Source organism: Vibrio sp. AND4, assembly GCF_000171815.1.
Taxonomy (GTDB): domain Bacteria; phylum Pseudomonadota; class Gammaproteobacteria; order Enterobacterales; family Vibrionaceae; genus Vibrio.
The window spans coordinates 115,343-230,685 of the sequence record NZ_ABGR01000003.1; the positions used below are offsets into that span (position 1 = coordinate 115,343).

Below are 115,343 nucleotides of genomic sequence, written 5' to 3' on the forward strand. Positions count from 1 at the left end.
TTTGTCCTCACTTTCGACAAAAGGGAAGGTTTTTTCATTAGGAATGAATGAAAACTGCCCTAAAACAACATGGCCTAATGTCTCACATGTTATGGCCGTTCCATCAGAAACATAGAATACATCACGACTTTGGCTTTTTATCTGCATTATTGTTTATTTTTCCAAATTCATTTGAGTAGGATGGTTTACATAATATTAATAAATCAGTTTGGCTTGCAATTACGTTCCCCGCAGCTTTAAAAATTTTTCGGAGTTTTTTTAAGCCAGCACGTAATCGTTTGCCTTTATATCAACTAAGAAATGCGTTGAACCATGTTTGCGTCGGGAAAGTCGTTTAAGCCCTAGTTGGGAAGTTGTAGTTAGCGTTCTTTAACTGCAATGGTTGCTGTAGCTGTGATGGCTGCGTAAACCCGATACTTCCTCTTTATGACATTGACCTGCAAGGATGCATCACCACTGCTCAAGGTTGGTATTAATCCCCTACAAAGCTGCAATGTTTCTGGAGAAAGACATGCAAAAGAACACCCTCTGGTTTAATGGCCTATCCATGGATGATGTCGACAAAGTCGGCGGTAAGAATGCTTCACTTGGCGAAATGGTATCGAACCTAGCTAATGTTGGTGTGTCAGTGCCAAACGGTTTTGCGACCACCTCCCATGCGTTTAATCAATTTCTCGATCACGAAGGCTTGGATGAGCGTATTCACCAACTTCTTGATGAGCTCGACGTTGAAGATGTAGAAGCCCTACGTGAAACAGGTGCGAAGATCCGACAATGGGTATTAGAAGCCCCGTTTCCTGTGGACCTTGAACAGGATATCCGTGATAACTACAAAGAGCTAACAGACAATCATCCTGAGATTTCTGTTGCCGTTCGCTCTTCTGCAACAGCAGAGGATCTTCCGGACGCGTCATTTGCTGGTCAGCAAGAGACATACCTAAATGTAAAGGGCATTGATGCCGTTCTAGAAGCGACTAGACACGTTTACGCTTCTCTGTTCAATGACCGTGCAATTTCATACCGGGTACACCAAGGTTTTGACCACCGTGGCATCTCGCTATCGGCTGGCATTCAACGCATGGTCCGCTCGGATAAAGCCTCATCCGGTGTTATGTTCACCCTAGATACCGAATCTGGCTTCGACCAAGTGGTCTTCATCACCTCTTCTTGGGGCTTAGGTGAAATGGTGGTTCAGGGCGCGGTTAACCCCGATGAATTCTACGTTCACAAGCCAATGCTAGAAGCGGGTCAACACCCTATTGTTAAGAAGACCTTCGGCTCTAAACAGATCAAAATGATCTACTCAAATAGCCAAGAGATCGGTAAACAAGTTGAAATCATCAATACCTCAGTAGAAGAGCGTCATGCCTTCTCTCTGAACGATGAGGAGATCAAAGAGCTAGCAAAACAAGCGATGGTCATCGAGAAGCACTACCAGCGCCCGATGGACATTGAGTGGGCCAAAGATGGTATCGATGGCAAGCTTTACATTGTACAAGCGCGCCCAGAGACAGTCTGTTCGCAAAACGAGCAAAACGTGATTGAACGCTACGAGCTAAACAACAAAGCAGACGTTTTGGTTGAAGGCCGCGCCATCGGTCAGCGTATCGGTAAAGGCCCAGTGCGTTTGGTGGATTCTCTAGACCAAATGTCTTTAGTACAAGAAGGCGATGTGCTGGTAACTGACATGACTGACCCTGATTGGGAGCCAGTGATGAAGAAAGCGTCTGCCATTGTCACCAACCGAGGCGGACGCACTTGTCACGCCGCGATCATCGCCCGTGAACTCGGTATTCCTGCTATCGTAGGTTGTGGTGACGCCACTCGTAAGCTGACAAATGATGAAACCGTTACTGTGTCTTGTGCTGAAGGCGAAACAGGTTACGTTTATCAGGGTGAATTGGAGTTCGAAATCAAACGTTCTGCGGTTGATGAACTGCCAATGCTTCCAACCAAAGTGATGATGAACGTGGGTAACCCAGACCGTGCCTTTGACTTCGCGCAGATTCCAAATGAAGGTGTGGGCCTTGCTCGTCTTGAGTTTATCATCAACAAAATGATTGGTATCCATCCGAAAGCGCTACTTAACTTCGATGCACAAAGCGATGAGCTAAAAGCAGAAATCAATGAACGTATCCGTGGCTACAACGACCCTATCGATTTCTATGTTAGTAAGCTAACAGAAGGCATCGCGACCATCGCATCGGCATTCTGGCCAAAACGTGTAATTGTGCGTATGTCTGACTTTAAATCAAACGAGTACAGCAACTTGGTTGGCGGTAAAGGTTACGAACCACATGAAGAAAATCCAATGTTGGGCTTCCGTGGCGCGTCTCGTTACATTTCTCCAGTGTTTGAGGACTGTTTCGAGCTAGAAACTCAAGCAATCAAACGCGTTCGTAATAAAATGGGGCTCAAGAACGTTGAAATCATGATTCCATTCGTTCGTACACCAAGCGAAGCCGCTTCCGTAATTGATTTGCTGGCGAAGTTCGATTTACGTCGTGGCGACCAAGGTCTTAAAGTCATTATGATGTGCGAGCTGCCATCAAACGCAGTCCTTGCTGAAGAGTTCCTAAAGTATTTTGATGGCTTCTCTATCGGTTCTAACGACATGACTCAACTCACACTAGGTCTTGATCGTGACTCAGGCGATGTTGCCCATCTATTCGATGAGCGTAACCCCGCAGTGAAAGCCATGCTGCAAATGGCGATCGACGCTGCAACCAAAGCAGGCAAATATGTTGGCATTTGTGGTCAAGGCCCATCCGACCACGATGACCTGGCAGAATGGTTGATGGAACAAGGCATTAGCTCGGTATCATTGAACCCAGACACGGTTATTGATACTTGGCTCAAACTAGGTAACGTAAGTAAACCGCTCTAGTTCAAGAATCTAGCCCTCAAGCCACTGAGTTTGAGGGCTTTTTCTTTGCTTGCGTATACACAAAACTGCACGAGTTCGTGACAACAATCCCAATCAATTGAGCCCATCAATTCTCCCAGCTAAAGTTTTCACCTAGAATAAAAAGAAACCACCTCATAAAAGAATGGATTTATGAAAAAACCTCTCGCTCTAATCACTGTCTTAACCCTGCTCGCCTCTCCCGCTTATGCCGACTGGGATGAGATTTCCAATAGCCTTTCCGATCTGGGTGACGCTGTTACTGGTACTGCAAAGGAAACTTGGGACAGCACCAAAGAATTCTCACAACAAGCTTGGCAAGACTTCACTAACTGGTCAGAAGGAGCAATCAACACTGCTGGCGAATGGACCGATGCCAGCATTGAGACCAGTAAAGAGTGGATCGACAAAGCTGACAGTAAAATTGTTGATCTTATGAAAGGCGATACACCAGAAGAGGCTCGTCAAGCGATTGACCTTATGGCGGACAGCACCCTTCTGAAGTTGTTTAATGAGAAGCCAGAAGCTAAAGCGCTGTACGATAAAGCTTACGGTTATTCTGTATTTGATTCACGCAAGCTGTCACTGCTGTTTCATACTAACTCTGGCTCCGGCGTTGCCATCAACAAATCAACCAGCCAACGTACTTACATGAACATGTTTGGTGCAGGCGTTGCACTCGGTGTTGGCGGCAAGTTTTACCAACAAGTGGTGTTTTTTGAGCAGGAAGCTGACTTCAATACCTTTGTCGAAGAAGGTTGGGAAGCATCAAGTGAAGCCTCTTTAGTTGCGGGTGAGGATGGCGAAGAGATGACAGCACAATTCAATAGTGGCGTCGCTGTATATCAGCTAAACACCACGGGCTTACTGGTTGATGCCAACCTCTCGGGCTCAAAATACTGGGTAAATAAAGAGCTAACAGACTCACAGTAATTACGCAGACACAACAATTTTTAAGGGAGCACCGTGCTCCCTTTGCTTAATTTGATACCTGTTTTGTCGTCTCTGCCAACCCAAACGAGTCAAGAAACCTCTTGCCGTACATTGTTACACTTGCAAAATTTCTGCTCTGTCCAATTCGGTTGTACTCGCTTGTTCGAGCAAAAAGTTCGCAATATCACGATTATTAGAAACCCTAGGAATTTTCTGTTGACTGTCGACTTGCTTCTTATTCTGAGAAAAGTAATGACAAAATGAACGCTCTTTGAGTCTTGTCACTATCGGCGCACTTAACTCCCCCTTACTACGAAACGCCTGATAAAACGCACATTGTGAAATTAATGCTTTATCAAGCTCTTTCGATAAAAGCGATAGATTGACCTGTTCATTGTCAGGTAACTCAATAAACCATTGGTGATAAAACAGCTTGGTGTCATTACCAATTGGGCTTGGTGCGACCGTAAATTCATGGACACTAACATTCAATTTCTTCGCTACCTGACTCATCACCAACTCGACGTGCTCGCTACGGATATGTTCTCCCATGATATTTAGCTCATGTTGCATCCGGCCGCATACCACAATACGGTAAGGGTTAATGGAAACGAATCTCACTATATCGCCGACACAATATCGGTATAAGCCTGAGAACGTAGAGATCAACATAACGTAGGCTTGATCAAGCTCTACCTCTTGTAAAGATAGAGAAGTAGGAGCTTCATTATGAAACTCATTCAGTGGGATAAATTCAAAAAAGACGCCATTATGACTATCGATCAACATACCATCTTCCTCCAAATCTTGTAGAGCAAAGAAGGCTTCAGAAGAACCATAAAACTCTCGAACAGTCACCTTATGACCCAACATCTTTTCTATTGCGGGTAAGTAAGATTGGTAACGGGTGCCAGAAGAAAAAAAGGTATCAAGGTGGGGAAATATATGATCTAAACACTCAGATCCAGACGCTTTTTGGCAAGCTTGTAAAAACACAACTACCCAAGAAGGAAAACCGACGATGACACGAATATCCTTAGCAGCAATAGCTTCGCGAGCAATCTGTAACATCATTTCTTCATGATCAGGTATGTCTAAGGTTTCCTCCGCGGGTATCACCCCTTTAAATAGCATTTTGGGTAGGTGTTTACGAATTAACCCAGACAACCTCCCAATCGGGAAATCATTCATAGAATCGGTTTTACACGAACCCGTTAGGCCAATGTGATTGGAGTACACTAATGATTTCTTCTGACTGATCAAAGGGTATAAATGCGCCATTTGCATTGAGCCTAATAATTGATTCGTCAAGCTGTCTTTTGTCACGGGTACATATTTGATTTCCCCCGTTGTGCCTGATGTGCATGCAAAATAGCGCGGCTTACCCGGCCAAAGTATATCCGCTTCTCCTTGAACAATTTTCTGCATATAGGGTGCAACCGTTTCATTGGTCTGAATAGGAACAAGTGACTGAAAATCTTTAATAGTACGTATGTCGGAAAAATTATATTGTTGGCCAAATTCAGTTTTCCGCCCTGATTTTATCAGTGTTTTAAATACGTTATCTTGACCGATAATAGGGTCATTAAGAAGTTTTTTATATTTTCTCTTAATTTGAGCATATCTAAGGGTATGGATAAGTTTCACGGTTTATTCCTTATAATTAGGGTAAGAGTATTTAAATGTTCCGTGTAACAAAAAGGTTATCGATAATACAATGTTGAATACCGTTTAATTTTTGAGATAAGATGATTTAGAAATTAAAGTGCAGCATACTGCGATAATGTAAATTTGAATTTTTCTTTTAGAACACAATGATATTCTTCGTCTTTCTTAAGTCGTTATATTCTTATCTATTCCAAACAGTAACCTCTTGTCACTTTGATAATATCAGACAAGCAAATAATAAGTATATAGCCTCATAATAAAAAATATTATCAGGACCTCCTTATTTTTGACCAATCTATTATTAACCATGGCAGACTCATATTATTCATTACGATAAAAGAACGACTCACTTGAAGAAAACCTGCATTTTGATTAACAGTTGAAAACAAGAATTCCTTATTGTAGTTTGGCGACCTCTGCCGTAATAAAAGCTAGATAATTACAATTCTAACAGTAAGTTACCGGCCATTATATTTATGATGCCCATCAAAAACCTGTAAGGTTCACTTGACTAGAACACGCAGTCAAATTACCGTTCAAGGTTATTTCTTATCACTTTTATTACGTTATCAACCTGTGAGTTAGATAAAAATAATCCAGACTTTTCAGGAGTTTAAGACTACGCCAATGAATTTAACCAATAACCAATCCGTAAATGAAAACAATAAGGGCAAACGACTACAAATTTACTGTTATGGAACCAGCCTATTATTTTTCTTGTTTGCATTATTTTATTGCCAACTACTGATATATCTATCTAGAAAAAGTGTATTTTTTGAGGTAAGCGTATCAATAGGATTAATTATTATTGCACTGCCTTTTTTAAAAAAAGGAGAAAACTTTCACACTGTTAAACGTTTGTTAATTATAGAAACATACTTTAACTTTATTTGTATTGCACTTAAGTTAACTTCGTTACTAGAAATAACGCGTTTCTCCACCCTATTTGATTGGATGTTTTTGGTCTTTTTTATCCTTCAGATAGGTGGATTTATCGTTTTTCAAACCAAAGAAAAAGCTTGGTTAAGCCTGCCATCAACAATTTCAATGAGCATTGCCATTTTCTATTGGGCTTATCAGTGCGTTGGTCAAGGGAGTGGACTAGGGAGCAATAATGAAATTTATTTTTGGGGTTCTGATGTCCCGCTCTATTTACAATGGACTTATGGTTTTTGGCTGTTAACCCTTGTTGTGATCCAATACGCCAGTGCGCTGCCAAAATTAACCTTTTTGCTAGTTCACTTAGCGTCCTATTGCGTGGCATTAACTTCCAGTGAATTTTTTCATGCAAGAGTGCTAACCGCCTGCCATTTATTTGTACTGAATGCCTTATTTGTTTTTGCAGCACAAGATTGGATCAATCAACATTTTGCGAGTATCAACCACTTGACCACGTTTAAAACAGGAAAAATACCACACTACATTCTGGCTCTGGCGCTAAACATAGGCACAATTAGTTGTACTTTACTTTATATTTTTAACGAGGCTTAAACCTATTTTTTGAAGCGAAAGGATACCGTTATGCGTTATAGTCTTGTTCTCCAAACACGACAAAATAGACCGGGATTACAAGGACCATGATCAGACACATTCTACTCATCAAGTTTAAAACATCTGCCACCGATGAAAAAATCCAACAACTGATGGGGCTATTCGAGGCCATGCCAGATAAGGTCGAAGGTGTAAGCGAGGTTGAGTGGGGCAAAAACAACAGCCCAGAAGGTAAAAACAAAGACTACACACACGTTGTAATGATGACGTTTGCAGATGAAGCTGGTCGTCAAAACTATCTGCCTCACCCAGAACATGACGCATTGAAGGACATATTTAGGCCATTGCTCGAAGACATTATCGTGTTCGATTACAAGATTTAGTGTCGGTTACTGATATATCGGCTCGCGTTTTCTGTTTACAAATACCTTAGACAAACGACTGGCATGGACCACGTAACTGAGCAAAAAACTAATAAAATCAAAAAATAAAATTCCAAAAATAGAGCATTAGATATAACAAAAAACTAACAAAGAAAGGCTATTCAGCATTAATACTCCCACTCCTGCCATAGGTAGCGATACTCAAGTAACCTCGAGATGCTTGGTTTAGCGCGAATGATTTGGTTTGTAAACCTGACGGCGACTTGAAGGTCTAGTAGATCACAATCAAGAATCGACAACAAAGCTTACAAGCTAAGAGCCATACTATTCGCGAAAAGTGCCCTTTGGGAGTGTGTCATTGACTCTTGTTTTTGTTAATGATTCCTGTTAGTGAATAGCCCTCCATCAAGAAACTTGGAAATAACAGACTATCACGCTCTGTTGTTCTCCTTGCTTACGTTCGGTAAACAGGGAGCAATAACTGCACTCTCACTCCTGCATCTTGAAGCCATTTGGGTATATACAATTAATAAAACTTAAAAAGTAAATCAGCAAAGGCCTCAACATTATGATGAGTTTAATATTTCTAATACTTCTCGGCGCTATGACAAGCGCATTTCTTGGTAAAAAGGGGCTCAGCTACACGTGCTTTGCCGTTTCCATACTTCTTAGTTTGTATTGGTTTAACCACCATGCAACAGATAGCTTGTCAATTTTGTTGTAGGAGGGTAAACCATTGAATAATAAAACTATAGATACGCTCAATACTCTTGGACTTTTGGGTATGACACTTGTTTTACTCGCTGGTTCGGTTCTGCAGTTTACCTTGGGAGAACTACCTTGCCCGCTGTGCTTATTACAGAGGCTAGGATTTGTGATGGTTATGTTTGGATTTTTGCTCAATGTCGTTTTCGGCGTTGAACAAAAACACTACGGTATCGTGCTTGTTGGCGCCTTATTTGGTGTCGCCACATCGCTAAGACAAATATCACTGCATGTGATACCAGGCACTCCTGGTTTCGGAAGCCCAATTCTGGGCATGCACTACTATACTTGGGCATTCGTCATCTTTTGCATGGCTATTGCAGGTGTCGCCCTACTTCTCATTCTATGGAATACCGAGTACTCAAATAAGAACTACGAAATGAGCACATTTGGTAAAAGTGTTTGTTTGTTGGCCATCGTAGCGGTTTTGATCAACGTCATCTCAACGTTTGTCGAATGCGGGCCATTTGAGTGTCCAGCCGACCCCGTCAGCTATTGGCTGCTTGAAATGTTCAAATAACACTCAGTATTACCGAGTCAAATCTCGGATACGAATAGCGGAAAAACGCGAAAGCCCTAGAGCACTTCACTCTAGGGCTTTTTATTATAAATAAACTTATACCCGATTCTTTATTCAAACCCACTTGAGCTTTACGTCACCACCATTCATGCAAACCAAATCATTCTCGTAAAGCTAAGCACCTCACGGTGACACGGGAATCGTGTAATTTGTCTCTAACATGTGCAAATACTATGTAAAAGCCCAAAAGTTTTTCTTTTTTTATATATAAAGTCGCGCATTAGAAACCATTATCTATAGTTAAAAGGATTGAAATCATAGAGTAAGGAAGGAGCTCCTCATGATGACGTTAATTTTTTTACTGTTGTTCATCGCAATGCTATGCGCGTTTTTAGATAAGAAAGCAGTGGGCTACGCCTTCTTTGCTTCCTCAGTGATCATTGGTTTGTATTGGTTCAATCATCACGCCACCGATACGCTTCCAATCCTGCTATAAAAGGGACCGCACATGAATCGAAACTACCTAGCTTTTCTTAATACACTTGGTTTACTTGGCATGACTGCCATTCTGTTGATTGGTTTTGTGCTGCAGTTTGTTTTGAATGAACTGCCCTGCCCGCTGTGTCTATTGCAACGTATTGGCTTCATAATGATCATGTTTGGTTTATTGTTGAACGTGGTCTACGGCCCGCAATCACGACACTATGGGGTTGTACTAATCGGGGCACTTTACGGCGTGGCAACGTCATTGCGACAAGTATCTCTGCATGTGATTCCGGGCACGCCCGGTTACGGTAGCCCGATCCTTGGCATGCATTACTACACTTGGGCGTTTGTCTTATTCGTTACCACTATCTTGGTGGTCGCAGTCATCCTCATGCTTACCAATAAAGGTGAGTCGTCAGCCCCTTACGAGATGACTAGTCTCGGGAGAGTTTCATGCCTGCTCGCCATCTCTGTCGTGGCACTTAATGTGATTGGCACGTTTGCCGAGTGTGGTCCTTATCAATGTCCAGATAACCCAGAGAGCTACTGGATGTTTAATTAACGAGCCATGGCAAGCAATCCGAAGCAGCTCCAACCGCCAAGATGGTCTTGAGTCAGCTCTAAACCATGTCGTTGATGGTTAACACACTTAGCTAAAAGGAAAGTTATTCTCTGTTTTATAAATCGGATTGTCTATTTCCCTCCCCTTTCGTTAAAAGAGGTCACACTAGTGGCCTCTTACTGCATGCGTATAAATATTGCTACCTTCGCCCCCTTGACCCAGTTGTATAATACCCTTTCGAAACGTATTTATTACCAAACCTAAAACTCTCGTAATGAAAATAAACAGCAGCAAATGGGTTGGCGTGTCAACCGGCGCACTCTTTTTAATCGGCATACTCTTGCTCTTTGGCTCAACCGTTCATGAGACGTGGTACAAGATGCCAGTGGAGGCCGTAAACAGCATCGCGTTTACCTTATCTTTCGGCCTAGGGTTCAATCACTTTTTTGCCTACGCCTTTGCACTAGTAGTAATAATAACTCTGTTCTACTTTGGATACGCAATTGGTTGCTATCTCCATAAAAAAACCAAGTAAACATCTCAAAATTAAGACGAGATCACGGTAAAAACTAGCACTTAAGCATTAGTTTTTACTCGTTATATTCTTTGTTCGCCCAGTTTTTATGTGGACATATTGAGATCGGAGCATTTTCCCGAAAACCGAATAGTTTTATACAACTTCGCCTCATAGAATGGTTTATAAAACGGCAGTAGGTATCGAGCAACTTTATGAAATGTAGTGTAGCTTGAAGACGAGAGAGACGCCCGAAAAAGCAGATATGCATCGAACTTTATATTTCAATCGATGCTATTTATTGTTTCTCACGTTCTTCATTCGCACGTCTCTCATACCGACTCTTCTCTCTAGCTGCCCATTATTTGCTGTTTCTTTGAGACGTAACTATGGACAGAACGCAGTTCACCAACATTTTTATACGCGATTACACTCGCTCAACAAGTTTAGGGATTTTCATTACACTCATCGTTTGTGTAATCAGAGAGGTTGATTACATTGTATACCTTCCTTACATATTCTCCGCGGTACTCAGTTTTACCTACCAACGTGTGGGTAAATTGTCAGCTCTCGAACAAAAACAGCATCCGGTTGTTGTCTCACTGATCCTTGGGTATACCCTAACTTTTTACTTGTACTACCTATTAGGCGGACACTTTCTTTTTTCTTCCCTGGCCACCGTCAATATTCTTCTCACTTTAATGGAGTTTGGTGTACTTTGGTCATCAATCACATACATACTATCAATGCTAATTTGCTTTAACATTGACTTGATAACCTCGGGTAGTAATCCGTTTAAACTGCAAGGCTTTAGTGAGTTTTCCATTCGGAGTGCGTTTTTTTACTTGTTCAATTTTCTGATTTACAAGGGTTTGTGCTCAGTAGAGAGTCATTTTCGCAGCGCTTGGAAAACGCAATATGAACAAGTTGAGAAGTTAGAACGGCTGCTCGAAATAGATGAACTAACAGGTTGCTACTCCCGCTTCAAAGGCAATCAGCTGATAGATCAACAGATACAGCATGCTCAACCGTTCACTCTGTTGTACATAGATTTCGATGGCTTTAAGGCGGTGAATGACGAGTTTGGTCACGACGCCGGAGACAAAGTATTACGTATCACGTCACGACGTATCTTGAACATATTGTATAGAGGCCAATTCGCCATACGAATTGGCGGTGATGAGTTTATTCTTTGCCTACCAGAGTTTGAAAGTACAAAGGATTTAGAACAGTTTCAATCTTTGCTGCATCAAGTATGTAGCGCTCCTATTTTTATCCATTCTCAAAACGTTCACATCAGTTTAAGTGTTGGTTTGGCTCGGTTCCCTTACGAGGGAAGATCCAGTGATACCTTAATCCAGCACGCAGACCAAATGATGTACCTCACTAAAAGATCAAAAACATAGAGTTTTGGTTCATTCCAAACCACTTCGAAGTAATTAAAAAATAATGGGTCCAGGACGTAGATATATGGTTAGCAAGTTAGAATTTTCGCACGCGGTTGCTGCTATTCGAAAAGAGAGAGGCTTAACTCAAGGTCAATTAGCCGATGAGTTAGCAAGAAGTTACAGCGCCTTTGAGAGTTTAAACCAACCAACGCTAAGCCAATGGGAAAGTGGGAGGGTCACACCTAGCTTGTTAAAGCGACTCGCTTTCTCTCACTATATAGGCGAACAGTACCAATACACTTCAAGCGAATACAAACGCATCAAAGCCTCACAAAGTAAAAGCATTTATCTGAGCTTTAAAGACATTGTCTACCAATACCAGGTTACCGATATCAAAAGCTGCTCCCTCAACCAAATCAGCGTACCAGAATATGAACAAATCGACACGGTTCACAAGCAACTAATCACTCCTGGTGGTGTGGAGGACACACTTAACCAATTTGACGAATCACCCAGCAAGGCACGGCTTTACTACTGCAAAGGTATGCTGGTAGGCCATCTTATTTATCAAGAGCTGAGATCTGAATTTAGGATTCTCAGCTTTTGGCATTTAGGAAGGTCAATTTTGAAGTTTTTAGTTTCCGACATTCTACACATAATGGGCAATGCCATCATTCACTTTCCCGTTCACGAACCTGTGATTAAACAACTCCTATTCGACATTTTTGTACAGGATTTCTACCACCATCGTCGTGTCACGTTTTTTAAAGCGACCGCTACACAAATATTCGAAAACCCCATGGTAAAGCATTGTTTTGACGGTTTTTTAGATCTGGTGCTTTATCGCTTCCATCAAGTAGGAAATGAATTTATGCAATCTCGACAGGAGGCCCACTCATGATGAACAGTAATACAATCAACAACACAATTCTTCTTTTTACCTTTAATAATGTTCAAGGCCGAGGGTTACAAAAAGCGATTGAGCAACAACTTGGGCACCCTGTATTACTGGCAAAAGGGGCCGAAATCGACCTATCTTCTTATCAAAATGGGCATTATGTGGCGATCGTTGATAGTTCCTTACCTGATCTTTCAAAAGTCAAAACGACACTCGGCGGATTAGCGCATATTGACGCAACGGTTTTGGTGAATGCTGAGCCTAATTTAGGGATTGAGAGTCTGCTTACTTGGTCAAATCTTAAAGGCTTATTCTATTTTGAGGATGATTTGGATAACGTTCTCAGAGGCTTAAAAGGGGTATTGAATGGGAAGAATTGGCTCTCTCGAGATGTTCTAAATCGACTGGTTGCCTATCTTGCTAACTTAAATCACACCGTAACTGAGCTGGATACGCAACTTGAAATCGAGCTTACTCGTCGCGAAACACAGGTACTGACGGCACTTTGTCAAGGGGGATCAAACTTGGATATTGCAGATTCACTGTTTGTGAGTGAGCATACAGTGAAGTCCCACCTTTATAGTATTTTTCGCAAACTAGAAGTCAAAAACCGGATGCAAGCGATCGCGTGGGCCAAACGTAATCGGTTCTAAAACGGTACCTCTAAACCAATAAGGGAGTTCAGATGCTCCCTTTGATAGTTGGTTTGTCTGTCTAAAGTCTAAATTTCACGACAGTTACAAAAATAACAGACATAGAATCGCCCAAATCAAACTAGCGAGAGATAAACCAATCAGACGAAGTTGTTTTCCTTGCTGACTGTCTGTAAACCGTGAATCCATGACAACAGTGTGAATCCTGCACCTTAAAACCATTAGGGTATGCTTATGAAATACGACACATTAAATGTAAAAATTCTTTAACCATAAATCAGTAATTTGACAATGGAAACCACATTTCTTGAAGTTTTATGGTTATATTGAGTAACCCAACGTGTTAACATCAGCAGCTTTTTGAACATCCTCACACTTTTCGAGCTATTTGTGTGGGGGAAATGCACGGCTTCCGAGCCCTAAAAAGCGAAGTAATTATGTCAAATATGACGAACGCCGCCTCTCATGCTCCTGTTAAGGAAGCAGACTATTCTGCGATTCATCCTCCATCCCTCCTAAAACGTCTCGAACTTACCAACCCAGTATTCTGGTTAAGTGGTAGCTTCCTCTCTGTGTTTGTGCTGCTTGCTCTTACGAATACAGACTCCTTGACCGCAATGGTTAACGCAGGCTCTGGTTTTGCGACTCAATACTTCGGCGCTTTCTGGCAAGTATTGCTTCTTCTGAATTTTCTTATTGGTTTGGCTATTGCACTAGGTCGTACAGGTTACGTGCGCTTGGGTGGTCTAGCGAAACCAGATATTGACACCTTCAAGTGGCTGTCGATCGTACTTTGTACCCTACTAGCAGGTGGTGGCGTTTTTTGGGCTGCGGCTGAGCCAATTGCTCACTTTGTTTCCGCGCCACCTTTGTACGGAGAAGCGTCACCAAGAGCTTCTGCGATCAACGCGCTTTCTCAATCTTTCATGCACTGGGGCTTCCTTGCTTGGGCCATCTTAGGCTGCCTCTCTTCGATAGTGTTAATGCACCTTCATTATGATAAGGGCTTACCACTCAAGCCACGTACGCTACTTTATCCAGTATTAGGCGACAGAGCCATTAACGGCTGGATAGGTGATGTGGTAGACGCTTGCAGCATCATTGCCGTCGCAGCAGGCACCATAGGTCCAATCGGTTTCCTTGGTTTACAAATCAGCTACGCATTGAATTCTCTGTTTGGTTTACCAGATACCTTCATGACTCAAAGTATCGTGATTGTCGCTGCAATTCTCATGTACACCTTATCTGCGCTAAGCGGCGTAAGTAAAGGTATCCAACTTGTGAGCCGTTACAACATCGTGTTGTCTGTTGCCTTGATAGGTTACCTCCTGTTCTTTGGCCCAACCAGCTTTATTATCGATGGCTATGTACAAGGTATCGGTGGCATGGTGGATAACTTTTTCCCAATGGCACTTTACCGTGGTGACACAGCATGGCTAAGTGGATGGACAGTATTCTTCTGGGGTTGGTTTATTGGTTATGGCCCGATGATGGCAATCTTCATCGCGCGTATCTCACGCGGCCGTACCATACGTCAGTTGGTTCTTTCTATCAGCATCGCAGCACCTTTGATTACCTGCTTCTGGTTCAGCATTGTGGGTGGCAGTGGCTTAGCTTTTGAGCTAGAAAGCCCGGGGTTGATTTCATCAGCATTTGAAGGATTTAATCTCCCGGCTGTACTGCTTGCAATTACATCCGAGCTACCATATCCAATGGTGATTTCGGTATTGTTCTTGATCCTGACGACGACCTTTATCGTGACGACAGGTGACTCGATGACTTACACCATCAGCGTAGTAATGACGGGCTCTGATGAGCCGAATGCCGTGATTCGTTCGTTCTGGGGCATAATGATGGGAGCAGTCGCAATCGCACTGATTTCAATGGGCTCTGGCGGTATCTCTGCTTTGCAGTCTTTCATTGTGATCACAGCGGTACCCGTTTCTTTCATTCTACTGCCAAGTATTTGGAAAGCACCAAGCATCGCCAAACGCATGGCGAAAGAGCAAGGTTTGGTCTGACTAAAACTTTCTTTAAATTAAATAAAAAACGGCCCCGATACATAAATTGTATCGGGGCCGAATATTATGGGTCGGACTCAAACATCTTCAATACTTGCCGTCACGAATAATTGATGCTCTTAGTAATTATAGATAAAGTTTACGCAGCGCTTTCTTATCGACTTTTCCTACGCTGGTCTTTGCAATCTCATCCACAAACTTAACTTTGAGCAGTAAAGCCTCTCTGGCAAGAATACCTTTGCTGATAAATTCTTTGGCGAAGCCCAGCAGTTCTTTCTCTGATAACTCAGCGTCTTTTTTCAAAGTCACCAGCGCAAACGGCACCTCACCCCATTTGTTGTGCGGCATGCCTATCACAGCGGCTTCAGACACCGCTTGATGCTGGTGTAGAATGTCTTCTAGCTCTAAAGAACTCACCCACTCACCAGATATTTTAATCATGTCTTTTACGCGGTCGGTGATTTTGATAAAGCCCTCGTTGTCGATATGGGCCACATCACCAGTGTGTAGATAACCACCGTGCCACAAAGCTTTAGAGTTCTTATTATCTTTATAGTAGTTCGGTGTCAACCAAGGTGCACGTACTACGATTTCCCCAGCTGTTTCACCATCGTTAGGGAGTATATTCATTTCATCATCAACAATGTGTGCTTCTACCATCGCAGCTGTCTTGCCCGTTTTAGAGCGAAACTCAGCTTGTTCAACGAGGTCAAGTTCAAGCTGTTCAGGAGTCAGCTGGACAATAGATAAAATCGGGCCTGTCTCACTCATTCCGTAACCAGCAAATACGTCGATACCACGCTTAAGGGCAGATTTGCACAAGGCTTTTGGTAGCGCCGCACCACCAATCACCACTTTCCAGCCGGAGAAATCAATCGACTTAGATTTTGGTGAGCTCAAAAGCAGATGTAGTATGGTTGGCACACAATGAGAGAACGTTACCCCCTCATGCTCAATCAAATTCATCAGAACATCAGGTACATACTTACCCGGGTAAACCTGTTTAACACCAAGCATGGTCGCCATGTAAGGAAGCCCCCAAGCATGAACATGGAACATCGGCGTAATCGGCATGTAGATATCACCTTGATGTAAACGGCCTTGAGAAACACCAGTTCCGATTGTGCTCAATATACCCAAGGTATGCAGCACTAACTGGCGATGAGTAAAGAACACGCCTTTCGGAAAACCTGTTGTGCCCGTGGTATAAAAGGTCGTTGCAACCGTATTTTCATCAAAGTCGGGGAAATTGAACTCGGTACTTTCGTGCTGAATAAGACGCTCATATTCACACTGATCATTATCACGTAATACTAGGTAGCGCGTGACCGTATCAATACGACCTTTGATCTGTTCTAGAATTGGCAGAAACTCTTCATTAATGAGAAGAATATCGTCTTCAGCATGGTCTATCGTATAGAGAATCTGCTCTGAAGACAGGCGGACATTGACCATGTGGAGCTTGGCGCCAATCATAGGAATCGCAAAGTAGCATTCAAGATAACGGTGCGAGTCATAATCCATGACCGCAACCGTATCGCCTTTCTTCACTCCCATCTTTGTAAGTGCGTTAGCAAACTGCCGCACTCGATCATGGAACGTTTTGTAGCTGTGACGACGGTGGTTCGCGTAGACGATTTCTTGCTCTGGATTGAAGGCAACCGGGGAAAACAGCAAGTTTTTAATTAGCAGCTGGTAATTGGATGGATCATTTACGTACTGGTTCATATCGGGTTTCTTTTTGTCTTTTTCTAAATGTTCGCTTTACGTGGGTGACTCTATCATAGCTCAAACAGCGGAGCGTATTGCGCACTCTATGAGGCATCAAGTTCTAAAGCCCTTTGTTATGTAGCTTTATAAGACAAACCCGGAAGTAGTTAAACTAAAAGATCTCCAATAAACATCAAACTATATCGAACAACGAGCTACGCCGAGATCACTTATCTTGAGTATCAGCCAGAATAAATTTACCCTCTGAAGCAACAACAAGCGCTCTCGGAGACAAGGTATAAAGCGCCAATTTCTGGACGGGATGAAAAAAATCATACTTGAACGCTTGCTCAAATGTCTCTTCCAGCTTCTCTCCTGGGCCTTTCTCACTGATAACATACGTGTTTTTTCCAAGTTTTACTAACTCATAAAGCCTAGTGTAAGAGTAGCTTTTGTTATCAACCTTGACTGTCGACTGAAGGAGCATTTTCTTCTCATTCAACACATCAATTAGGTAATCGAAGTGAATGCCCTTATTGGTAGTAATGCTCGCTGAAAAACGATTCGAAATGCCAGAGCTTTCGGATACATTGAGCATAACAATTCCCAAACAGGCAAAAATCAAAACGACCAAAAGATCCCTCTTCTTACAACGAAGTAACATAGACATCTCCCTTAACCTTGCTAATGACGTATGAACTTTGCTTATCAAAAGCAAAGTTTGAAATATCGTTGCACTCGATTTCTTCACTCGCAAATATCGCTTTTGCATCGATATTGCATTTATCTAACTGCAATGGATTTAAATGAGATTCTGATGATAACTTGGGGAAATCAATAGTACTTCGGCTTAGCATCATTCCAACTAAAAAAATTGAAATAAGGAAAACAAAGACCAGATCTCTAAATCTAAATTCACGGTCTTCGTTAATACTAAAAACTTCTTTGAGAAAATGATATTGGAAAAAACGGTATCTCTTTTCAGACTCAGGATCACGATCGAATATTGTATTCGCCGAATAAGTGATTTCGTTACCGTTAAACTCATAGCTATCTCTTAATGTTAAATAATAGCCAACACCACGTTGGCTTTTAATTTCCATTATTTGTGAAAGCGGTTTAAGCTGTCTTCTTGTCTTCGAAATCAACTGAATTAGGTTTGAGCTATCCGGTCGATAATTACCTTCATTTTCGCTACCCCAAACCTCTTCGATTATAGAATCGCTAGAACAAATCTCACCATGACTGTTTAATAAGTTATAGAAAAGATTAAATTCATATTTTGTAAAATGAATATCAACCCCATTTTCTCCATATAAACTTCTTTTATGTTTATCAACAGTCCAAAATACCTCTTTATTCATAAGTTAATCCATATATAGAAACGCTACGACGTTTAGACTTATAAAACTCATCATTTGCTCTAGAGTTGTCTTGCCCAAAAGCACCTAAGTTCATAAAGAATATATCTTTTCTACCTTTAAGTTTTTCGACCACTTGGTTACCACGTTTGAGTGATAGATTTAAGTTATATATCGAGTCTCCAACAACCGAAGATGAAGCTACAACAAGCAGAGCATCAGCATCAATGAATTCATTTGTCGAAGAGATATGGGATAAATCGGACTCGCTAATTTCGTACAATGCAGTATCAAAATAAATAGTGGTAAGGTGCTTAAAGTTATTGGCATTTAAAGTTCTATGTAAATATGAGAAATCGTTTTGTTCACAAATATTATAAGCAGATGTTTTCATGTCACTAAGCTTTTCCTTTAGGACATAACTATGAGCTGAGTGAGATTCGATCGTGCGTCCCATAAATGAGTAATAGTTACCATCTTTCATGGTATTTTTTGGGATCAAATAAGTATCACAGCTCTCAACTGACATTTGCGCATTAGCAATGTGGCTAGACATGAGTATCAGCATCATAACAAGTTTTAAAAAATATGATTTATTCTTCATCGTTTTCATTTCCAATATAAGTTGAGCTAGATTCTTGTAAAAGTTCGTAGGATATTCTGTCAGTGAGTTTTTCGTCTTCGTCGATTTCATCAATATTAATAATACCTGTTGATTCATTCCAGGTCTTAGTACAATCTAATCCTTCAATATCTTCAATATTAGAGCTTGTATCAACAATGAATATTGATTTGGCGGATGTTTGATTAACATATTTATTTTTCACCGTGCCGCAAAACCTGCTCAGTATATCTTTATCTTCATTCTCTTGATCCTGATCAGTCAGGTGAATATCATCTAAAGAAGTAATATTAATCACCACTGTTCTTTTATTTTTAAGATTAAATGCTTTTTTTAATGAGTAATTAAAACCTTGTACTGGTGAAAAAAAAGTATCTCCGAAATCCATACTATTAACTATCGATAGAAATTTTTTGTAGTCAGTCGAATTTGAAATAATTTTCTGACTTGGACAAGATCTTGAATTTCCGAAGTATTTATTTCTTGTCACTTTTAGGTTGTCCAGGTTCTTTATCTTTGTCCGTTCAGAGTCCGCGATAGCGTCGTAGTCGGTATAGTGATACCCGTTGGAGTCTAAAAACTCATCAAAGTAGTTGTCTAAATAAAGGTAGCTATCACCTTCATACTTGGACTTAGCGTAATGAAAGGCCAGATCATGATATTCGTCAAAGTAAGGGGTAGATTCTAAGTCTTCTACCACTTCTTTTTGTTTATCAACCTGTTCTACTTTATCCTCTAAATCAGACTCATATCCCTCAATATTTTCATTTAAGTTTTTGATCTGATGCTCTAATTCTGCTATTTGCTCCTCTAACCTATCTTTATCTTCTGGATTAGCTTCTGCGAGCTCTGCTCTAAGCTGTTTAATTTTTCTCTGTTTTTGAGCAATCAGGGAATTCGCATTCGATATATTTTTTTCAATCGAAGACTTTTGATTCTCAAGGTTTTTGAGCAAGTCAACTTGTACAAAGTATTTCTCCCACCATTGAAATGAGAATCCATCACCACGAGGGAACGTGGTCCAACATTTACCATCTATATTGATCCGATACCCATAAGGAATCACGGTAAGCGATGAGTCAGTTTTGGCAAAAAGCGACTTAAGGGCATCATTGAGCGAATATTTGACTTCGTTCACAATTGCCTTGGTTTTTGGATCATTGGAAACGGCGACAATGACGTTCAAATCTTCATAGTGTTTTGCTCGAATAGTTTTGGCGTCAACAGCAAACGAGCTATTATGCCCCTCGCTCAAACCGAGGGTTAATTTGCGATGTTGTCGCATGGGTAAAGTGGTAGTCATATAAACCACTTCATCATCATCATGATTTTCGAAAGTCCAATCGGCATTCGAACCATTTACATTGATGCCATTTAAACTTGCAACTTGCTTCTCTACATTATGTTTAGGGTCACCGGTAATAGCAGTAAGGTCGTTAAGTTCGCTCGTCGTATTAATCTGAACTTTTGCAGCTAAATAACTTTGGCTCATATCATATGAGTAGTAGGCAAACACAATGACCGATAACATGACCAACAACACAAGTGGTGTAACCGATCCTTTTTGATTTCGCATTAGTGATGTTTCCCATAATGAGTGGAAGAAAACTTGACTTCGAACCACTGATAAGCCTCTTCTGGTATCTCAGTGGCATTGAACGCAGAAATGTTGCGGCACAACGTCACCCTGTAGACAGAGTGATACTTGTTGTAAGCATTGGTAATGGGTGGAAGCTCGAGCAACGATGAATCTATGTCACAGGGTTTACTATCGATGTCATTATTAATTTGGATTTTCTTATACTTTTGACGACCACTTCTGATCTCTCCATAAGCTAACTCTTCAACGATAATCGAGATTTTTCGGTCTTCGAGATGAAAAATATCTGACAACTTATGTACTTCAGACTCTTTTAGGTCACCTGTGAATAAATCGCGACGATTAGAGATCACTTCAACGGCTTGATAAGCCATATCTGACATCTCAAGCTTCAATGCGGTTGAAGCCGCATATTGCATAGTTAATAACAAGGTGAAAAACAAAATCGGCGCAAGGAGAGTTGTCTCAATCGCAATACCACCATACTCTGACTTAATAAATTTCATTGACAATAACCAGTTCTCTTTCCATGCCTAAGAAGGCAGATGGATATATCGTTGAAAACAATTGTGAAAAGCTCTTGTAGTCAAAATCGAAAGAAATAAGGATTAGGTTCGTATTATTGATATTGCTTTGACTGCAATCCATCTCATTAGTACGCTCAGCCAAATCATCAACATTTTTAAAGCACCTAAAATTCAGAGAGCTTGAGTTAATACTAATATAATTTCGATTCACATCTTCATTTAACACCTTTAGAAAATTAGCCTTTGATTGATCCAGGCTGTTATCTTTCTCGATGGATGAGTAGTCGAATAGTTGGACTGCACGAGTAATATTGTAGTTTAATACACTCTCATTTCCTACATACTGAAAAAAACCCGCAATAAGAATAAATATATAGATGATGATCGGTATAGTAAATATTGCCTCAATTGAAGCTATGCCATCCTCATCATTTAAGTGTTGTGTACTTAATATCTTCATAAATCAACAAGGCCTTTGCTTTGTCTTTATATTTTTTGTTGAGAAGATCAATGACCATTTCATCTTGACCTGCAACAACACCAGCTAAGACAACATATTCAATGTCGTTAGTACCTGTCTCATACGAGTTATAAATCTTCAAAAAATTGGATTTATCATCAGGTTTGTAAGCAAATCGAGAAAGGAGCATATTATTATAAATACTTTCTGATGTAGGGTATTTTCTACTCAAAGTAACAAATTCTTCGCTACATTTTTTTTTCCCCAGGTCTTCACATTGTGAAACTAAATACAAATTATCAACTTTTGCTAAAAGCTTATTATTTACTTGATATTCCGGAGTTTTCTTAATTTTATCGAGATAATTTCTAGATTTTTCATTATCACCGTCTTCTAAATAGATCACCGCGAGCAAATACAAGTCGTCATAATTGAGTTTTTCTTTCGTACTTAAAACATAAATAGCTCTATCTCCATTGCCATTTTTATAAAATGAATATGCCAGTAGAAAGTTCTCTCTATCACTGATTTTTTTCTTATCTGAAAGCTGGGTAATAACTTTATCGTAGCTTTTTAAATTGAACGCAAGTTCTACACTTTCATAATTACTGCCTGTAGATTGGCATCCGAAGAGTGTTAGAAGAACGATTGAACAAAAAAAATTTTTTTTCATTAAATTTTACTCAATAGATTCAATACGCCAGGAGCGATGATTTCGACGATAATTGGAAACATGATGAATAGAATAAGTGGTATGCCCATCTTTGCGTTCACCTTGCCTATCTTTTCCTCGGTTTCGATAAAGTGAAAATTTCGGATTTCTTTTGACAAAACACGTAAAGCATCAGTGACTGGTGCACCACTTTCTAACGCATTTTCCAGCACTGCTGTAAAATCGCGTACCTCTGGTAAATCAAGGCTTTTGCGCAGATTTTCTCCTGCTATACTAAAGCCGTTGTTAGAAATATCGTTCGAGTAGATTTTGATGTAGTTTGATAGTGAAGATGACATATTTCCAATATATTCAGATACAGCAACGAGAGCTAATTCTACTGTCATACCTGACTTTGTAGCTGTCGCTAATAAGTCCAAAAAATATGTAAAGTTTGTCTTGGTTCTAAGCCTTTCAACATTTACAAAAAACTTCTTAAAAAACATTTTAACTGCTATGTTATTTATGACTAAGAATCCTAAAATAAACATAAAAAACTTTGTTTTGTCTTCAGTCAGATAATAAAACAAACCTAGAGCAATTACTGTTTCGATTAGATAAATAAGAAAGAAGTTAATTTTACTTTTTTTATTGACTAAGCCACCAGATGACAACATTGTGTAAAGCTCGTTTCCTGACAAAAACTTTTTTATAACCAAATAAATGCTATCATCAATTATATCCTTCAGCTCAGAAATCTGATTAAACAGATTATAATATTCTTGCTTACTATCGTGATCTGAAATCATGAACTTAAAGTTGTCAACATATTCTTGTTCTTCTTTCATACTTTTACTATTAAGTATAAAAACAATTGTTCCTAGTAAAAAAAGTAGAATACTAATGGCAATAATCATAGCGCTACACTGTCAATCATTCGTTTGATTAAAACAAAGCCGATACTTACACTTGTAACGACATAGATAATTATGTACTTGCCATATTGTTCTCCGAACAAATATTCGAAGTTTTCAACAGCAAAGCTTTTAAGAACAAGAAGCATTATGAATGGTAGAACTGCTAATATTTTAGCTGCTCCTCGCGATTCAGACGTCAAAGACAACGTCTTCTTACGAATAACTTGGGATGCCACAAGATCTTGAGCGAGCTCATCTAAAGAATCCTTAATGCTACCACCACGCTTAAGGCTCATTTTTACGTTGGCACTAAATACCGTATAGCCTTTATAAGGGTAGATATTTTCACCTGTTGTTAACGCTTCTTCGAGCGTATTTCCGGCATTAATTTGTTTAATTATTCTTTCAAACTCAATACGGATTTTTCCCATCGTATGACGAGAAGCAGATTCAATCGATGCAGCAATTGTTCTGCCAGATATTAAATTTCGACTAATCATTCTCAATGAAAAGGCAAACTTATCTTCAAAATAATTACTAAGCTTAGCGTGATACTCTTTCAAAATAGAAAAGCAACCTAATGATACAACAATGCCCACAAGAATCAGTGTGCTTAAATAAGAAAGATCGAATGTGCTGCTCACAAAAAACATAAAAGATACGTAGAACAAGATGACGCCACAATGCATGACGAAAGTACCAAGCCCGTATATTTCGAAGAAGATAACTAAGATATTCTGACTTAGATATTTAATATAAAAATCATTAATTTCTTTTTTTACTTCTTCGTATTTACTGACTTCCTCGAGATCGGGAAGCTCTGCGTCTTCAATATAATCGTCTATCGTTTTACTTTTGTTAAGCATCAGTAAATACCAATGCTAGTTCACTTTCCAACCCAGCTGCCTTTACTTTTCTGTCAAGCAAAGTGGATTTAACCTCGTTTTCATGTCGATCAGTTTTGTGGTCATAAACAAATAGATCTTGAGTCGCAATAACGCCACCATCAAAATTACCGACCTCAGTTATATGAGTGATTTTTCGACGGCCATCAATCAGGCGGCTAGTTTGAATGATGATATCGACCGCTTGGCTTATCTGCTTTTTGATAGATTCTGGCGACAAGTTACTGGCTGTCATCATTATCATGCTTTCCATACGTATTAATGCATCTTTCGGATTATTCGAGTGTATGGTCGACATGGAACCATCGTGACCAGTGTTCATCGCTTGAAGCATTTCAAATGCCTCATCCCCACGACACTCACCGACAATAATTCGGTCGGGACGCATACGAAGCGAATTGATGACCAGAGAGCGGATAGAGACCTCGCCAGATTCTTCGCTAGTCGCAGGACGTGATTCAAGACGAACAACATGTTCATGCTGCAATTGAAGCTCGGCAGCATCTTCGATAGTTACGACTCGATGTCCCTCAGTAATTTCGTTGGAACAAGCATTAAGTAAGGTTGTTTTACCCGAACCAGTCCCCCCGGAAATAATAATGTTAGCGGCAGAACGCACCATTACACTTAAATACAGTGCCATTTCCTCCGTCATTGACTCATAGCGAACGAGATCAATAATATCGAGCTTATCTTCGCGAAATTTACGGATGGAGATACTGCAACCATCCAGAGCAACTGGTGGAACAATAATGTTTACACGGCTCCCATCAGGTAAGCGTGCGTCTACCATAGGCGAACTTTCATCAATGCGACGACCAATAGGAGATACAATTTTTGTTGCAATACGTAAGACCTGATCTTCATTCTGAAAAGTCACATCATAGGCTCGAGAGATTTTTCCGTTACGTTCGACAAAAGTCTCGGTCAAGCTGTTCACCATAATATCACTTATAGTGTTATCACTTAATAAGTCTTCCAAAGGACCATAGCCAAAAATATCATCCTTGATCTCTTTGGTTAATTTTTGGCGGTCAGACTCAGTAAGAATGGCCGAATAACTTGAAAGAAACTCGTTAACTGTCGCGTAAATAGTGTTGCTTTTAACGTCATCATTTTCATGTTGAATATCCGTGATATCAATATGCTCTAATACAAATTTTCGGCATAATATAAATGTTTTTGAATCAATCATTTTTCACCAGCCTAGTAATAATTTCATTCTTACTATCTTTAGTATTAAAAAATCGTTTTTTATTATCAGGGTTAAAATTATATAAAATTCTTTGTCCAGTTTTTTTATAAATACTGCTTTTATCTAACAAATAACGACTCTCTTTGTTAGCCTTAATTTGAAATGTTTTTATGTTTTTATTTCTTGCTTTAATCTCTTGCTCAATGAGGTACTTGAGCATATATACTGACTCGAGCGAGGCATCTGTAACCATAGTGATATTGTCAGATTTCTCGACAAGTTGCTGAAAGAGTTCAATTTTAGTAAGATAAAATGGAACGTAAATAAATATATACGAAAAATCGCCATCAAATAGGTTGAAAAAACTCATCAACTTACTAGCTATCTTATCAATAGAATGTAGGGTGGTTTGATGTAGGACATCAATCGAGAAGTAAGAAAAGTTATCATCGACCTTAATGATATATTCTTCTGCCGCTTTTGCATCAACGGTCTCTCCATTAATCAACATATTGATAATTTTAGGATCGGCTTTCTTACCAATACGCGCATCCAAAGAAATACTGAACACATCCAAATTGATAAATAATGTATTTAAGCTTGGTCTTTTTTTAACGTATTCACGCCAATTTTCATATACATAGTGTAAGACCTTGTCACCGTGCAGCTGAGTCGTGTCAGAAAGTAAAAACCAGTGGCTACTATTCGATTTTAAAATACCGAAAAACCACAAAATGGTATTAAAAACTTGCTTGGATGTGTCGGTGTACCAAGTGTACTCGTTGATACCGAGTGATTTCATTGACCAGTAATAATCTAGGTCTTCCCGTTCACCGTAAATAAGTGTACCAACTCGGCCACTCGTCACTTCTAAAAACTTTGAGAACCCTTCTTTTTCTCTTAACGTTATCTCATCAGTGATGACGTAAATTTTTGACTTAAAATGTAAGTTGAATAGATTTTCTAACGAATGAATATCGTCTTTATAATCTATAATATCCACGTTGTAAGCAGAAAAATAGTTATTAACTCGCTCTATGAGATCATTATGACTGGTCATAACAATGATCATGTAGGGTGTAAAAGACTTACCCTTTACACTCGCCTGATTTTTATTAGATCGTTTAAGTTTCTCAAGAATCATTTAAATTACCACAGCTCTAGTGAAGAACATGCCGTTTCATTGGCGAAATTATTTAGTTCACTATCAGACAACGAAAAATGCGCGTTTTTAGGGATTTCCCAAACTTGACAGTGAACCAATCGTTTATCACTTACATGTACTTCCCATAATAGAAGCTTTTTATCCTCATAGTTGCCAATATTTATGAATCTCGGTGAAAAATCGTAAATATTTTCCATGTCAATTTTTAATTGATAAAGGCGTTCCTTCGATAAATTGTTGGTATGATAAATATTAATTCCATGTATCCAAGAAACACTTTCATTTTTTATCTCTTGATTTATCGCCTTTGAAAAAGGCACGATATACTGAATATTATTACCTTCCGTAATTTCATGAACGATATAGACTTTATCATCTTTTAACGCGCTACTACATCCTGTAAGAATTGTAAAAATCCCTACTAACAATAGATACTTAACTTTAGTTTTCATAATGATATTGAGCATGTTTAATAATATCCTTTACTTCGGGTACATCATCGCTACTATCTATATTAGTGAATATGGAAAAGGAGGATTTAATATTTACCTTTGGCAGTTTTGGCTGATCTATGCTATTCTCAACAAAATTAACTTCTGCAAAAATCATTAACTCTGTTTTGTTGGATTTAAAATTTTCAGATGTAAATAAAGACCCGATAATCGGCAAGTACCCCAAAAAAGGAACTTTTGAGACTGCTTGTGTCTGGCTGTTATCAATCAAACCAGCAAGGACAAAAATATCTCCATCGTTGACATTTAGCTCTGTGTTAACACTCCTAGTATTAAGCTGAGGAGTATCATTTCCTCCTAATTTAATAAAGTCCGCAATTTGAGATGATGAGACATTTGCTCTCAAGTCAATACTCTGATCACGTTTTATATTTGGCTTAAACTCTAATTTAATACCATAATCCTTAAACTCGACGTCGACATTTTCATCATCGTAAGTTAGAACTGGAACCTCACCACCCGCTTCGAACGTTGCAGTTGAACCATTGGTGACGATAATTGAAGGACGAGTCAACACTGTAGCTAAGTTATTGCGTGATAAAAGACCAATCGTAGCGCTAAGTGATTTACTCGTCACTCCATCTATTTTACTCCAACCCGCACCCCAGGTGATTCCAAGCTCATCATCAATACTCTTCGACACTTCAGCCATGGTCAAGTTGATTCTAACCTGACGGTTTTCTGTAATTGTCGTATTATCTACGTAATATCTTGAAATGGCATTTCTGACTAGTTTATTCAATTCTCGCTTTTCGACTTTATCCTTGACAGCACCATTAATGTATATTTTTTCTGCCACCTTAACAGCCTCGACATCTGTATATCCGGCGGACTCTAGAAATTTATTAAGATTGTGAGTATCTTTATCAGTATCTCTTACCTGGATTACGTATTCTGTTGTTTCTTCTTCGCCTTTAACGATGACTTTAGTTTTACCAGCCTCATGTGCGATAAGGTACAAGTTATTGCTATCCGCTAAGTTAACATCAACAACTTTATCTGAGCCAACAACAATATCTTTCGGTACATAAGATAGAGGTAAATGCTTCGTTTCATTTACAGACATGTTAATAAAGGTATCAGCCTGAGCATATAGAGATGCTAAACAAAAAACAAAGCCGATATAATTTTTTCTATTTAATAAAGTTGACATCGTATTTGTAGCTCGAACTAATATCATTTGGTTGAATTTCCTTTGATGAATCAACTTCTAATGTTGAGTAATTTTCTAGATTTATGTTCTTTTTTGTTACGTTGACTATTTTGAAGTAACCAAGTTGATCGGCCTGGAGATATCTTTCAATGACATCGTCATTGACAGAAAATACAACTGGACTCAGGTCTTCATGATCACTATTTTTTGAAAACATGTGTTTTTCTTCTTCTTTAGAATGGTCAATAGGCCTAATGAAAACATTTTTTGAGAATAACTTTACTCTGCGAGAGTTTTTATCTCTTCCCGACTTATTGAAGTGCCAATAAACATTATAAAAATCAGAACTGAAGTTTTCTATCGAACTTCTATCTACTCTTAGCACCAAGTCCGTAAAGTTTCTATTTTTTAAGTTCTCTAAATCACTTGATGAGATAAACTGCCCAGCATCCATCTTATGTTTTAAAATAAAAATTTCAGATGCAAGCGAGCCAATTTCATCTTCAGTGATGTAACGACCTTTATCTTTCGAGTCAAAAGTTGCTGGTAAAAATTCAAATGAGTCGCGGGACACAAAGGTTCCAGCATTTGAAGTCACTTTAATGGCTAGAGCAAATACTTTCTCCTGCACTTTTTGAGGTTTCAAGTTTTCTGTTTCTTGATGGTGTGACATCTTATTCAAATCTTCTGATTTATAGATACCAATTGCTCCCATCACGATGATAAAAAGAGCAAGTAAGCCAATAGTTTGAAATCTCATGTTTTACCTTAATAAAAAAGTGTATTCGAATGAATAATGTAAGAAGCTATTATCGGGATCGCATATGGTACGCCTTCAGAAGAAAAACCAAATATGTTAAAATAGTGGTTAAGTATTGCTTTCTGAGATATTGCCAACACACCGCCAATAAGTGTCATATGGAATAAAAACAAGCTATAATCATCTATCCCAATAAAAATAAGCATGACCATTATTAACTTTACATCTCCCATTCCAAGAAATCTTAGGGCTCCTAATGTAAAGAAACCTAAAGACACTGTAATGTAAATACAAAAATCGAACCAAGATAAGTTGAATTGCTCTCCTTTAAAATATAACTTATAAAAATATTGAATAAACATTAAAAATATAAGAGTTACAATTCTTTTATTATATATCTTCCTAACTTTTACATCTTCATAAGCAATGATTAATAGCAAAGTGAGTATCAATGAGTTTATAAAAATAATCATTTATTTATCCATTTAAAGAGCCATTGACGCCTCTTGCAATATCTGTCCAAAACATGCTCAATGACTGCATAAACCCCGAATCATCTAATATGTATAACAATGCTACAGACATACACACACCAATAAAAGAATACTCTATTGACGTAATACCATCACATGATAGTACAAGCTTGATTAATTTATTTCTCATGCTGTCCCTTACTAGAACTTCACTTCAAATCAATTATTAAATGCCAAATTACCCGAGAAGCGACCATGAAACAACATTAATATTAGTATTAATTTATTAACACCATGCCACTCTGGTTAACCCCACTTCATGGAAATAGGAATCAAAAGTTTTAGTCTAATACAATTTTCAATGTAATAAAGATTACATGTTATACCTTCTCATCACTTACTTTTTTTCAGCATGCTCGTCAGATTTAGAGAAAGAGAACTATGCTTATTCAAATTTACCTAGAATTAGACACGTTTCTATCATTGCTGCCGTTATCATTCTCGATAGCATAATTAAAATCATTCTTGCTACCATCAGGTTACTATTAATAAGCAATCAAAATTTAAATTTATAATACATCAACTTTCTGTGACATCCAATCAAGAAACTGATTAATTAAAATTAAAATTACCAACTCCACTTCATTTAAAAATAATTAATGGGCTTGAGGATATAATTAAATATAAAATAACATCAAGACAACAACCCCGCACATGCAAACACCAAGGTTAAGCGAGAGGCTTATGATTAAATCACCGTATTATTGTAATCTCAAAATCATTAATACCTGCTTCTTCACAAATATTATTAATAACATGGATTTTTAACTGAAGGGGAGGGTACATTAATGCGGTCTTGATCAGTGGTGCCATAGAAATGCACCCAAGAGAAATTTCAACAAGATCTATTACAAGGGCTATGTAAAAATGAACGCACTAAAAAACTTTTTAAACAATGAAGATGGTATTACAGCAATCGAATATGCAATCATCGGTGTTGCAATGTCTTCCGCTCTTTACTACATTTTTAATGAAGGTGGTTTCATTCAATCATTAGAAAGTGCTTGGTCTACAATGACTAATAAAATTAATCAGGCTGGCGGCATTGTAGAGAACAACTAGTTGATATCAAAATAAGGGAGCCTTTATGGCTCCTTTACTTTTATGCCACAACACACTCTACTGCATCCTACTGAGTAACTTTAGCCTAAACGAGGCCTTTGTCGCGTAAACATTTTCGAAGCCGAACAGCCCTATCTAGATTAATTATTAGTTTATACGGTTAGTTTTAGGCATACAAAGCCCGTAAGCTTTTTTAATGCTTTGATCATCGAGTAAGTTTCACCAACCTATGCGTTGTAATTTCTTAAACTTAATCTTCCACCAAGTAACAACTTTGCACGATAGATCGCCGTCTCAGATAGGAGCGCGGCTTTGTTGCGTAATTCGGTCAGAGAGCCAAACTGCCTGCAATTGATTGATTCTTATACAATATACTGAGTTTCAGGCATACCAAGCCCTGTAAGTTTGTTCAGTGCTTTAACCATGGCGTAAGTTTCTCCAACCTGGGCATTGTAATTTTTTAGGCTTAATTTCCCACCTAATAACTGTTTCACTCTATACATGGCTGTTTCGGAGAGCGAACGCTTGTGATAACCATACCGCTCTTTCCACTTCTTATTGGAGCCGTAGAGCTTCTGGCAACCCACAGCTAAATTGCGAGGGTGCCCTTGCTCCCAGAAGGCCGCCCCTTCTCGTGGCGGGATAAGCGGAACCGCTCGTTTGACCCGTATTGCATCGTGGCAACTCCTTGTGTCATAAGCGCCATCACCTGATATCTCAATGATTTTACGACGTGTCTGCTTGAGTAAGTTGGGGAGTACTTCGGCATCGGTTACGTTAGATAAGCTCAGCTCTGCGGCGACTATTTCGTGGGTGCTTGTATCTACTGCTATATGCAGCTTACGCCAGATTCTGCGCTTCCCATCAGTACCATGCTTCTTGACCTTCCATTCACCTTCGCCATAAGCCTTGAGACCGGTAGCATCAATGGCCAGATGTTGTATTGCTCCTCCGGTTTTAGGTTTAAATGAAACCTCAACTTCCTTAGCTCGTCGGCTTATACAGGTGTAGTGTGGGCGAACAAGCGGGGTGTTAGCCAGCTTAAATACTGAGTCTAGAAAACCTTGCAGCGCTCTCACTGGTATTGAGAAAACTCTCGTTTCACCATCAGTGCGGTAGTAATAGCTACGTCGCAAAATCGGCGAGGTCTACCACGCTTGCCTTGTTTGTTTTGCTTCCACTCGGCTATCGCTTCCTCATCAATCCAAAAGGTTAGAGAACCACGGTTGATTAAGGCTTTATTGTACTGCTTCCAGTTAGTTGTTTTGTAACGAGGTTTAGGCATGAAGCTACCACGATTGATGGGGGTAGCCGATCAGATCGTAGCTTCTTGATTTAGTTCCATCGATTTAAGCAACAAAGCCTTGTGCATGTTTTATTACGTGGTTTAGGCATGAGACTACAGAGTCGAATGAATGTAGCGATCAGATCGTAGCTTCTTGATTTAGTTCCATCGATTTAAGCAACAAATCCGTTTATGAGTTATATATTTAGAGTACATAAAATACCTATCACATCTCACCAAGAAAGGGATGAATTAATATTAATAAGCATTCTATTTTAATATAATTAGCCTCCAGCCAAACCTCAAAGAAGATAAAAAATTCAAACCAGTGAGCCAATGCATGCGGACCCTAGAGTTAAACGGATTCATATTAATAACACTCCGCGTGATTATTGCATCCCCCCATGTTATTAAATATTTAACCTTGTGCTTTTTAAGAATCTTGTTAATAAGATAGCATTTCGGCCTGAAGTGGTTGATATTGAAATGGACTTAACGAGTGGTGTCATAGAAATGCACCCAAGAGAAATTTCAACAAAATCTATTATAAGGGCTACGTAAAAATGAACGTACTAAAAAACTTTTTTAACAATGAAGATGGTATTACAGCAATCGAATATGCAATCATCGGTGTTGCAATGTCTTCCGCTCTTTACTACATTTTTAATGAAGGTGGTTTCATTCAAGCATTAGAAACTGCTTGGTCTACAATGACTAATAAAATTAATCAGGCTGGCGGCATTGTAGAGAACAACTAGTTGATATCAAAATAAGGGAGCCTTTATGGCTCTCTTTTTTATCTCTTAATCTACTGGCACTCTTACCTGTTAGCCTTGGCTTTAACATCAAAATTTATCGCTTGATTGAATCCCGAGCAATCTTTTACATACCTTAAGAAAAATCAACATCCAAGAAAAATGATTTTCTATCCACGCTAACTTTCACCATTATGCTTTTTACTTCGTGCCAACTCGTTTAGTCGCGTAGATGGCGGGGATTACCTTGAACCAGCTAACTACTTTGGCAATAAAGACGGCTTATTTTAGACTACGGCTCATGAGAGACTACCGTCAATGATAATTCAATTACATTCATTGATATCCGACAGTTCCGAGCTAAATTCCTCTGACAAATTTTGTATCTACTATCGCGAGATGATCAAAGTGTCTCAGTTCAAACGCTCAATTGCGCAACTCATTCACACTCCCTTTTCAGATACCCGTCGCGAGTTATTTGGAAAAGTTTCCGCTGACATCAGTAAGCCAATACCGATCGTTAACTTTGAAAAGTTCATTGATGGCATTTTATTTGTGGAAGATTAAAACCGAGTCAAAATTAACATTTAAAAGCATTTTTGTTTTATCAAGTAGAAGCGTAAGTAATTAAACACACGCCGCGTCGACGTATATATCAGCAACCTAAATACCTTTCTGTACAAGAGTGATCGCCTTTATCACTCAAACGATATCTTGCATCGTTATGACACATACGAGTAACACATTCATGGTCCAAACCAACGATAATGAAATCATTGATTGAATAATTAACATTTCAACAATCATTATAACAATGTTAACTTTAGCCTCGTTGGTCGCACTGATGGTAAGCCTTTCACCAAGCTCATTATCAGTATGATATGGACGTTCGGCCATCTCCAAATGAATAGACACCTAATTTGGTGCCCTTTTTCGCCCGTGAAGTTATTCTTTGCGGGCTTTTTTCTATCTGTACTTCTCTTGGAACTACAGCCCATTTTGCCCAGAAATAAAAACCAGCTTGCTGCAGCTGGCGACTACAACAACAAGCTAGACGTTACTACTCATTAACGTCGTACTTGTAACGAATTGAATTTGCTTAATCACTCACCCTTTTGACTAACACGAAACCTTTGTAATCTGTCGAGATGAATTGGTTGCCTCAGTTTTCTTGCATTGAATCTTAACTAACTGAGCTTGTTGCTCTTTGATGTGTTTAACAAAGCGTTCATCGCGTTTATCAATAGCGTCCCTATTCATTTTTTCGATATTCGCTACCGCCTCATGTCTCATCGTTGTAAATTCTTGACGTAGATCCGCACTCCACTCTTCTTTGTCTAGAGTGTTAGCAGCAGCGATTGGTGATGACATTACAGCAATAAGACTCAAAATAGAGAGAGACACGCTTTGCATAATAAGCTCCTTAAAGATTAACGTTTATGGGGTTACCGCCTCTACATTGCACATTGAATGCCAAAATTTTAAGGCATTAAAATCAGTAACTTAAACTAAATCTTATTTTTATACTCTCTGTTCAATGGCGAATTTTACACATACGGTGTTAAATTAACCAAGGAAATTCATAAAGATCAATCATTCGCCTACCTTATGCTAAAGGTGTCTATTTCAGTTCGCTTAACACAAAAAAACAGCCCGAAGGCTGCTTTAAGTTTTTAAGCTAAATGTAACTGGTTTATACCCTTTCTTCACTGACAGTACTTACCGACGGTTTCTTGAACTTACCAATAAGACGTCTGAAAAAGTGTTTAATTGCTCTGAAAATGTTCTTAATATCCTCTAGCATTAGGTACAGACATGGCACCAAAATCAACGTAAGTACCGTTGCAAATAGAACCGCAAAGCCAAGCGCGACCGCCATCGGGATAACGAAGCGTGCCTGTAAGCTGGTTTCAAACATGATTGGAAGAACACCTGCGAAGGTAGTGATCGACGTCAACGTAATCGCTCGAAAACGCGCGCAGCCAGCTGCAACGACGGCTTGCTTAATACTCATGCCCTTTTCTCGCACTTGGTTTACATAATCCGTCATCACCAACGAATCATTGATAACAACACCGGCCGCCGCAATTAAACCGAAAGTCGACATCATGCTGATGTCCATATCCAACCAAAAATGTCCCCAAATTGCACCCGTTAAGCTGAAAGGAATGACCGACATAACGATCAACGGCTGGGTATAACTCTTAAGCGGAACCGCAAGCAAGATGTACACAATAATCATACCTGCAGTAAAAAACATGATCTGCTCGTTACGTTGGGCAGTTTGTTCTTCGATGTCACCACCCAATTCCGTTTTCACACTTGGGAAGTTTTGCTTCATTCCTGGCAGAATATTATCGTCAATAACTTTCACGACTGACTGAGGTTCAACCACCTCTTCATCAATAGAGCCGTAAACATAAACGGTTTGATAACCACCTTCACGCCTTATGGTGCTCACACCGGACTGTTCGTTGATATTTACAACATCACCGAGCATGACCTTCTTGCCTGCAGGAGTGGTTATCACGGCATAACGTAAAGAGGAAAAAGCTTCACGCGTCAGTTGTGGGTAACGCACCATAACTTTGATCTCTTCACCATCTCGAATGATTCGCTGAGCTTCACCACCGTAGAAACTGCCGCCCACTTGCTCCGCGATCATGGTAAGATCCAAGCCTAAATCATAAGCGACAGGTGCGAGTGTTAACAGCACCTCTTTACTGCCTGAGTCGATAGACGATGAAATATCGTACAGTCCCTTTTCTTGCTGAAGTCGACTAATTAAGTAGCGACCAGCTTCGTTGAGTTGATTAATATCCGAACCAAACAGCAAGTACCCAAACTCGTCACGATCACCTCCACCTGCACTTTGATCACGGATCTTAAAACTCTTCATGCCCGGAATCACTGGCATAGCTTCACGCCAACGACGTGCAAGTTCAAAGGTATTAAAAGGACGCAGCTCTTCATCCACTAGCGGCACTAAAATACGACCTTCAGTACGGCTACGGTTATAAGAAAGCACATCGCGAATCATCCCATGACCATGCTCATCAATGATCTGGTTTTCTACACCCTGCATAACACCTTCGATGGTTTTTAACGCATTGATGGTTTGCTCACTCGATACTGTGTCATTCATCTCTATTGTTATCGACGGATAATCCGTTGGCACCTTCGGGTTGGGAATCACCCGTACATAATTCGAGGTTACCAAAGCAGCACTGATCGCTAGCAGACCACAGAAGCAGGCGAAGACCGTCCAGCGCCAATGCGTACAAGCTTTGACAAAGCTGCGGTAAAGTCCATTAACAAAACTGAAGAAACGTTTATTGAAACGATCACGCCAACTGCCCGGCTTAATTGGTGCGAAATTCGTGTGTGCCAAGTGAGCCGGCAAGATAAGCTTAGACTCAATCAGGCTAAAGATTAGACACAGTATCACCACACCTGCAATACCGTAAAAAAAGGCACTGTCAGTACCACTTGAAAGTAAGAATGGGGCAAACACTGCAATCGTGGTTAATACGCCAAAGGTGGCAGGTGTCGCAACACGCTTAACACCCGTCACCACGTTCTCAACGCCACCACCCTTTTCTTCGACCTCACTGTAGGCGCTTTCTCCGGTTACAATGGCGTCATCCACCACGATACCAAGCACCATAATAAAGGCGAACAAAGACACAATGTTGATGGTGATACCAAGCATTGGCATCACCATTACCGCCCCCAAAAAACACACAGGCAAGCCCAGCATTACCCACAGCGCCAAACGGAAACGTAAAAAAACCGTTAGCATAATGGCGACGAGCGCGGCGCCTTGTAACAGGTTTTTCAACATCATATCTAGGCGGCCATTAAGGTAATAGGTCATATCGACCAATACGTTGAGTTGAATGTCATCAGGCAGGTTTTTGTTCTTAGCTTCGATGTAGTTACGAACTGACTCTGCCACAGGGATGATGTTCTGATCACTCGTGGCTTTGACTGCCATGTAAATCGCATTTTGACCGGAATATTCGAAATAACGGTCTTCCTCAGTAAAGCCATCTTTGATTGTCGCAATGTCTTGTAGTAAAACCTTTGCTCCGTTCATCCCAAGCTTAACAGGGATATTGCGAAACTCATCACCGCGGTAGTATTGGTTCTCAATACGTACAGCAATCATGCCTGCATTGGTTTTTACTTCACCAGCGGAGTAGTTAGCAGAATAACGACGAATCGCGTTGCTCACATCATTTAATGTCAAGTCGTATTTACGCAACACAAGCGGGTCGACCTCAATCGCAATTTCCTCTTCTGGTGCATTGATCTCTACCAACATAACGTTTGTCAGTTGTAATAGTTCATCTTCGATTTGTTTAGCAATCGGTTTGAGTTCTTCTAGTGGCCTGTCACCCACCAAACCCATCTCGACCACATCTTGTCGCCATTCAACCTGATAGACGTTAATAGGATCCATACCTGCTGGCAAATTAGATAGAGTGTCTACCCGCTGCTTAACGTCGTCCAGTACACGCTTGATGTCTGTATTGACATCCACTTCGATCGACACATAGGCACTGCCACGAGAAGCAGTTGCTACGGCCTTTTTTATGCCCGTTACGTCTTTAATTGATTCCTCGACCTTTACCAAAATACTCTCTTCAATCTCTTGTGGAGACGCACCTGGGTAAGCAGCTCGAATGTTAATGTAATTCACTTCTACATTTGGGAACATTTGTCGTTGGATAAATAAGAAGCTCACAATACCCATAAGGATAATGAACACCATCATCAGATTCGCGGCGACAGAGTTATTAGCAAAATAGGCAATGAGACCTTTTTGTTGCTTCGCTTCCATGGTTGGCTCCTACTTACTGTACGACGGTTTCGGAGTCGTCATTCTTTTTTGTGACTTGAACAGCCATGCCTTTTTGTGGGTACTCAGGCACCGTCAGAACCAGCTTGTCTGACCGCTCAAGACCTTCGCCCACGAGCAGATACTCACCCTCGGCACGAAGTACGTTTACCTTTCTTGGTTGAAGTTCATTTTCATCGTTCACAACCCACACAGTGCGGTTTCTCACCAACTCTTGAGGTAAACGGTAAATATGCTTGAGCTCTTTACCAGTAAAGCTAACTTCAACATACGAGCCAAACTTAATAGGCGGCTGGTTGTTGTCAAGGCCATATGGATCTCTTACTTGAATAACCATATTGATCATGCGGGTCGCGCTGTCGATCATGCCGAGGTCACGAACCACTTTACCTTCACGAGTCGTCGATAGAATACCTTGTTGCGTTACAGTGGCGCGCAGTTCTTTCAGTGATTCCGGAAGAAACACACTGTCAAAGCCAGCGATAGGAACGTGGATTTCTGCCACTTCGATATTATTGAGTGTTGCCACGCGAGAGCCAGAGGAGACAAATTGACCGACACCAATTTCACGTTCAACGACAAGTGCATCATATGGCGCTACCACTTTACAATTTGCTAGGTCACGCTTCGCTCGCTTCAGCGCAGCTTGGGCGGACTTCACTTGCGCCTGAGCGCTCAACACATGCGGCTTTCGCAAGTACAAGTCACTCACTTGTTTGTCGCTTAACTTTTTCGCTTGACGTTTTGCAACTTCTGCTTTGGCTTGTTCTTCGATCAACGCAGCACGTGCGCTTGCTAAGCCAGCTTCTGCCTGTAAAACGGCCGCTTCATAGTTATCGCTCTCAATCGTGAATAACACATCACCACGCTTAACTATGCCACCTGTTACGAAATTTGGGTGCCAACTGACGACTTCCCCACTAACTTGTGCTGCAAGGTGTGTCTTCTCGAATGGAACCATCTCGCCGTGACTGGTGATGACCACTTTGTGATCGGTAGGAAAAAGTGAAGAGGTTTGAACTGTCGGAGCAGTCGCCATGTCTTGAGTTGACTCTTTCTCCGGTGCAGTAGCAGCAATAGCGGTGTAGCCCGCATAAGAACTACCAGCCACAACGAGGGGTAAGAGCCAACGTAATATTGGTTTTGCTAACATCAAAATTCCTTTGTAATTTTTGTAACTTCCTGATAATCCATGTCAGGTAATCACCTGAAGCCAATTTAACAAGCGAAACGTTTTACCACTTCGTCTGCGAATCGCCGCGGAAAAACAGTGAGGCATTTATATCTCAAATAGACAACTTTCTAGAGAGCCGTAATCCTGCTCGTTTGAGGCCTTCGCCGCTAGATGACGGGTTGCGACCAGTTGATAAAATTAACAAAAAATTAACCATATGCGCAAGCTTATTATCACCCGTTAACCTATTTATGAACAATCGTCACACCCTGCCATTATCATTTAATATCAGCTACTTAAGTAACGATTGCTTCGCTAAAATGCTGTATTAGCAATAACCACTAGTAATTGGTGGCAGTGACCATTTATTAGTGGAAATATAAACAAAAATCATGATATTACCCTGCTAAATAGTAACGTTGTTCAGCTCGAATAAAGCAGTGTTCGAACATGACGACTGGAGAGACCTAAACTTCGTTATACTTGTACTTATACGCATCAGCAGAAACAAAAGCGCTTCATCAATTAATTTCTGGCGGTTAATGCTGGGCACAGTTCACCGGACCCTATGTGACACCGGCAATAGGAGTCTTCCGCAACAATACCTTACAGCGACTGATGAAAGGCGACGACATCTTGTTGATTGAGTTCGATGGTGAACCCTTTGACTCTGTGAGCTGGTATTGGACAAAGAATGACGCGCTCTGAAGTAAAAATATGCGATCAAGAACAGCTGGCGCAAACATAGCGATAGCGAAAATGAAAAGTACCCAACCAATCAGAAATAAAACCATCTTTTCTTATTCGTTCTTTGCTAAAGTCTACGTCTATTTGTTATGGTTGCTGCGATTAACCCAAACACGACGTAAAAAGGACGCTCTATGCGCTTACTCATTGGCACCTTATTCGCTGCCCTCCTCTCTTTCTCAAGCTCAGCATCGGAAGCAAAACCCTCGGAGACCGACCTGTTAGATCGACCTTTGATGGAGCGCTATGTCCTCGATGAGTTAAAGTCACTGCGTCAAGATCAACAAGATTTAGAACGAAGAATGATCGTCGAAATTACCGATCGTGAGTTAGCTGTTGCCGATAAGTCTCTGAACTATGCGAATGTCACCGTTACCTATTTCTTCTACATCATTGCAGGTGTCGCCTCACTCATCGCTTTTGTAGGTTGGCAATCACTACGTGAATTTAAACACAACACCAAAGAGATGGCAGATAAACGACTGGAAAAAATTGCGCAAGAATACGAGAAGAAATTTCTGGCATTGGAACGCGATTTAAAACGTAAAACTCGCATCATCAGTGAAAACAATAAAGAGATCGAGAAAATCAATGAAATCCATAATTTATGGTTACGAGCACAAAGCTCGCAAACGCCTGAACAGCGTATCGATATCTACGATGAGATTCTTTTGATCCGCCCGGGAGATTTAGAGGCTCTGACATACAAAGCCGATGTAGCAATGGAAATCAAAGAGTATCACTGGGCACTGAGCTTGTGTAACCGTGTGCTTGAGGTCGACGATACTAACGGCCCAGCTCTTTACCAACGTGCTTGTGCGTACTCACGCCTCGGTATTGAAGAGCAAGCTATCGAAGATTTGGAACGTGCTATTAATGCTAGCCCGTCCATTCGTGACCTCCTACCCGATGAGCAAGACCTCGAACTGCTGCATGGCAACGAACGCTTTGAACGCTTATTGCACTCTACCACTGAGCAATAATCTCGACATTAGCGCTTTAAACAAATCGATGAAGAGGAAAGCTTCCTTCTTCATCGATTATAAATTGAATAATTATTGACCTTATAATTATCGTACGCACCCTTGATATACCTGATACAAAAAAGCCGAGCAACAAAGCTACTCAGCTTGAAAACAAATTCTTATACAACTCTAAGCTTGACTAGAGCGTGGCGAACAACAACTAATTTTGTAATTTATCGACAAAGTTTAGCGTTAGCGACGCCCCTTGAGAGTGAGCTATCGGAGGGCAATATGCATAGAAAGGTGCATGGCTTTTTGTAACCTCAAAGTAACTGGTTTTTAGATCTAAATTACTGTGATTTTGGTGTGAACATGCTACAAAAGAACCATTGTAAGGTATTTGTATTGCGGCAAGTCTTACCTGTCGAGAATGACCTGAAGTCGATTGATCACTAAAATGAAGAATTCCTGAATGGGTGGTGTTTTCATTTGTTCCATAAGAAAACCATACCCTCACTGAAGATTGAGTACCAATAGGCCCCATTCCTTCTCCAAGATCAAGCTCCGCAGTTTGTCCCGGCTTTATTACGGCTGCATCGCAAGCACCATTGTCACATTGGTCCAAAGCATAAACTGAAAAGTATTGACTCGTTTGATTGTTAATTTTTAATGTAACATCCTTTACGAGCTTTTCATTGCTCCATACGTTCCTTCCACCCCTATATAAACTTATTCCTGCCCCGACGATAGCATTGACCATAGTGAGAACAGCAAACGCTCCACGTTCATGCTCTACGTTTAATGATCTGTAATGTTTTGCTGTCGCCAAGCCAACCTGATGGGCTGTATTTTTGTCTGTGTGAACAATAACATTAGACATATTTAATTCCTTTTAAATTATAAGCAAATTTCGACGCTAAAAGAACGCGCTGTTGGAGAAGCTCCGTATGATGCGATACTAAAGCTAGGGTATGTAGTCTCTTTTGGCTCAAACTCAACTACAGTTAATCTTTGTTTATTCGGACTTGAGCCAGTGTCATTACAGTGTATATTTCCATAAGTGTCTGTTTTAATACTATGAAGTGTCCATGATGAATCGTTCTCGTCAGGACCGTCAATGTGCATATCAAGTTCAACCGAACCACTCGACTCAGAATCTCCACCCACAACTAGACCTTTAATATTAAACTCCACGTTTCCACCGTCTAAGGCTGTGTCATTGTTTACTGTACATTTCAGGTCACCAGACTCGCCCGGCCCCAAGGTCGTGAAATTAGACTGCGCGTATAGATTACCGTTTATTCTCACCTCTCTTGGAACATATATATGGTCAGTTGTATTTTTCAAAGTTACTTTGAATTCTTCTTGTTCCTTTTCAGAGGGCATAATTCCTAATACGCTTCCCAGGGAACCAAGCGTACTCGCAACTAATGTCGCCGTTTTTACGCTTGAAGCACGATGCATCTCAGATCGACCATATCGTTCAATCAATTTTTTACTTGCACTAGCATCGTGATGGCTATGCAGGCTCCCTTTAGCACCGTGAGCTGTTTTTCCTTTAGTCTGATAGTCTTCCATTCTCTCTTCGTCCATTATTTTATGTTCGTCCATTTATCTTTATTCCATATAAAGTTGATTGATTTTGCTTTATTAAGCACTCATTCGATTCAATGAATTGTCATGTTAAAAATACACATTTAGCGACAACATACAAACCAAACTGTTAACAACCTTAACACGACAACAACACAAATCGTCAATGGCAAATAAGCCATATTGATATTTAAAATGATATATAACTTTATATTTGATTAATTAATCACAAATAACTAAGAAAATTAATTATAAATTTATATTTACCACACGACATCCTGACTAAAATAAGAATAATAAGATCCACTCTTCAACCAAAAATAGATTTTAAATAGCAAGAACCTTTCGGCCTAAGGCGGTCTATTCGACTGTACTATTAACGGATTTTTACTCCTATATCTGTACAAACAGGAGTCGCTGATTTGTTGTCAAAGATGATTTTGAATTATTTTACGGACAAATTGATGCTAAGAGATGGGCAAGCCTTCGTTGCAAGGCTACATTGGTAGCCCTTTCTCGCTCGAAAGTACCACAAAGTATCTTTAAAAATTTATTTATATACAGTCACTTATTTTTCCAGGTCAAATAAAATCATAGCCAACGTTCTTTTTTTCTTGCAAAAAAGGTAGAAAAGATTATAGTTTTAATAGGCCATTGTTGAGAATTGACATGTCATTACAGAAAAAACAATCTAAAGTATCATTAAACATTAAAATTTCATCAGACTTAGATTTTCGTCTTAAGCGCGCTAGAAGAGCAGCTCGCGAACAGGGACTGATGTTCAATGTCTCTCAAGAAGTTGAAAAGTTCCTTGAGAAGGAAGTAAAGGAAGTCGAGCACCATCTATCCATAGATGAAGAGATTAAAAGCAACCTAGAGGAACTTGGTGGACTTGATATAGATAACATTATGAAATCAATGAAGTAACAGCTATGTAGCTTGTGACGAACTTATAACTAATCTTGGAGATGAATGATGGGAACAATAATTGGACTATTGATTTTAGCAGGGATAGATATGTACCTAAAACGTAAAACAGGGCTTCATTTGCATCAGTGGATTGCAAAAAAAATTAGAGATTCCCAAAATAACAAATAAACCAATCTTGCTAGCATTTCAGAATCCATCTGTTGGACGAACTGAAGGTAAGAATGCCTGGCCCAAACAAGATTAGTTATCTTTAAAAGAGACGGCCAAATGGCCGTCTTAGAAAAAACAGTATTGATCACAAGCCTTTCTGAGATTTAGCCTAATTTTCAAACTCAAACTTACAATCTTCAGCCGCTCCTCTACATTCAAAATAAGTAAACCATCCACTACTAAAACTCAGCCAGCTATCTCGATAATTTGAAATTGAAATCTCTCGGTCTCGATTCTCACCTAAATACAGATCAACAACACCATTCTCAAGATTGTAAGCACATTTATTTAGTTTCAGAGGTTGTGCGTGATAGATTACAGCTTCTCTAAACGATGTAATACTTCCGCTGTTTCCTTGTGTCGCAACACCGATCCAGCTTCCGCTAGTGTTGGTAGCTGAAAAAGTATAGTTTATATTTTCTATCGTATTTGGATTTGGGCAAGAGGAGACGATGGTATTCGAAAAAACTGAAGCCGAAAACAAAGCAAGATTGATTGTAATAAAAGGTATTAACTTCATAATGCACACCTAATTAATTTTAAAAAACCAACATATCAGATAGATGAGTAATGTTAAACCATTCATCTTATATTTATATCGAACCATTAACGGCAAGAGTACTATAACCCAAATACACTTTTGACAATTTTAGAGTAGGTTGAAGTGTAGAAATAAAAAAGGTGTCATAGTATCAACTTTTGGTCTGGTACTGAATTTATATTGATATCATTAATTATAAAAATGACTAATCTTGAGATGTTAGGCTCGGCAAGAATAATTTATTTTTCAGAGAGGTACCGTCGGAACGTATTATTGAGTCCTACAACTTGCAACCACTGAGTACATAACACTTTAATAATTGTACGTTAGGCACGAGTTTACCTCTTTATAATCAAAAAGTAGTAATCGTTAAAAAGTGTAATATACCTTACACTCTTCCTATTCCGAAAGGTTAAATTTTGTGCCATATTCAGCTACGGATTATCAAGTCAATGAAAGGGGTTTACTAGCTATGAGATCATTACTCTTTACTACTTTTCTGTTTTATTTACCCAATGCCCAAGCACTCACTGCGGCAGAGCCGTCCTTAAAATTCTATCACAACACCGAAGTCATCAATAAGGAAGTTACCAATGTTGATAGCATCTTATTTGAAAGTATGACCGAAGAAATACAATTAGACTTATTAAGGTTTAACGCGATAGAAATTAAACGTTGCCACGGATTCAATTGGCAAGATACCAATGATATCCAGCTTGCATCTCAAGGGCAAAAACAAGGTTTGTGGTACAATCTGAGTGAAGCCGATTTTTTTCGTGCCATGGAGTCTCTAGTTCAGCTCACACACCCCTGAAATCCTCGTAAACAATAACTTTTTATAATCAAAGAACCCTTCTCTGGAGGGCTCTTTGCTAACTGAGATACGTTACCTTATTTACAAAACAAATTACAAGGTCCTAAGCGAGTAGCACATACAATTATTTAAAGCATGAGCTTAACTCAGTAACATCATATCTACATAATATAATCTCTGCTTGGTTGTAAACTTTCAACGCCAGCTCATGCTCTTCACTGACAAGTCCTTGATGGCCACTGCACGCCGGTTTTTATGTTAAGGCCCCTCACCCATAGTACATTCCGGCGTTCTCTGTTTGCGTCATTTAGCAACATAATTCTTCTATACCAAACAATCCGCACTCCATACCAATTAATGTGAGATTGCTCCATTGAATTACTTTTAGTTTTCTTATTATCTCGATTAGCTTGCCCTCAAACAGTACGATAGACTGTAAGGCAACATGCTGTACTGTATCTTTTTATGGTGGGCGTAATTTTGTCCTTTTCGTTCGACTAGACACAGCTGATGTCGATTTAGTCGTGAGGTCATAACACTAATGATGAGTAGTAATACAATGATAAAAAAAGCTCTGTTAGCCAGTGCGATTGGCGCACTTCTTCCAGCTTATAGCGCTACCGCTGATGAAGATATTCGCAACACTATGATGCAAGAAATGGCAAAACAAATCGAAGCACGTGTTGAGCAGGTGAACCAATTGGCGCAAAACCCAGATAATTGGGAAGAGCACAATGGGAAAAATTTTTTCCGACTTGGTGAATACCTTTACGCAATGACACCGGATCACAAACCCATATTTATGCCGTTTGTATTGGGGTCATCGCACGAAGAAAACGCCGCTTATGCTGACCGTTCAGCGGAAGCTATGTTCGATTTTGTAAAAGCACCTTGGCGTTTAACCAATGAATTTAACGGTGTATATGTTTATCATGACCAGTTCGGACAAAACTACTTAGAATGGATTGAGAACAACAAACGATGCAGTGTCCGTTACCTCGCAGACGGTGGTGTAAATACAACTAACCAAGACTGCAAACCTTTCGACGAAAAACAAACCGAAGCGATTGGTTTCATTGACGATCAAGATGTCACTAACCATTTAGCAGGGACCTTTAAGGCACAAGTTCGCTTTGTACAGAACCAAATATCAGAGCCTTACGGCAATACAGAAAAGTCCCAACAAAAACTTATAACACATCGTGAAGCTTTGTTAGTAATCACTCCAGAAAAAGAGAGCATTGATGAGAAAAATATTCTCGCTTATATCTACAAAGATGGTCAACTTTTAGAAAAGCGCGTGCTAAGTAATCCCTCTCAGTTACTCAGTGCTGACCGCACGGTAGAAGATGAACGGCCTGATATTTTGTACTCAAAGCGCTCTTATTCAACGGTACTGCCTTGGAATTATGTTGAAAACGGTTTGAGCTTACGCTTTGAAACTTATGACATGCGTGAAGGTGAACTCGCGGCAGACAGCATCGAGTTTGGTCCGCCAACACACTTAGAGATGCCGATGGTGCGCGTAGGTATGTTGACGGAGCCACCAGCCGCTAAGCCTTTAGAAACTCGTATGGCTAACTATGGTTCAGAGCTTTTCCAACGTCTTCCACTGGCATCAATGAGTATTAGTCCATATTTACCAGTAAAACTAGACAAGGTGGTTACCGCTTACGGTGAAGTAGAACAGGAATACAGTCAATTTGAAAAGCCAGATATTCACTCTGGAGATCTGCGCGAAAACATCACCAAATCACTTATTCAGACGGGCATCAACAATGCGAACTTTGGTGTCCCAAGTACTGCGGGCACCCATCAATGGCAACCCGCTCACTTCCCAACTGTCGTCATTGGTCACTCAATTGGTCGTTACCTCAACAAAAAAGGTGAGGTTGTTGACGTAACCCATGGTGCATCTGGTGGTAATGGTATGGTGCTATTGGTTGATTCTACTGGCAACGAAGTCACTCACGAAATCGGCCATGCGTTCAGCCTATGGCATTATCCTGGTGGACCGGACGTGTACTACCACAGTACAACAAGTGGTTGGGGATATGATGCTTACCGAGGGCGCATGGCAGATAACGTCGTTTGGTATAATCGGGGGTATGATGGCCGTGATTTTAAAGGTCTCGTCGGTTATCAAAAGGACCCAATGGCAGGCGGTAACTTTGATTCAAACTCGAACAACTATCCACTATTTACTGGTTATACATCGAAAGTAGCTCAAGACTATCTAGCGACTTACGATTTACTGGATATGTCTACCGAGTCTGGATTTACTCATTGGGATGAAAGTGCGCAGACCATGCTTGAGGTTAAAGAAACGTCGAAGCGGAAACCGCGTATTACTGGTGTTGATGTCGTTACTACGGTCGGTTACTACGACCCAACAAAACAGCACTTAAGCCATATTTATCCACCCATGTATGGTGCTTCAGGTAATGTCTTCGATTTACCAGAGCCACAAGTGGGTCAATGCTGGGCTGAAATAACTTATGCAAATGGGAAATTTGAGCAAGTAGCGCTTGATGGCCATCGTTTAGACAGAAGAATGAGCAATAAATTTCACATCAATTTAGAGCGTTCTGCTGAACCTGAAAGCTTGGCGGTTTTTTGTCCAGAGCGACTACTTGAGGACATCGTTCGTGAAGCAATCTTGGCGGATGTCGGTCAAGAACATTTCTTCGATTGGGATGACAACAAACAAAAAGGTAACCCAGGCGATATGTTCCGTTACCACCGCAACGGTCGTATTGAACTGTTTGAGCTGCAAACTCATCGTTACTGGTATTTCCCGGACAGCGGTCAATCCAATCACCAATGGAAGTTTATCGGCTACCTTGATGAGTTAATAGATCAATATGTCGCTGAGCAACAGCCAAGCTTCGAAGAGTTGGGCAAGGTAAAACTAACGACGCGCCAGTTTGAAGTTACAGATGAATATCCACAGCGTACCGTAACTTTTGGTAAAGATCACGATGGCTATGCTCTAGGTGTTGAAGATTCGCCAACGTTTGCTCAAATTAAACAACTGACCAATGCTGATTATTCGAGTGTGGCGGAGTTCGAACGCGCCGTGTTAACGCAAAATGAGTATCAACGGTTTGGCCAACACAGCTCCATTCTTTCCGCTAAGCAAATTAAAGCTGGCTTTATTGGCGCACTTTTTTCTCACAGAAACCCTGATAGCGGTACTCTCGACTACTTTATGATGAAACGAACAAATGCAGGAGCAATGCCAATAGACAAGGTTTCGAATCAAGATTGGAAATATCTTGGTGATGCAGAAACTTATGTAAATTTTGATCTAAACCCGATCCGTGTTGAACGTAAGGGTTTGGATCATGATGCTCGCCTTAAAGCCTACTATCGTGTGGAAGAAATTCTCTCTGCTGAGCAAGCGGCGACAACAAACGTTCCATTCCAACTGTTTAAATCGTCACTAAAAGGTGGTCAGCAAGGGTACTTCTTACAAAAGTCAGCAGGCGATGCTTCTGAGATGCCTACCGATGAGTTCTCTAATTCGGAGTGGCACTTTATCGCTAGTGACCACTCGCTCGATGAAACGCTGACCCGTTGGTTAGAACGTGATGAGTTTGAGCAAGATGTTGCGAACTGGTACCGACAAGAAAAACTCCGTGCTCATGGTGAAACAGGTGAAGTGGGCGACATCTATTTGTATGACTTCCATGATGGCAAGCGTCATTACTACCAATTAAAAAATGATGAGAACGGTTACTTTCCATGGCCAGATAAACCAAATATGGATGACTGGAGCAACCATAACTGGCAATACTTAACTTCGTTTTAGTCGGAAGAATAATAAAGAGCCCTCCAAGTCGAAGAGGGCTCAATTAACAGTCAAAAATATTGCACTGCTAACCACCGACCACTGCACCTAGTTAACACAACTTTTCTAACACTCAGTCTCAGTATTGACAGAGTCCCACCGTTTAACGCAACCAAGATCCGTTAGCCTTGACCCTGCAAAAAAGCCAGCGCATCAATTCTGTCACGTACTTTTGTCTGTCTCTTTCACCATCTGATATTCATACCTTTATCAGGTATTTACAATTTGACACAAGTCGGCAATCAATTAAAATGCAACAAAATAAAAACACAAGGACAACCAAAGTGAAACAATTCAACATCATCAGTCTGGCTTTTCTTATACTCTTTAGTTCAATAAGCCTAGCTCAACCACCATCGTCACAAGCCAAACCCTCCCCTACAGTGATGCTCTCATTGAGTGCGACCGAGCAAGAGGATGATAACAGTGACCAAGGTGATGTGATTTATCACCAATGCTACTTAAACCCGGTCAGTTGTATCGGAATCTATAACAGTTAAAAGTAAGGCCTCAAACTCTTTCGTTTTGAGGCCTTTATTTTGCCAAAAAAGGCGACTATCACGTAAAAGTGCAGAAACTTCATACCAATCACAGTAATTGACAAGAACTAACGCGAGAAGAAGGCTTCAAAACAAGGCTAAAATGTTGGGTTAACATTCGTTTTAATGTTCCAAACCAAGTATTGGGCATAATAACAAGCCAGAATGAATAGCACTATCTACGATTGGTATTACCGCTTATTTCACCTATGTGGGCATTGTCCCATCTTGAGTTTAATTTCCTACCTGACAACCTTTTCACTCTAGACAGTCCTGTCCTTAATAACTCACACATACGTTTGCCATAGAGTTTTGTCCTCTACCTCCTGAGAGCGAAAAGCCTCTACCAACCGTTTTCCTTAAAGGTCGCCTTTTCTCACTCAGGAATGAGCGGAACAGATCCAACCCGCTTCCTCAGCGAAATATTAATTAGACATCTAACATTCCCCAACTAACAAGACACAAAATATCGATTGATCAACTGATATAAATCGATAAAAACTTCTCATTACAGAGGTTTTATTTATCACAAAACTACCATTTCCTTCATATTTGTTAACAATTATAACTATAGTTGATAGAGCACATTAGTTTGAACACTAATGATTAATTGGTTATTCTGAAAAACGATTAAGAGAAAGGAAACTCAATATGACGTACAAAACTCCCTTACTACTCGCGATTGGAGCAATAGCAGCAACCAACGTAAACGCAAGTGAGTGTGGGACGGTTACCATTGCAGATATGAATTGGAACTCCGCAACGCTGATTGCCAATGTGGACCGTTTTATTCTTGAGCATGGCTACGGCTGTGACGCCGAACTCATCCCCGGCGATACCATGCCAACTGGCACCTCAATGATCGAAAAAGGACAACCCGATGTCGCGCCTGAACTTTGGAGTAACAGCCTCAAAGACGCGCTAGATAAAGGTGTCAAAGAAAAACGTCTGCGCTACGCAGGTAAAGCACTTATCGAGGGGGGAGAAGAGGGTTTCTGGATACCAGCTTATCTGGTAGAGCAATACCCTGAAATGAAGACCATCGAAGGGGTAAAAAAGCACGCGAAGTTATTCTCTCACCCCGAAGACAAAGCTAAATCGGCATTTTACAGCTGTCCAGCTGGTTGGAACTGTCAAATTAGTGCTGGTAATCTTTTCAAAGCAATGGCGCTTTCTGACTCTGGCTTTGACATCATTGATCCTGGTTCTAGTGCAGGTTTATCTGGTTCGATTGCAAAAGCCTATGAGCGAAAAGAAGCCTGGTTCGGCTACTACTGGGCCCCCACAGCAGTACTTGGTAAATACGACATGGTAAAAGTCGACTTCGGTAGCGGTGTTGACGAGAAAGAATTTGTCAGCTGTACAACACAAGCAGATTGTGCTGATCCAAAAGCAACCATGTATCCTCCTTCACCTGTTCATACGATTACCACCGAAGAGTTCGCTTCACGCTCCCCTGCAGCATACGATTACTTCACAAAACGTGGCTTCACCAACGCTGACATGAACCAATTATTAGCTTGGATGGAAGACAACCAAGCAGACGGTGAAGAAACCATGTTCCATTTCCTAGAAAGCTATCCACAAATCTGGACCAAATGGGTTCCTCAAGACGTAGCTAAAAAAGTGCAAGGTGCACTGTAAGATTTAGACGTTTCGTAAATGGTATAGGAATACCGAAATTGTTGTATGCCGAGGCTCGCTTGAGTCTCGGCAAGAAAAGGAAGTAAACATGTCTGACTCGAATTGGCTTAGCGAATTCCCAGAAATGGATCGCTCAGATCTCAGAGCCATCCGCAAAACCTTAGATGGCGCCTATCGCGATTTCTCTCGCGAATACGGCGACCTTATTGAATCATTCTTCGACCCTCTTCTCTCATTTCTCGTTTGGTTCGAAAAACTCCTTATTTCTACACCATGGATGATCATTCTTGGTGTGTGTACTGCATTGGTTTATGCCGCTAGTCGCTCATGGAAACTGGCTGTCGCGTGTTTCCTGTCATTGATCCTGATTGGGTACTTTGGCATGTGGGAAGACACCATGCGGACGCTCAGCATCATCACGGTATGTACCATGCTCGCCATTGTGCTCGGCATTCCGATTGGTATTGCCATGGCGCGCTCAAATCGTGTCCAGTCCGTCGTGACACCACTACTCGACGTGATGCAAACCATGCCAGCATTCGTCTATCTAATCCCAGTCGTGATGCTTCTCGGTATCGGAAAAATACCCGGCCTAATAGCCGTTGTTATCTACGCGATCCCACCCGTAATTCGGTTGACCAACTTAGGCATCCGACTCGTTGATAAAGAAGTACTTGAAGCGGCAACCGCCTTTGGCGCGAGTGCGAAGCAGCGCTTAGTCGGCGTGCAATTACCTTTGGCAATGCCAACCATAATGGCTGGTATCAACCAAACCATAATGATGGCACTTTCTATGGTCGTTATCGCTTCTATGATTGGCGTTAAAGGCCTAGGTCAGCCAGTATTGAAATCAATCACCAACCAGTACTTCACTCTTGGTCTGCTTAATGGCCTAGCGATTGTGGCACTGGCAATATTGTTTGACCGTGCATCGCAAGCTTACGCGAAGCGAACTCAAGCACACTTAGGAGATCTGAAACATGACTGAGACACTTATTGAGATCAGCGGGCTGTACAAGATCTTCGGACCAAAGCCAAAAACGGTCATCGAGCGAGTAAAACAAGGTCAGAGCAAAGACCAAATTCTCGCTGATACCGGCCATACCCTTGGTTTAAAAGACATCAATCTACAAATTAACAAAGGCGAAATCTTCGTTATCATGGGCCTATCTGGCTCTGGTAAGTCGACCATGATCCGTCACTTCAACCGCTTGATTGATCCTACCATGGGGCAAATCTTGGTTGAGGGCATCGACGTAATGCAATTGTCATCAAAAGAGTTAGAAGCATTCCGTCGTCACAAAATGTCGATGGTATTCCAACGCTTTGGCCTCTTGCCTCATCGCACTGTGGTTGACAATGTGGCTTACGGCCTTGAAATTCAAGGCGTCACGAAAGTAGCGCGTCTTAAGAAAGCCACAGAGTGGCTGGAAACCGTTGGCCTTAAAGGTTACGAGAATCAATACCCAGCACAACTTTCTGGTGGTCAACAACAGCGTGTCGGCTTGGCTCGTGCTCTAGCCACTGACGCCGAGATCTTACTGATGGATGAGGCTTTCTCTGCACTCGACCCATTGATCCGCAGCGAGATGCAAGATCAGCTTATCGAGCTACAAGAAAAGCTACACAAGACCATTATCTTTATTACACACGACCTAGACGAGGCTCTTCGTTTGGGTGACCGTATCGCTATCTTGAAAGATGGTGAGTTGGTACAACAAGGTTCTCCAGACGAGATTCTACTCCATCCTGCTGACGACTATGTAGAGGCCTTCGTTAAAGACGTAAACCGAGCACGCGCCCTTACCGTCGAGACTGTAATGCAACCACCAGCGTATCGTATTACCGCGACGACAATTGAAGAAGCTCTTATCGAAATGAAACGTGTGAAACAAGACTATGCATACCATGTAACCGACGAAGGCTACCAAGGAGTGGTCACCAAAGAGAGCTTATTAGACGCCGCGAAGACGGATGCTGCGCAAGCGCTAGCAGAAGAGATCTACGAAGAAGTGCCGATAGTCTCCCCTGATTCCGTAATTGAGGAAGTACTACCCGACACCATGTCTTGTGATTACTCACTGCCTGTTGTGGATGAAGAAGGTAATCTGCAAGGTGAACTGGAACGCAGCGCAGTCGCTGACATCTTCACTGATCATTCTGAAGAGGGGTCACCGCTAAAGGAGGTTAAAACGCCCCCGGTCATGGATAAAGCATCCTAACACAACACAGGCTCATCATCAGATGAGCCTTTTGCTCACTTTATTGTTCTTTACGCTGGTGATGCAAGTCGTCATTGCAGGCCGCTGCATTTTCTTCTTTTATCTCTCTTTATTTTCAAACCACTGACGTTAAAGAGTTTGTCTTACAAAAGCAGTTCAATGGTTTGCTTTATTCTGACGCATGTCTCGGAAACAGGTCTATGATTATTCCGGTATACCCAAGTGACCTTTGCATACCAGAAACAAGATTATGTTCGCATATTAGCTTGTTGATTTAGAGAGGAATATGATGAAAAAGACACTATTGGCACTCACTGGTGCAGTCGTTATCTTAGCAGGATGTCAGGATGAGAAACCAGCGCAGACAACTGTGGTTGAGGTTCCTCAAGCAACCGAAGCTGATACCTCCGTTGACATGACAATGGTTGAAGAAGAGCAAGTGATCACCACTGACACTTTCGTTGATTCTGGCCACAATGCGCAAAATGCGTTGGATTGGAGCGGCATTTATAAAGGCAAGCTTCCTTGCGCCGATTGCGCAGACATCGACACCACCCTCACTCTTAATGAAAGTGGCACTTACTCATTGGTGAAACTATATGAGGGCAAGAAAGGTGACCCAGTCAGGTCTGAGGGTAAGTTCACATGGAATGAGTCAGGCAACATCATCACATTGGTTGATGAGTCAGATTCAAATCAGTACTTCGTTGGCGAAAACATACTAATGAAACTAGACATAAACGGCGAGAAAGCAACTGGCGAGCTAGCGTCATTCTACAACCTAAGCAAAATGCCTTGATCCCACACCGCGAATACAACCGTACGCAAAAGAACAACGTCTAATACTTCCACTGCACGATCTAGCACCAATGCCGTGTGGTGACAAAAAACAAGTGACAATAGAAACAAGGGGCAATCCATCGCCCCTTTCTGTTTGATAACAACTGCTATAGTTAAAAGGGTAAATAAAATTAGGGCAGTATTGAATTCGTTATCACACCTGCGCCTCAATATTCTTACGACTCTTTGAGTGGATCCTTGCTCTCGATACAATTCACAACTGCCTCTTGATTGAGGTCTAGTGCATGCAAAATTTATTCAAATCAACACTTCGATTCTTTGTCACTTCCGCCGTTTTGGCTCTATTTTTTTTTAGTCCTGTATCTTCTGCTTCCCCTCTCAAAGTCGGCACTTATCCTTGTCCTCCTTTTGTTATTAATTCGACCAGCCAAGAACTCAATGGCCTGAGTATCGAACTGTGGGAAAGGATAGCCCAAAAAATGGGCGTGGAATTTAATTATGAAAACCATCAACTTGATGAACTCCTCGATGGGATTGAAAGTGGACAGATCGACATTGGGGTTTCATGCATATCTATCACGCCCGAACGAGAGATATTCGCCGACTTTTCTCACTCTTTTTATGAAACGCACCTCGCTATTGCGGTTAAACGTCAAGGCTACTTGCATACCTTGAGGTCCATTTTCTTAAATCCTGCGTTATGGTTGATCATTGGGGCTATTATTCTTACAGCGGGTATAGTCGGTGCCTTCTTCTACGTAATAGAAAAAGGAAAAAATGAAAAGCTGTATTCTATGAAAAGTCGCATCGGTCGTTGGGTTGAAACCTTCATACTTGGCTTACTCTTTATTACTCGCGGCCCATTTAATTATTTTGAGTTTAAGAGCCTGACTGGGCGTATTGTCACTGTACTCATCGGTGTACTTAGCATGTTATTCATAGCAAGTATTACGGCCGTCTTAGCCAGTAAACTTACTCTCAGCCAAGGGCACTCTCAAATCAAAAGCGTCAATGATTTAGCCAGGGTACAGGTTGGCGCCAAAGAAGCGACAACGTCCTCGCTCATGCTGACCAGTTTTGGCATTCGCTACAAGCACTACGATGATATGACAATGTTGCTAAAAGCATTAGAAAAAGGAGAGGTAGAAGCGATCGTCGCTGATGATGTGGTGCTGAAGTACATGATTGGCATCGGTAGACAAGCCGGACAATTTGAAAACCTAGAGGTGTTGCCTTACCAATTAGAAAAGCAAAACTACGGCTTTATCATGACCGAAAGTAATCAATATGAAGAGGCTATTAATCGCGCATTGTTACAAATTAGAGAATCGAAAGAGTGGCGCAAAACCTTGGGGGACTATTTCGTCAAAAAATAAACATGGCTTAATTGAAAAAGTCCTTTTCTCGTTTAAGAAAAGGACTTTAATACTGGTAACTACTGAGGTAGGACGACTTTGCCATCTTGAATTGGGAATACCTTACCCGTTGGTTTGTTCTTCATACGAACCGTTGTTGGTACGCCAGCAATCTCGTAAGTAACATCGTAACCAGCCACTTGCTCTGAAGTCGTATATTCTGTGTGACATTGCTTCTCTGTTGAGGTTACCACATCACCTTTTTGAACATTGTCTTGGATTCCACGACCTGCCATTGCACCAGCAATCGTACCTGCGGCCGTTGCAATCACTTTACCGGAACCACCACCGATTTGGTTACCCAACGCAGCACCTGCAGCTGCACCGCCCACAGTACCAAGAATCTTGTTATTATCCTTTGGTGCGACTTTGTGATTCACAACGACATCCCTACATACTTGATGCGGCTTCTTCACTGTTTCTGTAACGGCCTCAACAAACGTAATACTCGCTTCTTTTGGCGCTGGTGGCGTCTTATCTTTACAACCTGCTAGTACAGCAACAACAGCTGCTGCGAGCGCAATTGATTTTATATTCATGAACAATTTCCCAATACCGTTATCTTTGCTTGGCGGTATAGTAAGTCATGGGCTCAAATCCACATCAGGATAAATTGATGCTCTGGTCATAAGACAGTTAAAAGCGCTCAAGCTAAATTAAGAAAAAGTTCATCGTCCGTTAGGTATTTAAAACGGTGGCTATGGCTACGCAAGTGCATAAACATAAAGTCAGGAAAACCTGGCGCAATGATACTGTTTGGCTCCCAGAAAATGCCTCCAACAAATACATAACGACCTTGCTTTTCATCACTATGCAAAGGGTTGTTAATTGGTGTTGTTAGCTCTGCACGACAACCTTCAACGACACAAACAATCTGCCCTTTGTAAATGCCAATCACACGCTTAACAAGGTTCGCTTTAATACCACATTTCCAAACTTGGCGCGTAGCCCATTCATAGCCGAACTTATTGATCGCTGCTTTACGCAAATGTACAACCAAATTCATCGCTCATTCCTGATCTGTTCTTTGCTTGTACTATAACCAAATCACCCTATCAGTTTGACGACATAAATTTATCGAAACCATAAAAGTTACAAACAAAAAATAAGAGCAGAAGGTAAATCTCTTTTTCTTGAATGATTTTTAGGATTTTTCTTACGCAAAAATCTGGAATACGCTGCATAAAATAATGATAGATTTATAAAAATAGACATGACTACATGGTGACGTATGGCTTTTGATGACTATTGGAAAAAGGTTCGAGAAAAGAATCTAAAGAGTGCAAACCTAGAAGGGCTTATTGTAAAGAAGGTACGCGCTAATACGGGCAGTAAGCGCCTCCCTTACCGCACGAAATGCGGAACACTATGTGAAATCAAATATAACGAAGTATGTGAGATACAAAAGGAGTGATGAAGTAACACCACTCTCTTTATCAATGGTTTCTTGCTTTTGTTAAGCATCGATGAGGAAGTTGTCACCTTCATTCTCAAGGCGGTCGATCAGCGCACGACACTCATCAAGATCGAGTGGCAACTCAAAACGACGTTTCAGATTCATCAAGAAGAATATGTCTTCACACATCGCTTTCTCTGGCTCATCACTAATCTTCGCTACCGGTGAGCCATTGCATGAAACCATTTTAATCACGATAGACAGCGGCTTGTAAGAGCCCCCCTTCGTGTTCACATAATCGCCCATATCATTCGATAATGCCGTACCAATACCAAAACTCACCTGAACGCGGCCTTGAAAGTGCTCACAAATATCCAGTGCTTGCTCGAAGTTCAACCCATCGGTAAATACCAAGGTTTTGGTCATTGGATCGATGCCGAGCTTTTGGTAATGCTCGATCATCTTTTCGCCCCATACGAACGGACAACCGCTATCATGACGCACACCTGCGTACGCATTACTCAACTGTTCATCAAAATCTTTTAAGAATGCATCAATACCAATAGTGTCAGTCAACGCGATACCTAACGCACCATTAAACACCTGCTGCCAACGCTGCAGCGCCACTCTTTGTGAATCACGAACATTCACCAACGCTTGGTGTCCCATAAACCATTCATGTGCTACGGTACCAATCGGTGCAAGATCAAGTTCTCTAGCCAAATGATAGTTGCTGGTTCCTGTTAAGCAATCGGGTAGCGCTTTGCTCAAATACTGTAACATTGAGCGCTGTGCTTGAAAGGAGAAACGACGACGAGTCGACATATCCGCAAACTTAAAATTGTAGATTTGACGACGTTCCAGCTCTGCTTTGAGATACTGAACTTTCTCTTCTAGGACAGATTGAAATTGCTCAACTGGAATCTCCGCCCAACGTGAGCGGCTGCGTACTTCAGACACAATGCTCATGATGATGGTTTCGTAAAGAATGGTTTCTTTCCAAAGACCACGAATGGTAATGCGTAGTTGGCTGTTACCAGCGGCCATCGTTTTAACATTGAAAGAAACGTCACGTTGAGGGTTAAAGCGAAATGAGTTTAAAGAATCAACAAATTCATGGCTCAGATATGGCGCTGCTCTCTTTATGTATTCAATTTCTTCTTTAGAAAACGTGATATCTTGCAGTTTAAGAACTTCTGCTTTCACCTCTGGCAATAATTCAGACAAGTCTTCCTCACTGCGAACGATGAATTTGTAGCAAGCCATTGCGTCAGGATAGAGCGCAGCAACGGCACTCATCATATTGACTTTGTAGACGTCAAAATCTAACGCACTTTGGATGATACGAGACAAAAATAAATTGGTGGTCATTCGTCGCCCTTCTATACACCCTTTTTTCGTTTATACCTAAATTCCCTCTACGTGGTACAAACCTTGTCCTATTGTTTTCGGCCAGAGTTGCTGGAAAGTTTGCAACAAAGCAAAATAGGGGTATATAACTTTTTGTTACTAACTAGATTGCGTAAACAATAAACACCCACTAGGGGTTTGTCAACTTTTGTTACTAACTATTAATTACAGCAAGGTTATTAAACGCGATATCGCGGGATACGTTTTGGCGACATCCAAAAAAGAAAGCCAACACATGCTTAAAATTACGTATTTACCATAAACACGTTTCTAACAATTAGTTACTTACCCATTGATTGGTTACTTGTTCTGCGCTAGATTATTGACAAATTATTCTCAGGGCAAAATCATGATCGTAACTGTCGACATCATTCCATTCAGGCTATCCGGCTGCGCTGATAAAGGGTTGGAGGTGTTGCTGATCAAACGTTCTAATCCAGAGCGCCCTTACCATGGTGTCTGGGCCCTGCCTGGTGGATTTGTGTTTGATAAAGACATGACCCGTGAAGGTGGACGTCCAGCTGATGAGAATTTCGAAGCGGCACGACGCCGTATCTGCCGCGAAAAAATTCACACCTACCCGCGTCACTTCAGTGAAGCCTTTGTCGACGGCGACCCAAAACGCGACCCTGAAGATTGGAGTCTGAACGTCACGCACTACGCCTTAGTTGACCGCAACAACAAGGAGCAAATTGATAATGCGGGCATTCCAGAGTGCCATCTAAAGTGGTTCCCGCTGCAAACTATCCTCGATGGTCAAGAAACCCTCGCTTTTGACCATCAGAAGATGATTAAAAAGGCATGGAAAAAGCTACGCGCTTCTATCGAATACACCTCAGTATTGCTGTTTGCACTTGATAAAGAGTTTTTGGTTGCAGACATCATAGCCGCCTACCAAGAATTTGGTATCGACATCAGCCGCATGACGATTAAGCGACGTTTGATCGATTCCTGTGTACTCAAGCCAACCAACAAAGTCGCCTCTACCAATAGAGGCAAAGGCGGTAAGCCAGCCATGGTATATACCCTAGCAAGCGACGAAGTGACCTTTTTTCAAAACTGCTTGCGTGGCTAGCGCAAGTTTAAAACAGACAAGGAGTCAGCCATGACTGTTCGAGTCAATTATCAAACCACTGCTGCAATCGACGTGGACCCAGAGAAAGGTTTTACTGAACTTTGCCCTGACGAGCTGCCAGTCAGTGGCGCATTAGACATCGTTCCACAACTGCTAAAGAACCACACCAAAGGCCGTCTGAAGCTTGTAAGTCGTGATTTGCACCCACCAAAAGCAGCATGGGACGCAGAATCACCAGCAAATATGCTTGAACCCGTAGGCCTACCCAATGTGGACATTAAGTGGAACCGCCACTGTGTACTCGGCACCACCGGTGTTGATCTGATTGATGGTTTACCACCTGTTTTGGAGTACGATTTCCAAGTAAACAAAGGCATGGACCCGGACGCACACCCTTACGGCATTTTTTTCCATGATATTGGAGATACTAAAACCACTGGCGCGAATGAGTTCTTAAAATTCAACCAAATCGACACCCTTGTGGTTGGTGGCTTGGCGCTCGATTTTTGTGTAAAAAAATCCGTGACTCAAGCTCTAGACTTGGGTTTCAAAGTGATTGTAAACCTAGCCTCTACTCGTGCGGTATTACCAGATACTATCGATGCAGTGATTGCGGAGATGGAAGAGAAAGGCGCCGTTTTTGTCGACAGTGCGGATGACATTATCGTGGAATATCCTGCTTAATCTCCTCTTGAGGAACAAAAACGGCCCAGCAAAACTGGGCCGTTTTTTATCTTCACTATTAACTTTAAAGATAAACAAGACATAGCTCACAACTCAAATTCCCGAATAGGTTCTTGATATTAATGACCTCTATCACACTTAGCTCTCGGTGATACAAAAATATAGTTATTGGTTTTTTTTTACTATTTCAGAAAACCGTAACATTAATTAAATTTGTCTCACCACTTCAGCACCAATGAGTCAAAGATGATTACGCAACTCACTAATGTCAATTTAATAAAAGGCAACCTTCAAGCAAACAATAAAAAAGAAGTCTTTGAAGAGCTAGCGCAAATGCTATTCGAAAATAATCGAATCAGCAGCAAAAATAACTTTTTAACCGACATAGAGGCACGTGAAGTATTAAGCGTAACGTCAATGGACGGCATCGCTTACCCACACGCAAAAAGTAAAGCGGTTACAGAGCCTGCAATCGCTGTTGGCGTCAAGTACACAGGCATCGAGTATGGCGATGAAGAGGGAGTCAAGCCAACCGTATTCTTCATGATTGCTTCACCAGATAACGGTGCTGACCACCATATTTATGTTCTTCAAGAATTATTCGGAAAATTTAGCGAAGCGTTTATTGAAGGAATTCATAACGCACAAGACGAAAACCAAATACTAAATATTTTAATTAATTCATAAGGCGTGAAATTATGAGTACAATCACAGCTCAAACTAATAATAATAGCGATTTCAAAAAAATCCTAAGTACTATGAAAGGTCATCTTTTATTCGGTACTTCTCACATGCTTCCATTTATCGTTGCGGGTGGTGTACTGCTGGCGCTAGCGGTAATGGCATCAGGTAAAGGTGCGGTTCCTGCCGACGGTTTATTGGCTGATATTTCTAATATCGGTATTAAAGGTCTCGTGCTATTCCCAATTATTCTTGGTGGCTTCATCGGTTACTCAATTGCAGACAAACCAGCACTAGCGCCAGCAATGATCGCATCAGGCATCATGGCTGATATGGGCGGCGGCTTCCTTGGTTGTATCGTAGCGGGCTTCATCGCAGGTGGTGTGGTGTTCCAACTTAAGAAGATCCCTCTTTCTGCTAACATGACGGCGTTGGGCGCTTACTTTATCTACCCTCTACTTGGTACGCTTATCTCTGCCGGTATCGTTCTATGGGGTATCGGTGAGCCAATCAAAATCTTTATGGCTTCTATGAATGAATTCCTAGCTTCTATGGCTGGCGCTTCCAAAGTCGTTCTAGGTACGATTCTTGGCGGTATGACTGCGTTCGATATGGGCGGTCCAATCAACAAAGTAGCAACACTATTCGCTCAAACTCAAGTGGATACTCAACCATGGCTGATGGGTGGTGTTGGTATCGCAATCTGTACGCCTCCTCTAGGCATGGCACTAGCAACATTCCTATTTAAGAATAAGTTCACTAAACAAGAGCAAGAAGCAGGTAAAGCAGCAGCAATCATGGGCTCTATTGGTATCTCAGAAGGTGCTATTCCATTTGCAGCAAACGACCCTGTGCGCGTTCTTCCTTCAATCGTTGCTGGTGGTATTGTTGGCTGTGTGTTCGGCTTCCTAACAAACGTACTACTACACGCACCATGGGGCGGTCTAATTACAGCACCGGTATCAAGCAATATCCCAATGTATGTTGTGGGTATCGCACTAGGCTCACTAACAACAGCGGTTATCGTTGGCTTCTGGAAACCAATTGCTGAAGAAGAAGCAGAAGACGAAATCGCAGAAGCAGCACCTGCACAAGCGGCCCCAGCAGCAGGCGAAGGCGAGTACGACATCGTAGCAGTAACATGTTGCCCATCTGGCGTAGCACACACATTCATGGCAGCGAAAGCACTAGAGAAAGCAGGTGCAGCAGCAGGCCTAAAAATCAAAGTAGAAACACAGGGGCAAAACGGTATCCAGAACCGCATCACTGACCTAGATATAGCACAAGCGAAGTTGGTTATTTTGGCTCACGATATCCAAGTAAAAGATGCTCATCGCTTCGCAAAAGCAAACGTTGTGGAGTGTTCAACCAAAGAAGCGATGCGTAACGCAGCAACTCTCGTGAAAGCTTAAAATTTAAGCTGCACCCCTAGCTGAATTCAAACCGGGTGATGCGTTGCACTTCGTGATGACGGGCGAGCAATCAGAAGTGATGAAAGCGTGTCAGAGACACAACAAAAAAGCCAAACCGAGTGGTTTGGCTTTCAATATACAGTACTAATACCTAGGCTTTTCAAAGTGATTAAAGCACCTGTGGCGAAAACGCTTATCGGCGGCGGTTGTTAAAACGAGCGCGATCAGTACGCTGCTTAGACGAGCGTTCTTTGTGCGCAGAGGCAGCCTTCGCTTGTGAAGCCAGAATCGATTCAACCGTTAGTTCCATTGGCTCACGCGGCTCCAATCCATGGCGGAAAGTACGCGCACGTGGTGGCAGATTGAATTCGTATTCGGATGCCTTTGGCATGCGCTTGTAGCGGTATAGATAAAAGTTCTCTACACGCTCACGAGCCCATTCTGTTTTCTTCAGGTACTTAACACTACTTGCAATACTTGGCTTGGTGTTAAAACAGTTCATACGCATCGCCGTGTCGAGGATTTCCCAACCGTAATGATCAACCAGTTGTTGCAACATGTCTTCTAATTTAAGACCGTGCAATGGGTTGTTCTTTTGCAATTCAATGCGCTCTTCGTCGGTCATAAATTCATGGCTCATGAACGGCTCCTTAATTTAAAAGTGGCTGACTTTGTGCTCGCCACATTATCTTTGTATATTAATTCGTCCTAGCGAATACGCCATCACTGTTTTGTGTAACGGGTATGTCTTCTTTGCTGGTTCGCGACCGAATGCTTTAGCTACATTTGTTACGCTGCACTCAATACTTTTTGCTGGTGTGCCATGTACTCTTCAAATGTACCTTGGAAACTCACCAACTGTTGGTCTTTTACATCAATAATTGAAGTCGCAAGTGATGAGACAAACTCACGGTCATGACTGACAAAAATCAAGGTACCAGTGTAATCTTTTAATGCACTATTTAACGCTTCAATCGCTTCCATATCCATGTGGTTAGTTGGCTCGTCCATTATCAGTACGTTGATGTCTTGCATCATTAGCTTGCCAAACATAAGGCGGTTCTTCTCACCACCCGAGCAGTTTTTCGCTTTTTTGTTGGCGTCGTCAGCAGTAAATAGCAATCGACCTAGAATGCCACGCACCATTAGGTCATTATGCTTCACTGTCCGCCACTGCGAGATCCACTCAAAGATGGTCAAATCATTATCAAAGTCTGCACTGCTATCTTGTGGGCAATAACCAATAGACGCATTTTCAGACCACTTAACCACACCCTGAGTTTGCTCTAGTTCATTAACGAGGCAACGCAGCAAGGTGGTTTTGCCCACACCATTTTCACCGATGATTGCAAGGCGAGTCCCCGCCTCTAAAAGTAAGTTACCTTTAGTAAACAATAATTCATCATCAAAAGCGTGGCCAAGATCTTGCAGTTCTAACGCTAAACGATGCAGCTTCTTACCTTCACCAAAATCAATCGATGGGCTAACACGGCTGCTTGCTTTCACTTCGTCTAGTTTAATTTTGTCCATCTTTTTGGCACGAGAGCTCGCTTGTTTCGCCTTCGATGCATTCGCACCAAAACGGTTTACGAAATCTTGAAGTTCGTTGATTTCAGCGGTTTTCTTTGCGTTAGAAGCCAGTAACTGCTCACGACGAAGACCAGATGCTTCCTGGAAGTACTCATAGTTACCTGGGTAAATACGCAGTTCGCCATAATCAATGTCTGCCATGTGGGTACAGACGGAATTTAGGAAGTGACGATCGTGCGAGATAATGATCATCGTACACTTACGTTGATTTAATTCTTCCGCCAGCCAGTTAATGGTGTGAATATCCAAGTTGTTGGTTGGCTCGTCTAGCAACAAAATATCTGGGTTAGCAAACAGCGCTTGGGCCAAAAGCACACGCAGTTTCCAGCCCGGCGCAACTTGTTGCATTAAACCAAAATGAAACGCTTCTTCAATACCCGCTTGCAGTAAAATATCACCAGCACGGCTTTCCGCTGTATAGCCGTCCATTTCAGCAAACTCACTCTCAAGTTCAGCGACTTTCATGCCGTCTTCTTCGCTCATTTCTGGTAGAGAGTAGATACGGTCGCGTTCGCGCTTCACTTCCCACAATTTGCGGTCGCCCATGATCACGGCATCAATCACGCTGTATTGCTCGAAAGCAAACTGGTCTTGGCTCAATACGCCCAGTTTTAATCCCGGTGTCAATGAGACGTTACCCGAGCTTGGTGTAAGTGCGCCACTCAGGATTTTCATAAATGTCGACTTGCCACAGCCGTTCGCGCCAATCAGACCATAACGGTTACCGTTGCCAAATTTAGCAGAGATATTTTCGAACAGTGGCTCGGCACCAAATTGCATGGTGATATTGTTTGTACTAATGATAAAGGCGTCCTCGAAGGAAGTTTTTTAATAACAAGCTCTTAATTCACTCTCGAGATACGTCAAGATAAGGGCATATTGAAAGTGGCCACCATTCTATCTGATTCGCTCATTAGGTGATATAGATCACGCAAATGTTACGAAGAATTTTTACCAAAAAAAAAGCATGGTATTAACCCATGCTTTAAATAGTCGAAAAAATTGGGTTAAAAATCGAGGTGGTAATTGTGGTTAGATTGATCCAACGAAATCACCAAGTTTTGCTCACGCTCATTTGCGCTCATCGGCACCCATTGCGCGTAAAGCTTGGTCCAATTGCTATTCACCTTCAATTCGATCTGATTAGTTCGGGTTGGGTATACCGTTGTGATTCGCGACAAGGGATCACCAATCTCAACGCCGTTCTCAGTAGTAAATGCAGCTCTAGTGTATAAATGCAGTGCGCCATCGGAGGAACCTTGATAGTCCATAGACAGCGTAATTGTTTCACCGACGTCAAAAGAAAAGTCTCTTTGCGCGACGATGTCTTTTGTTGTTTGAATTGGCGCGACCGATGCCTCTGGGGCAGGAGAAGGAGATCCACTGCCTTCCCCTCCTCCACAGGCAACGACGAGTGGTATGGCAAAAATGACGGTCAGCGATCTTAAGAAAATATTCATACCATGCTCCTTGTTACTCTGTTGCAGAGATAACTTTGCCGTTTACTGGCACGTTATACCAATCCGTATCAGTATCACCGTTATTGCTCACCCACGTAGAAAAGCTCGTGTAAGCATGACTAATATCGGTCTGTTCAACAGGATGATCCCATTCGTCACGAATGTTTAACGCCCAGGGCATATTGTTACTCGTCAGGAAGTATTCCGTCCCCCCAGTATCATCGTCATGCATTCTGAAAAAGCTACTGTTCATTGTACTCGTACCACCAAATTGCTTGAAATGTGTTTGCCAAGCCATCCCCGGGGGCGTTGCGGTAAAATCCCCATGATAAGTATCGTCAGCCGCGAAAATAAAAGAGTCATATGGTGGGTATCCGATACTGTCTCGAGACACGGGCGTGGTCATTTCAACCACCAATTGAAACCTTAAAACACCTGTGTTTTGTTGCGCCAAACAGCTTGTCTGCGTTCGGTAAAAAGTACAGGTCTGAGAAAGAACACCGACATCGTTCAAATCGTCCCGTAAATTATCGGAGACCATTAATATTGTTTCACTACCAGTCTGAAGCACCGTATGATCCACCGCAACATCGTTTCGAGTCAGCGTGACAGACGCAATGTTGGCTGGATCAACATTGGGGAGCTTGACTGCGAAGCCATTCGAGAACCCTGCCCCCATTGCCTGAAGCGTATAGTCAACGGTGATCGTTTTCAATTCACGTTGACCGTTCAGCAACTCAGTCACCCGATAACGCCACACCACATCATTAAAGTCATAGTCACCCATCAGCGGCCAGCGATCTTCAAACGCCATGGTGGCGTAGGTGTCAGAGCTTGGGTATACCGATGTCACCGTTACGTCTGGGTCATTTTCTTGAACCAGTACTTCGTATTTCGAGTCTGTGGTGCCATCTGGATTTACACCATCAACAGCGATAAATGGCGTCACCTCTACTGTAAAAATCAAATCATTGAAATCATTGTCACCGCTAGGACGTTGTATATCCTCAAAACCCAGCACCAAGAACTCATTCTCAGTGTCTAGAAACGCGACATTGTGCCTACGGTAGTCCGCAGTCGTTTCTGGGTTTAGACTCGATAGGCTGTAGAAAGGTGTATTCCAAGGACCAAGGTGAGGAATCGTGTTGTAAGTACTCACATACCAACCATTCGGGATCAAGAAGAACCCGAGAGTTTGGCCTGCTGTTAACTGAATATCCAAATCAATACTATCCCCCTCTTCCATATCACCATCAGGGGCTTTGGATGCATTCGGGAAAATCACCACATGAGCGGCTATATCATCTTTCGTTGCGGGTGGGTTGTTGGTGTCATAGACAAAATATCCAAGTGTATTCCGATATCCCGCCCCTTCATTGAGAAAAGTTACCGATGCAGTTGCGTACTCAGCACCATCGAGCTCGTCATCGATATCTATATTCGAATAGCGTTCCGGCGCTATGAATGCACTGTTGACATAGGTGGCCTCAGGAAGCATTGAATATACATTTGACAGGGTGTCTTGAGGCAAAGTGCTCGCAATAGACGTTGCCTCTAATGGTTTGCCCTTTATGGTATAATTTGAGCTATCACTACCTGACTCGAATGATAAATCGCTGGTAGTGAGCGCGTATGCGGACATCGATACACAACAGTTCACCATCGCAATAAGTTTCCCTGCCTTCATGTTGTCTCCCCAGTCAATTGAATCGCTCTAGTGAAGAGATGACGCAAATATGGTGCCGACTTTACTCCTTTGGAAAACATGAGCTTATCTTGGTTTTTATATTATTCTCATTTTGAGAATTAAGCTGATAAGCAAAGTGATTATCAAGATAAAAAGAAGAGATGAGGTGTTTAACTTTAGAGGGTTACACGATCAAATGGAGTCAAACCAATAGGTTATTGAACTAATCTCGTAATAACGGAAATAGTTTAGAGAGTGTTAAAGAGGATATGTTTAAGAAATAATATACTGAGAGGGCAATGTTTGGAGGGGGTAGCCCCCTCCAAACGCTAGTATTGTAGTTAACTGTTAAGCTTAAACGTACTAACTGCTTTTGTTAATTTTTCGGAAAGTGCGATAAGTTCCGCAGCCTTCTCTTGGTTCGAAGATGACAAGCTGTGTGTTTCTCGAGCCTTATCATTGACATCAACGATACTCTGATTGATTTCGCCCGCGACAAGGGTTTGCTCTTCAGTCGCCGTTGCTATCTGCGTGTTCATGTCTTCAATAATGGTAATTGAATTCGATATTTCATTGAGAGAGGCCTGCGCTCTTTTCGCATTTTCCATTGTGATGTCAGAAGCCTCACGGTTGGTCTGCATCATCTCCATAGAACTGTTGGCTTCTTGTTGAAGTGAAGTAATAACATCTTGAATCTCGTTGGTACTCTGTTGAGTACGATTAGCAAGGTTACGAACTTCATCAGCCACCACCGCAAAGCCTCGACCTTGTTCACCAGCACGCGCAGCTTCGATTGCAGCATTAAGTGCCAACAGGTTGGTTTGGTCTGCGATATCTTTGATTACATCTAGCACGGTACCAATGCTCGAGGTTTTCTCACCAACAGTATTGATGACATCAGAGACTTCCTGAATACCTTGAGAAAGGTTCACAATACTATGATTAACAGTGTCGAAAGTTTGATTACCTGATTGCGTCTCCTGAGCAGCTTGCATAGCGGCTTCTGAAGCTCGGTGGGCATTTTGCGCCACTTCATCAACCGCAACGGACATTTCATTCATCGCTGTTGATGTTTGTTCGAGCTGCTCCATTTGCGAGGAAGAACTTGCACTCACACTATCTGCCGTGTTGGTAATACCTTCAGCAAACGTAAACAATTCATTTGATGAGTTGCGGATTGTCTCTATCGTAGCACTTAGCTCTGTGACCATATCGGTCACTGCCGCATTGATACCAACTACGTTACCCTGTTTTTGCTTAATCGCGGTAAAGTCACCAGAGGCCACTTTTGCTACGGTTGCTTCTATCTCGCTTGGCTCTCCACCAATTGGGCGATAAACCAAAACTTCGACAACGTAGTACACGCAGCCTGCGCAAATAAGCAATAGTATGAAAGAGGTAATCAAAGTTTCAGTGAGGTTATCATTTGAGTCTTGGTTTACATTGGATTCTTTGTCCCATGCCCATACACTCCAGCCAAGGTCACTGATCTTCGCACCTGACGCTAAGAATTCAGTATTTTGATAAACATATTCAAAACTTTCTTCTTTAGAAGTATCGCTATTTCTAAAAGCGGGAATTTCGTTAAAAATATTTTTTCCGATCAGAGATGAGTTCTGTGCTCCTAAAATAAAACCATCTTCACGGGCAACAAATATCTTGTTGTTCTTAGTTAGCTGCTTAGTAAACTTGCTGAGCTCCTCAACCGAGACATTAAGCGAAACAACACCAACAATTTTACCATGTTTATAGATAGGCTTTGCCAACGACATTACCTGACCGCCTGTTGTTGATGTGTAAGGACGAGTAATGGTCTTGTCCTTACCACTCATGCCTTCCAAAAACCATTCGCGTTGCTTGGTTTTGGCATTGAAGTTCTTAATCATGCCATTGGTTGTTGCTGAGTAAGAGGTCCCATCTTCTACAGCGAAGTAAACGTTGATAGAGTTTGTTACCTTTAACGCATGTTGGAGTATTTTGATAGCACTCGACGCGTCAACCTCACCATTCTCCTTGAATGGCAGCTCATTACTCACCAGCTCAAGAACATCGAAGTAGCGATTGATTTTCTGTTCAATCGTGTCTGCAATAAGTTGAGACTTGTAACCCAACTGTTTTTTATAACTTACGGTTGACGAATTTTCGAAATTCTTCCAACTAAAGAAACTTGTCGTCATGATGAGCATGACGGTCAATCCCATAATAGAAAGAATGATTTTTAGCTTAGCACTCATAACTCAATCCAATAAAATTAATGTTGTTTGATTTTTATTGCTTATAATCCTGAATTAATCCTAAATTAATCCTGAACATAAGCGAATATAACACTTATAAAACCCACATATAAGATCGGATTATTTTCTAATATTATAAATTTAATCAAAACGCGCCATGGTAAATGTGTCAATCAAAAAAGCATTCACCCTATCTATAGCTCTTGTCATTTTTTGTGAATTAGGTTCTCACAGGCAAACTGGTCTTACCTGTTTGATATAATTTTTGTTTATTTTGCCCCTTTCTGATTGTTAATCTTTTATCTTTAATAAATCCTTTAACTTTTTATATGCAACAATATTGTTATTTTATTTAGGTTTTTAGATATATCCAAGGAAGACAAAGACGTTTGGTTTAACAGCAATGACTTAGTTTACAAACGTGACAGAGATTGAAAGGGCACAATAGCAAATGCAAAGAAAACTCATCCCCCTAATGTTAATCACTATGTGCTCTGGCTGCGCCAGCATGTTTCACGAAGAATGTAAAATTGCGGATTGGTACAAGATCGGCTACGAAAATGGCTTAAACGGCAGCGCGCCTAGCATTATAGATGGCTATACCCAAGATTGTAACGAAGCTGAGGAGGCACTCAATCGGGCGCTGTGGAATGAAGGCTTCGATAAAGGCATCGGCCTTTACTGCTCTCCGGAAAATGGTTATACCGTCGGAAGTAAGGGCAAAGAATATTATGGCGTATGCTGCAACAAGTTATTTCTCGACAATTACCGATTAGGCAGCCAGATCTACCAACGTCAGCAACGTATCCAGCAAATCAATACAAAAATATTGATCATTGACAATCAACTAGCCAACCCCGACAAAGAAAATACTCATAGGTTAAAAGAAAAGAGAAAGAGATTAGCGGGTGAACTTTCACTGCTACTCACGCCAACCAATAATTCAATTTAGATCTCTATTTTCTAATAACCGCAACACCTAATTCAGCTCTAGGTGTCGTAGTTTAATGAACTCGGGCACTAATTTGAGTTCGATAATCCCTAAATTCACGTCTCAAAAATGAGATTGCTAGTAAAAGGCTTTTTGCTCATTTCTACCTCACGCCATATGTGACGAGGACTAAACAGCAATTTTAGCCCTTTAGCTTAATTTGATTTTGACAAAATATTCACAAACTATTCCTTTTCAATCGCTATATTCCGCCTCCACGATTTATTCAGAACGAAATCTTGATTATTGACTGAATGAATTCATCAGCACACAACCATACGCCCGAGCTAACCTGACATTATGAACGACAAAAGCAAATTCGCCATAAAAGTCGCGCTTAGCATGACTTTAGCTTACCTGATCCCGTTTGCAATGGGCTGGCCGCAAGCGTCTACGGCTGCGACTACCGTCATGCTGATCGCTTCGACGGGCAGCCGACGTGAATCGTTGGCAAAAGGTACTTTGCGAGTGCTTGGTACTCTGGTTGGTGCTGTGATTGGTTTATTGCTAGTGGGTATGTTTGCTCAAGACCGCATCATGTACATGCTCAGTGTCTCTGTGGTTGTGTCTTTTATTTTCTATTTCCGTAATGCCTATCAAAAAGACCCAACGCTATTGGCGCTAACTGGTGTGATGACATTGATGATGTCGAACGGTGGTGATGCAGAGGGCGCCTTCATGTATGGCGTTGATCGTGCCTACATGACCACCTTTGGCGTGTTGTTATACACCTTAGTCGGCACTTTTTTGTGGCCTTCAAAAACAGAACAAAACCTACGTCAGCTCATTGAGCAGTTAAATCAAGCGCAACAAGCGCTGTTTATCGCGATTTTAAACAACTTCGAAGAAAAACACGCTCGACAACAGGGTGTCGTTGCCGCTTCTGACGCGAAAGATGGTGAACAAGACAAAACACCAAAATCTATTATCGAAGACTTGCTGACCAAAGTATTTGCCGCACAAAATGCGTTGGATCAACGGTTCATAACCGTCAGTGCTGAGTGCAGTGACGTCTCAGCGTATATAAAAGAATGGCAACTCGCTGTTCATTTCAACAAACAAATAACTCAAGAGCTCAGCGTGGCAGCACACAGCCACTTTAGCCACCAGCAAGACCGAAGCTGCATCAACAACTTCGACCAAGCCGTTGAGGAAATTCAAGCGCTGTTCAAATCTTGCCAAGAAATGTGGGACAACGAAGGCCCTGCTTACCGCGCCCAAGAATTTAAGGTTGATTACAATCATAAAGCATTGTCAGACGCATCGCATCTTGTTAAAGGCTCCGCACTAACACTGGGTCACTTGCTCAAATTGATGCACAAGAGCTTATCTCGACTCACAGAGTGCATTAGCTGTATTGACTCTGTATCCAATCATTTATCGTTCAAACAAGAACTGCCGAAGCAGAAAAGTCATTTCCTATGGTGGGATGCTGAAAACTTCAAAACTGCAGTGAAAACCTTCACCACCTATTGGGTGGCCGGTTTAATCTGGATTTACTTTAATCCACCTGGTGGCTACTCGTTTGTCACATTCTCAACCCTGTTTATGTCACTACTGTCGTTTGTCCCGGTTCATCCATTGATGTTGCTGTTCTTGTTTACGTTTGGCTTTCTGTTTGCGCTGCCTTCGTACATGTTCATCCTGCCAGGGCTGGAATTCGGTGGTGAACTGGGCTTGTTCATTTTCATCTATACCTTTATCGGCTTTTACTTGTTTAATGGGCCTGTAACTATGTTCTATATGGTTGGCTTGTTTGTCCTTGGCCTCGCTAACAACATGACCTATCACTTTGGTATTCTGATGACGATCATGACCTTGTTTTATATGGTGGTTTTCATGATCATTTTTGCACATTATTTCCCATTCAGCTCTCGTCCAGAGCACTTATTCCTAACACTGAAAGAGCGCTACTTTAGGCACATTGGCGACCTATTTTCGAGCTGTCATGAGTCAGAATCAGGATTTAATAAGCTGAGACGCTCACTACATTTGGCGACACTGAATGTTTCCTCTAAAAAGCTCACCGTCTGGGGTTCAAAGATCAACCACAAACTGTTCGATAAAACACCCCCCGAAGCGGTTCGCGCCTTCAGCCAGTCTTGTGACACTTTGAGCAATCACGTCAATATTTTGATTGCGGCCGAGCAAAAGCTGTTAAGTAACCCCCTTATCAAGCAGTTACAAAGCACACATACCGATAAAATATTACCTCAAATGGCGAGTGCTTTAGCCAGCCATGAGGCGAGCGAGACACTCGACGCCGTGTTCGGACAACTCAGCCGGGATTATCAATCTTTTGAAAATCAACTGGAAGGCTTCTTTGGTCAGTTAGATTTATCTAACTACGCGGATTCTGAAATAGCTGGTTTTTATATCTTACTGAATTTAAGAAGAAACGTGTTTGAAGCAATCAATCAATGCAAGCAAACCTACGAGGATATCGATTGGGTGAACTTACGACAGAAACGGTTTTAAAGGTGAGGATATGATGCTTCTAAAACTAACTAAATCAAGCCTCGCTACACTCTCTGTACTCGGATTGAGTGCGTGCACGACTTTGGGTCCAGATTACATCCATCCAAAGCAATCCACCTTGCCAAGCAATTGGTCGGTAGAAAACTCGGCGCAAGATACGCAGCAATCCGATCAAAAATTACAGCAGTGGTGGCAGCAATTTAACGATCCCACGCTAAACCAACTGGTTAAGATGGCAAGCCAACAAAACCTCGACCTTGAGGCGGCTGGTTTACGTATTGTTCAAGCACGTTCGCTCTTGGGTATTTCAACAGGATTGCAGTACCCGCAAGCTCAAACCGTCTCAGGTAACGTCGCCAGAGCTTACGTCAATGACCAGGGTGTAAATAACGCCGCACTGTCGTTTGATGCAGGCTGGGAAATGGACATTTGGGGCAAATACGCACGTAACATTGAATCTGCGGAAGCTGGATATTATGCGTCGATTGCGTCTTACCATGACATCATGGTGACCATTGCAGCCGAGGTAGCGCGTAACTACATCAATTACCGAACTTTCCAAGAACGTATTTTGCTCTCTCGCCGAAACATCGAGATCCAACAGCGTGTGGTGAACATCACCCAAGTACAATTTGACTCCGGTAACGTAACCGAACTCGACGTACAGCAAGCGAAAAACCAACTCTTCAATACCAAAGCAACGCTACCCTCTCTTGAAATCGCGATGAAGCAATCGCGTACAGCATTGGCATTGCTCTTAGGTACGTTACCGGAAGAGATGGAGAGGCTATTGCAATCCGAGGGCTTCGCTCAACGTATGGCGAATTATGAAAGCCACTTTAAATCGTCCGGCAGGAAACCCGCTTTATCTGGCGGTGATGAACGCTCTATCGTACCTCGTCCACCTCAACTCGATAAAAAAATCGATGCAAACTTAGTGATGCGCCGCCCGGATCTTCAAGTATCAGAAATGCAGGCTCGCGCACAAAGCGCCAAAATTGGCATCGCCGAAACTGCACTTTATCCAAGTTTTTCACTGTTTGGATCTATCGGTATCGACAGCACAGTCCCCGAAGGAAGCAGCTTCAGTTTCAGTGATTCACTGACTATGGTGGCTGGTCCAGCGTTCAGTTGGAACATCTTCCAATACGGACGAGTGAAAAACAACATTCGGTTTGAAGACGCGCGTTTCCAAGAAACTCTCACCAATTACAACAAGAAGGTACTGCAAGCGGTCAATGAAGTGACCAGCGCACTGGAAGCTTACAACTTGTATCTCGAACAGAAGTCATTGCGCCTACAATCGGTAAATTCCTCGATTCGTGCATTCAATATCTCTATGACACAATACGAAAACGGTCAGATTTCATTTGAGCGTCTACTGAACTCAGTGGAGAAAATGACCCGCGCCGAAGACAGCTACGCCACCATCAAAGGCAACGTCGCGAACCAAGTTGTCGCACTCTACAAATCACTCGGAGGCGGCTGGGAAGCACAAACAGGCAAACCTTTCCTATCCGAAGCCACCGCTAAACAGATGCAAGACCGCAGCGATTGGGATGGTTTATTGGATGAAGAACAACGTGTACTGCCACCACTTCGCCTTAGCAAACCTTCAACTCAAAGCCTAGGAGACGATGTCCAGCAAGATAAGGAGTTGCAGTAATGCCACACGAGCTATCTTGGGGTGATGTTTACTTTTCACCGTTTCTGCTGGTTCTGTTTATAGCAATCACAGCGACATGGATAACGGTCATCATTATGAACAAGACGCGCTTGTCTCGTTTCATCGTATTTCCGTCTCTAACATTCATTGCCATCATGGTACTTTACGTGGTGGTTATCGACAGTTTTTATCTACAGTTTTAGGTGCCCAACAAGATGAAAAAACTATTCGTTATTGCACTCAATCTTGTCATTCTTGGTGGCGCGGCGTGGCTGGGCTATCAGAAGTTTGAAGAGTATTTTAACAACCCGTGGACCCGCGATGGCCAAGTACGTGCAAACGTAATCAAAGTCGCCCCTCGCGTCTCAGGACCTATCGTCAATGTCGCAATCGCGGACAACCAAGAGGTGAAGCAAGGCGACCTGTTATTTGAGATCGATCCGACCACTTACAACATTGCCCTCTCACAAGCTGAAGTTGCACTAGAAAAAGCCATCGTAAGCTCTCGCGGCAAAAAGATTGAATATGATCGTTTGAAAGATATTCGAGCTAAGGACCGGGGCGCGGTTTCTCACAAAGATCTCATTCGCCGTGAGATCACTTACCAAGAGTCACTACTGCAAATTAAATCAGCGAAGGAACAGCTTAAGTCTGCACGCCTAAATCTAAGCTACACCAAAGTTTATGCCTCGGTCGATGGATTCGTTTCAAACCTTGACATCCGTAACGGTACTCAAGCTGTAGCAAATCAGCCCTTGGTGGCACTTATCGACAAAAACAGCTTCTGGGTTTTTGGTTTCTTCCGTGAAAGTCAATTGGCACACATCACTCCTGGAAGTGATGCTCGCGTGACTTTAATGTCTCATCCAGACACCCCCATTTATGCGACGGTTGACTCAATTGGTTGGGGGATTGCTCCTAAAGACGGTACGGTCGGCTATAACCTTCTGCCTAACGTAAACCCTGTTTTCCAATGGATTCGATTAGCACAACGCATTCCTGTTCGAGTGTCATTGCATGACTTACCAGAGGGTGTTGACCTGCGATTTGGCCTTTCCGCTTCGATCATGGTGATGAAAGACTCATCACAAGAACAAAAATAGGAGTTAAAAAATAGAACCATGACTATTGGGAAAAAACTCAAAAACATCAATGAAGAAAATAACTTCTTCTATCTCACCTTAGCGCTCATCGGATTATTGATCGGTGGTGCGTTTGTGCAAGTCGTTGAAGAGGGTGCTGTGGAGCACCTACTGCAGGGTTTCACTATTGTCACCTTCATTGTCTGCATGGCGAGCCTTAGATTTGACAAAAACTGGTCGCGCTTTCTCTACACGTTACTTGTTACCTGGGTATTGGTGATCGTTATCAAGACCGCATTGGGTATTAGAGAAATGGATGTCGCGATGCTTGCGCTTACCTTCGCGTTCTTCTTTGGCACCTTCAAATCAATCGCAAGACAAATTCTCTTTACCGGGCATGTCAACACCAACAAAGTGATTGGCTCTGTTGCCCTCTTTTTGCTGCTGGGTCTGATGTGGGCGATAGCTTATCTCATTCTTCTTGAATTCTCTCCACATGCATTCACAGGAATGGAGGCCATCTCTTGGGGTCAGAACTTCTCAAATGCAGCGTATTTTAGTTTCGTCACCTTAACCACACTCGGTTACGGCGACATCAGCCCTCTAACACCATTAGCACAAGTCATTGTGTACTTAGAGGCCATCGTAGGTGTGTTTTATATGGCGATTGTTGTTTCAAGTCTCGTCAGTTCCAACATTGAACATCAGGTAAACAAAAATGGATAAACAATCGGAAAAAAATGAGAGTAAGGTTTTCATCAGTAATATGGTGGAATCCGCTATACGAATCGGCTTGGTGATAATCTTGCTAATGTTTACGTACGACATCATCAAACCTTTCATTCTTCCTGTGATTTGGGGTGCCATCATCGCCGTTGCATTGATGCCAATCTGTAAAAAGTTAGAGAAAGTGTACGGAGGCAAACGTGGTCTAGCCGCAACAACGATTGCCATTCTGGGCATCGCACTTTTAGTAACCCCGCTTGTCATGGTTTCGGGGTCTATTGTTGATGGTGCAACCCATGCACTAGAAGTTCTGCAAAACGGGGACATCAAAATTCCAGGACCAAAACCTTCTGTGGCTGAATGGCCTGTTGTTGGTGACAAGCTTTACGAAGTATGGACGCTGTTTTCAACTAACTTAGAAAAAGCAATTCAAACCTTCATGCCACAAATCAAGTCAGGTCTCACCTCTCTACTTGGTATGGTTGGTGGTGCTCTGGGTAGTTTACTACTTTCTATCCTCTCACTTGCGATTGCTGCAGGCTTTATGACTTATTCAGAGTCTCTAGCATCAGGCCTAAGCACCATTGCGGTTCGCACTGCTGGCGATAACGCTAAGAGCTGGACAACATTGATTGCTGCAACCATTAAGAGTGTATTACTTGGTGTCGTTGGTGTCGCTGCGATACAAGCGCTATTAATTGGTGCTGGCTTCTTCATCTTTGGTGTGCCTGCGGCAGGACTACTGACTCTGGTACTGATGATTCTGTGTATTGCCCAGCTCCCAGCATTGCTTGCCGTGCTTCCAGTCATTGGCTACATGTACATGACTAAAGACACAAGTACAGCAACCATGTTTACTGTCTGGGTTGTGGTCGCAGCACTGTCTGAAAACTTGTTCAAACCGATGTTAATGGGCCGTGGTGTTAGTGTACCAATGCCAGTCATTTTACTTGGTGCAATCGGTGGTATGTTGTTCTATGGCATCGTCGGACTGTTCTTAGGTGCGGTTATTCTTGCGATCTGGTACGAGCTATTCGTTTGGTGGATAAACATTGAAAAGGCACAACAGCAAGAAAAAGGGTTACAAGGCGAGGAGTTACGGGACGAGAGTCAAGAAGTGCAAACCAAACCTTGCCACAATGCCGGAATTTAATCCTCACCAACAAACCAAAAAATTGAAAACCGCTGCTTTTGCAGCGGTTTACGCAACTAAGCTCACAGTTTTATTGTTCGGTCTCCGATTCCAATGACGTTCTTGTTAAATTTTCAATCTTCTTACATTCGAGAGTTGCAATCAGATAATGAACGATGCACTCTCAATGACTATTAATACAGTGTTTAGGGTAAAAACAATGAAATTGATCAAGCCTTTAACTTGCGCGCTTGCTCTAGCAACGAGTGGCATGGCGTTTGCGGACGTGACAGTAACCGTTCCTGATGACGTTTCTATTTTGGCGGCTAATGGTGAAAAAGTGAAACTATCCGGCGGCTTCTTTGCTTCTGAACGATCACTGACTCTACCCGATGGCGTAAACCAAGTTGTGTTCCGTTACTCGCCATACTTTAGCCAAGGCAATGATCGCCTGAGCGTGGAAAGTGACGTTATCGTTGCTCGTTTCGGCGCAGCAGATGCGGAACTCACCCTAAACGTTCCAGAATACCGCGATCTTCGCCAAGCAGAAGACAAAATCAAAGATCTCGATTGGAAGTTGGTGGATGCGTCTGGCAAGGCAATTCCCGTCGATCAAGACAAGCTCATCAAGCCTGGTATGCAAATCGGTCGTGATTACGTGCGCGAAGTGGAAGCTTACAACAAGACAGGCGGCGCGGCGGTAGTCAGCATGGCTGCAACAGCAGTTCAGCCCGTCACTCTTCCAGCAAGCATGAAGCAAACAAAGCCTGCAATGATGAAAGCAGACTCAACAGCTGAAGAGATGCTGCATTTCTGGTACCAAAAAGCAGACGCTGAAACACAAGCGCGCTTTAAAAACTACATCAGCCAGCAATGAGTGCGCTGATATAGCCAGTTTAAATAGACCACACTCAGTGTGGTTTATTTATCGACTTAGCACCTCTAGCACCTACCAATATCTCTCGTAAATGATGTTACCGCCGGTACGAACTCGATACTTTTCTAAGCCCAGCTCTTGCAATACCAAAGACGTGTCTTTGATCATCTCAGGATTACCACACATCATCACGAAGCTTTTTTCTTTAGAAAAAGACAAATCAGCACGACTGACCAACTCACCAGAAGCAATCAACTCCGGAATACGACCTTGTAACTTACCAGCAATCTTATCTCGGCTGACTATCGGTACATAACGCAACCGACCCTCGTATCGCTGTTGAAGTTGATCAATCAGGTATTGGTAAACCAGGTCTCTTTCATGGCGAACACCGTGCACCAACACAATATGATCACAGTGCGGCAGCATGTTAATGTCGTCCAGCAATGAGAGAAAAGGGCCAACTCCTGTACCTGTAGAAAGTAGCCAAAGATCATTGGCCTGTTTTGGAATGATATCGTGGATTAGATCGCCGTGAGCACTTTCTCCTACGTAGATAATATCGCCCACTTGGAGCTGCTGTAGCCTCGGTGTCAATTGGCCTTCTGAGTTAGCGACGATTAAGAACTCAAGCCATTTAAACTGCTCACTAGGTGCATTGACTATCGAGTAAGCTCGGGTGATTGAATTGCCCTGTTCGTCGAACAAGGCGAGTTTGGTAAATTGTCCGGCTTTGAAGGAGAGAGGTGCACCGGAAACCCTCAGACTGAACAGCTCACCTGTCCAGTCAATACGTTGTTCAACTCTGGCGAGATTGAAACCTTTCAGTTCTGTCATTGGCCATCTCCTTTTGGTGATACATACTTTAACCTACGCTGCAAAAACGACTATGTAAAGCTTTTGGTTTACAAAAGCGATCAGTCATTCGATTTCACATTTTACATACATTCCCGTTACAAATTAATGGATTCCATCTAAAATAACCAGTCAAAGTGACAAGCCTCTTAGCCAATTGCAGCCACCTCAATGAAAAAGGAACATAAACAATGGATACGTTATTAAAAGAATTCCCGGTGATTACTGAGATCAAGGTTGCTTGGGGGGAGATGGATGCGCTGCAACACATTAATAATGCGGTGTATTTTCGTTACTTCGAGACCGCACGTTTGGACTACTTCAACAAAATTAATCTGTTGGTTGATTTACAAACATCTCACATCGGTCCAGTTTTGAGTGAGACCCAGTGCCGTTATAAACTCCCCGTTACCTTTCCAGATACACTGTTGATTGGTTCACGCGTGATCGAGTTGCAAGAAGATCGCATGACAATGGAGTATCAAGCTGTGAGCAAAAAGTGGGGGAAGATAGTGACCATCGCAACGGCCACTGGTGTCATGTTTGATTTCAAGAACAATGTGAAAACTGCGATTCCAAACGACGTTCGTCAGTCGATTTTACAGTTGGAAGGAACGGTGAGCAGCACGCATCATTTGGGGTAACAAAGAGACGAGAGATAAGATTCGAGATTCCATCGCTATCGGGAATCTCTTTTGAACGTTGAGCAAACCGGTTAACAGAACGTCTCGATGTACAACGCTTCAACTTTATCTCTTGCCCATTGCGTTCTGCGAAGAAACTTCAGTGACGATTTAATCGAAGGATCTTTCTCAAAACAGTTCACTCGCACACGTTCGTGCATCCCTCTCCATCCAAAATGCTCGACTAAACGGGTCAGGATTTTCTCTAAACTCAACCCATGAAGAGGGTTGTTAGGCTGCTGTTGGTTCATGCTATTGATCCGATCAAGTAAAGTTGCGCGTCAATCTAACTCAAACTCGCTGTGCAATCTAATGTTTTCACCTTGAATTGCCCAAGGTATCTCCCCTATAGTAGTTCAAATGCATTAAAAAGCCTGTTCATTATGAAAGCCCTCAATGATCTGAATATCTTTGTCGAAACCGCACGCCAAGGCAGTTTTTCAAAAGCCGCCAACAGCATGGACATGACCCCAGCAGCCATCAGCGCATCGATCAAGCGTCTTGAAGGGCAAATTGGCTTCCCACTTTTTGTTCGCTCAACTCGCAGCCTTCGTTTAACCTCCGAGGGCGCATTATTCTTAGATAAAACCATCCAAGCATTAGCAACATTACAAGAGGGTTTAGATCAGATATCTAGCGCTCGTGGCGAGCTATCGGGTCCATTACACATCACAGCACCATCTGACTTTGGTCGCAATATGCTGCTTAATTGGCTTGATGAGTTTATTGATATTTACCCCAACGTCTCTATCAAGTTAGAACTGTCTGACAGCTTGACGGATATGTACACCAAACCTGTTGATATCGCCATTCGTTATGGTGAACCTGCCGATTCGAATCTTGTCACACTGGCGCTGTGTAGTGCGAACGAGCGCATCTTATGTGCCTCCCCAGAATACGTCGCTGATAACCCAGAACTGACAAAGCCGGATGATCTCAACCAGCATAACTGCTTGTGTTACATGGTGGCGGATTCGATATACAACAAATGGACACTGACGCGTGAAGGCAAAACAGAACAGGTCGTCGTAAGTGGTCAACTTATTAGTAACGACAGTGAGTTATCCCATCGCTTAGCACTGAAAGGCAAAGGTATCGCCAATAAGTCACTGATGGATATCAGCCAAGATCTGCTCGAAGGAAGATTGGTACGCGTGTTACCAGAATGGGGTTGTGGTCCAGTACCACTTTACATGGTGTGCGCTGACCGCCGATTACTCACACCAACGATTCGTACTTTCCGAGATTTTATCCAAGAAAAATGTTGCCAGCAAAGGAAGGCGGTACTGACAACATTCTGTTCAGAACATTAGCCAACGAACGCCATCGGCCGAATGTGAGTATACTCAAGCAAGTCGTTCTTTTCTAATTCAGAAAAGCATTGTGTAATATGATGGCTTTGCAAATGTTTGTCTAAGGTTTGTTGTGATGCCCAAATTTCTTGGAACATAAACAAGCCTTCAATCTTCTCATCCAAATACAGCTCATATTGACAGCACCCCTCTTCTTCACGTGTGGGTGCCAGCAGTTCTGTCAGTAACTGTCTCACCTGTTCAATATGGTCAGGAAAAGCTTTAATTTCTGCGACTAGATGTATCATAAATCCTATCTCTGAGTATGTTTCTGTATTCCTACAAGCTACTCCTTTCTAGCCAAAAGAAAAATCAACCTCAGTAACTAACTTTTTCAAAATAAATTTGAAAATACATCCAAGACTAATCAAACAGCGACTTCACCCATAACACTAAACTGTCCCATAACTGACCAATCCAAGAGCCCTCTTCAACGGCTTGATAACTCACCAAGGGATAGCTCGCAACCGTTTGGCCATCATTCTTCCATACAACTTTTCCAACCACATCACCTTTTGCGATTGGTGCAATCAACGGCTCGTTCACCACTGCGCTTTTATCTAGGCCAGCGGTTAGGGAGCGGGGTAAGGTAAGATACGCATCTTGCGCAAAACCTAAATCAATTTTACTGACGTCACCTTTCCACACTTTGGCACTCGCCTGCACTTCGCCCTGTTTTGCCACTTGTTTGGTGCCATAAAAACGAAAACCGTAACTGAGCAAGTTCTTAGACTGAGTTATTCGCGACTGTTTGCTCGGCGTCCCCATCACGACCGAAATCAACCGCATCTTGCCTTGTTTAGCAGAGCTCACCAAACTGTACCCCGCATTGCTGGTATAACCTGTTTTACCACCATCGACATCCATCGACTTATCCCACAGTAATTTGTTGCGGTTGTATTGAGTGATCTTATTCCACTTGAACACCTTCTCGCTGTAAAGTGCATAGACTTCGGGCACATCATTGATGATGGCTTGCATCAGTGTTGCCATATCATTGGGAGAAGTTTGAATGCCCTCACTGTCCAGCCCATGTGAGTTAACGAAGTAGGTATCGTTCAGGCTGAGCTTATCCGCCCAACCATTCATTAACGAGACAAACGCGCCCTCACTACCGGCGACATGTTCAGCAAGTGCCACACAAGCATCATTACCAGATTGAATGATCACACCACGCATTAGGTTCGCGATCGTTATTTCGTCATTGGGCTGAATAAACATTTTTGAAGAATCCGGAAACTTCGCCGACCAAGCATTTTCACTCACTGTCACTTTGTCATCCCATTGCAGTCGCCCAGATTTTATTTCCTGCCCCACCACGTAAGCGGTCATCAGCTTAGTTAAACTGGCGGGGGCTAATCCAGCACGCGCATTTTGCTCTGCAATAATGGCGCCGGACTGAAAGTCCATCAGCACGTAGCCTTTCGCCTGCAACTGTGGAGGGTTTGGCGTCACAACCGCCAGCGCGGGTAGACAACTGCTAGCAAGCAATAAACAGACAAATGTGAATCGGGTTCGTAACGTGTTCATCAAGCATCCTCCGTGGTCAGTGACCGCCAAATGTCTCGTTTCATAAAATGGATTGGGGTGGTGATCAAGATCGTGATGGTAATTAAGGCTATGATAGCTCTTAAGACTAAAATAGTTCCTAAGGCTAAAATAGCTCTTAAGACTAAAATAGTTCCTAAGGCTAAAATAGTTCTTAAGACCATGATTCCTCATCTTCCCCTAACAGATCATAGTTCACTCCATGCATACCAACACGGAAAGATCGATGAGTTTCTGCTGTGAGAAACATTCCATGCTTCTAAGGCTTCAAAAATAGGGTTCTTAAAAAAATGGGTTGTTTCTAATAAGGAATTCGATATCGTAAAGCGATGATAATCAAGGACAGAGCATAACAATGAACACTCAATCATTTGTCGACGCAGGGCTGCATTACACGCCGCACTCATTCACCGTTCCACTGGATTACCAAGATCAAAGTAAAGGCACGATCAATATCTTCGCTCGCTCCGTTTGTTTAGTTGGCGATGAAGACTCACACAAACCTTGGTTGGTGTATTTTCAGGGCGGGCCGGGCTTTCCCTCCCCTCGCCCAAACGGCAATGGCGGTTGGATAAAACGAGCACTGACTGAGTATCACGTACTACTGCTTGACCAGCGCGGCACGGGCAACAGTTGCGTCATTAATCACCAAACACTAGCGCATCTCACACCAGAGAAACAAGCGGACTACTTAAGCCACTTCCGTGCAGACAACATTGTTCGCGATGCAGAGCTTATCCGTGAACAGTTTGGCGTCGAGAAATGGGCAATTCTAGGCCAGAGCTTCGGTGGCTTTTGCTGTTTAACATACTTATCACTCTTCCCCAGCAGTTTGCTGCAAAGCTACATCACAGGTGGCGTACCTTCGATTTCTCGTCATGCCGATGACGTGTATCAAGCGACCTTTAAGCGCACGATGGAGAAAAATCAAGCCTTCTTCCTGCAATTCCCACAAGCACAGAAGTTGTGCCAAAACATTGCTAGCCACCTATTGAAAAACGAAGAATTTCTGCCGAATGGACAGCGCTTTACCGTTGAACAATTCCAACAAATCGGCATTAACTTTGGTGTCAGTGATACCTTCTTGCCAACCTACTATTGGCTGGAAAGTGCTTTGATTGAGGTGAATGGCAAACCTCGCCTTCGTTATGAATTCCTCAACGACATGCTGGCGCAGCAAAACTTCCAAACCAATCCAATTTACGCGATTTTGCATGAATCGATTTACTGCCAAGGGTCTGCTTCTCAATGGAGCGCGCACCGAGTGCGTCAGGAACACGATGCCTTTAACTACGAGCAAGGTAAACCATTCTACTTCACCGGAGAGATGGTCTTCCCTTGGATGTTCGACCAATACCTGAACCTAAAACCACTGAAACTGGCGGCAGAACTACTGGCTAAGAAGTCCGATTGGGCGCCACTATACAATGTGCATCAGCTGGCAAACAACAAGGTACCGATAAGCTGCGCTGTCTATGCCGATGACATGTTTGTCGAAATGGACATTAGCCGCGAAACACTGGCAGCAATACCAAATTCAAGAGCATGGATCACCAACGAGTATGAACATAACGGTCTTCGTGCCGACGGCGAGCGTATTCTCGACAAGCTCATTGCAATGGGTAAACAAACCGCAGCGACGCTGAAGTAAACGGCTGACGTTCAGGTATCCGCGAAAAACCTAGATAAAAAACGCCTCTTTGTTATCTAGGTTTTTATGCTTATATCTCAGAGTCTTTGACTCGCTTATTCATCATTTTGGTGAGTACGCGATAGCCCATCTCATGATAGAAATTTTCACCTTCTTGGTTAAATGCCGCCACGGTTAACGTAATCTCTTCAACATCTCGACCACATAAATCACTCTCGATTTTATCCATCAAAGACAAGCCAATCCCCAGATTACAGTGGCTTTCAGACACCACCAAGTCGTTGATATAGCCGACGCGCCTTTGTGGAGAAAGCATCGAGTTGACCTCTCGAACGGTGCCAGAGATAAAACCCACCACCTGTCGGTGCGAGCAAGCAATAAATGCCGTAATACTGTTATCGAAGTATTTGTCAAAGATATTACGATTCTCTCTCAGCTTTGCCATTTCGTCTGGTGAGCGGTAAAAGTCAGGCTCTGCCTCATAATGATAGGTGTCAAGTTCGACCAAGAGTGTTTTCAACAAAGGGACGTCTTCTTCTCTTAGCCTTCTGATATGAAATTGTTGCATGTTGAATTCCTTTACCAACCGACCTGTATCAAGCACAGATCAACGCTTCCACAGATTATCGAATTAGAAGTATTAGGGGAGTGAAGCCAAACAACAGTACGAATTCCGACCACTTATGTCGAGTGAGTTTTCAAAAGGTTAACAAGTTTTTGCTGATAACTTGAGCATCCACAAAAATTAAGTGGGTATAAAATTCCCCTTTTCTCAATAAAAGGGGATTGGAGGCACAATTTAGAAAACAGCGTTTGGCTCAAAAGCGAGCACCGATTTCAAGCGACTGAAATCACCAATCGGTTCGCCATCGAGCATGAATTGAGGGTAGCTTCTTGCCATTGGGAATAACTCAAACAGCGTTTCTCGGTCAAATTCCACATCCAACTTAAGCGTTGCCACATTAAAACCCTGATTTTGCAGCCATATCGCTGCGGTTTCACACTGAGAGCACCGCTCCTTGCTGTACATTTCTATTTTCATCGATCTTCTCTTAATATTAGAAATCCGCATCAAAACTCAATTGACGATCTTGAGGTCTTTTGTACTCGGTAACACGTTTTTCGAAGAAGTTGGTTTTACCTTCCATGTCTAACAAACGCATGTAGTCAAATGGATTTTCAGAACCAAAGGCAGGATTAAAACCAAACAAGTCTGCGATAACATCAGCAGTATGTTCAATGTATTGACACATCAACTCGGCGTTCATGCCAATCAAGTCCACAGGGAGCGCTTCTGTAACAAACTCTTTCTCAATCGAAACCGCTTCACGGCAGATCTCTTCAAACTCCTGTTGCGTTACCTTTCCCTGCCCTAGTGTTTTAAACAACAGTGCAGAGAAACTAAAGTGCAAGCCTTCGTCACGAGCAATCAAGTCATTACTTGCCGCTAAACCAGCCAAAAGACCACGCTTTCGGAAGTAGTAGATTGCGCAGAAGCTGCCAGCAAAGAACAAGCCTTCAACCAGCCCGAAGGCGATCAAACGCATGGCCAATGGTTTATCGGAAGAGATCCACTTCATCACCCACTGAGCTTTACGCTGAACGGTTGGGACGTTTTCGATCGCATTAAACAGACGCTCGCGTTCTTCCACGTCAGGGATGTAGGTTTCGAGTTGCAATGCGTAAGTCTCTGCATGAATGACCTCATTGAATGCCTGTAAGGCGAGGAAGCAGCGTGCTTCTGCGATTTCGATTTCACCGTAGAATCGAGTCAGCAAGTTCTCATTGATCATCCCTTCACTCTGAGCAAAGAACGCCAAAACATGTCGAATAAAGTGTTTTTCGCCCTCAGTTAACTTGACAAGATCGGGCAGATCTTGAGCAAAGTCCAGTTCTTCTGTGGTCCAGAATGCCGCTTCGTGAGTTTTGTACGCTTGCCAAATCTCTTCGTATTGAATGGGGAACAAACTAAATTTGTTTTTAACAATCATACCCTTTCCTTAGTTTCGGCCGATGTGACCTTTTAGATCAATGAGATAAATTTACGCGCCGCAGTTGAGGCAGTCTTCATCTTCGCTTTGCTGACCGACAGTCACTTTGACGGCATTCGCTGATGGCTTAGAGCGTAGGTAATACATCCCGGTTTTCAGACCACGTTTCCACGCGTAGAAATGCATTGCGTTGATTTGGGCAAAAGTCGGTGATGCGAGCCATAAATTGAGGCTTTGCGACTGGCATACAAACGGGGCACGCTCTGCCGACATATCAATGATCACTTTTTGGGAGATTTCCCATACTGTGCGATATACCGATTGCAAATCGTCTGGAATAGCATCAATGCCTTGTACCGACCCATTATTGAGTAGAATGGCATCACGAATTTTACTCGTCCAAAGACCATTTTTTTCCAAATCTCTCACCAAATGCTTGTTAAGAATAATGAACTCACCCGATAAGGTCTGTCGCTTGTAAAGGTTGCTGGTTTGCGCTTCAAACGCCTCGTTATTCCCTAAGATTTGCGCTGTCGAGGCCGTTGGCATTTGAGCAATCAATAGTGAGTTCCGAACACCATGCTCTGCGATTTTGAGTTTGAGCTGTGACCAATCCCATCGGCTGCTGGGTTGTTTGCCCCAAAGATCAAACTGGAACAAACCTTGGCTGATTGGTGAACCGTCATAACTGGAGTAGGTACCTTTTTGCTTTGCGATCTCACAAGACGCTTCAAGGGAGGCATGGTACATAGTTTCTGCGATATCGCGGTTAAGGTGCAGTGCTTCTTTGCTATCAAACGGAAGGTGCATTTTGAAGAACACATCCGCCAAACCTTGAATACCCAACCCAACAGGACGATGTGCGTGGTTTGATTTCTCGATTTTGTTGGTTGGGTGATAGTTCACGTCGATAACACGATCCAGGTTCTTGATCGCAACTTTAGTCACTTGGTGAAGCTTTTCAAAATCAAAACCTGTGTCTGTAACAAATTTAGGCAATGCCACAGATGCTAAGTTACATGCCGCAGTTTCATCTGGCGTCGAAACTTCCATGATCTCCGCACACAAGTTACTCGACTTAATGGTGCCTAGGTTTTTCTGGTTCGATTTTTCATTACACGCGTCTTTGTAGAGCATGTACGGCGTACCTGTCTCTGTCTGTGACTCAATAATTTTCGTCATCAATTGACGCGCTTTGATCGTTTTCACGCCCAGCCCGATACGCTCGTATTCTTGGTATTTTCTATTAAATTCAGAACCGTACAGCTCGGACAGATCTTTAGTGTTGTGTGGGCTAAACAGAGTCCATTCCGCGTCATTTTCGACACGCTGCATAAACAAATCAGGCACCCACAGTGCAAGAAACAGATCACGTGCGCGGAATTCTTCTTTACCGTGGTTTTTGCGCAAATCGAGGAAGGATTCGATATCCGCATGCCAAGGTTCCAAGTACACCGCAAACGAGCCCTTGCGCTTACCGCCACCTTGGTCGACATAGCGAGCAGTTTCGTTGAACACCTTCAGCATTGGTATGATGCCATTCGATACACCGTTGGTGCCAATAATGGGCGCGCCCGTCGCTCGGATATTGTGAATGTGTAGCCCAATACCACCAGCCGATTTAGAAATCAGCGCGCAGTCTTTGAGCGTATCGTAAATGCCATCTATCGAATCTTCTTGCATCGCCAGTAAGAAACAGGAAGAAAGCTGCTGCATTTTACACCCGGCATTAAACAGAGTTGGAGTGGCATGGGTGTAGTAACCGAGGCTGAGCAAATCATATAGCTCTCTAATTTCCTCAAGATCGTCACCTGCGACCACGACCGCGACACGCATGAACATATCTTGCGGGCGTTCAACCACTGCACCTTTTACTTTCAATAGGTAAGAGCGTTCGAGAGTTTTGTAGCCGAAGTAATCAAACTGATAATCGCGTTTGTAGTCAATCATGTCTTCGAGTGCGAGCTGATTCCTGGCAACGAAATTGACGTAAGCATCGGATAGAATACCGATTTCAGAAAGCTCACTTGTTGCTGCTGCATATCCATTCGTTTCTTTTTGCAGAGAGCTCACCATAACGCGGGCGGCAAGTTTGGCGTAATCTGGATGCTCTGTTGCTAGGCTTGCTGCTGTTTCAGCGAGAAATACATCAATTTCCGTCGCCTTAATACCATCATACAAACCGCTCACGACGCGTTGTGCGACCGCAATCGGTTCGACTTTTAACCCATCAGCCAACATTTCGGCTCTTCGAGTAACCTTATCTAAACTGGCTTTTTCTTTCCGTCCATCACGCTTTATTACGTCCATAACCTATATCTTGTGTGTTATCTTAGCATTGAATACCATATGTGCCTTACAGATCTAATTGATAATGGTTATCATTACAATGATTATTTTAGAAAGCTAACACTGGTGCCAGAGAAGTGAAGAAATCATATTGACACCCAGACCAACCTCGATAGGAACTGCAATCAGAAACAAACCACAGCGACGCGACAGCGTGGTGGTTTTTTCCACAAAGCTTTAATTTTCATTCACTTATTACACTTTCAAAAATGAACAATAAACGTGATCAAGTTCAAGTTTTTTTGTCCTGTCATTTTCCACACTTCGAACCCAAATCAACTGTAGACAGAACCAAGCGACAACATATCCACATAGCTTGTCCGTATTTCCGACTAAATTACTCAGGTATACTCCTAGCCGCTAAAATTATTAGGTACCGATTCTCTTGTGTCGCTAGAGTATCGAACCATAAAGTAAGGAATTATCATGAGTCAGTATGTTGTCTGCGCCCTATATAAATTTGTAGAGTTGGAAAATTACCAAGAGCTGCGCGAGCCATTGCTTGCTCTTATGGAAAAACACCAAGTTCACGGCACGTTGTTGTTAGCAAATGAAGGTATTAATGGTACGGTCGCAGCGAAACGCGAAGATATTGATGCCTTACTTGCTTGGCTGGAGGCAGAGCCTCGACTTAGTAACATTGTGTATAAGGAGTCGTACTCAGACACTCAACCGTTTAATCGCACTAAAGTGAAACTGAAGAAAGAGATCGTGACATTGGGCGTTGAAGGTATTGACCCCCGTCACGTAGTAGGTACTTACGTGAAGCCGAGAGATTGGAACGATTTGATCGCCGATCCAGAAGTGTTTGTGGTCGATACCCGCAATGACTATGAAATCGAAATCGGCACTTTTAAAGGTGCAGTTAACCCAAGCACTCAAACATTCCGCGAATTTCCTGAGTACGTTAAACAAAGCATGGATCCTGAGAAACACAAAAAGGTCGCGATGTTTTGTACTGGTGGTATTCGCTGTGAAAAGTCGACAGCATACATGAAAGAACAGGGCTTTGATGAGGTGTACCACCTCGAAGGCGGCATTCTGAAATACCTTGAGGAAGTGCCACAAGAACAAAGTTTGTGGGAAGGCGATTGCTACGTATTTGATGGTCGCGTTGCGGTTAATCATCAACTAGAAAAAGCAGGTTACGATTTGTGTAACGCATGTCGACTTCCAATTACCGAAGAAGACAAGCAATCGCAACAATTTGAACGAGGCGTAAGCTGCCCGAAGTGTTTTGGTCAGCATAGTGAAGAGCAAGTTGCGCGCTTCCGCGAACGTGAAAAACAGGTCGCATTAGCTGAACTGCGCGGTGAACAGCATGTGGGCGGTGAGAGTGCTAAACAACGTGAACTGCGTCGATCAGACAAGCTGGCTAAGAAAGAGGCGCAGCGCAAAAAAGCATAACAATGAAGGTGCGAGCTGCTTAATCGGCTCGCTCAGTTACGTTTCCTCCCTCACGCTTTGGCACTAGTACAGGTTGTTGTCTTTTAGTAACACCTCAAGTTCGTTGGAACCGCTTCTACAAGGTTGTCCGACCATTTCGTCATAAGCACTTTGCTGACGAAGCACCTGTTTCAACGCTTTCAAGTTACGACACTGCTTTTGTAATTCCAATATCGAGTGCGCCCTCAAAAATTTTCCTTTTTCATCCGTTACATAGTGCTCCTCTCCATCAACAATCACTGATGCTTGGTACAAAGCAAGATCGAGAGAGTGAATGACAAGCTCTTCAATGTAGAAGAATTTTTCCAATTTACTGAGTGGTATCGGCATAAAGTACCTCCTTGCACCGGGTCTTTACGTTTGCAGCAATAAAAACGATCACTGAGTGAGAAATTTACCTCTCCCGTGCGTAGAACAAAAAAACGCGAGGGCTCCGATGCAAACAATCAACTTATTATGGCTTAAACGAGACTTACGTCTTACCGATCATCTCGCTCTACAACACGCCTTATCCTCAGGACACCCTACATTGCTCCTTTATGTTTTTGAGCCAATGTTACTGGAAGATCCACATTACTCCGAACGCCATTGGCGCTTTGTTTGGCAATCACTACAGGATATGAACGCACAGCTTGCCGACTATGGTCAGCATATCTTAGTCTTATCTGGCAACGTCGTGGATTGCTTAAGCGCGATCCAAACCCAATTTGACATCAGTGCTGTATTCTCACATCAAGAAATAGGATTGAATTGCACATTCAAGCGAGACAAGCAGGTTGCAAACTGGCTTCAAGCGCAAGGTATCCCGTGGCACGAGTTTGAATATGGAGCAGTCGTTCGGGGGGCAAAAGACCGACTCGGGTGGGATAAGCATTGGAACGCGGTCATGCGAGCTGCAATCCGAAATCCAGAACTTAAAAATGCATCCCTTATTTCTCTCAGCAATGACACACTAAACTGCTCCTTCACGCCGCCCCCGTCATGGACAGTGCGAACAAAAGGCATGCAAACTGGCGGTAGCTCGGTAGCTTGGCAAACACTGGACGATTTTTTTCAACGACGAGGACGAGATTACTATCGTCGCATTTCTAGCCCATCGGCGTCCCGCACCGCTTGCACTCGCCTTTCCCCTTATTTAGCTTGGGGGAATATCTCGCTTAGAGAGGTATATCAGTATTTACTAGAGCATTGGCAGTTGGCTGGGTTTCGTCGCAGTTTGATAGCACTGTCTTCGAGGCTTCATTGGCATTGTCATTTTATTCAGAAATTTGAATCTGAGTGTAAAATGGAGTTTCGCTGTGTAAACCAAGCCTATGAGGCTTTGCTACGACAAGCATGTTCTCAAGATCAAACAGCATTAGAGGCTTGGAAAGTAGGCAGTACTGGGATACCTCTTATCGATGCTTGCATGCGCTGCCTTCATCACACTGGCTACATCAATTTTCGCATGCGCGCGATGTTAGTGAGCTTCTTAACGCATCACATGAACATGGACTGGCGGGATGGCGTGGCTCACTTGGCCCAATTGTTCCTCGACTTCGAGCCGGGTATCCATTACCCACAATTTCAAATGCAAGCTGGAGTAACAGGTACCAACACAATTCGCATCTACAATCCGACGAAACAAGCACAAGAGCACGATGCTGACGGCAAGTTCATTCACAAATGGATTCCAGAACTTGCGATGGTTCCAACGCCCTTGTTATTCGAACCGTGGAAAATGACCGCAATGGAAACCGTGATGTATCAGATTGATCCAGACTCCTGCTACCTTGCCCCTATCATCGACTTGGATAACAGTGCAAAAGCGGCCAGAGAGAGATTGTGGGCTTGGCGAAAACGCGAAGATGTTAAAGCCGAAGGGAGCAGAATTTTGGCCCTTCACGTCCGTCCCTCGCTCAAAAAGAATGCTGGTTGATCGACCAGAAAAGCGCTCGCGTACAAACAAGGACTTTTATCAGGGAGTGAGCAGTACCCAAACAACACAAGGAATGCATTATGTTGAAACGTACTTTGGCAACAATAACCGTTTTGTTCGCTAGCTTATTATTTACACTGCCGACAACCGCTCACGAACATGGTATGGCGAAAAATGACATCGTTGACGTAGCCGTAGCAAACGGTTCTTTTAATACTTTAGTGGCTGCAGTCAAAGCCGCTGGACTGGTAGAGACTTTGAAAGGTAAAGGTCCGTTCACTGTGTTTGCCCCCACCGATGAAGCCTTTGCTAAGCTACCTGAAGGCACCGTCGAGATGCTCCTGAAGCCTGAGAATAAAGATAAGTTGGTCTCCGTACTGACCTACCACGTTCTGCCCGGAAAATTAATGGCGGCGGATGTGGTAAAAACAGAACAAGCCACTACGGTTCAAGGGCAGGACGTCAAGTTCCAGGTTTCCGGTGATAACGTCACCATAGACAACGCAACGATTGTCGCTACTGACGTACAAGCTAAAAATGGCGTGATACACGTCATCGACAGCGTGCTGATGCCGAAATAACAACCAACAACATGAGAGGGCGGAAACCCCGCCCATTTAAATACATGGAACATGTAAAATTATCTAAGTACGACATTCAGTCTATGGAGCTGCGCCAAAGGACCCGATTGGTCAACTCCCTTTCTGGCTACAAAAGCGCGAACTTAATCGGCACTGTAGATCGGCATGGGCAAGTTAATCTTGCCATCGTCAGTTCTGTGATTCATCTAGGTTCTAACCCGCCGCTGTTCGGATTTATCGTTCGGCCCCACAACAGCAGAAGGCACACGTTAGAAAATATTCTCGACACCAAACATTTCACGATAAATGCCATAGGCGTCGATTTCGTGCAAAAAGCACATCAAACCTCAGCCCGCTACCCTAAACAGACATCAGAGTTTGAGGAGGTAGGACTCACACCTTATTGCGATGATGCGTTTCCTGCGCCATTTGTCCTAGAGAGTAATCTCAAAATGGGCCTGGTGTTGAAAGAACATATTAAGATTGAAAGTAATCAAACAGAGATGTTAGTCGGTGAAGTGGAGATGGTACAGGTCTCCGAGAAAGCCATCATGCCTGACGGTTATCTGGATTTGGAGATTCTTGACCTGGTTACGATTTCAGGACTCGACAGCTATCACGTCACGCAGCGCCTGCACCGACTGAGTTATGCTAAGCCAAACTCAGGCCTCTTTCCACTGACACGAGAGGGTGAACCGTCCTCTTGGGGAGCGCTTGAAGTGGATATGGACAAGCTTTTGTAATTCCCAGAGGTTCAATGTTGGTTTACGTCCAAAATAATTAGCGCTATGGTGAAAGCCAATCAAGACTCAGAACAAACTAAGGAATTTGATTCATCATGAACAGCACGATTGAAACCATTCACAGTCATCGCTCGATCCGTAAGTTCACCTCGGAACCAATTGAAAGTGAGCAATTACAACTGATTCTCCAATCTGGGTTAGCCGCCTCTTCTTCGAGCATGCTACAAGTCGTGTCGGTCATTCGCGTAACAGACGAAGAAAAGCGCAAACTGTTGACACAATATTCAGGTAACCAAACGTACGTCGAGAACGCTGCGGAATTTTTAGTGTTCTGTATCGACTACCAGCGTCATAAGATCATCAATCAACACGTACAAGCTGACTTTACCGAATTGACTCTGATTGGAGCTGTAGACTCAGGCATCATGGCACAAAACTGTTTACTTGCCGCCGAGTCTTTAGGATTAGGGGGAGTGTACATTGGAGGATTGAGAAATAGCGCGGTGCAAGTGGATGAGCTTTTAGGTTTACCTGAAAACACTGCCGTTCTGTTTGGCATGTGCCTAGGTCACCCAGATCAGAATCCAGAAACAAAGCCACGCCTTCCTACGCATGTCATTGTTCATGAAAATCAATACCAAAAACTGAACTTGGACGATATCCAAAGCTATGATCAAACCATGCAAGCCTACTACGCGAACCGTACAAGTAACCAAAAGCAAAGTTCATGGTCACAGGAAACTGCCGGAAAGTTAGCAGGTGAGTCTCGACCTCATATCCTACCTTACTTGAACAGCAAAGGGCTGGCGAAACGCTGAGAACCTGAATATTTTAGTCACAAAACAATCAACTCAAATAAGGCCCTTCATGAGGCCTTGAACGTTTTTTCACCTACTTTCCAACTCCAATCAACTTTTGACACAGACCAAACAGAATGCTGTCAGCATTATGACAGATGAACATTGACCAACAAATAAAAATGAGATCCAAATCACAAATTAAGATAAATTTAGTGATTTTATTTCATAGATTCACCACATAAATATCAACCTTAAGTTTACATACACATGCAAATTATGAGCTACAAAGAAAAATAAGAGCTTATAACAAAGCCATTCACAGAAAAAACACATCACAGCTCTCATAAAATATAAAAAATTTATACATTTATGGATTTTTATTTATTTATCGTCTATTGCCCCACTACAAAAAATTCTTTAGAGTTCGATCTCCAGATGCAACCCGTTTACTACCAAGCGTTCTATAAAAAGGCAGTAACACTGCCCGATAAAGAGATGACGTGTTGTTTGGGTAAAAATAATATCGCTCTTGGCAACTCGCCCTCTTCGTCAGATGAATAAAAACATGAATTTTAATTATATAAAGCTAGGTGGCTTACTCCTATCTTCTGTACTGATCACTGGATGCACAATTCCAGGCAGTCACTTGTCCACGGGTAATAAGCACATTGTTCAAGAAAACAATGTCGGTGCTGAAGTCGACTTCAATGTATTTCCATTAACGCTTGAAAAAGTCTCTCAGCTGAAAGACCCAAGTTTTGAGACTAGAGCCAACCCAACACTTGAACGGGATCTCGCCGCTTATGAATATGAAGTAGGGCCTGGTGATATTCTAAATATCACGATTTGGGATCATCCAGAACTGACTATTCCTGCAGGTTCGTATCGTAGCTCAGAAGAAGCTGGCAACTGGGTACATGCTGACGGCACCATCTTCTACCCATACATCGGCATTGTTGAGGTTGCGGGTAAAAATGTCCGTCAGATTCGTACCGTTCTGGCGAAAAAATTAGCGAAATACATCGAGACTCCCCAAGTCGATGTTAGTGTTGCGGCATTTCGTTCCAAAAAGTCTTACATCACTGGTGAAGTTAACAAGCCAGGGCAACAACCTATCACCAATATCCCACTAACGCTGCTCGATGCCGTTAACCTTGCTGGCGGCTTAGCAAAAAATGCGGATTGGCGGAATGTCACTCTGACACGACAAGGTAAAGTCGAACACCTTTCCCTCTATGCCCTGATGCAAGAAGGTGATCTCACTGAAAATCGATTGCTTCAGTCAGGTGACATCGTACATGTCCCGAGAAATGACACGCAAAAAGTGTTTGTAATGGGGGAAGTAAACGATCCTAAGCTATTGAAAATCGATCGCGCGGGTATGAGTCTGACAGAAGCACTAAGCAATGTTGGAGGCATCAATCAACTCTCTGCAGATGCAACCGGTGTGTTTGTCGTAAGAAAGTCAAAAAACGCTCAAGTATTAGGCAACATCTATCAACTTGACGTCTCCGACGCTGCAGCATTAGTCATTGGCACCGAGTTTGACTTACAGCCTTATGACATTGTGTATGTGACCGCAGCACCGATCAGTCGCTGGAATCGCGTAATCGCACAACTAGTACCAACAATTTCTGGGTTTAATGAGCTTACAGAAGGTGTCCTACGCGTCCGGAAATGGCCGTAGTTCGAGTTACCTGGAGAGGGCTGAATAAAACAATAAAGCTCTTTCAATAGTGATTAATAAGGAACAATCTATGTTTTCTAACATTCTTGTCGTCTGCGTAGGTAACATTTGTCGCTCTCCGACAGGGGAACGAATCCTTCAACGACTGCTGCCAGATAAAACCATCTCTTCAGCTGGCATTGCGGTTGAAAAAAGTCGCCTTACGGGGAAACCAGCAGATGAAACTGCAACACAGATAGCCTCAAACAAAGGTGTCTCTCTTGCGGATCATCAAGCGCAACAGCTGACCGCACAGCTGTGCGCGAAACAAGATCTTATCTTGGTAATGGAGCATGGTCATATAGATGCACTAACAGAAATGGTTCCCGAAGCAAGAGGGAAAACCATGCTATTTGGACATTGGATCAACTCTATCGACATTCCAGACCCTTACAGGCAAAGCAGAGAGGCATTCGACCATGCATTTTCTCTGATTGAAAAATCCGCTCATGCATGGGCAAAAAGAATATAACTCAGACTACTTGGCGAAATACAAAGATAATGGCTAACCACACTATAAGTTCACCTGCATCCACTGATGATGAAATCGATCTAGGCAAACTATTTGGCGTATTGATTGATGCAAAATGGTTCATCATTGGTATTACACTCTTCTTTGCCACAATCGGAATTGCGGTTGCATTACTGTCGACCCCAATTTACAAAGCGGATGCGCTCATTCAGATTGAACAAAAAAGCTCTGGCGGTGTTTCGGCGATGGTTGGTGATATGGGCGACCTTTTCGCCGCAGAATCTTCAGCGACAACAGAAATTGAAATCATCAAATCTCGCATGATCCTTGGTGATACCGTCGATAAATTTAACTTGACGACCATAGCCACCCCAACTTACCTACCTTACGTTGGTAAGGGACTGGCTCGTATCAATAGCACTCAAGATTACATTTCAGTGCCGACTTTTGAGGTACCTCGTACAGCGCAAGGTTTAGAACATCACTTAGTTGTAACCGATGCTGATAAAGGTGCTTTTGATCTGATGATTAAAGATCAAACTGTACTTTCTGGCGTCGTTGGACAAACCATTGAAAAAGATGGTTATCGTTTAAAAGTCAGTGAGCTGGTTGCACAAAACAAAGATGAGTTTTCAATTGTTAAAATCAGCAGGCTAGACGCTGTTAATCAGTTAGCTTCAAAACTGACTATCTCAGAGCGAGGCACTAAAACTGGCATTATTTCATTGAGCATTGAAGGCGAATTCCCTGAACGTAACCAACAAGTCTTGAATGAAGTCGTGCAAAGCTATTTCTTGCAAAATGTGCGAAGAAACTCAGCGGAAGCAGAGCAAAGTCTAAACTTCCTAGAAAAACATCTGCCAGAGATTAAAGTAAAACTAAACGGCTCAGAAGATGTGTTGAATGTTTTTAGGCAAGAAAACGAATCTATCGACTTAAACCTTGAAGCACAATCAACGCTTAAGGTCATGGTCGCTCTTGAAGCACAACTCAATGAGCTGACATTTAAAGAGAGTGAAATCAGTCAAAAATTCACACACGACCACCCTGCTTATAAATCACTGTTAGACAAACGAAAAACACTACTTCAAGAAAAAGCTCGCTTAAACAGACAAGTTCAGAAGTTACCGAAAACACAGCGAGAAGTTCTGCGTATGACTCGTGATGTGGAAGTAAACCAACAGATTTACATCCAACTTCTTAATAAAGTCCAAGAATTAAACATTATTAAAGCTGGTACCGTTGGTAATGTTCGCATCATTGATAGCGCGCAGTCTTACGCCGTTCCTATAAAGCCTAGAAAACCTCTCATCGTGGTTCTAGCAACACTATTAGGCGGTATGGTGGCCGTTGCTTTCGTTTTAGTTAAAACCGCTTTTCATCGCGGCGTCACGTCTCCAGATGAGATTGAACAGATTGGTATTTCTGTTTACGCCAGTGTTCCCAAGTCTGTACAACAGTTGGACATAGCAAACAAACTGAAACGCAAGGACAATAAGAGCTTACGTCTACTCGCAGAAGAAAACCCTGCCGACCTCGCCATTGAATCACTGCGTGGCTTACGTACCAGCCTTCACTTTGCGATGATGGAAGCGAAAAACAACGTTCTGATGATTTCTGGCCCTGCGCCTTCAATCGGTAAAACATTCGTATCGACCAACTTCGCAGCAGTAGCAGCAAAGACAGGTCAGAAGGTACTATTGATCGACGCAGATATGCGTAAAGGTTATCTACAACAGTGCTTCGGTCTGACAGCTGACAACGGTCTCTCTGATTTCTTGAGCGGTAAGATTGATCTAGACACTGTGATTAAACCAACCAAAGTTGAAAATTTAAACATTATTACTCGTGGTCAAACACCGCCAAACCCTTCTGAACTTTTGATGCATCCACGATTTGCTGAGTTTGTGGAGAAGGTATCACATGAGTACGACCTCGTCATCATAGATACACCGCCAATACTGGCAGTTACCGATCCAAGTATCGTTGGTACAATTGCTGGTACCACTTTGATGGTGGCAAGATTTGAACAAACGACATCCAAAGAGCTTGAAGTCGCTCGCAGTCGATTTGAACAATCTGGTGTCGAAGTGAAAGGTATTATTCTCAATGCAATCGAGAAAAAAGCAGCAAGCTCATACGGTTATGGTTATTACAACTACGCCTACAAAAGTGAGTAATTTAGCGGCCTGTTAAATATAAACGCAAAGCCTCGCCATTGCCGCGAGGCTTGCTTCTAAATTAGGGTACTTGAGCTTTTTGTTTAAAGCCTAGGACGATTTGTAAACATCGCTCTTATGACCAACAACAGACTCATTCAACACTAAAGAAAACGCCCAATCAGAACATAAACACTAGATGCCTAGTTATGCACTTTGCGTCCTTTTTTCCTCAATTCTAAATACTATTCTCTAACGATTTATAAATGTATCAAACCATCACCAAAGGATGTAAGTTTGATAAAATCGTTAACCTATACCTTCACCACCACGAATTTGCTGCAACTTTGTTATCAGTTGGTTTCCTGTGGTGATAAAGATCACATTCACAAAACAATCATAAGACTATTCTTTCGTATTTTCCCACTCCACTGCTAACCTGCTGGCCAGCTTGAATTAAACCCAAGGTGCATAACTATAAGGAATGTTCTTATGAATACCAAGAAACCGATGTCGCTTACCAGCCGTGTAATTTTAGGTATGGTAGCGGGTATCTTGACAGGATTTGCAATTCGCACACTTTTCACCGACAGCGGATTTGTCGACGCTTACATTGTAAATGGATTATTCGAAGTTGGCGGCCAGATCTTCGTGGCCAGCTTAAAAATGCTTGTGGTACCACTGGTGTTCGTTTCGTTAGTTTGTGGTACAAGCTCTCTAAAAGATCTATCAACATTAGGTCGCATGGGTGGTAAAACCCTTGCTTTCTACGTAGCAACGACTGCCATCGCAATCACACTTGCGCTGACGATGGGTACTTTATTCCAGCCGGGAGCTGGTGCAGACTTAACCGCAGCAAGTTCATTCAAATCAGCCGAAGCCCCCTCTTTGGGACAGGTGCTAATTGATATGTTCCCGACAAACCCAATCAACGCCATGGCAGAGGGAAAAACTCTACAGGTGATCGTATTTGCGGTACTGTTCGGTATTGCGATCAGCGCAGCAGGTAAGCCAGGTGAGCGTATCGCCACATTCTTCTCTGATCTCAATGAAGTCATAATGAAACTGGTTGCAATCCTGATGAACTTAGCACCTTATGGTGTTTTCTTCCTGATGGCGAAACTGTTTACAGGACTTGGTTTAAACGCAATCTTCAACTTAGCAGAGTATTTCGCTGTTCTAGCAGGGACATTATTGCTACACGGTCTTGTGACATACAGCTTGATGCTAAAAGGTTTCACGGGTCTCAACCCAATTACGTTCCTACGTAAGATGGAAGATGCGATCATGTTTGCTTTCTCTACCGCATCATCAAATGCAACCATTCCAGTAACTATGGAAACGGCTAAACACCGCATGGGTGTTGAGAACCGCGTATCATCGTTCACAGTACCACTAGGTGCGACTGTGAACATGGACGGCACGGCGATCATGCAAGGCGTGGCGACGGCGTTTATCGCACAGGCATTCAATATCGACCTTACTATGGGTGACTACCTAATGGTCATCATGACGGCAACACTGGCCTCTATCGGTACCGCAGGTGTCCCAGGTGTAGGTCTCGTTATGTTGGCTATGGTGTTGAACCAAGTGGGTCTACCACTCGAGGGCATCGCTCTCATCATGGGTGTTGACCGTCTGCTTGACATGATTCGCACCGCTGTCAACATCACTGGTGACAGCGCAGTGACTATCATTGTTGCTAAATCAGAAGGGGCATTGGATGAAGGCCGCTTCAACGACCCAGCAGCTGGCGTGGCAGAAGAAAAAGTACACCTTAAGCACGAAGATGCCTAGAGCGCCCTTCGATTACTATTTTGCAGAGGTCTAAATGGGAGCCTCGATGGAAACATCGGGGCTTTCGTTTTATTTGGAGATTAAATCACTACTCTGTCATTGAGCTCAGCTTGTTTCTCGCTTGGCTTTCATGCTCTGCGGTGATTGCACTGCCTACCGAGTTAGCAGCCAATGTCAGCGCTGCCATATCATCGGTAAAACCGATACCCGCTAACATATCTGGCACCATATCCGTGGGTAAAACGAAATAAGTCAGTGCGCCGCCTAAAATAGCTTTATGGCGAACAGAGGTATTGGAGTCTGTCATCGCAAGCCATGATTTGATGCCCATGACGGCAAGCTCTTCGCTCACTTTCTTAACGGAGCGCTTCATTTTGCACCAGAAAGTTTTCTCATCTGGCGCTTGCAACGTTAAATCTGAGGCGTCATCGGACAACGAATTTACAGGCATGTTTGTGGTCATCGTGCCTCCTACATTTATGACTGTGGCACGAGTATAAAGGAAGAAACCTGAACGTAGGATTAACAATAAGAGACAAAAATGAAGAAAGAAAAATCCCCCAACCTAGGTCAGGGGAGCATGGTTTTAGGAGTGATAACTTTAGAGACAGTCGCTTCAAGAATAGTCACTTCAAGAACAGTCGCTTTGGGAATCACGCTTTAAAGCCAAAAGTCCTATTGAGCAATTTTCTCCACTATGCGCATTAGCATTTTGATACGTGGTTCAATAGACTCGAGCAACAAGTACTCTTGGTCACTGTGGAAACCTGCACCAACAGGTCCCAGGCCATCCAACGTTGGAACGCCAAGAATTGCCGTATTGTTTGCATCAGAACCGCCACCGACTTCTTTCCAATTGATATCGACCGCCAGTTCACTTGCCGCCTCCTCAACTAATGTCATCAGTTTTTCGGTTTGCACATTTGGCACCATAGACGGCTTGTAGGCCTCTCGAACCAATTTGATACTCACACCGTTAACAAATGGCGTTTCCAGCATGCCGTTTAGCTTGCTATCAACATCATCGTATTCTGCGTTGCTCCAGAAACGCACATCCACGACCGCTTCAGCATGTTCGGGGACGATATTTGCACCCTGACCACCAGCGACGATACCCACGTTCAATGTGGTGCCAGATTCAAAATTCGTCATCGCATTGATTGCCAAAACCCAATTCGCCATCTCAGTGATGGCACTACGGCCACGTTCTGGCTCATTTCCCGCATGAGCAGCAATGCCGTTGAAGACCATTTTGTAACGAGCCATTCCCTTACGCGCTTTGACTAAGCCGCCATCTGCACGTGCTGCTTCCGCAACCAGTACATGCTTAGCGTTTTTCGCTACCGACTGAATCCAGTCAACCGAATCTAGAGAACCTGTCTCCTCGTCTGGGTTCATACAAATGGCAATAGACAACTTATCCAATACAGCTCGGTCTAGATTGCGCATCGTGTACACGATATTTAACAAACCGGATTTCATGTCAGAGACACCTGGTCCGTAAGCTTTCTCGGCATCTTGAGACATTGGACGAAGCTCAGCGGTACCTACAGGGAAAACGGTATCCATATGACCGATTAGCATCACGTCAATGTGCTCGGTTTCCGGCTTATTTCGGACTTCTAGCCCCACACCAGCTTTACCACAGTCGATGTGTTTTACGCTCCAACCCGGCATCGCTCGGTACTTCTCTTCAAATTGAGAGGCGATAAATTTAATACCATCGGTCATGTAAGTTCCGCAATCCACATTTATCAGCGGGCGTAGCTCTTCAAGATACTCATTTAGAGAAAATTGCATGACTTACTCCTAGACAAAAAGGTTCATAACTAGCATTGCACCAAACGCGTTCAACACTGAAATTGCAATCATGATTGGAATGTAACGTCCCTCAGTACCAATAGGCCCCATGATTCGCCCCATATATTGAACTTGAGAACCCATTAAATAGATAGCTGGCGCAAGAATCGCAATATGCGTGCCGTTCAGGATGCCTTGGTCAAACAATGTAATGACGACGCCAACCGCTCCCCCCATCGACATCCAAGCACCGATCAATACTGCTGCGGCTTCACCCGGAAGACCAAACACGGCCATGACTGGAGAAAACACCGTTCCCATCAAATCCAATGCACCTGTGATTTGCAGCGCTTTGATGATCACAAACGCCATCAGTACGTTAGGAACGGTCGACGTAGTGGCAATGACCCAACCTTTCTTAGCACCCTCGACGAAGATATCCGTCACCATCGGTTTTTTTGCATTAACGTCACCCATTATGCCGTCTCCTCTTTTAGGTTATCCGCTTGATTTTGATTTTTGTCTTGCTTGTCTTCTTTGCCTTCCGTGATATTTAGATAGATACGGAATAGGTTCGCACCAATGATCTTAAATACGAACATCACCACAACGGCCAAACCGATTGAAGACGTTACCGCTAGAGAACCGTCCGCCATTGTCAGCGTGAATAACACCGCACCCGACGAGAAGAAGTTCACTATGGTTGCACCTGCAGTGAACTGAAACATGGTGAACACGTCCGTTTCGCGCTTGGTTAAGTGGCCTTCATCTTTGAGTTGACGCGTCATCGCCGCACCTGCATCAGTGCTTTGTAGAGAAGCAATCAGAGCTAAGCCTGAGTTGCCTGGAATGCCCATTAGAGGACGTAGAAGGGGAGTAAGTAGTTTACGAGCTGCTTCAAGGGCACCGTAGTGCTCAAGGACGTTAATCATACCTAGTGCGAACATGACGGTTGGGATCAACGTAAGCGCAAAAATGAAACCGTCACGTGCACCGCTACCACCAGTACCGCGGAAAGAGGTCGTCGCGGCCTGTATCGCACCATCCGCACCTTCCGTCACGCCATAAGCGACTTTACCGAAAGAGCCATTAAGCGTTGTAAAGTCGAATACACCGAACCATTCGTTGGATTGCATCAGACCAGAAAAAAACACAACCGCAAACGCGAGTGCAATATAACACCCGATCGTTACCTTGCGCTCAGCATGAACAGGGCTTGTCATAAATTCACCTATATATGTGGAACAGAACACATAGATGATGTCTTGAAAGGTGTGTCAGAGAGATGATCAAAATCAAGCCATCGACCGAACATTAGCACTGCTCAATGATGAAGTTTTATTTTATGATTTGAGTCACATTTGAAAAATAATAAACATTTATGACCTAGATAAGGAATATTTATCTAGTGAGCGGCAAATGTTGTCTATTAGCTGCATATCTACCCAAATAACTCCAAGATGGGTTACTTATGGGTGCTCCCCCCAAAACTTGGCTCACTGTTTAGGTAACTCATCGGTGTGGTCCCCGTCTTTTGACGAAAAAAGTAGATGAATGCGCTATCACTTGAGAACTCCAGCCGATGCGCAATATCCGATAACCTCATACCACTCGACAATAGCTCAATTGCTCCCAGTAAACGCCATTGTTGACGCCAACTCTGGTAGGGCATGCCTGTCTCACGGTTAAAGATTCTTGTTATCGTCTTTTCACTCGCTCCGACTAATTGGCTTAACTTTGCCAAAGAAGGGGCGCTAAACGCTTCATCGTCTATCTTCGAGATCCACGACTGCAATCGATAATCTTTGGGTAACGGCAGTTGCAAGTAAACATCTTCAGAGTCGTTGAGTTCTTCTATAAACAAATTCAACGTATTGATCTGTTCACTCTCTGGTTTATCAAAGGGCCAAAATGACATCCTATCAATAAGGATTCTCATCAGAGGTGTGACATCGAAAATCCGAATTTTTCGCGGTAAACGTGAGGCTAGCGAAGGATCAAAATAGAGGGAGCGATATTGCGCCACATTGGTTGACTGAGCATTGTGCGATGTCCCTCTGGGAATCCATGCCGCTCTCATCGGGGGCAGGACGTACTTTACGTCTTCAAGTGTTATCGTCATGCAGCCATGTTGGGAGGAAATTAATTGATCTTTCGCATGGAAATGCACACCTGAATCATGATCCGATATCTCAGCTGCGACACCAATGACCAAGCCATTATGCTCTTCAGCACAAAAATGTTCCCCTTTAGAAAGCAACGCCATTAATACCACCTGTCCTTATTTTGATGTTTTATGTTTCATTCTCATTATAGTCCCAAATCAAGGTACCGCTATACTTTTCAATATCACGTAGATGACCAAACGTGAAACACGTAATCGAATGCCATTCAACATCACGCTAAGCAGTTGAAAGGCGTTCAGTAATAGAGGTATTTTTGAGAACTTAACCATGAATAAATTAATAGAAAAAGTGTCTATTCCATTGGCCGTGGTGCTCTTAATGTTTCCACAAATTATAGAGACAATGTACAGCCCTGCCCTGACCTCTGTGAAGAATACATTTGGTGTTAGCAGTAATGAAGCAGCACAAGCGATGTCAATTTTCTTTGTCGCTTTCGCCTTCGGCGTGGTTTTTTGGGGCAGAATGTGTGACGTGATAGGCCGAAGAGTGTCAACCATATTAGGGCTTGTTGTCTTTATTGTTGCGGCCATTTTTACCATGCTTGCACCTACGTTCAATTTGTTGCTTACCGGTTTTGGTTGTTGCGCTTTTGGCGCGGCTGTTGGCTCCGTTTGTACGCAAACCATTATTCGTGATGGCTATCATGGCAAAGAACTCAGCCACGTATTTTCGATTGTTGGTACTTCAATCGGTATCAGTCCTGTGATCGGAATGCTGGCTGGCAGTTGGCTAACGTCACTTGGCGGTTACCAGTGGGTTTTCTTCGCCATGGTGGTGTTCATCGTTGCGCTATTGATTTGGTCGTTGTTCAAATTGCCAGAGACAAAACCAGAACACACCCAGAGCGATAGCCTGCTGTCAGTGGGTATAAAGATGCTCAGCGATGCACATATCTGGTATATCACACTCATGGTAGGTCTGTTTAATATTGCGTTATTTTCTTATTACAGTATCGCACCGTTTATGTTCGAAAAGCTGGGCGCAAGTGTTAACTTTTTCGGCAATACCGGATTTGTACTCGCACTGGGTTCCGTATTGGGTTCTATTATCAATATGAAGTTAATTCGCATGCATTTAAGTCACGAAAAAATTGTGATGTTTGCATCGTGTCTACTGCTGGTTGGCGGGTTTGGCGTGTTCATCATGCAAGCGTCAGTCTGGTTTTTCATCCCTGTGGTATTAGTGTCGTTGTCATTTGGGCTGGCCATTCCAAACCTGTTAAGTGGCGCATTAACTCACTATCGTGACCACCTGGGGAGTGCAGGAGCACTATTAGGCTTGTTCTATTATCTGGTCATCGGCTTTGGCCTTCATAGAGCTGCTGAATTTGGTGATTTAGCGATAACATTGATAGGCTGTGCTGGCATTGCTTGTACTATTTCACTGTTGAAAAATCTTGTTGAGCTGGCGACTTTCAAAACCTCTGATATCGATTTTTGAGCATCATGATGGTGTAAAAGCCAACCAGCATTAACCCTTCCCCTTCTCACACTCCAGTGGGAAGGGGCTAGGACCTAAAACCGTCATCTGCCTATCAATCTATCAATCTATCAATCTATCAATCTATCAATCTATGCTGATGCCGACTTCATCACCGCCGTAAAGCCGAATAACACCTAGCCCATCAAACAGGGCCTTCTTTGCAACACACATTATGCCTTTATTGATGCTGTATTCCATTCATAGATGTATGATTTTACGGAACTAAAGCTGCACGCTGCCAAGATTGCGCATTTGCCTTATCGCCCAATTCACTCGACTGACGGTATAAGAGGTCTGCGGATAGACTTTAATGCGATAAGGATTTGGCAGCACCACCGCAAGTCTCGCTGCTTGACGCGTTGAAAGTCGCTTTGCTGGAATACCAAAGTAGTTTTGCGCTGCAGCCTCCGCGCCATAAATACCTGGGCCAAACTCAACCACATTCAAATACACTTCCAAAATGCGTTGTTTGCTCCACATCGCTTCCATCAGGAGGGCGAAGTAAAGTTCGTACCCCTTGCGTAAATAAGAGTGGGAAGGAAACAGAAACACGTTCTTTGCGGTTTGTTGAGTGATGGTGCTCGCACCACGAGACGGGCCGTCCTCGCCAGATTCTGAAATCACTTTGAACAAAGAGGCAAAGTCCACACCATAATGAGTGGGAAACTTTTGATCTTCCGTGGCTATTACCGCTAACTGAATGTGCTTGGACATTTCGCTCAGAGGTACCCATTCACTCTGGCTGTCTTTAGGAAAGCCATCAGGAGAAGAAATCATACGGCTTAACTTCCATCCCCAAATTGGCGGATCGACATATTTCACTGCACCAACAAGCATGACTGGCAAAAGCAAAAGCACCAATAAGAACCTGAAAATAATGACTTTTAATGTTTTCAAAGTCTGACCTAGCTTGATTTCCTAAAACAATATGATGTGATTATAAAGTATGAAGTCTGTCTATCGTTAGTGAAAAGTAGGTCAAAAAAGCCCGATTTACATTGTAAAGCGGGCTTAGTCTTGATTAAGCATGGAGACGAGTTAAGAGTGTTTCGCCAATCCAGCTGACTTTACCAATTTGTAGAAGATGGTTGACAGCGGTGGCAAACGTAGCTCAAGAGACTGAGGTAATGACTCACTCTCAACTTGTTGCGTTTCGACGCGGTTTAACATCTCAAAACTGCTGCCGTCGTACTTGGCATCATCGGTGTTAAGCAGAAGTTCATATGTACCATTCATCGGTACACCCAATCGGAAATGCTCATGAGGCACTGGTGTGAAGTTGCTGATCACTAATACACGCTCGCCCCCCTTACCGATGCGCTCATGGGCTAGAATGCTTGCTTCGGCTTCATCTTGTAAACGCCATTCAAAGCCGGCAGGCACACAATCTTGATCGTGCATCGCCAATTCGTTGCGGTACAAGTGGTTCAAATCTCGAATCAGTGCTTGTACGCCTTGATGTCGACTGAACTCCAGCAAGAACCACTGTAACTGGTCATCATGGTTCCATTCCGCAGTTTGGCCAAGCTCAGCACCCATGAAGTTGAGTTTCTTACCCGGCTGACCGTACATGTAGCCAAAGTAGGCACGTAAGTTCGCGGTTTGTTGCCACTCATCACCCGGCATCTTATTGTGAATAGAGCCTTTGCCGTACACCACTTCATCGTGAGATAGTGACAGTACGTAGTTCTCACTGTGTGCGTAAACAAGCGGGAAAGTAACAGTATTGTGGTGATATTTGCGGTGAATAGAGTCTTCTTTGATGTATGAAAGACTGTCGTGCATCCAACCCATGTTCCATTTAAAGCCAAAACCTAAGCCCCCCATAAAGGTAGGAGCAGATACGCCGGGAAAGGCGGTCGACTCTTCTGCAATGGTCATAGCGTTCGGGAAGTGCTTGTATACTTCCTCGTTCATCCACTTTAACGTTGCGATCGCGTCGTAGTTCTCGTTGCCGCCATCCATGTTTGGGATCCACTGATCGTGGCTACGCGAATAGTCTAGGTAGAGCATTGAAGCAACCGCATCGACACGGATTCCATCAATATGGAATTGCTCGAACCAGTACAACGCGTTTGACACAAGGAAACGACGCACATGTTCACGCCCTAAGTCATAGATGTACGAGTTCCAATCTTGATGCCAACCACGACGAGGATCGGGATCGTGGAACAGTGGTGTGCCATCAAAATTCGCTAAGCCATGATCATCGGATGGGAAGTGTGCAGGTACCCAATCCAATACCACGCCTAAGCCAGCTTGGTGACACGCATCGACAAAGAATTTGAAATCATCTGGTGAGCCGTAACGACTCGTCGGCGCAAACAAGCCTACTGGTTGGTAACCCCAAGAGCCAAAGAATGGGTGTTCTGAAACGGGCATCAGCTCAACGTGGGTGTAGCCCATGTCTACAAGGTAAGGAACTAACTCAGCAGCCAGTTCACGGTAGTTTAGGAAATCGCCGTCTTCGTTACGTTTCCAAGAGCCTGCGTGCAGTTCGTAGAAAGACAAAGCTTCATCACGTTTCTGCGTCACTGGACGTTTTTGCCATTTTGCATCTTGCCATTGGTAACGGTTGTGGTCGTAAGTAATCGATGCAAACGACGGGTACTGTTCTGAATAGAAGCCCCAAGGATCTTGTTTATGAGGAAGCCCCTCCCCATTTGGTCCTTTAAGCTCGAATTTATATTGTACGCCCTCTTCCAAACCAGGAATGAACAAGCCCCAGATACCATAATCGAGACGCTGCATTGGATGACGACGACCGTCCCACTGGTTGAAGCTTCCCACCAAGCTGATTGCGGTAGCATGAGGCGCGTAAACCAGGAAACGCACACCTGAGATATTTTCACCACCACGCTCTATGGTCACAAACTGCGCGCCCATATAACGGTACATGTCTTTGGGGGTATGTAAGTGCTCGTATTCTTGGTAAATGTTGTGATACTGATAAGGATCGTCGATGAGCTGTTCGATCCCCCCCCAATTCACCACAAGTTGATAGTGAATCGAGTGCAAATCGCGCTTCTGTTTTAAAATAAAGCCACTTTCACCTTCACGATCGAGCTCGATACGAGGTTCACCGCTGATCAACAGTTCTACTGTGTCTGCACCCGGCATCCACACGCGTAACGATCCCTCGGAATCATCAATGAATGGACCAAGTGACGCAAATGGGTCTGAGTAAGCCGCCTCAGCTAATAATTGGTAAGCACGTTGGTACTTTTTCTTTACCTTGGTGTTCAAATCCTTCTCCCTAGCACCGATATTCTCCAAATGGTTTCTGAACATCGAGTGTCCCAGCCAATAATACCAATCAAATTTTTAAACAACATTGTCGAGCGTTATAACAAATTAACATGACGCGTCATTTACTACGCTTAGTATAAATTCACAAAAATATAAAACCGCTTACTTTATCCATGCAACAAATAAAATAGCACCAAAAGTGCCCGCTATTTTCACGGGCATAATCAATTCATACGAACCAATCATAATAATCTAATGAGTGAACCAGAGTGTACTTTCGCACCTCGACGCTATTGAACTTGCCGATTCCGACACCACTCATTTCACCTTATTTGGTTGATTTCGCACGCACTTCCGTCAGACGCTTCGAGATGCGGTTAACATCTTCGCGGCTGAAGAGTTCATCAAGGTTAACCGACAGTTTACGTCGCCAGTTTGGATACTCATCCACGGTACCGGGAATGTTGACTGGTTGATCCATCTCAAGCCAATCTTCAAGCTGAACACTCAATAATGCTGAGGCACCCGCAGCCACATGCAACTGCAATGCTTCGCTTAGGTAAGAATCCATTGGTACGTATTGCGCATCATGACCGATACCTTCTGGCAGGTAACCGTGCCAACGAACACTGTCTAGGATGCCTTGCTTGCACTTCAAACGATCCTCAAATAGCCCCTCTAACTGCTCCTCGTCTGGATAGAGGCCTATCTCACGTCCCATCTTCAAATCATCACAATGCCAGAAACCGCGGAGGGTTGGCATATCGTGTGTACACAGTGCCGCCATCGACTGCTGTGCGTAATGCTTCGGAGAAATGAAGCCGCCGTCGTCTTTTGATGTTTCGAAGAAGAACACTTTGTAAGAATGAACACCCGCATCACGTAGAATGTCTACGATTTCATCTGGCACAGTCCCCAAATCTTCACCGATAACAGAACACTGATGACGATGTGATTCAAGCGCTAGGATGGATAGCATGTCTTCGACTGGGTAGTAAAGATAAGCGCCCTCTGTCGCCTTCTCACCTTTTGGAATCCACCAAAGGCGAAGTAAGCCGAGTACATGGTCAATACGCAGCGCGCCGCAGTGCTTCATGTTTGCGCGTAGTAGCTTGATGTAGGCTTCGTAGCCAGTCGCTTGCAGCACTTGTGGGTTAAGCGGAGGTAAGCCCCAGTTTTGACCCAGAGGTCCAAGAATATCTGGCGGTGCACCGATGCTCGCATCCAACACTAAGGCACCATTGTCTGCCCAAGTCTCGCTGCCTGAATCCGCAACGCCAACGGCAAGGTCACGATACAAACCAACTGTCATGCCTTTCTCTGCCGCTAGCGCTTGCGCTTCTCTGATTTGCTCATCTGCAAGCCACTGTAGATACATGTATAGATGAACGCGGTCAGCGTTATCTTTTATATATTTCTGAGTCGCCGCCGCGTCAAAAGTACGGAATTTCTCGGGGAATACTGGCCAGCCCCAAACACTCGAATCTTCGGCGTGCAACTCACCATGCAGCGCATCGAATGTCGCTTGATGCAGTAAACTGTCGCCACCGAATTCTACGAACTCAAGGAACGCTCGAGCACGGTCTGTGTTCTTGTCCAAATGTCGCGCCTTAAACTCACTAAATAGCAACGGCAGAATACTCATCTTAAGCTCAGACACTTCGGTGTAGTTGACCCAGTGTGATTCACGCGCTTTTTGGAGACGCTGTTGGAACTCAGCACTGCCAACACGTTGCTGTGCTTCTGCACTTAGCGCGAATTCCGGCACTGAGCTTACATCGATGTACATAATGTTTAGCCAACAACGCGAAGACGGGCTGTATGGGCTCGCCCCTTCTGGATTCGCAGGGAACAGTGAGTGAATAGGGTTCAAACCAATAAAGTCACCACCACGAGAGGCAATGTCGCTGACCAACTGCTTGAGATCACCAAAGTCGCCGATGCCCCAGTTGTGCTGAGTTCGCAGTGTGTAAAGCTGGATGCTTGGCCCCCATAGCTTTTTGTTTTTTTGCAAGCCTTCTTGTTTGAAACACACTTTCGGTGTGATGATCAGCGACATTTCGTAAGGTGTTTTACGGCGTTTACGGCTGATGATCAGTTTGTGGTAACCCCAAGCCAAGTTCTTGGGCAATGCAAACACTAGAGGACCACCCTCAGCACGTTCATCACGAACAATTTGCGACTGAAGATAACCTTCAAGTACCTCTCCTTGTTCGGTTTCTAAACGCCAACTAAATTCACTTTCGCGAGCACTCGTACCTAGGTTTAATCCCACTTCAACTGGATCGCCGTCGCGTAAAACAAGAACTGGGGCGAGCACGCCTTTCTTATGCTTTTTCTCAGCAGAAGCCAAGAGCTTCTCCTCGCTGCTCGTATCGTAGCCAAGTGAGGAAAGTAAGCAACGCAGTGTTTCTTCAGAAACATTTGTCTTGTCTCCCCATGCGCTGACGTAGCTATCCGCTAATCGTGCCATGTCTGCGACTTTGTTTAATGCTGTTTGTCCTTTCATCGCTATCTCCGAAGGTAATACCAACACACCTACCCTCTAGGGTTTCATTGTTATCAATAACTCATTCTTGAAAATGACCAAAGGCAGCGCTCGGCTACCTTGACCTTAACTGGGTTCTATTAGCGTTTCACCGATTTAAGTTTCCAGATATTGTTCACGTAATCGCGGATTGAACGGTCTGATGTAAACTTGCCAACTAGCGCAGTATTAAGAATGGCTTTCTTAGCCCAACCCGCTTGGTCTTTATATTGTTTGCCCATTTCTTCATGTGCTTTCACATAAGATGCGAAGTCAGCAAGACATAGGTATGGGTCACCACCATCGAGTAGACTATCGAATGTCGCGCGCAGTAAACCTGGTTGACCTGGGGTAAACTCGTCACCCGTTAGTAGGTCTAGAGACGCTTTTAGTAGGTGATCCGCATTGTAATAGTCATATGGGTTGTAGCCAGCAGCTCTTACCGCTTTCACGCCCTCAACATCCAGCCCGAAAATGTAGATATTTTCATCACCCACTTCCTCGCGTATCTCAACATTCGCACCATCCATCGTACCTATGGTTAAAGCACCGTTGAGCGCCATCTTCATGTTACCCGTGCCCGACGCTTCTTTACCCGCCAGCGAGATTTGCTGTGAAACGTCTGCCGCTGGGATGATGATTTCAGCCATACTCACGCGGTAATCAGGAATGAATACCACTTTCAGTTTGTTGCCGATGCGAGGGTCGTTGTTGATTTTCTCTGCCACCTTGTTCACCGCGAACATGATCTCTTTCGCTAGGTGGTAACCCGGTGCAGCTTTCGCAGCGAAGAAACATACGCGTGGCTCACATTCAAAGCCAGGCTCGTTTAGGATGCGATGATACAGAGACAAAATATGCAGTAGATCAAGATGCTGACGTTTGTACTCGTGCAGGCGCTTGATTTGAACATCGAAGATGGCATTAGTATCCAGTTCGATGCCCATATTCTCTATCACCCAGTTCGCTAGACGCTCTTTGTTCTCTTTCTTAACAGCCATGAATTCTTTTTGGAATTTCGCGTCTGTTGCATACTGAGCAATACCTTCTAGTTGCTCTAGTTTCGCTGGCCATTCTGGACCAATTTTCTTAGTGATTAACTCAGAGAGGCCCGGGTTGCAGAACTTCAACCAACGACGTGGCGTGATACCGTTCGTTACGTTGTGTAGACGCGTTGGATACATCTCGTGGAACTCTGGGAATAGGTCTTTTTTAACCAACTCAGAGTGCAGCGCTGCTACGCCATTGACTGCGTAAGAGCCGATGACACAAAGGTTCGCCATACGAACCATGCGGTTGAAACCTTCTTGAATGATAGAAAGCTTCGCTTGCTTCTCACCATCGCCGGGCCACATCGATCGGACTTCTTGTAAGAAACGGTGGTTGATTTCAAAAATGATTTCCATGTGGCGTGGAAGCAGGCGCTGGACAAGCGACTCTGGCCATGTCTCCAGTGCTTCTGGAAGTAGCGTGTGGTTAGTGTACGCAAACGTCTGAGAACTGATTTGCCATGCAGCCTCCCAACAAAGACCTCTCTCATCTATCAAGATACGCATTAACTCAGGGATGGCGATAGTTGGGTGCGTATCGTTGAGCTGAATCGTCTCTTGCTTCGGCAGATCCTCAAGCGAATAGCCCGCAGCTTCGTGGCGGCGAAGGATGTCACGTACAGACGCAGCGGAGTGGAAGTACTGCTGCATTAGACGCAGTGTTTTACCTTTCTCATGGTTGTCATTTGGGTAAAGCACTTTTGTAATGTTACCAGCGTCGATCAGCGCATGCTGAGCCTCGAAATAATCACCGTTATTAAAGCTCGCTAATGAGAAAGGAGCAATTGCCTGACATTCCCAAAGACGCAGAGGATAAACCGTACTAGATTCATAGCCGACAATCGGAAGATCCCAAGGCATGGCTTTTACAGACATTCCAGGTACCCATTTACGAGCTTCTTTGCCGTTCTCGTTCACCACTTCGACGTGGCCGTAGAAGCCAATTTCTTGCGCGAGCTCTGGGCGAGCCAATTCCCATGGGTAACCCTCTACACCGCGCCATGCATCGGGTGCTTCTTGTTGACGACCATCTTTAAACGACTGCTTAAACAAACCATATTCGTAGTGAAGACCATAACCAACGGTCGGAAATTCTTGAGCCGCACATGAATCCATAAAACAGGCCGCAAGACGCCCCAGACCACCGTTACCCAATGATGGATCACGTTCTTCTTCTAAAAGATCAGTAAGGTTGTGGCCGAGTTCAGCCATTGCCTCAGTGATCTGTTCGTAAAGACCCATGCTAATCAGATTGTTACCCGTCAAACGACCGACAAGGAATTCTAGTGATAAATAATTAACGCTTTTTGCTTCTTGAATTCGAGCGTCCGCTTCAGTATCAAGTAAATCACACGTGGTAAATTCAGCCAGTGCGCGTCCCATTGCCAGATACCATGCGCGACTATCTGCATTTTCAGTTGTGTGAGCGTAAGTTGTGGAGAGATGTTTCTTTACGCTTGTTTGAAACGACTGTTTGTCAAATTTTTGCTGTTGAGTAGGCTTCATCAAGAAGTTCTCCGTTTTGAGTCATTTATCTGTCATACATCGTGCATTTCCCTCCGTGAATAAACATCCTCCTATTTAGTGCCTTTAAAAGGAGGAGGGGGCAGGGCGTAGAGGGCAGATACCTGCAAACTTAGTGATCTAAATCGCAACACAGCAGCCGATCATCTTGCTCTTGGTGATTCGGGTCACAACCAACAGACGGAAAGGTTAAAGTTTGTTCATATTATTTTTTATTCACCCACATCATTCCAATACAAAAACTGTCTAATTGATCACATTACTCCTCTTAATACCGATATCCTTCTTGAATAGATGTGCGCATCTCTCTATATGAAATCAATACCAAGAAACTTTTAGTGATAAAAATCACAAATACAGGGCGTAGTCGATGGCAATAACATCGACTCTCAAGAATTAGGAAGTGGATCAAAGTAAGAGGCATTTCTGATGTCGTAACATCCACACCAACTCACAACACTGCACAATTTTTGTACAAATCGATATTTCGTGGTGTGTTCAATTTCTCGTTTCGCTCGCTTAAGAATTTAAGGACAGAACTAATAATGTGGATTCCATCTAAACTTACTCGTCCGGGTCGCTTGCATAATACGATCGTCCGCCCTCGAGTATTGGACTTACTACAGCAAGCGCCTAACTACAAACTGGTATTGTTCCGCTCACCAGCTGGTTACGGGAAAACCACCATGGCAGCGCAGTGGTTATCAGACAAACAGAATGTTGGTTGGTACAGTATCGACGACAGTGACAACGATGCTTTTCGCTTCGTCAACTACCTGCTGCAAGCTTTAAACAAAGCGACCAACTACGACTGCACCAATGCACAAAAATTGGCTGAGAAAAACCAGTTCTCTTCTTTACGCTCTTTATTCAGCGAAGTTTTTGCTCAGATGGCAGACTCTCTGCGCGAGTGCTACCTTGTGTTAGACGACTACCACCTGATAACGAATGACGAAATACATGAAGCAATGCGTTTCTTCTTAAAGCATATGCCAGATAACCTGACCGTGGTGGTCACGAGCCGAGCCGCGCCTCCACTGGGTACTGCGAACCTTCGCGTTCGTGATTTGATGATCGAAATTGGTAATGAAATGTTAGCGTTTGATACTGAAGAAACGACTCGCTTCTTCAACCAACGCGTTGCTGACAATATTGATGAAAACATGGCCAACAATCTGCGCACCTATGTCGAAGGTTGGCCATCGGCACTACAACTTATCGCGCTACAAGCACAGCATCAAAACCGCTCGCTGGCACAAGCCGCAGAATCGATGTCTCATTTCAACCACGCACACTTATGGGACTATCTCGTCGAGGAGGTCTTTGATCTTCTCGATCCAGAAACTCGCCATTTCCTAATGCAAGTGTCGATACTCGACCATTTCAACGATGAACTCGTGTTTGCTCTTACCCAGCGTGAAGATGCGCTCGGTATGATTGAATCTCTGAATCGTTTCGGATTGTTTATCTATCCACTAGAGGGGGAACAAAACTGGTTCCGCTTCCATAACCTATTTAGTGAGTTCTTGTCTCATGAGCGACTCGCGCGCATTCCTCAACAAGAAAAAGACTTACATCACAATGCTGCTACGGCTTGGCTTAAACACAAAGCCCCCCATCAAGCCATTCACCACGCCCAGAAGTCCGACGACACCAGTCTGATTGTAGACATCTTAATTGAATTCGGTTGGAAAATGTTCAACCAAGGTGAGCTAACAACACTAGAATCCGCTATCGATAAACTGGATAAAAACCAACTGTTCAGCCACCCAAAACTGTCTATGTTGAGAGCTTGGCTAGCGCAGAGTCAACATCGCTACAACCAGGTAGGTAAACTGCTTGCGGAAGCAGAAGAAGAATACAAAAAACGCAATATTGAGCTCGATACGCGCTATCAGGGCCAAGCCAATGCCTTGCTTGCCCAAGTTGCGATCAACAGTAACCAACCTGAGCGTGCATTACAGCTCGCGGAGCTAGCACTTAGCCAACTTGATTCTACCGTGTACCGAAGCCGCATTGTCGCAACGTCAGTGGTCGGTGAAGTTAACCACGTACTGGGTAACCTAGACCGAGCATTGCCAATGATGCAACAAACCGAAAAACTGGCACGCCAATATCAGGTTTACCATCAAGCCTTATGGGCAATCTTGCAACAAAGTGAAATTTTGATCGCACAGGGTTATGTGCAGGCAGCGTTTGAG

The 115,343-nt window shown here is 42.9% G+C and carries 99 protein-coding genes and 2 pseudogenes (2 of these 101 running past the window's edge); 49 read left to right on the plus strand and 52 right to left on the minus strand.

Annotated elements, in window-relative coordinates; translation table 11 throughout:
• Positions 1-147: the beginning of a pyruvate, water dikinase regulatory protein gene (locus AND4_RS05755; RefSeq protein ID WP_009841982.1), read on the minus strand. 690 nt of this gene lie to the left of the window's left edge; only the first 147 of its 837 coding nucleotides appear in the window; it begins with the start codon at positions 145-147; the stop codon falls past the left edge of the window.
• Between the two features lie 364 nt (positions 148-511).
• On the opposite strand from AND4_RS05755, the gene ppsA reads away from it, so the two are divergent.
• Both ppsA and AND4_RS05765 read left to right on the plus strand, forming a co-directional pair.
• Positions 512-2,887, plus strand: coding sequence for a phosphoenolpyruvate synthase (ppsA, locus tag AND4_RS05760; RefSeq protein ID WP_009841983.1), 2,376 nt, complete (start codon positions 512-514; stop codon positions 2,885-2,887).
• Positions 2,888-3,058: 171 nt separating this feature from the next.
• The gene (locus AND4_RS05765) at positions 3,059-3,838 is read left to right on the plus strand and encodes a hypothetical protein (protein ID WP_009841984.1); all 780 of its coding nucleotides are present in this window, start codon (positions 3,059-3,061) and stop codon (positions 3,836-3,838) included.
• Between the two features lie 114 nt (positions 3,839-3,952).
• Here AND4_RS05765 and AND4_RS05770 read toward each other — a convergent pair whose 3' ends face one another.
• Positions 3,953-5,485 (minus strand): GH3 auxin-responsive promoter family protein, encoded by a 1,533-nt coding sequence (locus tag AND4_RS05770; RefSeq protein WP_009841985.1) that lies wholly within the window; start codon positions 5,483-5,485, stop codon positions 3,953-3,955.
• Positions 5,486-6,133: 648 nt separating this feature from the next.
• Between AND4_RS05770 and AND4_RS05775 the strand changes: the two genes are divergently transcribed.
• The 10 genes from AND4_RS05775 (at position 6,134) to AND4_RS05815 (ending at position 15,187) form a co-directional block, all read left to right on the plus strand.
• On the plus strand, positions 6,134-6,997 hold the full coding sequence (locus AND4_RS05775) for a hypothetical protein (protein WP_009841986.1): 864 nt from the start codon (positions 6,134-6,136) through the stop codon (positions 6,995-6,997).
• Between the two features lie 86 nt (positions 6,998-7,083).
• The gene (locus AND4_RS05780; protein WP_009841987.1) at positions 7,084-7,380 is read left to right on the plus strand and encodes a Dabb family protein; all 297 of its coding nucleotides are present in this window, start codon (positions 7,084-7,086) and stop codon (positions 7,378-7,380) included.
• Between the two features lie 568 nt (positions 7,381-7,948).
• Entirely contained in the window at positions 7,949-8,104 is a 156-nt protein-coding gene (locus AND4_RS20435) for a DUF5993 family protein (RefSeq protein WP_241210247.1), read from the plus strand.
• A gap of 12 nt (positions 8,105-8,116) precedes the next feature.
• Entirely contained in the window at positions 8,117-8,665 is a 549-nt protein-coding gene (locus tag AND4_RS05785; protein ID WP_043991495.1) for a disulfide bond formation protein B, read from the plus strand.
• Positions 8,666-9,005: 340 nt separating this feature from the next.
• The gene (locus AND4_RS20235) at positions 9,006-9,161 is read left to right on the plus strand and encodes a DUF5993 family protein (RefSeq protein WP_009841989.1); all 156 of its coding nucleotides are present in this window, start codon (positions 9,006-9,008) and stop codon (positions 9,159-9,161) included.
• 12 nt (positions 9,162-9,173) lie between these two features.
• The gene (locus AND4_RS05795) at positions 9,174-9,713 is read left to right on the plus strand and encodes a disulfide bond formation protein B (protein ID WP_009841990.1); all 540 of its coding nucleotides are present in this window, start codon (positions 9,174-9,176) and stop codon (positions 9,711-9,713) included.
• A gap of 903 nt (positions 9,714-10,616) precedes the next feature.
• Positions 10,617-11,633, plus strand: a complete 1,017-nt coding sequence (locus AND4_RS05800; protein ID WP_009841993.1) for a GGDEF domain-containing protein — start codon at positions 10,617-10,619, stop codon at positions 11,631-11,633.
• Between the two features lie 64 nt (positions 11,634-11,697).
• Positions 11,698-12,516 (plus strand): transcriptional regulator, encoded by an 819-nt coding sequence (locus AND4_RS05805; RefSeq protein ID WP_009841994.1) that lies wholly within the window; start codon positions 11,698-11,700, stop codon positions 12,514-12,516.
• Entirely contained in the window at positions 12,513-13,166 is a 654-nt protein-coding gene (locus AND4_RS05810; protein ID WP_009841995.1) for a LuxR C-terminal-related transcriptional regulator, read from the plus strand. The genes AND4_RS05805 and AND4_RS05810 overlap by 4 nt, the downstream gene beginning before the upstream one ends.
• Positions 13,167-13,603: 437 nt before the next feature.
• The gene (locus AND4_RS05815; RefSeq protein ID WP_009841996.1) at positions 13,604-15,187 is read left to right on the plus strand and encodes a BCCT family transporter; all 1,584 of its coding nucleotides are present in this window, start codon (positions 13,604-13,606) and stop codon (positions 15,185-15,187) included.
• A 126-nt stretch (positions 15,188-15,313) separates the two neighbouring features.
• Here the strand turns inward: AND4_RS05815 and AND4_RS05820 are convergent, their stop codons facing one another.
• The 16 genes from AND4_RS05820 to AND4_RS05895 all read right to left on the minus strand — a co-directional run bounded on the left by AND4_RS05820 (position 15,314) and on the right by AND4_RS05895 (position 29,199).
• Positions 15,314-16,915 carry a long-chain fatty acid--CoA ligase gene (locus AND4_RS05820; RefSeq protein WP_009841997.1) on the minus strand — a complete coding sequence of 534 codons (1,602 nt, stop codon included), beginning with the start codon at positions 16,913-16,915 and terminating at the stop codon, positions 15,314-15,316.
• A 208-nt stretch (positions 16,916-17,123) separates the two neighbouring features.
• Positions 17,124-17,495: a hypothetical protein gene (locus AND4_RS05825; RefSeq protein WP_144017040.1), complete on the minus strand. Its 372-nt coding sequence runs from the start codon at positions 17,493-17,495 to the stop codon at positions 17,124-17,126.
• 49 nt (positions 17,496-17,544) lie between these two features.
• Positions 17,545-18,261 carry a winged helix-turn-helix domain-containing protein gene (locus AND4_RS05830; protein ID WP_009841999.1) on the minus strand — a complete coding sequence of 239 codons (717 nt, stop codon included), beginning with the start codon at positions 18,259-18,261 and terminating at the stop codon, positions 17,545-17,547.
• Positions 18,254-18,862, minus strand: a complete 609-nt coding sequence (locus AND4_RS05835) for a hypothetical protein (RefSeq protein ID WP_009842000.1) — start codon at positions 18,860-18,862, stop codon at positions 18,254-18,256. The genes AND4_RS05830 and AND4_RS05835 overlap by 8 nt, the downstream gene beginning before the upstream one ends.
• Entirely contained in the window at positions 18,852-20,456 is a 1,605-nt protein-coding gene (locus AND4_RS05840; protein WP_009842001.1) for a hypothetical protein, read from the minus strand. Before AND4_RS05840 ends, AND4_RS05835 begins: the two co-directional genes overlap by 11 nt.
• Positions 20,456-20,986 carry a tight adherence pilus pseudopilin TadF gene (gene tadF / locus AND4_RS05845; protein ID WP_009842002.1) on the minus strand — a complete coding sequence of 177 codons (531 nt, stop codon included), beginning with the start codon at positions 20,984-20,986 and terminating at the stop codon, positions 20,456-20,458. The genes AND4_RS05840 and tadF overlap by 1 nt, the downstream gene beginning before the upstream one ends.
• On the minus strand, positions 20,973-21,467 hold the full coding sequence (locus tag AND4_RS05850) for a hypothetical protein (RefSeq protein WP_009842003.1): 495 nt from the start codon (positions 21,465-21,467) through the stop codon (positions 20,973-20,975). Before AND4_RS05850 ends, tadF begins: the two co-directional genes overlap by 14 nt.
• A complete protein-coding gene (locus AND4_RS05855; protein WP_009842004.1) occupies positions 21,436-22,140 on the minus strand; it encodes a hypothetical protein in 705 nt (234 codons plus the stop codon). The genes AND4_RS05850 and AND4_RS05855 overlap by 32 nt, the downstream gene beginning before the upstream one ends.
• The gene (locus tag AND4_RS19305; protein ID WP_186004047.1) at positions 22,140-22,967 is read right to left on the minus strand and encodes a type II secretion system F family protein; all 828 of its coding nucleotides are present in this window, start codon (positions 22,965-22,967) and stop codon (positions 22,140-22,142) included. The genes AND4_RS05855 and AND4_RS19305 overlap by 1 nt, the downstream gene beginning before the upstream one ends.
• 65 nt (positions 22,968-23,032) lie before the next feature.
• Positions 23,033-23,902, minus strand: a complete 870-nt coding sequence (locus AND4_RS05865) for a type II secretion system F family protein (protein WP_009842006.1) — start codon at positions 23,900-23,902, stop codon at positions 23,033-23,035.
• Positions 23,895-25,136, minus strand: a complete 1,242-nt coding sequence (locus tag AND4_RS05870) for a CpaF family protein (protein ID WP_009842007.1) — start codon at positions 25,134-25,136, stop codon at positions 23,895-23,897. The genes AND4_RS05865 and AND4_RS05870 overlap by 8 nt, the downstream gene beginning before the upstream one ends.
• Complete coding sequence (locus tag AND4_RS05875) at positions 25,129-26,280, minus strand: hypothetical protein (protein WP_009842008.1); 1,152 nt, start codon at positions 26,278-26,280, stop codon at positions 25,129-25,131. Before AND4_RS05875 ends, AND4_RS05870 begins: the two co-directional genes overlap by 8 nt.
• Before the next feature lie 5 nt (positions 26,281-26,285).
• Positions 26,286-26,768 carry a hypothetical protein gene (locus AND4_RS05880; protein ID WP_009842009.1) on the minus strand — a complete coding sequence of 161 codons (483 nt, stop codon included), beginning with the start codon at positions 26,766-26,768 and terminating at the stop codon, positions 26,286-26,288.
• On the minus strand, positions 26,743-27,993 hold the full coding sequence (locus AND4_RS05885) for a pilus assembly protein N-terminal domain-containing protein (protein ID WP_009842010.1): 1,251 nt from the start codon (positions 27,991-27,993) through the stop codon (positions 26,743-26,745). The genes AND4_RS05880 and AND4_RS05885 overlap by 26 nt, the downstream gene beginning before the upstream one ends.
• Positions 27,947-28,726 (minus strand): hypothetical protein, encoded by a 780-nt coding sequence (locus AND4_RS05890; RefSeq protein WP_009842011.1) that lies wholly within the window; start codon positions 28,724-28,726, stop codon positions 27,947-27,949. Before AND4_RS05890 ends, AND4_RS05885 begins: the two co-directional genes overlap by 47 nt.
• An 8-nt stretch (positions 28,727-28,734) precedes the next feature.
• Entirely contained in the window at positions 28,735-29,199 is a 465-nt protein-coding gene (locus AND4_RS05895) for a prepilin peptidase (protein ID WP_009842012.1), read from the minus strand.
• Between the two features lie 927 nt (positions 29,200-30,126).
• Here AND4_RS05895 and AND4_RS05900 point away from each other — a divergent pair.
• The gene (locus AND4_RS05900; RefSeq protein WP_009842013.1) at positions 30,127-30,321 is read left to right on the plus strand and encodes a Flp family type IVb pilin; all 195 of its coding nucleotides are present in this window, start codon (positions 30,127-30,129) and stop codon (positions 30,319-30,321) included.
• Between the two features lie 147 nt (positions 30,322-30,468).
• On the opposite strand, the pseudogene AND4_RS20035 reads toward AND4_RS05900, so the two are convergent.
• Together AND4_RS20035 and AND4_RS05905 are read right to left on the minus strand one after the other, a co-directional pair.
• Positions 30,469-30,623, minus strand: a pseudogene (locus AND4_RS20035) (IS5/IS1182 family transposase); the annotation flags it as partial.
• A gap of 60 nt (positions 30,624-30,683) precedes the next feature.
• Positions 30,684-31,606 (minus strand): annotated as a pseudogene (locus tag AND4_RS05905) (IS5 family transposase).
• A 563-nt stretch (positions 31,607-32,169) separates the two neighbouring features.
• Between AND4_RS05905 and AND4_RS05910 the strand changes: the two are divergent.
• Positions 32,170-32,364 carry a Flp family type IVb pilin gene (locus tag AND4_RS05910; RefSeq protein WP_009842016.1) on the plus strand — a complete coding sequence of 65 codons (195 nt, stop codon included), beginning with the start codon at positions 32,170-32,172 and terminating at the stop codon, positions 32,362-32,364.
• A gap of 1,116 nt (positions 32,365-33,480) precedes the next feature.
• On the opposite strand, the gene AND4_RS05925 is transcribed toward AND4_RS05910, so the two are convergent.
• The 3 genes from AND4_RS05925 to AND4_RS05935 all read right to left on the minus strand — a co-directional run bounded on the left by AND4_RS05925 (position 33,481) and on the right by AND4_RS05935 (position 38,378).
• Positions 33,481-33,774 (minus strand): hypothetical protein, encoded by a 294-nt coding sequence (locus AND4_RS05925; RefSeq protein WP_009842019.1) that lies wholly within the window; start codon positions 33,772-33,774, stop codon positions 33,481-33,483.
• Between the two features lie 280 nt (positions 33,775-34,054).
• On the minus strand, positions 34,055-37,207 hold the full coding sequence (locus AND4_RS05930; RefSeq protein ID WP_009842020.1) for an efflux RND transporter permease subunit: 3,153 nt from the start codon (positions 37,205-37,207) through the stop codon (positions 34,055-34,057).
• A 13-nt stretch (positions 37,208-37,220) separates the two neighbouring features.
• A complete protein-coding gene (locus AND4_RS05935) occupies positions 37,221-38,378 on the minus strand; it encodes an efflux RND transporter periplasmic adaptor subunit (protein ID WP_009842021.1) in 1,158 nt (385 codons plus the stop codon).
• Positions 38,379-39,280: 902 nt separating this feature from the next.
• On the opposite strand from AND4_RS05935, the gene AND4_RS05940 reads away from it, so the two are divergent.
• Positions 39,281-40,129 (plus strand): hypothetical protein, encoded by an 849-nt coding sequence (locus AND4_RS05940; RefSeq protein ID WP_009842023.1) that lies wholly within the window; start codon positions 39,281-39,283, stop codon positions 40,127-40,129.
• A gap of 202 nt (positions 40,130-40,331) precedes the next feature.
• On the opposite strand, the gene AND4_RS05945 is transcribed toward AND4_RS05940, so the two are convergent.
• Entirely contained in the window at positions 40,332-40,991 is a 660-nt protein-coding gene (locus AND4_RS05945; RefSeq protein WP_009842024.1) for a hypothetical protein, read from the minus strand.
• A gap of 17 nt (positions 40,992-41,008) precedes the next feature.
• The gene (locus tag AND4_RS05950; RefSeq protein ID WP_009842025.1) at positions 41,009-41,722 is read right to left on the minus strand and encodes a hypothetical protein; all 714 of its coding nucleotides are present in this window, start codon (positions 41,720-41,722) and stop codon (positions 41,009-41,011) included.
• 651 nt (positions 41,723-42,373) lie between these two features.
• Here AND4_RS05950 and AND4_RS05955 point away from each other — a divergent pair.
• Positions 42,374-42,631 carry a hypothetical protein gene (locus AND4_RS05955; protein ID WP_009842026.1) on the plus strand — a complete coding sequence of 86 codons (258 nt, stop codon included), beginning with the start codon at positions 42,374-42,376 and terminating at the stop codon, positions 42,629-42,631.
• A 322-nt stretch (positions 42,632-42,953) separates the two neighbouring features.
• Here AND4_RS05955 and AND4_RS05960 read toward each other — a convergent pair whose 3' ends face one another.
• Positions 42,954-43,364, minus strand: a complete 411-nt coding sequence (locus AND4_RS05960; RefSeq protein ID WP_009842028.1) for a DUF3757 domain-containing protein — start codon at positions 43,362-43,364, stop codon at positions 42,954-42,956.
• Positions 43,365-43,806: 442 nt separating this feature from the next.
• Between AND4_RS05960 and AND4_RS05965 the strand changes: the two genes are divergently transcribed.
• The 7 genes from AND4_RS05965 to AND4_RS06000 all read left to right on the plus strand — a co-directional run bounded on the left by AND4_RS05965 (position 43,807) and on the right by AND4_RS06000 (position 54,634).
• Positions 43,807-44,199 carry a hypothetical protein gene (locus tag AND4_RS05965; protein WP_043991496.1) on the plus strand — a complete coding sequence of 131 codons (393 nt, stop codon included), beginning with the start codon at positions 43,807-43,809 and terminating at the stop codon, positions 44,197-44,199.
• Between the two features lie 559 nt (positions 44,200-44,758).
• Positions 44,759-48,013 carry a M66 family metalloprotease gene (locus tag AND4_RS05970; protein ID WP_009842030.1) on the plus strand — a complete coding sequence of 1,085 codons (3,255 nt, stop codon included), beginning with the start codon at positions 44,759-44,761 and terminating at the stop codon, positions 48,011-48,013.
• Positions 48,014-49,242: 1,229 nt separating this feature from the next.
• A complete protein-coding gene (locus tag AND4_RS05980) occupies positions 49,243-50,235 on the plus strand; it encodes an ABC transporter substrate-binding protein (RefSeq protein ID WP_009842032.1) in 993 nt (330 codons plus the stop codon).
• Between the two features lie 88 nt (positions 50,236-50,323).
• Positions 50,324-51,223 (plus strand): proline/glycine betaine ABC transporter permease, encoded by a 900-nt coding sequence (locus AND4_RS05985; RefSeq protein WP_009842033.1) that lies wholly within the window; start codon positions 50,324-50,326, stop codon positions 51,221-51,223.
• On the plus strand, positions 51,216-52,457 hold the full coding sequence (locus AND4_RS05990) for a glycine betaine/L-proline ABC transporter ATP-binding protein (RefSeq protein ID WP_009842034.1): 1,242 nt from the start codon (positions 51,216-51,218) through the stop codon (positions 52,455-52,457). The genes AND4_RS05985 and AND4_RS05990 overlap by 8 nt, the downstream gene beginning before the upstream one ends.
• 289 nt (positions 52,458-52,746) lie before the next feature.
• Complete coding sequence (locus tag AND4_RS05995) at positions 52,747-53,256, plus strand: copper resistance protein NlpE (RefSeq protein ID WP_009842035.1); 510 nt, start codon at positions 52,747-52,749, stop codon at positions 53,254-53,256.
• A gap of 286 nt (positions 53,257-53,542) precedes the next feature.
• On the plus strand, positions 53,543-54,634 hold the full coding sequence (locus AND4_RS06000) for a transporter substrate-binding domain-containing protein (protein WP_043991497.1): 1,092 nt from the start codon (positions 53,543-53,545) through the stop codon (positions 54,632-54,634).
• Positions 54,635-54,693: 59 nt separating this feature from the next.
• Here AND4_RS06000 and AND4_RS06005 read toward each other — a convergent pair whose 3' ends face one another.
• The 3 genes from AND4_RS06005 to pncB form a co-directional block, all read right to left on the minus strand.
• Positions 54,694-55,212, minus strand: coding sequence for a glycine zipper 2TM domain-containing protein (locus AND4_RS06005; RefSeq protein ID WP_009842037.1), 519 nt, complete (start codon positions 55,210-55,212; stop codon positions 54,694-54,696).
• Positions 55,213-55,319: 107 nt separating this feature from the next.
• Positions 55,320-55,679, minus strand: a complete 360-nt coding sequence (locus tag AND4_RS06010) for a hypothetical protein (protein ID WP_009842038.1) — start codon at positions 55,677-55,679, stop codon at positions 55,320-55,322.
• Positions 55,680-56,129: 450 nt separating this feature from the next.
• A complete protein-coding gene (gene pncB / locus AND4_RS06020; protein ID WP_009842040.1) occupies positions 56,130-57,440 on the minus strand; it encodes a nicotinate phosphoribosyltransferase in 1,311 nt (436 codons plus the stop codon).
• 388 nt (positions 57,441-57,828) lie between these two features.
• Between pncB and AND4_RS06025 the strand changes: the two genes are divergently transcribed.
• From AND4_RS06025 to AND4_RS06040, 4 genes are all read left to right on the plus strand, one after another.
• On the plus strand, positions 57,829-58,554 hold the full coding sequence (locus AND4_RS06025) for an NUDIX domain-containing protein (protein ID WP_009842041.1): 726 nt from the start codon (positions 57,829-57,831) through the stop codon (positions 58,552-58,554).
• Positions 58,555-58,584: 30 nt separating this feature from the next.
• Positions 58,585-59,238 carry a nicotinamidase gene (locus AND4_RS06030; protein WP_009842042.1) on the plus strand — a complete coding sequence of 218 codons (654 nt, stop codon included), beginning with the start codon at positions 58,585-58,587 and terminating at the stop codon, positions 59,236-59,238.
• A gap of 246 nt (positions 59,239-59,484) precedes the next feature.
• Positions 59,485-59,925 carry a PTS sugar transporter subunit IIA gene (locus tag AND4_RS06035; protein ID WP_009842043.1) on the plus strand — a complete coding sequence of 147 codons (441 nt, stop codon included), beginning with the start codon at positions 59,485-59,487 and terminating at the stop codon, positions 59,923-59,925.
• An 11-nt stretch (positions 59,926-59,936) separates the two neighbouring features.
• Positions 59,937-61,331 carry a fructose-specific PTS transporter subunit EIIC gene (locus tag AND4_RS06040; RefSeq protein ID WP_009842044.1) on the plus strand — a complete coding sequence of 465 codons (1,395 nt, stop codon included), beginning with the start codon at positions 59,937-59,939 and terminating at the stop codon, positions 61,329-61,331.
• Between the two features lie 193 nt (positions 61,332-61,524).
• Here the strand turns inward: AND4_RS06040 and AND4_RS06045 are convergent, their stop codons facing one another.
• From AND4_RS06045 to AND4_RS06065, 5 genes are all read right to left on the minus strand, one after another.
• Complete coding sequence (locus AND4_RS06045) at positions 61,525-61,956, minus strand: VF530 family DNA-binding protein (RefSeq protein WP_043991520.1); 432 nt, start codon at positions 61,954-61,956, stop codon at positions 61,525-61,527.
• Positions 61,957-62,120: 164 nt separating this feature from the next.
• Positions 62,121-63,725, minus strand: coding sequence for an ABC-F family ATPase (locus AND4_RS06050; RefSeq protein WP_083796269.1), 1,605 nt, complete (start codon positions 63,723-63,725; stop codon positions 62,121-62,123).
• 203 nt (positions 63,726-63,928) lie between these two features.
• Entirely contained in the window at positions 63,929-64,381 is a 453-nt protein-coding gene (locus AND4_RS06055) for a hypothetical protein (RefSeq protein ID WP_009842047.1), read from the minus strand.
• A 13-nt stretch (positions 64,382-64,394) separates the two neighbouring features.
• A complete protein-coding gene (locus tag AND4_RS06060) occupies positions 64,395-66,068 on the minus strand; it encodes an LruC domain-containing protein (RefSeq protein WP_009842048.1) in 1,674 nt (557 codons plus the stop codon).
• Positions 66,069-66,409: 341 nt separating this feature from the next.
• Positions 66,410-68,302 (minus strand): methyl-accepting chemotaxis protein, encoded by a 1,893-nt coding sequence (locus AND4_RS06065; protein WP_009842049.1) that lies wholly within the window; start codon positions 68,300-68,302, stop codon positions 66,410-66,412.
• A gap of 451 nt (positions 68,303-68,753) precedes the next feature.
• Between AND4_RS06065 and AND4_RS06070 the strand changes: the two genes are divergently transcribed.
• The 8 genes from AND4_RS06070 to AND4_RS06105 all read left to right on the plus strand — a co-directional run bounded on the left by AND4_RS06070 (position 68,754) and on the right by AND4_RS06105 (position 77,254).
• Positions 68,754-69,254 (plus strand): DUF2799 domain-containing protein, encoded by a 501-nt coding sequence (locus AND4_RS06070; RefSeq protein WP_043991499.1) that lies wholly within the window; start codon positions 68,754-68,756, stop codon positions 69,252-69,254.
• 339 nt (positions 69,255-69,593) lie between these two features.
• Positions 69,594-71,771, plus strand: coding sequence for an FUSC family protein (locus AND4_RS06075; RefSeq protein WP_009842051.1), 2,178 nt, complete (start codon positions 69,594-69,596; stop codon positions 71,769-71,771).
• Between the two features lie 10 nt (positions 71,772-71,781).
• Positions 71,782-73,437 (plus strand): TolC family protein, encoded by a 1,656-nt coding sequence (locus AND4_RS06080; RefSeq protein ID WP_043991500.1) that lies wholly within the window; start codon positions 71,782-71,784, stop codon positions 73,435-73,437.
• Positions 73,437-73,640, plus strand: coding sequence for a DUF1656 domain-containing protein (locus AND4_RS06085; RefSeq protein ID WP_009842053.1), 204 nt, complete (start codon positions 73,437-73,439; stop codon positions 73,638-73,640). The genes AND4_RS06080 and AND4_RS06085 overlap by 1 nt, the downstream gene beginning before the upstream one ends.
• Positions 73,641-73,652: 12 nt before the next feature.
• Complete coding sequence (locus AND4_RS06090) at positions 73,653-74,540, plus strand: HlyD family secretion protein (RefSeq protein WP_009842054.1); 888 nt, start codon at positions 73,653-73,655, stop codon at positions 74,538-74,540.
• A gap of 18 nt (positions 74,541-74,558) precedes the next feature.
• Positions 74,559-75,245, plus strand: coding sequence for a potassium channel family protein (locus tag AND4_RS06095; RefSeq protein WP_009842055.1), 687 nt, complete (start codon positions 74,559-74,561; stop codon positions 75,243-75,245).
• Positions 75,238-76,398: an AI-2E family transporter gene (locus tag AND4_RS06100; RefSeq protein WP_009842056.1), complete on the plus strand. Its 1,161-nt coding sequence runs from the start codon at positions 75,238-75,240 to the stop codon at positions 76,396-76,398. The genes AND4_RS06095 and AND4_RS06100 overlap by 8 nt, the downstream gene beginning before the upstream one ends.
• Before the next feature lie 199 nt (positions 76,399-76,597).
• Positions 76,598-77,254: a DUF2057 domain-containing protein gene (locus AND4_RS06105; protein WP_009842057.1), complete on the plus strand. Its 657-nt coding sequence runs from the start codon at positions 76,598-76,600 to the stop codon at positions 77,252-77,254.
• Positions 77,255-77,326: 72 nt separating this feature from the next.
• On the opposite strand, the gene AND4_RS06110 is transcribed toward AND4_RS06105, so the two are convergent.
• On the minus strand, positions 77,327-78,091 hold the full coding sequence (locus AND4_RS06110; RefSeq protein WP_009842058.1) for a ferredoxin--NADP reductase: 765 nt from the start codon (positions 78,089-78,091) through the stop codon (positions 77,327-77,329).
• Between the two features lie 209 nt (positions 78,092-78,300).
• Between AND4_RS06110 and AND4_RS06115 the strand changes: the two genes are divergently transcribed.
• A complete protein-coding gene (locus tag AND4_RS06115; RefSeq protein ID WP_009842059.1) occupies positions 78,301-78,753 on the plus strand; it encodes a thioesterase family protein in 453 nt (150 codons plus the stop codon).
• Positions 78,754-78,824: 71 nt separating this feature from the next.
• Here AND4_RS06115 and AND4_RS06120 read toward each other — a convergent pair whose 3' ends face one another.
• Positions 78,825-79,043: a VF530 family protein gene (locus AND4_RS06120; RefSeq protein WP_009842060.1), complete on the minus strand. Its 219-nt coding sequence runs from the start codon at positions 79,041-79,043 to the stop codon at positions 78,825-78,827.
• Positions 79,044-79,175: 132 nt separating this feature from the next.
• Here AND4_RS06120 and AND4_RS06125 point away from each other — a divergent pair, with 132 nt between their 5' ends.
• The gene (locus AND4_RS06125) at positions 79,176-80,105 is read left to right on the plus strand and encodes a LysR family transcriptional regulator (protein WP_009842061.1); all 930 of its coding nucleotides are present in this window, start codon (positions 79,176-79,178) and stop codon (positions 80,103-80,105) included.
• On the opposite strand, the gene AND4_RS06130 is transcribed toward AND4_RS06125, so the two are convergent.
• Together AND4_RS06130 and AND4_RS06135 are read right to left on the minus strand one after the other, a co-directional pair.
• Entirely contained in the window at positions 80,102-80,392 is a 291-nt protein-coding gene (locus AND4_RS06130; protein ID WP_009842062.1) for a putative quinol monooxygenase, read from the minus strand. The genes AND4_RS06125 and AND4_RS06130 overlap by 4 nt on opposite strands.
• Positions 80,393-80,507: 115 nt before the next feature.
• Positions 80,508-81,674, minus strand: a complete 1,167-nt coding sequence (locus AND4_RS06135) for a D-alanyl-D-alanine carboxypeptidase family protein (protein ID WP_009842063.1) — start codon at positions 81,672-81,674, stop codon at positions 80,508-80,510.
• A 373-nt stretch (positions 81,675-82,047) separates the two neighbouring features.
• Here AND4_RS06135 and AND4_RS06145 point away from each other — a divergent pair, with 373 nt between their 5' ends.
• Positions 82,048-83,343 (plus strand): alpha/beta fold hydrolase, encoded by a 1,296-nt coding sequence (locus tag AND4_RS06145; protein WP_009842065.1) that lies wholly within the window; start codon positions 82,048-82,050, stop codon positions 83,341-83,343.
• A gap of 70 nt (positions 83,344-83,413) precedes the next feature.
• Here the strand turns inward: AND4_RS06145 and AND4_RS06150 are convergent, their stop codons facing one another.
• From AND4_RS06150 to AND4_RS06165, 4 genes are all read right to left on the minus strand, one after another.
• Positions 83,414-83,911 (minus strand): GNAT family N-acetyltransferase, encoded by a 498-nt coding sequence (locus AND4_RS06150; protein ID WP_009842066.1) that lies wholly within the window; start codon positions 83,909-83,911, stop codon positions 83,414-83,416.
• A 231-nt stretch (positions 83,912-84,142) separates the two neighbouring features.
• Positions 84,143-84,385, minus strand: a complete 243-nt coding sequence (locus tag AND4_RS06155) for a glutaredoxin (protein ID WP_009842067.1) — start codon at positions 84,383-84,385, stop codon at positions 84,143-84,145.
• A gap of 16 nt (positions 84,386-84,401) precedes the next feature.
• Positions 84,402-85,334, minus strand: a complete 933-nt coding sequence (locus AND4_RS06160; RefSeq protein ID WP_009842068.1) for a ribonucleotide-diphosphate reductase subunit beta — start codon at positions 85,332-85,334, stop codon at positions 84,402-84,404.
• Positions 85,335-85,385: 51 nt separating this feature from the next.
• Positions 85,386-87,644, minus strand: coding sequence for a ribonucleoside-diphosphate reductase subunit alpha (locus AND4_RS06165; protein WP_009842069.1), 2,259 nt, complete (start codon positions 87,642-87,644; stop codon positions 85,386-85,388).
• A gap of 465 nt (positions 87,645-88,109) precedes the next feature.
• On the opposite strand from AND4_RS06165, the gene AND4_RS06170 reads away from it, so the two are divergent.
• Positions 88,110-89,090, plus strand: coding sequence for a rhodanese-related sulfurtransferase (locus tag AND4_RS06170; protein ID WP_009842070.1), 981 nt, complete (start codon positions 88,110-88,112; stop codon positions 89,088-89,090).
• A gap of 63 nt (positions 89,091-89,153) precedes the next feature.
• Here AND4_RS06170 and AND4_RS06175 read toward each other — a convergent pair whose 3' ends face one another.
• The gene (locus AND4_RS06175; protein ID WP_009842071.1) at positions 89,154-89,459 is read right to left on the minus strand and encodes a DUF6482 family protein; all 306 of its coding nucleotides are present in this window, start codon (positions 89,457-89,459) and stop codon (positions 89,154-89,156) included.
• Between the two features lie 106 nt (positions 89,460-89,565).
• Between AND4_RS06175 and AND4_RS06180 the strand changes: the two genes are divergently transcribed.
• The 8 genes from AND4_RS06180 to AND4_RS06215 all read left to right on the plus strand — a co-directional run bounded on the left by AND4_RS06180 (position 89,566) and on the right by AND4_RS06215 (position 99,325).
• Positions 89,566-91,047, plus strand: a complete 1,482-nt coding sequence (locus AND4_RS06180) for a deoxyribodipyrimidine photo-lyase (protein ID WP_009842072.1) — start codon at positions 89,566-89,568, stop codon at positions 91,045-91,047.
• 80 nt (positions 91,048-91,127) lie between these two features.
• The gene (locus AND4_RS06185; RefSeq protein WP_009842073.1) at positions 91,128-91,628 is read left to right on the plus strand and encodes a fasciclin domain-containing protein; all 501 of its coding nucleotides are present in this window, start codon (positions 91,128-91,130) and stop codon (positions 91,626-91,628) included.
• Between the two features lie 44 nt (positions 91,629-91,672).
• Positions 91,673-92,371 (plus strand): flavin reductase, encoded by a 699-nt coding sequence (locus AND4_RS06190; protein ID WP_009842074.1) that lies wholly within the window; start codon positions 91,673-91,675, stop codon positions 92,369-92,371.
• A 95-nt stretch (positions 92,372-92,466) separates the two neighbouring features.
• Entirely contained in the window at positions 92,467-93,189 is a 723-nt protein-coding gene (nfsA, locus tag AND4_RS06195) for an oxygen-insensitive NADPH nitroreductase (protein WP_009842075.1), read from the plus strand.
• A 547-nt stretch (positions 93,190-93,736) separates the two neighbouring features.
• Complete coding sequence (locus AND4_RS06200) at positions 93,737-94,858, plus strand: polysaccharide export protein (RefSeq protein WP_009842076.1); 1,122 nt, start codon at positions 93,737-93,739, stop codon at positions 94,856-94,858.
• A 70-nt stretch (positions 94,859-94,928) separates the two neighbouring features.
• Positions 94,929-95,369, plus strand: coding sequence for a phosphotyrosine protein phosphatase (locus tag AND4_RS06205; RefSeq protein WP_009842077.1), 441 nt, complete (start codon positions 94,929-94,931; stop codon positions 95,367-95,369).
• Positions 95,370-95,398: 29 nt separating this feature from the next.
• Positions 95,399-97,549, plus strand: a complete 2,151-nt coding sequence (locus AND4_RS06210; RefSeq protein WP_009842078.1) for a polysaccharide biosynthesis tyrosine autokinase — start codon at positions 95,399-95,401, stop codon at positions 97,547-97,549.
• A 471-nt stretch (positions 97,550-98,020) separates the two neighbouring features.
• Positions 98,021-99,325: a dicarboxylate/amino acid:cation symporter gene (locus tag AND4_RS06215; protein ID WP_009842079.1), complete on the plus strand. Its 1,305-nt coding sequence runs from the start codon at positions 98,021-98,023 to the stop codon at positions 99,323-99,325.
• A gap of 88 nt (positions 99,326-99,413) precedes the next feature.
• On the opposite strand, the gene AND4_RS06220 is transcribed toward AND4_RS06215, so the two are convergent.
• From AND4_RS06220 to AND4_RS06240, 5 genes are all read right to left on the minus strand, one after another.
• The gene (locus AND4_RS06220) at positions 99,414-99,788 is read right to left on the minus strand and encodes a YkvA family protein (RefSeq protein ID WP_009842080.1); all 375 of its coding nucleotides are present in this window, start codon (positions 99,786-99,788) and stop codon (positions 99,414-99,416) included.
• A gap of 212 nt (positions 99,789-100,000) precedes the next feature.
• Entirely contained in the window at positions 100,001-101,125 is a 1,125-nt protein-coding gene (locus AND4_RS06225) for a M20 family metallopeptidase (protein WP_009842081.1), read from the minus strand.
• A gap of 9 nt (positions 101,126-101,134) precedes the next feature.
• The gene (locus tag AND4_RS06230) at positions 101,135-101,602 is read right to left on the minus strand and encodes a YjiG family protein (RefSeq protein ID WP_009842082.1); all 468 of its coding nucleotides are present in this window, start codon (positions 101,600-101,602) and stop codon (positions 101,135-101,137) included.
• Complete coding sequence (locus AND4_RS06235) at positions 101,602-102,348, minus strand: nucleoside recognition domain-containing protein (protein WP_009842083.1); 747 nt, start codon at positions 102,346-102,348, stop codon at positions 101,602-101,604. The genes AND4_RS06230 and AND4_RS06235 overlap by 1 nt, the downstream gene beginning before the upstream one ends.
• 242 nt (positions 102,349-102,590) lie before the next feature.
• Positions 102,591-103,391 (minus strand): helix-turn-helix transcriptional regulator, encoded by an 801-nt coding sequence (locus AND4_RS06240; protein ID WP_009842084.1) that lies wholly within the window; start codon positions 103,389-103,391, stop codon positions 102,591-102,593.
• A gap of 187 nt (positions 103,392-103,578) precedes the next feature.
• Between AND4_RS06240 and AND4_RS06245 the strand changes: the two genes are divergently transcribed.
• Positions 103,579-104,751: a multidrug effflux MFS transporter gene (locus AND4_RS06245; protein WP_009842085.1), complete on the plus strand. Its 1,173-nt coding sequence runs from the start codon at positions 103,579-103,581 to the stop codon at positions 104,749-104,751.
• A 264-nt stretch (positions 104,752-105,015) separates the two neighbouring features.
• Here AND4_RS06245 and mtgA read toward each other — a convergent pair whose 3' ends face one another.
• From mtgA to AND4_RS06265, 4 genes are all read right to left on the minus strand, one after another.
• Positions 105,016-105,690, minus strand: a complete 675-nt coding sequence (gene mtgA, locus AND4_RS06250) for a monofunctional biosynthetic peptidoglycan transglycosylase (protein WP_009842086.1) — start codon at positions 105,688-105,690, stop codon at positions 105,016-105,018.
• A 141-nt stretch (positions 105,691-105,831) separates the two neighbouring features.
• The gene (gene glgB / locus AND4_RS06255) at positions 105,832-108,084 is read right to left on the minus strand and encodes a 1,4-alpha-glucan branching protein GlgB (RefSeq protein ID WP_043991501.1); all 2,253 of its coding nucleotides are present in this window, start codon (positions 108,082-108,084) and stop codon (positions 105,832-105,834) included.
• 286 nt (positions 108,085-108,370) lie between these two features.
• Positions 108,371-110,551 carry a 4-alpha-glucanotransferase gene (malQ, locus tag AND4_RS06260; RefSeq protein ID WP_009842088.1) on the minus strand — a complete coding sequence of 727 codons (2,181 nt, stop codon included), beginning with the start codon at positions 110,549-110,551 and terminating at the stop codon, positions 108,371-108,373.
• Positions 110,552-110,670: 119 nt separating this feature from the next.
• A complete protein-coding gene (locus tag AND4_RS06265; protein ID WP_009842089.1) occupies positions 110,671-113,124 on the minus strand; it encodes a glycogen/starch/alpha-glucan phosphorylase in 2,454 nt (817 codons plus the stop codon).
• A gap of 563 nt (positions 113,125-113,687) precedes the next feature.
• Here AND4_RS06265 and malT point away from each other — a divergent pair.
• Positions 113,688-115,343 carry the 5' portion of an HTH-type transcriptional regulator MalT gene (malT, locus tag AND4_RS06270; RefSeq protein WP_009842090.1) on the plus strand. 1,053 nt of this gene lie beyond the right edge of the window, so 1,656 of the gene's 2,709 nt are visible here — the first part of the coding sequence; the start codon lies at positions 113,688-113,690; the stop codon falls past the right edge of the window.

Bases quoted from the DNA above. Each gene is read 5' to 3' on its own strand.
- ppsA (WP_009841983.1), top strand. From the start codon at position 512: ATGCAAAAGAACACCCTCTGGTTTAATGGCCTATCCATGGATGATGTC.
- AND4_RS05765 (WP_009841984.1), top strand. From the start codon at position 3,059: ATGAAAAAACCTCTCGCTCTAATCACTGTCTTAACCCTGCTCGCCTCT.
- AND4_RS05775 (WP_009841986.1), top strand. From the start codon at position 6,134: ATGAATTTAACCAATAACCAATCCGTAAATGAAAACAATAAGGGCAAA.
- AND4_RS05780 (WP_009841987.1), top strand. From the start codon at position 7,084: ATGATCAGACACATTCTACTCATCAAGTTTAAAACATCTGCCACCGAT.
- AND4_RS20435 (WP_241210247.1), top strand. From the start codon at position 7,949: ATGATGAGTTTAATATTTCTAATACTTCTCGGCGCTATGACAAGCGCA.
- AND4_RS20235 (WP_009841989.1), top strand. From the start codon at position 9,006: ATGATGACGTTAATTTTTTTACTGTTGTTCATCGCAATGCTATGCGCG.
- AND4_RS05795 (WP_009841990.1), top strand. From the start codon at position 9,174: ATGAATCGAAACTACCTAGCTTTTCTTAATACACTTGGTTTACTTGGC.
- AND4_RS05800 (WP_009841993.1), top strand. From the start codon at position 10,617: ATGGACAGAACGCAGTTCACCAACATTTTTATACGCGATTACACTCGC.
- AND4_RS05805 (WP_009841994.1), top strand. From the start codon at position 11,698: ATGGTTAGCAAGTTAGAATTTTCGCACGCGGTTGCTGCTATTCGAAAA.
- AND4_RS05810 (WP_009841995.1), top strand. From the start codon at position 12,513: ATGATGAACAGTAATACAATCAACAACACAATTCTTCTTTTTACCTTT.
- AND4_RS05815 (WP_009841996.1), top strand. From the start codon at position 13,604: ATGTCAAATATGACGAACGCCGCCTCTCATGCTCCTGTTAAGGAAGCA.
- AND4_RS05820 (WP_009841997.1), bottom strand. From the start codon at position 16,915: ATGAACCAGTACGTAAATGATCCATCCAATTACCAGCTGCTAATTAAA.
- AND4_RS05825 (WP_144017040.1), bottom strand. From the start codon at position 17,495: ATGCTCAATGTATCCGAAAGCTCTGGCATTTCGAATCGTTTTTCAGCG.
- AND4_RS05830 (WP_009841999.1), bottom strand. From the start codon at position 18,261: ATGAATAAAGAGGTATTTTGGACTGTTGATAAACATAAAAGAAGTTTA.
- AND4_RS05835 (WP_009842000.1), bottom strand. From the start codon at position 18,862: ATGAAGAATAAATCATATTTTTTAAAACTTGTTATGATGCTGATACTC.
- AND4_RS05840 (WP_009842001.1), bottom strand. From the start codon at position 20,456: ATGCGAAATCAAAAAGGATCGGTTACACCACTTGTGTTGTTGGTCATG.
- tadF (WP_009842002.1), bottom strand. From the start codon at position 20,986: ATGAAATTTATTAAGTCAGAGTATGGTGGTATTGCGATTGAGACAACT.
- AND4_RS05850 (WP_009842003.1), bottom strand. From the start codon at position 21,467: ATGAAGATATTAAGTACACAACACTTAAATGATGAGGATGGCATAGCT.
- AND4_RS05855 (WP_009842004.1), bottom strand. From the start codon at position 22,140: ATGAAAAAAAATTTTTTTTGTTCAATCGTTCTTCTAACACTCTTCGGA.
- AND4_RS19305 (WP_186004047.1), bottom strand. From the start codon at position 22,967: ATGAAAGAAGAACAAGAATATGTTGACAACTTTAAGTTCATGATTTCA.
- AND4_RS05865 (WP_009842006.1), bottom strand. From the start codon at position 23,902: ATGCTTAACAAAAGTAAAACGATAGACGATTATATTGAAGACGCAGAG.
- AND4_RS05870 (WP_009842007.1), bottom strand. From the start codon at position 25,136: ATGATTGATTCAAAAACATTTATATTATGCCGAAAATTTGTATTAGAG.
- AND4_RS05875 (WP_009842008.1), bottom strand. From the start codon at position 26,280: ATGATTCTTGAGAAACTTAAACGATCTAATAAAAATCAGGCGAGTGTA.
- AND4_RS05880 (WP_009842009.1), bottom strand. From the start codon at position 26,768: ATGCTCAATATCATTATGAAAACTAAAGTTAAGTATCTATTGTTAGTA.
- AND4_RS05885 (WP_009842010.1), bottom strand. From the start codon at position 27,993: ATGATATTAGTTCGAGCTACAAATACGATGTCAACTTTATTAAATAGA.
- AND4_RS05890 (WP_009842011.1), bottom strand. From the start codon at position 28,726: ATGAGATTTCAAACTATTGGCTTACTTGCTCTTTTTATCATCGTGATG.
- AND4_RS05895 (WP_009842012.1), bottom strand. From the start codon at position 29,199: ATGATTATTTTTATAAACTCATTGATACTCACTTTGCTATTAATCATT.
- AND4_RS05900 (WP_009842013.1), top strand. From the start codon at position 30,127: ATGAACGCACTAAAAAACTTTTTAAACAATGAAGATGGTATTACAGCA.
- AND4_RS05910 (WP_009842016.1), top strand. From the start codon at position 32,170: ATGAACGTACTAAAAAACTTTTTTAACAATGAAGATGGTATTACAGCA.
- AND4_RS05925 (WP_009842019.1), bottom strand. From the start codon at position 33,774: ATGCAAAGCGTGTCTCTCTCTATTTTGAGTCTTATTGCTGTAATGTCA.
- AND4_RS05930 (WP_009842020.1), bottom strand. From the start codon at position 37,207: ATGGAAGCGAAGCAACAAAAAGGTCTCATTGCCTATTTTGCTAATAAC.
- AND4_RS05935 (WP_009842021.1), bottom strand. From the start codon at position 38,378: ATGTTAGCAAAACCAATATTACGTTGGCTCTTACCCCTCGTTGTGGCT.
- AND4_RS05940 (WP_009842023.1), top strand. From the start codon at position 39,281: ATGCGCTTACTCATTGGCACCTTATTCGCTGCCCTCCTCTCTTTCTCA.
- AND4_RS05945 (WP_009842024.1), bottom strand. From the start codon at position 40,991: ATGTCTAATGTTATTGTTCACACAGACAAAAATACAGCCCATCAGGTT.
- AND4_RS05950 (WP_009842025.1), bottom strand. From the start codon at position 41,722: ATGGACGAACATAAAATAATGGACGAAGAGAGAATGGAAGACTATCAG.
- AND4_RS05955 (WP_009842026.1), top strand. From the start codon at position 42,374: ATGTCATTACAGAAAAAACAATCTAAAGTATCATTAAACATTAAAATT.
- AND4_RS05960 (WP_009842028.1), bottom strand. From the start codon at position 43,364: ATGAAGTTAATACCTTTTATTACAATCAATCTTGCTTTGTTTTCGGCT.
- AND4_RS05970 (WP_009842030.1), top strand. From the start codon at position 44,759: ATGATAAAAAAAGCTCTGTTAGCCAGTGCGATTGGCGCACTTCTTCCA.
- AND4_RS05980 (WP_009842032.1), top strand. From the start codon at position 49,243: ATGACGTACAAAACTCCCTTACTACTCGCGATTGGAGCAATAGCAGCA.
- AND4_RS05985 (WP_009842033.1), top strand. From the start codon at position 50,324: ATGTCTGACTCGAATTGGCTTAGCGAATTCCCAGAAATGGATCGCTCA.
- AND4_RS05990 (WP_009842034.1), top strand. From the start codon at position 51,216: ATGACTGAGACACTTATTGAGATCAGCGGGCTGTACAAGATCTTCGGA.
- AND4_RS05995 (WP_009842035.1), top strand. From the start codon at position 52,747: ATGAAAAAGACACTATTGGCACTCACTGGTGCAGTCGTTATCTTAGCA.
- AND4_RS06000 (WP_043991497.1), top strand. From the start codon at position 53,543: ATGCAAAATTTATTCAAATCAACACTTCGATTCTTTGTCACTTCCGCC.
- AND4_RS06005 (WP_009842037.1), bottom strand. From the start codon at position 55,212: ATGAATATAAAATCAATTGCGCTCGCAGCAGCTGTTGTTGCTGTACTA.
- AND4_RS06010 (WP_009842038.1), bottom strand. From the start codon at position 55,679: ATGAATTTGGTTGTACATTTGCGTAAAGCAGCGATCAATAAGTTCGGC.
- pncB (WP_009842040.1), bottom strand. From the start codon at position 57,440: ATGACCACCAATTTATTTTTGTCTCGTATCATCCAAAGTGCGTTAGAT.
- AND4_RS06025 (WP_009842041.1), top strand. From the start codon at position 57,829: ATGATCGTAACTGTCGACATCATTCCATTCAGGCTATCCGGCTGCGCT.
- AND4_RS06030 (WP_009842042.1), top strand. From the start codon at position 58,585: ATGACTGTTCGAGTCAATTATCAAACCACTGCTGCAATCGACGTGGAC.
- AND4_RS06035 (WP_009842043.1), top strand. From the start codon at position 59,485: ATGATTACGCAACTCACTAATGTCAATTTAATAAAAGGCAACCTTCAA.
- AND4_RS06040 (WP_009842044.1), top strand. From the start codon at position 59,937: ATGAGTACAATCACAGCTCAAACTAATAATAATAGCGATTTCAAAAAA.
- AND4_RS06045 (WP_043991520.1), bottom strand. From the start codon at position 61,956: ATGACCGACGAAGAGCGCATTGAATTGCAAAAGAACAACCCATTGCAC.
- AND4_RS06055 (WP_009842047.1), bottom strand. From the start codon at position 64,381: ATGAATATTTTCTTAAGATCGCTGACCGTCATTTTTGCCATACCACTC.
- AND4_RS06060 (WP_009842048.1), bottom strand. From the start codon at position 66,068: ATGAAGGCAGGGAAACTTATTGCGATGGTGAACTGTTGTGTATCGATG.
- AND4_RS06065 (WP_009842049.1), bottom strand. From the start codon at position 68,302: ATGAGTGCTAAGCTAAAAATCATTCTTTCTATTATGGGATTGACCGTC.
- AND4_RS06070 (WP_043991499.1), top strand. From the start codon at position 68,754: ATGCAAAGAAAACTCATCCCCCTAATGTTAATCACTATGTGCTCTGGC.
- AND4_RS06075 (WP_009842051.1), top strand. From the start codon at position 69,594: ATGAACGACAAAAGCAAATTCGCCATAAAAGTCGCGCTTAGCATGACT.
- AND4_RS06080 (WP_043991500.1), top strand. From the start codon at position 71,782: ATGATGCTTCTAAAACTAACTAAATCAAGCCTCGCTACACTCTCTGTA.
- AND4_RS06085 (WP_009842053.1), top strand. From the start codon at position 73,437: ATGCCACACGAGCTATCTTGGGGTGATGTTTACTTTTCACCGTTTCTG.
- AND4_RS06090 (WP_009842054.1), top strand. From the start codon at position 73,653: ATGAAAAAACTATTCGTTATTGCACTCAATCTTGTCATTCTTGGTGGC.
- AND4_RS06095 (WP_009842055.1), top strand. From the start codon at position 74,559: ATGACTATTGGGAAAAAACTCAAAAACATCAATGAAGAAAATAACTTC.
- AND4_RS06100 (WP_009842056.1), top strand. From the start codon at position 75,238: ATGGATAAACAATCGGAAAAAAATGAGAGTAAGGTTTTCATCAGTAAT.
- AND4_RS06105 (WP_009842057.1), top strand. From the start codon at position 76,598: ATGAAATTGATCAAGCCTTTAACTTGCGCGCTTGCTCTAGCAACGAGT.
- AND4_RS06110 (WP_009842058.1), bottom strand. From the start codon at position 78,091: ATGACAGAACTGAAAGGTTTCAATCTCGCCAGAGTTGAACAACGTATT.
- AND4_RS06115 (WP_009842059.1), top strand. From the start codon at position 78,301: ATGGATACGTTATTAAAAGAATTCCCGGTGATTACTGAGATCAAGGTT.
- AND4_RS06120 (WP_009842060.1), bottom strand. From the start codon at position 79,043: ATGAACCAACAGCAGCCTAACAACCCTCTTCATGGGTTGAGTTTAGAG.
- AND4_RS06125 (WP_009842061.1), top strand. From the start codon at position 79,176: ATGAAAGCCCTCAATGATCTGAATATCTTTGTCGAAACCGCACGCCAA.
- AND4_RS06130 (WP_009842062.1), bottom strand. From the start codon at position 80,392: ATGATACATCTAGTCGCAGAAATTAAAGCTTTTCCTGACCATATTGAA.
- AND4_RS06135 (WP_009842063.1), bottom strand. From the start codon at position 81,674: ATGAACACGTTACGAACCCGATTCACATTTGTCTGTTTATTGCTTGCT.
- AND4_RS06145 (WP_009842065.1), top strand. From the start codon at position 82,048: ATGAACACTCAATCATTTGTCGACGCAGGGCTGCATTACACGCCGCAC.
- AND4_RS06150 (WP_009842066.1), bottom strand. From the start codon at position 83,911: ATGCAACAATTTCATATCAGAAGGCTAAGAGAAGAAGACGTCCCTTTG.
- AND4_RS06155 (WP_009842067.1), bottom strand. From the start codon at position 84,385: ATGAAAATAGAAATGTACAGCAAGGAGCGGTGCTCTCAGTGTGAAACC.
- AND4_RS06160 (WP_009842068.1), bottom strand. From the start codon at position 85,334: ATGATTGTTAAAAACAAATTTAGTTTGTTCCCCATTCAATACGAAGAG.
- AND4_RS06165 (WP_009842069.1), bottom strand. From the start codon at position 87,644: ATGGACGTAATAAAGCGTGATGGACGGAAAGAAAAAGCCAGTTTAGAT.
- AND4_RS06170 (WP_009842070.1), top strand. From the start codon at position 88,110: ATGAGTCAGTATGTTGTCTGCGCCCTATATAAATTTGTAGAGTTGGAA.
- AND4_RS06175 (WP_009842071.1), bottom strand. From the start codon at position 89,459: ATGCCGATACCACTCAGTAAATTGGAAAAATTCTTCTACATTGAAGAG.
- AND4_RS06180 (WP_009842072.1), top strand. From the start codon at position 89,566: ATGCAAACAATCAACTTATTATGGCTTAAACGAGACTTACGTCTTACC.
- AND4_RS06185 (WP_009842073.1), top strand. From the start codon at position 91,128: ATGTTGAAACGTACTTTGGCAACAATAACCGTTTTGTTCGCTAGCTTA.
- AND4_RS06190 (WP_009842074.1), top strand. From the start codon at position 91,673: ATGGAACATGTAAAATTATCTAAGTACGACATTCAGTCTATGGAGCTG.
- nfsA (WP_009842075.1), top strand. From the start codon at position 92,467: ATGAACAGCACGATTGAAACCATTCACAGTCATCGCTCGATCCGTAAG.
- AND4_RS06200 (WP_009842076.1), top strand. From the start codon at position 93,737: ATGAATTTTAATTATATAAAGCTAGGTGGCTTACTCCTATCTTCTGTA.
- AND4_RS06205 (WP_009842077.1), top strand. From the start codon at position 94,929: ATGTTTTCTAACATTCTTGTCGTCTGCGTAGGTAACATTTGTCGCTCT.
- AND4_RS06210 (WP_009842078.1), top strand. From the start codon at position 95,399: ATGGCTAACCACACTATAAGTTCACCTGCATCCACTGATGATGAAATC.
- AND4_RS06215 (WP_009842079.1), top strand. From the start codon at position 98,021: ATGAATACCAAGAAACCGATGTCGCTTACCAGCCGTGTAATTTTAGGT.
- AND4_RS06220 (WP_009842080.1), bottom strand. From the start codon at position 99,788: ATGACCACAAACATGCCTGTAAATTCGTTGTCCGATGACGCCTCAGAT.
- AND4_RS06225 (WP_009842081.1), bottom strand. From the start codon at position 101,125: ATGCAATTTTCTCTAAATGAGTATCTTGAAGAGCTACGCCCGCTGATA.
- AND4_RS06230 (WP_009842082.1), bottom strand. From the start codon at position 101,602: ATGGGTGACGTTAATGCAAAAAAACCGATGGTGACGGATATCTTCGTC.
- AND4_RS06235 (WP_009842083.1), bottom strand. From the start codon at position 102,348: ATGACAAGCCCTGTTCATGCTGAGCGCAAGGTAACGATCGGGTGTTAT.
- AND4_RS06240 (WP_009842084.1), bottom strand. From the start codon at position 103,391: ATGGCGTTGCTTTCTAAAGGGGAACATTTTTGTGCTGAAGAGCATAAT.
- AND4_RS06245 (WP_009842085.1), top strand. From the start codon at position 103,579: ATGAATAAATTAATAGAAAAAGTGTCTATTCCATTGGCCGTGGTGCTC.
- glgB (WP_043991501.1), bottom strand. From the start codon at position 108,084: ATGTTCAGAAACCATTTGGAGAATATCGGTGCTAGGGAGAAGGATTTG.
- malQ (WP_009842088.1), bottom strand. From the start codon at position 110,551: ATGAAAGGACAAACAGCATTAAACAAAGTCGCAGACATGGCACGATTA.
- AND4_RS06265 (WP_009842089.1), bottom strand. From the start codon at position 113,124: ATGAAGCCTACTCAACAGCAAAAATTTGACAAACAGTCGTTTCAAACA.